The following is a 115,343-nucleotide window of genomic DNA, read 5'->3' as shown; positions in this document are numbered from 1 at the left end:
GAGTCCAGCTCTTATCTATCTGTGCTTAGGTGCAGGTCTTTTTTACTCAATTTTAACTCGCTTTGTACAAGTTCGCCTCTTTAAAGAGATGTTACGCCTACTGTTTAAAGGCAAACCAGACAATGATGGCATCTCCTCCTTTCAGGCGTTAGCGGTATCCCTAGCCGGTCGTGTTGGTATGGGTAATATCGCTGGTGTTGCCGCTGCCATCGGTTTTGGTGGTCCTGGTGCGGTATTTTGGATGTGGGTTGTGGCCTTTTTGGGCGCCTCAACTGCTTACGTTGAATCAACGCTAGGTCAAATTTACAAAGAACGTGACGTCCTCACCGGTGAATACCGTGGTGGCCCAGCGTACTACTTTGAAAAGGCACTGGGACAAAAGTGGTACGGTATTCTTTTTGCCATCTCATCCATTATCGCTTGTGGAGTGTTCTTACCTGGTGTGCAAGCTAACGGTGTGATTAACGCAGTTGCAGAAGTTGCCGGTGAAGGCACTGCCATGACAGTTATGGGGGTCGAGACTGGCAGTGTGCGTCTGATCGCTTTGGGCGTGATTCTAGTTATCTTAGGCTTTATCATCTTTGGTGGTATTAAGCGTATTGCCCGCTTTACAGAATACGCTGTTCCCTTTATGGCGTTAGGCTATATTGTATTAGCGCTACTGATCATGTTTGCCAACTATGAGATGATTCCTGAGGTCTTTGGTATGATTGTTGGTGATGCCTTTACCGCTCAAGCAGGTTTTGGTGCTGCGATTGGTTGGGGTGTAAAACGTGGCGTTTACTCTAACGAAGCAGGTCAGGGTACAGGCCCTCACGCAGCCGCTGCTGCTGCCGTTGACCATCCTTCACAGCAAGGTTTGGTGCAGGCATTCTCGGTATATGTTGATACCTTATTGGTGTGTTCTGCTACTGCGTTTATGATTTTGTCGACCAAGATGTACAACATCCAAGGCACTTTGCCAGATGGTGAATTCATTGTCCGTAACGTAGCTGCTGATGTTGAAATTAACTCGCCATCGTTTACGCAAATGGCAATGCAATCTGTATACGGTACCTTTGGTGACTCGTTCATCGCGGTTGCAGTATTCTTCTTCGCCTTTACCACCATCTTGGCCTACTACTATATTGCTGAAGTTAATATCTCATATTTGACACGCTTTATGGGACGTGGTGCAAGTAAAACTGGTCTGTTTATTGTCAAAGTAGTGATCATGATCATGGTTGCATACGGTGGCATTAATACCGCAGGTTTCATCTGGGGCTTAGGCGATGTTGGTGTTGGCTTAATGGCATGGTTAAACATCGTTGGTATTATTATTGTCTTCTTCGTAGCCCGTCCTGCACTTGAGATTCTAAAAGACTACGAAGCTCAGTTAAAAGCAGGTGGCGGTACAAGCTATAAGAGATTTGTTTTCGACCCTGCCAAGTTTGGTATCAAAGGTGCCACTTACTGGGAAGAGCGTCATCAAGAAAACTTGAAAAAAGACCAACAAAATCCTCAAGACAGCTAACTTATATAATATATAACAACTGGCTTTTAGTAGCTTTTACTTAAACACAAAAAAAGTCCGTCAGTTAAACTGACGGACTTTTTGATATTTGGCTACAATCTATATAGTGCATACCCCTGCCTGCCTATATAACACCTGCCTGCCTATATAATAGTGGCCTCTAGTTAGCAGGAAACATCACAATATCAATCTCATGCACCATACCATTGCCTGTGGCGATATTGGGCTGAATAATATGTGCTGTACGTCCTTTACCATCAATTAAAGTCGCATCTGGCGTCACTTGGAAAGTTCGCTTACTTAATGCTTGCAACCGACCGCTAGGCAGCTGTGATACTGTCATGGGTTGATCAGACTTAACCACATGATACGCCAATAATGCCCTTAATAGCCCCTTATTCGCAAGCAAACTTTGCTTAGTCAAAGTTGTTTCACGAAACAGCTTGGCAAAAGCAGCATTGTTAGGTGCAAAAATAGTATAGCGATCTCCAGCAAACCTTAACATGGTACCAATGCCTGCCGCATCAACTGCCTCAACCAATATTGATAAATCTGGATTTTGTTTGGCCATATCCAATGCTTTTAACCCCTGGTACTGAGTGTTGACTGGTGCTAACATCAAAGCAGTGGTGGCTTGTGATCTAGCTGAGTGTTGCTCAGGCAGACGGTTATACACCATAGCGCCTGTGCTTGTCGATTGAGTTTCAACACTTTGATTTTTAACCTGATTTTTAAGGCTTGGAACGGATCCCTGATGGCTACTCGTTTGGGATGATACCGTAGTTTGGCATCCTACATTTATCAGTAAAACACCAGTTAACAATCCCCAAAATGTTAATGCAGCAAAACCTTGAGAAAAAGCACTATCACCTTTTTTCATAAAAACTTCCTTATTCTATAACCACATAAGATAGCTATAATAGCTTCTGATTATAATAACTTAACGACAACTTATGCTACACTAGCAAACATTCAATCGCTATCACACTTTTATCACACTTTATTCACCTATTAGTCAAAGTTATAGCTAACAGTCATCCCTAAGCGCACTGTTGCCCCTGATTTTATTGACTATAACTGTAAAAAAATAAGACAGCACTATGGCCACCTGCTCTCATCCTGAACACAATACCCCCAAAACCAACTCAGAAACACCTTTAAAAAAAGAACATAACCCCGATAACTTCAATCTAGTACCACCAGCTGATTTCCCTTATAAGCAACAACAGCTTACTGCTCGTGAGCGCATTACTGAGCTGTTAGATAACCGAATCTTGTTCCTTGATGGCGCAATGGGTACTCAAATTCAGACCTTTAAGCTGCAAGAATCCGATTATCGTGGTGAACGCTTTGCTGACTTTCATCAAGATGTGCAAGGCAACAATGACTTATTGGTACTCACCCAGCCTGATATCATTAAAACCATCCATAACGACCACTTAACAGCTGGTGCTGATATCATTGAGACCAACACCTTTAATGCGACTCAAATATCCATGTCAGATTATGACATGCAGCATCTAGTGCCAGAGATTAACCGTGAAGCGGCTCGTCTTGCTCGTGAAGCAGCAGATGAGTTTACTGCCAAAACTCCTGATAAGCCACGCTTTGTCGCTGGTGTCATTGGACCAACCTCTCGTACCTGCTCACTGTCACCTGATGTGAATGATCCTGCCTATCGAAATGTCACCTTTGATGAATTGGTAGACAACTATACCGAAGCATTATTTGCGCTAATCGAAGGGGGCGTAGACCTTATATTGGTCGAGACTATTTTTGATACGCTAAATGCTAAGGCTGCTATTTTTGCCATCACTGGTGTCTTTGATACCATCGGCTTTGAATTACCAATCATGATATCAGGCACCATTACCGATGCTTCAGGGCGTACCTTATCTGGTCAAACTGCCGAAGCGTTTTATAACTCAATTCGCCATGCCAAGCCGTTATCCGTTGGTTTCAACTGTGCTTTGGGCGCGGATGCGTTAAAACCACACATTCAGACCTTATCAGATATCGCCGATACCTATATTTCAGCCCATCCAAACGCAGGCTTGCCCAATGAGTTTGGTGAATATGATGAAACCCCTGAAGAAACTGCCGCCCTACTTGATGGCTTTGGTAAGTCAGGGATTCTTAATATTGTTGGTGGCTGCTGCGGTACACGCCCTGAGCACATTAAAGCCATTGCTGATGTAATGCAGAAATACCCTCCTCGCAAAATTCCAACTATTGCGCCAGCCTGCCGACTGTCAGGACTTGAACCGTTTAATATCACCAAAGACAGCCTTTTTGTCAACGTCGGTGAGCGTACCAATGTTACTGGCTCTAAGAAATTCTTACGCTTAATTAAAACTGGTGAGTTTACCGAAGCCCTAGATGTGGCACGCAACCAAGTCGATGGCGGTGCTCAAATCGTTGATATCAACATGGATGAAGGCATGCTCGATTCCGAAGGGGCAATGATTCACTTCTTAAACCTTGTTGCAGGTGAGCCAGATATTAGCCGTGTGCCGTTAATGATTGACTCTTCAAAATGGAGCATCATTGAAGAAGGACTAAAACGAACCCAAGGCAAAGCCGTGGTCAACTCCATCTCGCTAAAAGAAGGCTATGATGTGTTTGTTGAGCATGCCAAACTGTGTATGCGCTACGGTGCGGCAGTCATTGTCATGGCGTTTGATGAAGACGGTCAGGCAGATACCTATGAGCGCAAGATCGAGATATGTAAACGTAGCTATGACATTTTAGTCGATGAAGTCGGCTTCCCTGCCGAAGACATTATCTTTGACCCCAATATCTTTGCGGTGGCAACTGGTATCCCTGAGCACAACAACTATGGCGCTGACTTTATTAATGCCACCAAATGGATTGCTGAAAACTTACCGCACGCCATGGTATCAGGCGGGGTATCCAACGTCTCCTTTAGTTTCCGAGGCAATCCCATCCGTGAAGCCATTAATGCCGTCTTCTTATATCACGCCATCAAAGCAGGTCTGACCATGGGTATCGTCAACCCTGCGATGCTTGAGGTTTATGACGAGATTCCGAAAGACGCACGTGAAGCGATTGAAGATGTGATGCTTAATCGCAATCAGGGTGAAAGTGGTCAAGATGCGACCGAGCGCCTGATGACTGTGGCTGAAGGCTATGTGGCTGGCGGTAAGAAAAACGATGGTAGCGTTGACCTCTCATGGCGTGAACAATCGGTAGAAAAACGCATCGAACATGCACTCGTCAAAGGCATTACCACTTATATCGATGAAGACACCGAAGAGGCCCGTCAAAAATACCCAAAACCACTGCACGTGATTGAAGGCCCCTTAATGGATGGTATGAACGTGGTCGGCGACTTATTTGGTGCAGGTAAAATGTTCTTACCGCAAGTGGTCAAATCCGCCCGAGTCATGAAACGTGCCGTAGCAGTGTTAAACCCTTACATCGAAGTCGAAAAAGTCGAAGGTGAGGTCAAAGGTAAAGTAGTCATGGCGACGGTAAAAGGCGACGTACACGACATTGGTAAAAACATCGTCGGCGTAGTGCTCGGTTGTAACGGCTATGACGTGGTTGACTTAGGCGTTATGGTGCCTTGTGACAAAATCCTAGATACTGCCATTGCCGAAAAAGCCGATATCATTGGTCTATCAGGTCTTATTACCCCAAGCCTTGATGAAATGGTTTATGTTGCCAAGCAGATGCAAGAACGTGGCATGAATCTACCCTTAATGATTGGCGGTGCGACAACTTCCAAAGCGCATACAGCGGTTAAGATTGAACCCCATTATCAAAACGATGCGGTCATCTACGTTGCTGACGCCTCACGCTCTGTGGGTGTAGTAACCAAGTTATTATCCAAAGAACACCGAGTTGATCTGATCCGTGAAACGCGTGAAGAATACGAAAAAGTACGTGAACGCTTAGCAAATCGCAAACCAAAAGCGGCGAAACTGAGCTATGCAGAGTCAATCGAACAAGGCTTCAAATTTGATTGGGACAACTATACGCCACCGACACCAAACGAGCTTGGTCAAGTCATCCTAGACAACTACCCTATTGACAACCTAATCCCTTACATTGACTGGACACCATTTTTTATCTCTTGGGGGTTGGTCGGTAAGTATCCTAAAATCTTTGACGATGAAGTGGTCGGTAAAGAAGCCAAAGACCTGTTTGCCAATGCCAAAGAGCTGCTTCAAAAGTTAATTGATGAGCAATTGGTCACGCCTAAAGGGGTGTTTAAAATCATGCCTGCCAAGCGTACCGATCACGATACCATCACTGTCTATGACAAAGCCCCTAATGACGGCGGACAGCCCACGCATGTGTTTGAGCACCTACGTCAGCAATCGGACAAAGCCAGTGGTAAGCCAAATTACAGCTTGGCTGACTTTATCTCACCTTCTGATACACATACCGACTATCTTGGTGGCTTCACCGTCTCTATCGTGGGCGCACAAGAGCTGTCAGACAGCTACAAAGAAGCTGGCGATGACTATAACGCCATTATGGTGCAAGCCCTGTGCGACCGCCTAGCAGAAGCCTTTGCCGAGCACTTACACGAGCTTATCCGTACCAAATACTGGGGTTATCAGCCACAAGAGCAATTGACCAACGAAGAGCTGATTAAAGAAAAATATGTCGGTATTCGCCCAGCACCCGGCTACCCTGCCTGCCCTGAGCATACCGAAAAAGGTAAATTGTTTGATTGGTTAGACACTACCAATGCGATTGGCACTTATCTCACCGAGAGCTATGCAATGTGGCCAGCCTCTTCGGTGAGCGGCTTCTATTACTCGCATCCAGAAAGTGTGTATTTTAATGTCGGTAAGATTGGACGTGATCAGTTAGAGGACTATGCCAAACGGAAGGATTGGGATATTAATACTGCTGAGAAGTGGTTGAATCCGAATTTGGCTTAGGTGTTTGTTGTTCAAATTTAGCAATTACTAAATAAAGCTAGTTTACACCCCTGTCATTAACTATAATAGACCGCAACAGCACCGCCACCTCTACCTAATCTCTCTGGTAACATTGAATTAGGAAATGTGGCGGTTTTCTATTGTCTTTTAAAAACTCCAGTAGTCCCAGCTTTCAAAGCCCATATCTTTCATAGAAATAGCATTATTTTTGGGTGTTGGGAAACTCTGTAAATGCAATTCATACCAAATCTGAAAATTAAGATATCGAGGAAAAAGAGTGCAAACGCTACAAGTAGTAGGTTTAGCGAGTTTGACAAAGATAGGTTATTTTTCAGAAAAGGTATCAGCTCGCTTATACCATGAAGCCCTTGGCCTTGGGTTGATAATACTTACTAGATACTTCATCAGACACATATAGAAAAAAATCTTACGTCTATCTAATGAATGCCCCCTGAGTCAGGATAGTTGTCACCCCCTAAGAATAAACTAAATGGGGGCAACAAGGAACAAAGATGCCAAGATACAGCAAAGAGAGCAAGCAAGCGATACTAACTAAACCAACTCCACCACGACTACAACTGACCACCCACTCCTTTAAACTTATCCACAAATTTGGCAATCTTTTCAAACACGCTTTGCTTCTTAGTTAGATACTGCGGATTTAGCGGGCTCATTTTGGGTAAAATCTCGTTAAGATCTGTACCATTTTCACTGGCATATTGGCGTTTTAAAGAAGTAAGAATATAGCGTTTGGCTGCCTCTGCATTTAAGTTTTCTTCTGCAATCAACGCTTGTGCTTCACGTTTTTGCTGTTGTTGTGCAAAGGTGAAAAATGCTTCAATGATGCTTGCTTTATCTTGAATCTCATCCAAATTTGTATGATTGATAAAATCGACTATCAAGCTTTCTTTGGCTCGATTGCCGATACTGGCTCGGATAGTACGGCGTATCTCTTCTACCAAAGCAGATTTGTTTTTCATTTTCTTATTGTGTTCAAAAATCAGCTCAAGAATATAGTCCAGATTAATCTCTTGCGATTTTAATAAATCCACTTCAAATACAACATCATTCCAATCAATAGTGCTATTTTGACTTGCTTCGGCAGACTTCTCACGATGCAACCAATCACGAATATCGTTATAAGTAGAGCGATAATCTTGAATCATTCGCTGACTTGGTATATCGATAGCTTGCATTACCTCAATGTCATCATCAGTGAGATAATATTTTTCTTTAAATTCAGCGACAGCTTCAGGGTCTGCCATATCCACCTGTTGTAACGCCTGCAAGCCAGCAAATTCATCATAGTTTTGTAGTATATTTTCAACACGTAAATATTCGCCAAATAATTTTACAAATTCTTTTTTGTCTTTTTCGGTCACTATCTCATCTGGGTTAGCAAAGTGAGTTTGTAGCTCATTAACCACATCAACATAACCACGTCTTGCTTCACCTGTGACGATGTCACTAAAGCCTTCCATATATTCTTTGTAGCTTTTTTCCAGCACGACATTTTTGGTATTTTGATTACCAAATAGTCTAATAGCATCTATGGTGGCTTTTTCTAAGTTACGAAAAGTGACGATATTACCAAAAGTTTTGGTAGCGTTATAAATACGGTTGGTGCGTGAGAATGCTTGCAGCAAGCCGTGATAACGTAGGTTTTTATCCACAAATAAGGTATTTAAAGTTGGGGCATCAAAGCCTGTTAAAAACATACCGACCACAATCAATAAATCTATGTCTTGATTTTTAACTCGTTTTGCCAAATCACGATAATAGTTTTGAAATGCCTTACTCTCCACAGTATAGTTGGTGTTAAAGTAAGCATTATAGTCATTAATTGCTAAGCTCAAAAATTCTTTGGCACTACTATCCATAGCCGTTGGTTCAAAGGTTTCATCAGCAATATCACCCACTGCATCTTGCATTTCATTGGCACTATAAGAAAATATGGTGGCGATTTTTAACGGCTTGCTACTGTGTTTTTGTAAGTTTTTCAGTGTCTCATAATACAGCTTAGCAGCATCGACACTACTGACGGCAAACATCGCATTAAAGCCTTTCGCCCCTACTTGCAACCGATGCGTTTTTTGATGAAAGTTATTTAAAATATATTGCGATATTTCTTTGATACGCTCAGGGTGTAGCAATGCTTGTTTGGTTTCTAATGCAGTAAGCTCCTTTTCATCGGTTTTGTTTTCGATGACTTTAAACTGTGGGCGTACATCGTTGTAGTCCACCTTAAACTTGAGTACTTTTTCATCACGGATCGCATCGGTGATAACATATGAATGTAGCTCACGACCAAACACACTCGCAGTAGTATCTGCCCCTAACGCATTTTCAGCAAAAATTGGTGTACCTGTAAATCCAAACTGATAGTATTTTTTAAACTTTCTTTGTAGGTTTTTTTGTGCTTCACCAAATTGCGAACGATGGCATTCATCAAAAATAAAAACCACTTGCTGGTTATAAGCAGGCAGGTCATTTTCACTTTTCATAAGGTTATTAAGCTTTTGAATGGTGGTGACAATGATTTTATTATCATCTTTTGTAAGATTTCGCTTTAACCCTGCTGTGCTGTCTGAACCATTGACACTATCAGGTGAAAACCTTTGATACTCCTTCATGGTTTGGTAGTCCAAATCTTTACGATCCACCACAAAAAAAACTTTATCAATAAACTCAAGCTCGGTTGCCATACGAGCCGCTTTAAAGCTGGTCAAAGTTTTACCAGAGCCTGTGGTATGCCATACAAAGCCACCACTTTCTAACTTGCCCCAGTTTTTGGTCTGGTAAGCACTGTTTATTTTCCACAAAATACGTTCGGTAGCGGCTATTTGATAGGGTCGCATGATGAGCAGGGTATCGTTGACATCAAATACCGAATATTTGAGTAACACGCTGAGCAAGGTGGTTTTTTCAAAAAAAGTAGCGGTAAAGTCTTTTAAGTCTTTAATCAATGAGTTATCCGACTTTGCCCAGTTCATGGTAAAGTCAAAGCTGTTTTTGTCACGCTTGGTGGTGTTGGCAAAGTAGCGGGTATCTGTGCCATTAGAGATCACAAATATTTGCAAAAATTTATATAAAGAATTATCGCTATTAAAGCTCTCTTTGCTATATCGATGCACTTGGTTAAAGGCTTCTCGAATGGCAACACCACGTTTTTTTAACTCCACTTGCACCAGTGGTAAGCCATTCACCAAAATAGTGACATCATAGCGATTTTTTTGTGTTCCTTTTTGTGTAAACTGCTTGATGACTTGTACTTTGTTGCGTGCAGTCACTTTTTTATCTAGTAAGTGAATGTTTTGGATATGCCCATCATCAAAGACAAAGTCATATACATAGTCGTCATGGATTTTACGAGTTTTGTCGATGAGGCTATCATTAGGTTTGTCGAGATACTCTGCGACAAAGCGTTGCCATTCTGCATCGCTAAAGCTCATATTGTTTAGGGTTTGCAGTTGCTGACGCACATTTGCCAGCATTTTGTCGTTGCTATTTAGCCCCTTCACATATTCATAGCCTTGCTTTTCTAGGTCGGCAATAAAGTCATTTTCTAAGTCGTATTCACTTTGATAGGACTCGCTGACTTGATGCTGCTTAGTATATTTATCTAATATGATAAAGTTATTAGATTCTGCAATGGTTTTGGTGTAGTCAATCATTGTTTAGGCTCTTTGTTGTGCAGTAGTTTTTTTATTTCGCGGTCAAAATCAGACTCTATTTTTTGTTGTTTATTAAATTGCTCATATTCCATATAGGCTTTTTTCTTAGCGGTATTGCGTTTTACTTTGCCATAGCCTTCCAAGATTTTATATTCATTAAAGTCTAAAAACTTGTCCACACTCTCAGCAAATGCTTGCATGGTAAATGTATTTCTACGCTCAATAACGCCTTCAATATAATCAAAAAAAGAAGAGATTAGCCGTTCTAATTGCTTAATCTCTTTTTCAGTTAAGTAGTTTTTGGCAATTACGGTGTCAGATTTTAGCACCCTTCCACTTGGTGCATTTTTATAAGTACTCATACCCATTAAGGGCTTGCTAGCGTCTGCTTTTAAGGAAATAATTTCCGCAGAGGTATGCCCTGTAATGGCAAAGTGAAATTTGTCTTGTACATTGGCATAAAAAAGGCGAGTAGTTTCGGATTTTGGGTCATAATCAATGCTACATTCGGCAAAAATATCGGTAATTTGTTGATATATCCGTCTTTCACTGGCTCGAATAGATCGAACCCGTTCTAATAATTCTTTAAAATAATCTTTACCAAAATAACGCCCATTTTTTAAACGCTCATCATCCATAGCAAAGCCTTTGATGATGTATTCTTTGATTAATTGCGTTGCCCAAATACGAAACTGGGTGGCTTGTGCTGAATTAACCCGATAACCAACTGAGATAATGGCATCCAAATTGTAATACTTGACTTGTTTTGTCTGCGTTTTTCCTGCTATTGCACCGTGAGGAGTGGTATGTGCAATTTCTGCACATACCACTGCTTCTTGCAATTCATTAGTGTTAAATATATTCTTTAAATGCCTAGAGATAGTGGTACGATCAACCGCAAAAAGCTCAGCCATTCGCTCTTGGGTTAGCCAAATTGTTTCGTTACCAAGTAAAACCTCAACTTTGATTTTGCCATTGGGTGCAGTATAGAGTAAAAACTCACTGGTTTGGTCTTGAATGCTAAGCTGATTTAGCTTGGATTTTGGCATAAACTTTGTCCTTAAAGTGTTTTATTTAAGTTTATTATTTTTATTGGCAAAATTTTGCGGTAGGGTGCTTTCTAAGCACCTTTAAACATTGCGTTTATAGGGTGCGCAAGCCGATACCCTACTTCTCAAAGCTCAACAACAAATCGCGATAATATTCGTATTGCTTTTGGCGTAACTCAATCTCACGGGGTAACCCTTCAGTAATAGAGTTTGTTAAGGTATCGAATTTATCTAAGATAGCGACAATACGGGCTTGCTCTTCTAGTGGGGGGATTGGGATATTGATTTTCGCCATATCACTAGCTGAAACATCAATAACTTTAGTGCCTTTTGCGTACTTTCTTTTCTCTTTTGTAAAAAAGCTGGTTTGAGTGAAGTATGCAAAATATTTACTTAAAATGATTTCTTTTTTCGGTTTAAAAATGGTTGCATGCCCACCTGTAACAGCCTGTTCCTTTCCTAAATAAACCAACGCTTTTCCAACATCCTCAAAGTTCTCACTGGTATTAGTTACAACGACATCACCTGTATCTACTTTTTTCAACTTTTTAGCAGTTTCTTCTGATACAAAAGATATAGTTTCAATGGTGAAAGTACCATAATAAGTATAAATTTGCCCATAATGAATAGCAGGAATACCAGAATCTGTAAAATCTGATTTTGGTAAACCACTACCACGAACCAACTCACCCACCTCACCCAACGTCTTCCACTCAACCTCTTTATCAGAAAAATTTAATAATTTATCACGATAATACTTGTATTGTTTGCTACGTATGATATTCTCAGTGGTGAGCTCAGTGGTGAGCTCAGTGGTGAGAGAGGTCAGTGTGTCTAAAATTCGTACAATTTCTTCTTGAATAGGTAGTGGTGGGATTGGGATTCTTTTATTACTATAATTACTAATCCATTGACGTTTATGATCACCCTCAATAAGCCCACTAGGTAATGTATTTAACCAATGATAAATATATCTAAGCGAATAGTTTGAGTTATCAGATGACGTTATTATCTTCATTGCAGATGACTTAACCTTAAAGTCAAAATCCACCCATTTATTAGCGGTAGTAAAATCATCAAAAATTATCACAGGACTTACTTTCGCCTTATAAATACCATCGATTTCATCTGTAAATCCTAATATAAAAGTTTTTCCGGCAGTTAAAACGGGAGTAGCAAAAGAGTCATCGTAATCGGTTGACTGCACGCGATATTTAGTAGGCTGCTCATATTTCGTCACCTCCCCCAACGGTTTCCACTCAACCTCAACCCCTTGCAACAGCTTTTGCATAAACGCTAACTGACTCATGCCTCAATCTCCGCCACTATTGCATCAATTTCATGACGTAACCTATCAATATTCGCCACCGTTTTCTTTATCTCGGCATTAAGCTCATCAATATCTATCACCTCTCGGGTATCCTCTGCCTCAACATAAGCACTTACCGATAAATTATAGTCGTTATCAGCAATCTCACTATTTTCAACATTAATAGCTTGATAATCCACAGCCTTTTTATCCGCAAATAGCGTCATAATCTGCTCAATATGGGCATCGGTCAGCTCATTGTTATTGGTAGCCTTTTTGAAGAACTTACTGGCATCAATAAACTGGGTGGTAGTGTCCGTTTTATGCTTCGATAACACCAATATATTTACCGCAATAGATGTACCAAAAAACAAGTTTGGTGCCAGCGATATCACCGTTTCTACATAGTTATTATCGACCAAATACTGGCGGATTTTTTTCTCCGCACCACCACGGTAGAATATCCCTGGAAAACAAACAATCGCCGCTCGCCCCTTACTAGAAAGATAACTCAATGCATGTAGCACAAAAGCAAAATCCGCTTTGGATTTCGGAGCAAGCACGCCAGCAGGGGCATAGCGGTCATCATTAATCAGCGTCGGGTCATCACTACCTATCCATTTTACCGAATACGGTGGATTAGACACGATAGCATCAAACGGCTTATCATCACCAAACTTAGGATTAATCAACGTATCACCCAAAGCAATATTAAACTTATCGTAATTCACATTGTGCAAAAACATATTCATACGCGATAAGTTATAGGTAGTGTGGTTAATCTCTTGCCCAAAAAACCCATCTTCAATGATATGCTCGTCAAACTGCTTTTTGGCTTGCAACAGCAGTGAGCCTGAACCTGATGCTGGATCATAAATCTTGTTAACATTTGATTGACCATGCAAGGCAAGCTTAGCTATCAAACGCGACACACTTTGTGGCGTAAAAAACTCACCACCAGACTTACCTGCATTAGCAGCATAATTTGAGATTAAAAACTCATAAGCATCGCCAAACAAGTCAATTTGACTATCCCCAAAATGCCCAAAATCTAGATCTGCTACCCCTTTTAGCACAGCCGCTAAGCGTTTGTTTTTATCCGCTACTGTATTACCCAAACGATTAGAGGTGGTATCAAAATCAGCAAATAAGCCTTTGATATCATCTTCTGACGGATAGCCGTTGGCAGAGCTTTCAATATCATTAAAAATAGCTTTTAAATCAGTATTTAATGCGTCATTAGTATTGGCAGTCGCCACCATATTCTCAAATAGCTGGCTTGGATAGATAAAATAGCCTTTGGTCTTAATGGCATCGTCTTTGATACCTGCTGCATCAATTTGCTCATCTGTCATACTAGCGTAGTTAACGCTATCATCACCTGCCTCTATGTATTGGCTAAAGTTTTCGCTTATAAAGCGGTAAAATAGTGTTCCCAACACATACTGTTTAAAATCCCAGCCATCAACTGAGCCACGGACGTCATTAGCGATTTGCCAAATACGGCGTTGTAATTCAGCTCTTTGCTGAGAACTTGTCATGATTTTTTCCTATATTTAATTAATATTAAAAGTGTTACAAGCAAGCGTATATACGACTAGATTGGGCGTAGTGAGCTTAATACCCAAGTACTATTGTAGTGATTTGAAGTTATCTGTTAATTGAAAAAATGTTTTAGTATTAATGACATGTCACAGGTTAAAACTTATCATTATAGCCAATGTAGAATAAAAGTATAGGACAAATTTAACTATAAAGTATGTTTAAAAATCTTGTTGCAGCAACCCTCACCTCTTATTATTACTAAGTTCAACTACAATATTAAGTCGAAGTCAATACGATCTAACAGTTCAGCCAATTGCTGATGATTTATCCACAAACTATAAAGATATATACTCAATTCAAAATAAAAAATAATTTTAAGTATTTTGTCATTAAATAGCTGTATACTAAAAATTACACTTGTTAACTTTTAGATAAACTAAAACATAAGCTCCATATACAATTTATAAAATACTTCTTCTCCTCCTTAAAAAAGGTTGTTATGACAAAAGCTGCTTTCCCTAATAATAATACCGGTAATCGAAGTGAGTCTTACTTAAGTAAGATAAATTTTAATTATCAAATTATTTTTGTTTGCTTGAGCTATGCGCTAGCAGCTTTTGACTTTTTAATCTACTTACATATTGCAGACGTCATAAGTTCCGTATTTTTTCCAAGTAGTGATAATGCGCTGGTCACCCAATTAAAAATAATTGGCTTGATGAGCGTTGGTTTTTTATCTAGGCCTCTAGGTGCAATTCTTATAGGTCGTTACGGAGATATAAAAGGCCGTAAGCCAGCATTTTTGATTAGTATCGGCTTACTGTCTGCAACTACCCTACTGACTGCTTTCTTACCCACTTATGCACAAGTAGGCATAATTGCCCCAATACTGTTTGTGTTTATTCGTATGCTACAAGGTATCGCTTTTGGGGCTCATGCTCCTCTGAGTTGGGTATTTGTAGCAGAACATACCAAACAAACTAAGCTTGCCACTTACTGTAGTTTGGCAGTGGCAGGGGGAATATTTGGCTCAGTAATTTCAGTGATTTTTGCTAAAGTATTGGTTGGTACTTTCGAGTTACAAGCTTTACTCGATTATGGTTGGCGTATTCCAGCTGTAATGGGGGGAGTGATGAGTGGTTTAATTCTGTTAATGTGGCATCATGTCAGAGAAACCCCTGTATATGTCAATCATCAAAAAAAGCTACAGGATAACCCTGACCTTTTAACGGTTAATTCTTTTAGCAATATAGCCTCTGCAACGTTTTTATCCTGTGCAATCTCATTTGTCAGAGCAAGCTTAATCATGGTGGTAATGATATTACTACCAAAGTTAATTGCTTTGAAGTTCTATACGCAACCGAATTTCGCAACATTTGCAAGCCTGTTTGCATTAGTAACACAGATTGTTGGTTGTATATTTTATGGCATCTTAGCCGATAAAATAGGCACAGCAAAAACCTTTATGTTAGCGTCACTGGCCTTAACACTTCAGGTATGGATATTTTATGCCTATCTTATCAACGGTGAAGGGGTGTTTACGCTAGCCATGTATGGTTTAGTAGGGTTCTGCACAGGGATGATAGGCTTGTGTACCGCTATCTTTGTCCAGCTATTCCCAACTAATATCCGTCTGTTATCAGTTTCGGTAACTTATAATTGTATTTCAGCTTTGCTAGGCGCTGCTCTACCTTTTCTTCTATTTAAATTAACCGATTATGTTAGTTTTGCTCCTGCTATATACCTTTCTATTATAGGTATTACTGCACTTATCATTGGTTGGCATTTGGTTCATCGCGAAACTTTCGGTGAGTTATATAAGTCAAATACTAAAGAAAAAAGATATACCTTATAGGGGGGCTTGAATGACTTAAATTTATACATATCATTACTGGCATATTTGAAAGATGGCAAATCCCACAGATAATAAAACTCCTAAATCCGACACATAACTGTTGGTTTGGTTAATTGAAATATAATTAACTTTTATGATTCTCATTAAGTGTATATGATACTTTTATACTTCTAATTAGAATCTATTAACCAAAGGACAGGAGTTAGTACATGCAAGCAATAGTCAAAGCCTCACAATGGATAGGAAAAACGTTTGCCATATGGGCATTGGTAAGCGCTATATTAGGGTTTATTTTTCCTGAATTTTTTGCTTCATTATCTAAGTTTATTGTGCCTATACTTGGCATAATTATGTTTGGAATGGGAATTACGCTGAAAACATCTGACTTTGCTGAAATAGTAAAGCGTCCTAAATTGGTAGTGGTTGGACTATTAGCCCAGTTTACCCTAATGCCGTTAATTGCCTATTTACTGACGGTAATATTCCATCTTGATCCCCTAGTTGCCGTTGGTTTGATATTAGTAGGTTGTTGTCCTGGTGGCACTTCTAGCAATGTTATTACTTTTTTAGCCAAAGGAGATGTGGCATTAAGTGTCTCCATTACAGCAATTTCAACTTTACTTGCCCCCATACTCACTCCTATTCTACTTAAAGTATTTGCCGGACAATTAATCGAAATAGACCTTGCCAGCATGATGATATCCATCACCAAAATGGTCATTATTCCCATCATACTAGGTCTATTATTCAATAAGCTATTGGGTAAAAAAGTTCAAATTGCCAACGATATCTTACCCATAGTCTCAGTGGTTGGTATTGCCATAATCATAGCTGCAGTGGTTGCTGCCTCTAGAGAAACTATTCTAACCAGTGGCGTGTTGGTGTTTATCGTAGTGGCCCTACACAACTGTATCGGTTATACCTTGGGTTATTTGATTGCTCGTATTAGCGGCTTTAGTGAAGCTCAGCGCCGTGCGATTATGGTTGAGGTGGGTATGCAAAACTCTGGATTGGGTGCGGCTCTGGCTGCTACTTACTTTAATCCTGCCGCCAGTTTACCGAGTGCGGTATTTAGTGTTTGGCATAACTTCAGCGGAGCACTGGTTGCGAACTTCTTTGTAGGCAGAGATAAAGCAAAGTAAATTGAACTGCTAGGAAGAAATATTTATAAGAGTTATACTCAGTAATTGATTATGGTTTAGTTAAACTAAAAAAGCTAAGCCAGTGTCTGGCTTAGCTTTTTGTTTTTATAACCTATCAATATTCAATATTTATCGGTTTAGATTAAAAACGCTTCTTAAAATCAGGTGGCAGCTGTTTTTCCAAATCTTTCATTTGGCGCTCCATATCTTCTTTGCTAGGCATATTGTTTGGATCTAAACCAAATGGAGGCATAGCACCAGCACCTTTTTTGCCAGCAGGTTTAGCACCACCACCAAACAGTGGACCACCGCCACCTGCGCCGCCCCCCATACCAGTTAGGCTTTGGACTGCTTTCATCATTTTGCCCAAACCTTCTGGCTTAGACAACATTTTCATCATTTTTGCCATTTGCTTATGCTGTTTAAGCAGACGGTTAATGTCTTGAACCTGTTTACCAGAGCCAGCGGCAATACGGCGCTTACGGCTTGGGTTAATCTTATCTGGGTTTTTGCGCTCATAAGGGGTCATCGAGTTGATCAGCGCTTCCATCTCTTTTACTTTTTCTTCTGGCTTAGCTTCTTCTAGTGCCTCTTTGACACCTGCACCACTCATGCCTGGCATCTTATCTAAGAAGCCAGCCATGCCGCCCATATTTTTCATTTGTTGGAACTGGGTTAGCAAATCCTCAAGGTCAAAATCACCGCCTTTTTGGATTTTTTTCGCCATTTTTTCGGCTTTATCGCGGTCAATCTTTTGCTCGACTTCTTCAACCAAACTTAAGACGTCACCCATGCCCAAGATACGTTGCGCAATACGCTCAGGATGGAACGGCTCAAGTGCATCAAGCTTCTCACCACGGCCTAAGAATTTAATCGGCTTCTCTGTAATGGCACGTACCGATAGCGCAGCACCACCACGCGCATCACCGTCAGTCTTGGTCAAGATGACACCGGTTAAAGGCAAGGCGTCATTAAAGGCTTTGGCAGTGTTGGCCGCATCTTGACCGGTCATCGAGTCAACAACGAACAGAGTTTCTGACGGATTGGCAGCAGCGGTTAGCGCCTTAATCTCATCCATCATCTCTTCATCGATATGTAGGCGACCAGCGGTATCGATGATCAAGATATCTTGATATTGAATTTTAGCTTCTTCAATGGCTCGTTTGGCAATATCGATTGGATTTTCGTCTGTGCTTGAGTTGACAAACTTAGCGTTGACCTGACCTGCTACCTGCTCTAGCTGCTTGATTGCAGCAGGGCGATAGACGTCAGCTGAGACCAACATGACCTTCTTTTTGTGACGCTCTTGCAAGTACTTAGCAAGCTTACCAGCAGTGGTCGTCTTACCTGCACCTTGCAAACCAGCGAGTAAATAGACAATCGGCGGCTTACCTGTCATTTCAAGCTGCTGATTGGCACTGCCCATCATTTCTGTTAGTTCGTCATAGACGATTTTGACGAAGGCTTGACCTGGTGCCAATTCTTTTAGTACTTCTTGACCCAGCGCCTTTTCTTTAACACGCTTCACAAAGTCACGAGTGATCGGTAACGCCACATCGGCTTCAAGCAGTGCCATACGCACTTCACGCAACGTATCTTTAATATTATCTTCGGTTAATTGACCTGTGCCTGAAATCTTACGCAGGCTGCCAGAAAGTCGTTCGGTTAAAGTATCAAACATAAAGGCTTCTCAATCTTTCGTTAGTTAGTTAATTAAATGAGTTGGTTAATTAAATCGGTTGTCCGTAGACAATGTCAAGTCCGCTATTATCGCTCTACACAAAATGATAAAGCTTAAATATCACATAAGCATCAATAACAATCGCAAATAAGAGTCATTCTATGTTAAATTAGCATCTTAGGCTTTTATTGTCTGTGATTTTACCATCGCTAGTGCTGTCGCTGTTCTATCTATTACACTGTTTTATCTATCAGTAGGCAGTATTGCTAAACGTTGATAAAAAACGATTTTTGACAGATTAGAGACTGACTGTCCATAAGTATCTTTTAACTCTAGCAGCACACAAGCCTATCACAGGTCAAGATTAGCTTTACAGAATAGCATATCAGACATTATACGGCCTAATCTGTTAACTCGATTTATTTGGGGATCAAATCACCGTGTTGCTCGCATACCTCATCGCACTGATCGCTTACGCCCTGGTTAGCTTTCATCTTATCTGGGCACTACTTAGGATGAAGCCCATTGCCAAGGGCTTCACTATTGGCATGCTATTGGTCGCTTTAGTCGCCCATGCTATCTGTTTATATCCAAATATCTATACCTTGTATGGCCTTAATTTTAACCTATTTAACACAGCCAGCCTGATTTGTTTTTATTTTACCCTATTTTATGTCATGTTTAGCTTTTACCGCCCTGTATTAAGCCTCGGTATTTTTGCGACACCTTTAGCCATGATTGGATTAAGCCTTGGTTACTTTGGCATCGCTCCTTATGCGCCATTGCCAGATATCAGCGCTGGTCTTGAGCTGCATATTATATTATCCATTGCCGCTTACTGTATGCTGTTGATGGCAGCGTTGCAAGCGCTTATTGTCCGGTTTCAGATTCGAGAGCTCAAACGTAAATCCAATCACCGAGTCTGGGTTGATAAACTACCATCTCTGCAAAGTATGGAATCGCTGTTATTTGATATGATTTTGGTTGGATTTACTATCCTAACGATTGCACTGGCAGTTGGATTTGTTTATGTCAATGATCTATTGGGGCAGCACATCGTTCATAAGACAGTATTTAGCGTTATTTCTTGGCTGTTATTTGGTGCGCTATTGGTCGGTCACTGGAAATATGGCTGGCGTGGTCGCCGAGCAGCGAACATGACTATTTTGGCATTTATCTTATTGGCAATCGGCTTTATCGGTAGTAAGTTCGTACTTGAGATGCTCATAGCAGGCTAGTTAATGCTTAACAAAACCCTCTGGCTAACAAGCTAACAACAAAAATCCATCCCCAACCCTTCCTTTGGAAAAGGAAGGGAGCTATCTTGCGAAGTATATGCAAAGGTCGCAAGTCCCCCTTATCAGAATTTAGGGGTATTTTATGCTCACAAGACCAGACTTAGCTTAAAAAAGGATTTTTATGCCAAAGTACAATAATAATTTAAAACTGCCAGCACGGACATTACGTAGTAATCAAACTGATGCTGAGCGCCTATTGTGGTCAAAACTACGTAAAAAACAAATAGCAAAGGCACAGTTTTATCGCCAACGTCCAATACTTAATTTTATTGTTGACTTTTACTGCCCATCCGCCAAACTGATCATAGAATGTGATGGCCATCAACACTACACAAAACAAGGGTTAGAAGCAGATATTAACCGAGATAATTGTTTACAAGATATCGGCTTGTTAACGCTACGATATAAAAATAAGCGAATATTGACACAGACCATTGATGTCATTAGTCATATTGAGAGTGTTATACGCAGTCGCTTGTAAAAAAACCACCTCCAACCATGCAATAATCTTCAAAGATTACAAGTTCCCCTTTTCAAAGGGGGATTTTTGATTTAGCCAAGCAAGATAGTAGAAGAAGTTAGAACTGCCTTCATTGGCTAGCTGGTGCTGTAGCTGTAGCCTATAATTAACATCTCAATTAAAAAACAACCCATTTTTAGCGGTCGCTGTGGGCTAAGTTGTGAGCTTTGTTATTATTTATCGGTTTTTACTTAACGTTTGCGCTAAGTTGTGCGATAATAGCGGGATAATTGATTTGAAAAAATACCATTTCTGTGGTATAAATACGCCCTTAAAAATTTTATCATGGTTCCCCTTTATTTGTTGTGGCGATTAAAGGGCTGGCCAATAATTTTCTGTTAACATTTTATTCAAGTTTCAGTCCTATGTGTCCATAACCGCATTGTGATTCGTTATCTTGAGTAGTTAAGGCAATCTATTATTCTGGCATGATTTACATGCCACAACTGATGCCTTACAACTTTATTAGGAGTCCGTCATGTCTCGAGTATGTCAAGTGACAGGAAAGCGCCCTCAGGTGGGTAACAATGTTTCGCATGCGCTGAACAGAACCCGTCGTCGCTTTTTACCAAATCTACATAACCATCGTTTTTGGGTAGAGTCAGAAAACCGTTTTGTCCGTCTTCGCGTTTCTACTAAAGGTTTGCGTATTATTGATAAGCATGGCATTGATAAAGTGCTTGCTGATTTACGTGCCAAAGGTGAAAAAGTATAGTCATCTAATCGGCTAACAAGATGGCTGTCATTCATTAATTATTACAGCCTCTTACTTTTATAATTTAATAGGAAAGCATCATGAGAGACAAGATCAAGTTGGTATCTACTGCAGGTACTGGTTACTTCTACACCACTACCAAAAACAAACGTACTATGCCTGGCAAAATGGAGATCAAAAAGTTTGATCCTAAAGTACGCAAGCATGTAATCTTCAAAGAAGCTAAAATCAAGTAATTTATTACTGAGTAAGCGTATCGCTTATTCACTTTAAAAGCTTATTAATTTTAGAAGCTTTTTGGTTTTAGAACAAAGAAAGAGGCCGGTTATCAGTGATAACCAGCCTCTTTCTTTTTGTTTGCTGATTTTTTATTAGATTAGCTGTTAGATTTAATACCAAATCTAAAAATTAAGCTATCGAGGAAAACGAGTACAAACGCTACATACAGTAGGTTCAACGAGTTTGACAAAGATAGGTTGTTTTTTAGAAAAGGTATAACTTAATTAGCAGTCACTATTGACTATTACCAAAGTAACTAATAAAGTTTAGAAGCTAATAAAATTTAGTAGCTAATAAAGTTTAGCTCAAAAAATTCTAGCTAAAGTGCTCTGGCTCTTCATCAAAGACATTGGCATGCCAGAGACTGACTTGACGCTGCATTACTTCTTGGATAGCAGCATGAATCATCTTATGTCCAATGAATTGGGCATCACTACCTAGTATGTCTTTTACTTTACTTGAAAAATCAATAGTAACTAGCGGCTCATCTGTATCCGCTGCATCACGTAGTACAATTTGACCTTGATCATTTTCAACCAGCTCAAGCACAGTCTCTTGTACAAATCCCGAGCTTTGACGCGTACGGCGCTCACTGGTTTCTGTGTCCATTTCAGTGTCAAACTTATCTTTTTTAGAATCAAACACCATACTTATTTTACCTCGAATTGGCTTGTGTATCTATTACAATGGACGCTTTGATGCTTAATTTCAAGCCTGAATTGTTGCAATGAGTTGCAACAACTTACTACAACAAAATATTAGGACTTACGCAAAAATACGGTTTCAAGGCTTTAAAAGCGACTGGTTATTATTTATGGAGCGTCTGACTCTACCTTCAGAGGATTCATAAATGATTTGCAGTTGCCATTATATCCACTCGTGCGTAAGTCCTAAATATATTGCTAAAAAAACCGAATATAAGCAAGCGCTAAAAAAACAATTTAGCGATTGATTTAGCGCCAATAACGCAATTTGGCAAGGGTAAAAAGCAATGCCACAAACATACCTAAATAATAAGCGTTCTTTAGCTCAAAGCTTGGATCTCGATATTTAAACGGTACCGCCACCACAGCAGTGGCGCAAGGAAAAATAATCAGCATCAACAGCCATTGCTCAAAGACAGCCAGCCAGCCTTGCCAACCTGGGGCGTGACGTAAGCCAGACAACCCCATCAGTAAACAAGCAATGACTAACGCTTTAATTAAGCCTTTAGGGATATTTTGTGGATACGGATAATAAAATGAATGGCGATCAAATAGGGACAAATTGGTTCCTTTTTTAGTTGTAGCAACAGGCTGCTGTTAACGTAACGAAACTAGCTGTATGCACCCATAAACCACAGCATGGTGACACAAGAAATTAGCCAGCCTAGGGTTAACGCATTACGGCGTTGGATGTGCATGCCTTTGACTTTATTCATAATAACTGAACCCAGCCAAAAGCCGACAGGGATAACGACCACAAACAAAGGCACTAACACTGACGCATGACGGATAACATCCGCCAACGGATCACCAGCCAGTAAGCGAAACACATAACCTGCCAAGCTTAACACCAATGCAAACAGAGCCAAGCCAATGGTGACGCCTTTGGGAATTAAGCTTGGCGAGTTTTTTGGGCTTGCCTGTTGCTCTAAATTATTATTACTCATAACATCACTTATTATCGACTAAACTTGGGTTGCACCCACAAGGCTTAACTCATGGCGCATCGCATCAATGGCCTGCTTGTAATCTGGCTGATTAAAAATAGCGGAACCAGCGACAAACATATCCGCGCCCGCTTCGGCAATGGCTTTGATATTATTGGCTTTGACACCGCCATCGACTTCCAAACGGATGTCTCGACCGCTGGCATCAATGCGCTGACGCACTTGCCTGACTTTCTCAAGTGTACCGTCAATAAAGGACTGACCGCCAAAGCCTGGGTTCACACTCATCAGTAAGATTTGATCAACCTTATCCATTACATAATCAAGATGGTGCAAAGGCGTGGCTGGATTTAATACCAAGCCACACTCAGCGCCACCATCTTTGATCATCTGCAAGGAACGATCCACATGCAAGCTGGCCTCTGGATGAAAGGTAATAATACTCGCACCAGCTTCTAAAAACTGCTCAATCATGCTATCGACTGGCGTTACCATCAAATGCACGTCAATAGGTGCCTCAATGCCATAATCGCGCAATGCCTTACATATCATGCTACCAAAAGTTAAATTGGGCACATAATGATTATCCATCACGTCAAAATGGATAACATCTGCTCCAGCAGCCAATACCGCATCCACCTCTTCACCTAGACGAGCAAAGTCGGCAGATAAAATAGAGGGAGCGATTAAGTAATTGGACTTGGTGGCTGCTTGCTGTGTACGGCTCATAGTCAAACTCTTTTTTTGATTTAAGTTTTGATTTAAAGGGATAAAGAACTAAGACTATTATAACAATTATCACAGCGGCTAAACGCTTTATCTTAACCTAAAGACATTGCCGCATTGTAATGGTGCTCGATATGATCTTCGATAACGGTTTGGACATAGTAATAGCCATGATCATAGCCAGCATGGTAACGCAAGGTTAACGGCTGCTCGACTTTCTGGCACACCTGTTGTAGCGTTTCTGGACGCAAATAACCTTGCAGATAAAAGTCATCAGCACCGCCTTGATCTACCAATATTGAAGGATACAGCTTGCCAGCATCCTCAACTGCTGTCACCGCGTCATACTGTGACCAAGCGCTATCACCTTGGTTAGAGTCAGCACCAAAGTACTCGGCAAAGGCAGCCTGCCCCCACTCTGATTCGCTTGCGACACACACAGGCGCAATCGCTGACACACTAACAAACTTGCCTGGATATTTAAAGCCAAACATCAGCGCCCCATGACCGCCCATAGAATGCCCAGTAATACCCACACTGCTAATTGCGAACTGCTCACGCAATAAATTATACAACTCATCTATGATATAGCTGTGCATATTAAAATGCTCTGACCAAGGTACTTGTGTTGCATCGACATAATAGCTAGCCCCTTGACCGACAAAGTAACGTTCATCATCAGCGATATCATCTCCTTTTGGAGAAGTGTCTGGCGCAATAAAAACCATCCCAAGCTCGCTGCATTTTTGCTGAGCATGAGCTTTGTGGGTAACGTTATCTGGGCTACAAGTTAAGCCAGATAAATACATAATCGCTGGACAACTGTTGCCAGCAAGCGCCTCATCGGGTAAATAAATACTAAAGCTCATCTCAGAATTGGTAGTGCTCGACTGATGAGTGTAATAGTGCTGCTCACCATTAAAGCAGCGATTTTTACTGGTCAGTGTTAATTTACTCATAACGCCTCCAAACTTATTAGGGTTGATGAAGTTCTAATTTGCACTTTCATTTACGATTCTAATTCTTTCATTTACGATTCTAATTATTGTTGCTTTAATTAACTCTCGTTGCCTTGATTTTAACATAGCCTTTAACTTTTAAATGTAAACCATCGTACACATTGGTATTAATAGTTTATGAACTGTAAACTTAGCCTTGAACATTACAACTATAAAGCTAAGTCAAAAAAAACTAAGCAACAATGCCTAACTCCTCCTTCATAGCCTCAACAATTTTAAACTTCTGTATTTTTCCAGTGACTGTCATCGGATAGTGCTCAACAAAACGAATATAGGTTGGAATTTTAAAGTGCGCTATCTGGTTATAGCAAAAGTCACGTACCTCTTGCTCGGTAAGTTGCTCTCCTTTATTCGGTATAATCCAAGCCGCCAATACCTCACCATAGTGCGCATCTGGTACCCCCACAATTTGCACATCGGCAATTTTAGGATGGGTGTATAAAAAGTTTTCGACCTCAATGGGATAAATATTTTCTCCACCTCGGATAATCATATCCTTACTACGACCAACAATAGTAATATAGCCCTCCTCATCCATTGTGCCTAAGTCTCCAGTATGCATCCAGCCATCCACCACAGCTTCTGCGGTCTTAACTGGATCGTTCCAATAACCTGCCATTACTGCATAACCCTTGGTTAATACCTCTCCAACCTCACCAATAGGTAAAGTGTCACCAGTACGAGGATCAACCACCTTAACCTCAAGATGTGGTTGCACTAAGCCCACCGTTGAGATGCGCTTTTCAAATGACGTTGTGGGCAAGGTTTGGGTCGATTTAGGACTGGTTTCTGTCATCCCATAAGCAATGGTTAATTGCTGCATATGCATATCATTGATAATGCGCTGCATTAACTCTCTTGGACAACTAGAGCCCCCAGAGACGCCTGTACGCAAGCTACTAACATCATATTGTGCAAAGTCAGGATGGTTTAAAATCGCCAAGAACATACTTGGTACTGCATGCAAAGCCGTACACTTTTCGGCATCTATGGCTTGCAACACCGCTAGCGGCTCAAAGCTAGTACTTGGATAAACCACAGCCGCAGCATGCATTAAAAAGGTCAAATTACCCAACACCATCGCAAAACAATGATACAGTGGCAACGGTAAGCATAGTTTATCTACTGGAGTTAAGCACAGAGTTTCACCCAAGTGATAAGCGTTATTTAATAAATTTTTGTGGGTTAATGTCGCACCTTTTGGCGTCCCTGTGGTACCACTAGTAAATTGAATATTAATCGGATCATCAGCAGTTAGTTGCCTCGCACGCTCTACCAGTTTTGGATCATTCGCGTCACCCTCGGCCATCCACTCTGAGAAGGGCTGCATAAAGCCAAAGTGTTCTGTACTATTGGGTGCATCTATCCAAATCACCCGCTTTAAATTGGGCAGTCCAATTAATTCTAAGCACTGATATTGTTGATGACAAATCTCTGGTGCCATCTGCTGAATCATTTGTACATAATCGCTGGTTTTAAAGTGACGCATAAATACCAGTACTTTGCAATCAACTTTATTTAACGCATATTGCAACTCTGAGATACGATAAGCTGGGTTAATATTAACCAAGATAATGCCCGCTTTTGCAGTTGCTAATTGCATTAATAGCCACTCAGCACTGTTGTGTGACCAAATGCCAACACGATCTCCCTTTTCAAGTCCCATATTAATCATACTACTTGCCAGCTGATTGGCTTGTTGCTGCAACTGTTGGTAGCTTAGGCGGATATTTTGATGACATGAGACCAAGGCCTCTTTATCAGAATAACGGTTGGCAATGCGATCAAAATAATCACCAATAGTCTCTTCGATTAGTGGTGATTCTTTAGGGCCGATATCATGACTTAGTAACAAAGGTGTATGGCGAGATGCAGCATTTGGATAGCGCTGCTGTAATAAATCTTGTAACTCTTGTGACATGGTCATCTCTTCCTTGAGTCTATGTATAATCTATCTATTAACCTTCCTGTTAATAGCACTTAATCTAAATTGAATACATCTGCAACTATTAATGAAACATTGTATCTCATTATAACCACAAGTTATTATAAGCATAAAGTAGGCTAAAAGAGAAGGCTATTACAACTACATACAAGGAGTTACACTCAACAAGAAAAAGTCAAGCAGTATGGATAAAAAAACCAGACCAACATATTGCCGATCTGGTTTGAGTAAGATATTACTCATATCAAAAGATAAATGACTTGATAAAAGCTGTCTTAAATTCTAACCAATCTTCTTCTCCATCGACACTCCACCTGTAATATCAGGACCCTCATGACCTAGCCAGGCATAAAGAGCACCACCAAGTGCCGCACCAAAAATAGGTGCTATCCAAAATAGCCACAGCTGCGACAGTGACTCGCCACCAACAAATAAAGCCACTGCTGTTGAACGAGCTGGATTAACAGAGGTATTAGTAATAGGAATACTGATTAAATGAATCAAAGTTAAGCCCAGACCAATGGCAATAGGTGCGAAGCCAATCGGAGCACGGTGATGGGTTGAGCCCATAATAATCAGCAAAAATACAGCGGTTAATACTACCTCAGCAATAAAAGCGGCAACCAAATTATAGCCGCCTGGCGAAAACTCTCCAAAGCCATTAGTAGCAAACGCCCCTGCGCTGGTAGCATCAATTGCAAATCCAGCTTGACCACTGGCAATCAAATAGATAATAAAAGCACCAAATGCACCACCAACTACTTGAGCAATAATATAGCCTGGTAATTCAGCAGCCGGGAAACGCTTACCGACCATAAGCCCAATACTAACAGCTGGGTTAAAGTGGCCACCTGAAATATGACCAAAGGCATAAGCCCCTGTCAATACCGTTAAACCGAAGGCCAGCGCAACCCCAACAAAGCCAATGCCTAAAGGGTTGCCATCGCCACCAAAGTTTGCAGCAAATACTGCACTACCACAACCGCCTAGTACTAACCACATAGTGCCTAAGAACTCAGCAGCGAGTTTTTTTGATTTTGTCATAATGTTTTTTCCTGATGAATTTTGACACGTTATTAATATCCATTCAAACTATCTTTATCTTCCCTTATCGGCTTGCATCAAATACTTACACCAGTTAATTTATACTAGGTAGCCATTTTAAACATGTGCTTTTGAAAGTTAAAACAATACCTCAAACGAGTCTATTACAAGTATTACGGACTGTATATAATTATTTACGGAACTAATAAATGCATTCTATACAGTCCCAGATAAAGCCCTTAGTATACCTTATTTTAAAGGTAATAAAATCCACTGTAATCTAGTACTTTTAACCCTGCAAATCATTACCTTTTGTTAAGTACCACATTATAATAAAAAAAGCGCATGATAAAAAAGAGGATATTCTATGTCACAACAAAATAACCAACATACAAACAAGCTATCCCCTCCAGCCTCAGTTCCAGTTACCACAGAAGCTCAGCAGGTTCTCGACTTTTGGTTTGATACGGCCAATCAACCTTATTGGTTTGCTAAAGAAGATTCCTTTGATGCTAAAATTAAAACTCAATTTGGTGAGACATTACAGGCTGCCACAGCGGGTGAGTGTGCGCATTGGCGCAACACAGTAGAAGGCGCATTGGCTGAGATTATCGTACTAGATCAGTTCTCACGTAATCTATATCGTAACTCTGCCCAAGCTTTTGCTCAAGATGGGATGGCTCTGGTATTAGCGCAGCAGATTATTCAACATCCTGACTACTCAAAGCTTAGTCAAAAGCAACAGATGTTTGCCATCATGCCTTTTATGCACTCTGAATCTGCCAAAATTCATGAGCAAGCCTTGATATTATTTGAACAGTTAGGCGATGCGACAGCACTAGACTTTGAGATTAGACACAAACAAATTATTGATAAATTTGGCCGCTATCCACACCGTAATGCCGTATTAGGACGCAAGTCAAGCACAGAAGAAGTTAAGTTTTTACAGCAACCCAATTCCTCATTCTAACATCACTCTAGTGTTTGATTGACAGTCTAGCGTCTTGCTCACAAATATTTTGCTGACAACAATTATTCATCAATTTCAAATACTTGACGTAAATACGCCAAATAAGTGTCATTTTGGATCATTGTTTTTCCGGGGCTATCAGATAACTTCGCTACTGGCTGTCCATTACACTCCACCAGCTTCAACACAATATTAAGCTGAGTTAGCCCCATATCATTGCTTAGATTGGTGCCTACCCCGAAGCTAGTTTGAATGCGATCTTTAAAATATTGATGTAGTTGCCATGCTTTATCTAGACTTAATCCATCACTAAAGGTCAAAATCTTAGTTTTTGGATCTATTTTTAATTTTTTATAATGTGCAATGGCCTTATCGCCCCATACATAAGGGTCACCACTGTCATGGCGTAAACCATCAAATAGTTTTGCAAAGTACAAATCAAAATCTCGTAAAAAAGCATCCATACCAACCACATCAGTTAAGGCGATACCCAAATCACCTCGATACTCATGTACCCAAGCTTCAAGGGCTGCTTTTTGAGAATCGCGCAGACGCACATCAAGCGCCTGAAATGCTTGCATAAACTCATGCGCCATCGTTCCAATCGGTGTTATTTTTAATTTTTTTGCCAAATACACATTGGAAGTACCACGCAGAATACTTGGTGCAGCTCGATGCAATGTCTCAACAACATGAGAATGCCAATTCTTACTAAAGCGTCGGCGAGTACCAAAATCAGCCACAATAAAAGGAGGCTGCCCTCTTTGCTGTTTTAACGTATATTCTTGCAACAATGCCACTTTATCTTGTAGCCTTGCTTCCCCTTCTTTTAATACTGCAGGAGTGGTTAACCGCCTATAATATAGCTCATTAACAATGGCTAATACAAAAATCTCAAAAAACATCGCCTGAATCATTGGGCCTTCAATATCTATACTCAGCCGATTTTTATGATCTATACTTACCTTAATATGGCGACGTTTTAACTTAAACAGCTCCAAATAATCAACAAAATCAGAGCGAATAAAGCGAAGACTACTTAAATAATCTAGCTCATCTTGGGTAAAGCTAAGCTGGCATAGATAATCTAATTGCGCCTCCAAGTCCTGCTTAATATCTGCCAACGGATATGCAGTATCTTTATAGTTGCGACAGCGAAAACGATAAACACCATGGGTGCTTGGAAATTGATGCAACATGGCTTGTAGCATAGTAAATTTGTACAAGTCATTATCTAATAGTGAGGTTATTATTGGCTGAGAAGATTGGGGCATAGCATTGCTCAACAGTTATTTATCTAAAAGTTTTTTAATATGGCTTGGAACTAGTATAGAATTGACAAGTAGAGTTAGGCGCTGTATAGAATTCATTTACGGAACTGACAGAGACTATATTTTAGGCAATGCACATTTTAGGCAATGCACATTAATAGGTTTCACACCTAGCGACTCTAAGTCAAAACCGCAAAACAAAAGCTACAAAGCCTAAAGCTAAAATGTGAAAATAAATGCGCTGTCAAGTCTAACTGTATCCTTAATCTTCTACAAACTCAACAAAAGCATCCACAAATTTTTGTAAATACTGTTGGGTGCGTTCACTGCTGACCTTGTTATCCTCACCTAAGGCATCGGTAGCATGACTCAAATATACTTCGGGGGCTAATAAAACTTGAGCTGCAAAAGGTAGCATGATTTTTCGTAAGTCAAAACCACAACTCCTACCACCATAGGTTCCAGGTGAAGCGGTCACAAAGGCCACCTTGATATTGTTGAGCACAGAGCCATCCTTTGGACGTGACAAAATATCCATCGCGTTTTTTAGTCCTCCTGGAATACTGCGATTATACTCAGGTGAAACAATCAACAAGGCATCCGCCTCTCCAACTTGGTTGCGAATACGAGTATAACTTTCTGGCGCTGTGTCCGTATCTATATCTTCATTGTACAAAGGCAGATCATCGATTTGACACTCAGTCACAGTCACATGCTCAGGCATTTGCGATACCATATATTCAGCAAAAGCTCGGTTGATAGACTCTTTGCGTAAACTACCTATAATTAAAGCGATATTTAAAGGTTTGTTGTCGCTCATAATAACTCCTTAATTGGTTTTTTAATTGTTAGCTCAGGGGCTGTTTTAAGTCATAAGCTATAAAACAGAATCTTATATCAATTTATATTACCAAAAGCTCGCATCAAACAATGATACAAAGCGTTATCAAGTTGTTGTTAGATTTTTAGGAAGGAAGGTAATACAAAAAGAGGTACGGTAAAAACTCACCAACCTTAGCTTAGGATCTGTAAGTACAATACCTACTTTTAGCATACTTAACTTTTCGTATGCTTGCTTTTATCATAAGCTTGCTTTTATCAAAGGTTACTGGCACTATTTTTGCTGTATTTTTTAATTTTAATGTGTGGATGGCGCTCTCAATGTCAAATGTTAATAAAAATAGCAATCAAATTAATGATATTAACGGTATTAACAATAGTACAGTGAATAACTTGAGCCTAGATAATGAGTTGGCAGAGTTGCTGCGAGACTATCTAAAGCAACAGATCACGCCAAAAGTCAAACTTGACCCCTATCAAGTCGCCTATCGCTGGATTGGTGGTCATCAAGGTCGATTAGAGCCGATAGCAGTGAGTTCTTTGCTGAGCTTAGATGACCTTATTGGCATTGACACCCAAAAGTCTAAAATTGTGCAAAATACTCGTCAATTTTTGGTAGGATATCCAGCTAACCATGTACTGATGACAGGCACTCGAGGTGCGGGAAAATCATCTTTAATTCGAGCGTTATTGAATGAGTTTCAAGCTGACGGTTTGCGTATGATCGAGGTGGCACGTGATGACTTACAAATGCTAGATAAGATTCGTCATGCGATTAGTGAGTTACCTACGAATGCAGGAGTTCGTTATATCGTTTATTGCGATGACTTGGCATTTAATGGGCAAGATGAGAATTATCGCACCCTAAAAAGTGTACTCGATGGCGCATTAGACTCTGAGCAAGATAAGCTGTTGGTGTATGCGACCAGTAATCGACGTCATTTGCTGCCACAGTTAATGAAAGATAATGTCAATATCTATGACGGCCAGACCGATGAGGTCAATCCGTATGAAACCATTGATGAAACGGTTTCTTTATCAGATCGCTTTGGGCTGTGGTTGTCTTTCTATCCGATGAATCAAGAGACTTATCTCAATATTGTGGCGCATTATTTACAAGCGCAAGATGTGACCTATGATGACACCGTACGTGGGCAGGCACTGATGTGGGCTTCCACTCGAGGTGGTCGCTCGGGGCGTGTGGCGTATCAGTTTGCAAGACACTGGGTCGGTCAACAGTTGCTAAATCAAGATAATTTAAATTAAACTCTAAACGGCTGGATGGTCACTGGCTTGTACTCCATCTGCACTGACCTCAAACTGCGCAAAATCACGTGCCAGCCATATATTGCCCTGATAAAACTGCTCAACTTCTTGACGAATATCAGCCATATTGGAAACCTTGCTATCTGGGTCATCATAAGGCTGATAACGGGCGCTAAAATGCGTTACGATTAAGTATGGCAAATTAACCGCTTGCGCAAACTGTGCCACACTTTTTGCGGTTGTGTGCATCGGGTCAAAGCCATCAGCACGCAAGGCAATTTTATCCGCCACCGCTTGAGTATAAGTGGCCTCATGAACCAGCAAGCTTGCACCCTGCACCGCTTGTTGTAATAACTCAGGACGGTTATTGTCACCAGCCACCACTAATTTAAGCTGCTGCTGTTTGCGCAGGGTAAAATCAACCGAAGCTAATCTTTGCCCTTCTTCGGTCACCACATCCCTCCCTGCTTGCAGTTGCCCCCAAATTGGACTCGGCTCGATACCAGAGGCCAGCAATTTATCTTTATCTAGCGCAATGGTTTTGACATATTGAGTTAGACTAAAGCCGTAAGAATCAACACGATGCGACAGCTTGGTCACCTCAATTTGAAGCTGATGAGTGGCTGATAAATCTAGTAATACAGGCTGATTAGACTCACCTGTTTCAGCAACCAGAGTCTCAGTGGCAATATAATTGATTGTATATGACAAATACAGCTCGGTGGTTTGCTGTATCACACTCATAAACTGCTCAATAGCTTTCGGAGCAATAATAGTCAACGGCTCAGTACGTCCGACCATTGCCAGACTGGCCAGAAGCCCTGGCAGACCATAACAATGATCACCGTGCACATGGGTAATACAAATCGCTGCCAACTGCTGACCGCTCAGCTTGGTATGTAACAGCTGATGCTGAGTTGCTTCGCCACAATCGATTAACAGCCAAGGCTTTTTGCTGCCGCTTTGCTGGCTACGCTTGGAAGCAAAGGGATTGATGCATTCAACCGCCAACGCCGTCACATTACGGTGCTTGGTGGGAATACCGGCTGAGGTGCCTAAAAAGGTCAGTTGCAACATAGGTTTGTCACCTGTTGAGTATGAATATAAGCCTCAAAAAAACTTATAAAAAAACCCTAGGTCATCTAGCCTAGGGTTTTGGCTTTTATTTATCAATAAAAACTAGCTTGAATGAATCAAACACTTATCCAATCAGCCAAGCAGATTAAGCATCATACGGGTCACGCAATACGATGGTTTCATCACGATCTGGACCGGTAGAAATAATGTCTACTGGGCAGTCGATTAACTGCTCAATGCGCTTGATATACGCTTTGGCTTCTTCTGGTAAATCGTCATATTTAGTGATACCAACGGTTGAGCCTTTCCAGCCTGGTAATGTTTCGTACTTAGGCGTGACGGTTTCGTAAAACTCGCCATCATGGGCAGCTGCTACCTCTGACTCAGGGATGTCATAGCCGACACCAATACGAATTTCGTCTAGACCATCAAGAACATCCAGCTTGGTCAGACAAATACCAGATAGGGAGTTTAATACCACAGCGCGGCGTAACGCTTCAGCGTCAAACCACCCACAGCGACGAGCACGGCCTGTGGTCGCACCAAACTCATGACCGACTTTGGCCAAGTGTGCACCGACATCATCAAATAGCTCGGTTGGGAATGGGCCGCTACCGACACGTGTGGTGTAAGCTTTGGTAATACCAAGCACATAGTCTAGGTATAAAGGGCCAATACCTGTACCCGTAGACACCCCACCAGCGGTCACGCTAGAGCTGGTCACAAACGGATACGTACCATGATCGATATCCAGTAATGTACCTTGAGCACCCTCAAACATCAAGTTTTTGCCAGCCAAGCGCAACTGATTTAGCTCTTCAGTCACATCAGACACCAAGTCTTTTAGCTCATCACGCCACTGTTGGCATAACGCAAACGTCTCATCAAAGTCGATGCCGTCTACTTTGTAGTACTGAGTTAACTGGAAGTTATGATAGTCGATTAAGTTACGTAACTTCTCCTCTAAGTCATCACGGAATAAGTCGGCAAGCTTAATCGCACGGCGTGCCACTTTATCTTCATAAGCTGGGCCAATACCACGACCTGTTGTGCCAATTTTTCCTGTGCCACGTTTTGCTTCACGTGCTTGGTCTAGTGCGATATGGTAAGGTAAGATCAATGGACAATTTGGTGAGATTCTTAGGCGCTCACGCACTGGCACCCTGTTATCTTCAAGCTCTTTCATTTCTACCAATAAGGCTTCAGGTGACAGCACCACGCCATTACCAATAAAGCAAGTCACATCATCACGCAAAATACCTGATGGAATTAAATGTAGAACCGTTTTTTTGCCATCAACCACGAGCGTATGACCCGCATTATGACCGCCTTGAAAGCGAGCAACAGCAGATGCTTTTTCGGTGAGCAAGTCAACAATCTTGCCTTTACCTTCATCGCCCCATTGGCTACCTAGTACTACGACATTCTTTCCCATAACAAATCCTTAACCACTTGTATTGAACTGTAAAAGTTAAATTGCGTCATTGGTGGCGCATTTTTTAGGCTGTTTTTAGGCTTGTTGCTGCTTAAACCTGGTTAGACCTTGCTAAACCTAGTTAGATCTAGCTAAACATTGTCATTGACTTTAATTAAGCTTAGCGCTCACTTAAAGTTTAGTGCTCACTTCTCGCTTAAGTTAAGCCTAGTATGACGGCTTATACAGCGTTTAAAACCCACTCACCATCTTCTAAAACCAAATAATGGGTCACATTGTGAGGTACATCCAGCTCGCTTAACGGACGCACCACTTTGTGACCTAAGTCACGCAACTCTGCCACTTTGTTGTCCAAATCTTTTGCCAGCTTCGCATTGTTATCTGCACGTACCCCTTGCATATCTGCAAAACGCACCAACACCAGCTTCGATTCATTCAAACTAATAAAGCGCTGTAAGCGTGTCACTTCCAAACTAAAACCTGTCGCACTTCGTGATGGTAACTCTTCGGCTATGGCTGCTGCCTGTTGAGCCGTATTAAAACCTTCACCATTAAAGCGACCGCCTCTGACCACCGCCTGTGACTCGTTATCAAAATAGGCATTAAATACGATACCTGTATGATAATGATAGCCAAGCTCGGTAATATCAACACTGACATTGCTTTGATAGGTCTGCTTTATATGAGCGACCATGGTTTGTACCTCTTGCACAGCCTTAATGATCGAGGCATCTTGAGTCGCACTCGATGATAAAGCTTGCTTTAATGCGTTCATATCATGCCCATGTACGGCAAGCTGGTAGAAGTCATTACCCATAGGTAAGTCAGCACAAATACTGTGTAGCTCTGGCAATGCCTTATTAGCGTAAAGATTCATCAGTACCTCTGCATCACTGTCTGACAATCCAGCCAGCTCTTTTAGACGTGCAAAAATTGCCACATGTCCAATGTCAATGTGCAAATGCTGTTTTAGATTAAGGCTTTCAAATAAGGTATATAGCACATCGATCAGCTCAATATCGGCATCAAGACTGTCGCTACCGAAGATTTCGGCACCCAATTGTAGTGGTGTACGTGAGCCAAATAAACCATTTGGCAAGGTACGAATAACATGACCAGCATAACAATAGCGAGCAATCTTATTAGCCCTCCCCATTTTATTTAAATGCGCATCAATACGTAGGATTTGTGGCGTAATATCAGCACGTACTCCCATTAATCGCCCTGACAGCTGGTCAATAATTTTAAAGGTTTGACGTTTTAGATCTTCTGAGGCATTGCCTAATAGTGATTCAGTAAACTCTATCATCGGCGGACAAATTAGCTCATAACCTCGGCTAATTAATAAGCGGGTCAACTTATAACGCAACCACTCTTGCTTTTGAGCCTCTTCTGATAATAAATCACTGACCCCGTCAGGCAGCAGCCAGATGTTATCTGTATCAGAGACCTGCGCTAACTTATTTGACGATTGAATTCGATTTTTGCGGGCTAAAATAGAACTTTCAGACACAAGTAATCCTTGTTTGGTAGTGACATCTCATTATACAGATTTCTAAGTCATGACCAAATCGTTAGTTAAAGTGTAAGTAATTAGTACGGTATGTTAAAAATTATAAGCTTACAATATCGTGAAAGCTTACAAAATAATTAAATGAACAGCACAACCTTTTTAGTCTAGCATAGCTATCCACGTTCGCCTAGAGAAACACTTGAATTTTATCAAAAATGATCACGCCTACAACCCCATCATCGAAAAAATTATAAGAATAGGACTTACGCAAGAATAGGACTTACGCAAGAATACGACTTCAAGGCTTTAAAAGCGATTGATTATTATTTATGGAGCGTCTGACTCTACCTTCATAGGACTCATAAATGATTAGCAGTTGCCATAATATCTACTCGTACGTAAGTCCTAAAGAAAAGACAGAGCAAACAACAGCGCAATGCATCGTAAGCGAATTGAGCCTTGATCGATAAGATATGTTACCATTTCATTTTAGGTTCAGGGTTATGTTATATAGCTCAACGGACTAATATAGTCACAGCCATATTCTTGTATTTCCTGAAAAACTCAACTGTTACCAAGAGATCTGATTTATGTCATCACGCCACCCAAACCCTAGTTTAAATCAACGTAATGTACTTGGCACAGAGCTGGCCAGTTGCTGTTTTGATCCGATCACTGGCTATTATCGCAATGGATTTTGTCATACTGGACCACAAGATGTTGGCCTGCATACCGTCTGTGCAAAAATGACCAGTGAGTTTTTAAACTTTTCGGTAAAAACTGGAAATGACCTCGTCACCTCTGTACCACAATTTGGCTTCCCTGGCTTAAAACCAGGTGATTACTGGTGTGTTTGTGCGCTACGCTGGTTAGATGCGTTAGATCACGGTGTTGCCCCTAAGATTAAACTCACCGCTTGTCATGAAAGTCTGCTTGAGCTAGTCGATATCGATACCTTACAACGATATGCGCTTTAAGCACCTAAAGCCCTAAGATTTATTTATATTCCATCAATTGTGAAAACATCATGACCACAGCAAATAATAACAAAGACCAACGCCTCTCAACGCCAATGCTAGCAACACCAACATCAGCAGAAAATACAAAAAGCCAAAAAACCAAAAGAAGGCTGATAATTCCAAGCAAATTAAAACGTAAAGCAAATAAACAACCAAAAATGACTGGCGATATTTATGATGATTATACTCGATTGCTAGATCCTAAAGCTGCCAAAGAGATCATCTCCTCCACCATGGCCGTCTATGACCCAGATGCCGAGCGTATTGAAGACTTTGAACACTCTGGAATTAACGAGGTGGTTAATTGCTGTGTTTATTCACGCAAAACTGGAGAGTTTGTAGAGAAAATTGGCCTAGATGCTGTTAGTCGCACTCTAACTAATAAAAGCCACTTTATCTGGTTAGGTCTATATGACCCCAGCATGGAAACCGTACAAACCGTACAAAAAGCTTTCGATATCCACGAACTGGCATTAGAAGATGCCTTTAATGAAAATCAACGTGCCAAAATCGAAAACTATGGCAACAACGCCATTTTCGTGGTCGTACGTACCGCCTTTTTGTCCAACAACAAAATTCACTATGGCACCACTTCGATGTTTATGGGAAATAACTACATCATCACCATCCGTACGGGTGCTTCAAACTCCTACGCTCCTGTCCGTGCTTATTGCCACCGCCGCCCTGAAAAAATGGCAATGGGCCCTGTATTTGTATTGCATGCCGTACTCGATTATGTGGTTGACAGCTACTTACCGATCACCGACAGCTTAGGTGAGTATCTGCGTGAGCAAGAGCGTAATATCTTCTCCTACACCTTCAGTCAAGACACATTAAAGAGCTTATATAAGCTCAAATCACAACTGGTACATATGCGTGCCGTGATGTTGCCTGTGCAAGATGTTTGTAACTTTTTTATCAATCATAAAAAAGACGACCTAGTTTCTACCTTTCCAAATGCAGCCAAGCCGTACTTCCGCGATGTCAACGATCATCTGCTACGAGCACTAGATGCGGTAAACGGGCTCAATGAGATGCTCAGTGTCGCCATGGATACCTATTTGGCAGTGGTCAATATGGGGCAAAACGAGGTAGTTCGCAAGCTGGCTGCTTGGGCAGGTATCTTGGCAGTACCAACAGCAGTAGCTGGCATATATGGCATGAACTTTGACTTTATGCCAGAGTTGCACTATGAATATGCTTATTTTGTAATTTTAGGGGCTATTTTTACAACCTGTGCAATTTTATACCGTCAATTTAAAAAGTCAGGCTGGCTATAATGATAACTCCTGATTTTCGGTGTTTGTCAACATAGTTATCACCATTTTCAAAACGAAGACACGCCCTAGACTTCTTTATTTTATTCTTTTTTTACTTCCACATCTGGTTTCATCACTTTCTCTGGCTTAGATAGTGGTTTTTTTTGATGTTTATGCAATACATTACTATCTTCAGGGCTGCCATACAAATTAGCAGTCCAAGTCAGCACAAATACAGCCAAACTTAGTATAAATATAGAAACAGTAATGGTAACTAGCAACCATAAATGAAAGGTCTCAGACACTGCTTGTACATCAACCACCAAGTGGCGTGATAAAGCGGTAATAGCAATATAAATCAAGAACTGTACTGGCAAACGATGCGTTTTAAAATAAATCCCAATCATCGCCAACAGCTCTAAATAAATAAACAGCATTAAAATATCTTTTAATGCTGCCTTACCATTTTGAATAATACCGACAAACTCTGTCCCTGCGGCCCATACCACCACAAAACCGATGACCAATAATGCAATATAATGGCTAACATCGACCAATAACTCACCCAATGCCTGAATGTTGCTATCCCAATCACTTTTTGGCTGCATACCTACCTCCATTTCTCACTTTTAAAACCTAAAATCGCTCAAAGCGTTAACTTTATATAAGCAGTTAACTATATGAGTTGTCTTTATTTTTTGGCGACCGTTAAGTCAGAAGTAAAAAAAAGAGCGTGTAGCTACACGCCCAAGATAGCCTCCACGCTCAACATAATAAGTAAAATAGGATAGGCAAACCAGCTAACTTAATTCAGCAGCCTGCTCGGCAGCTTCAACGGTTTGGCGAATCAAGGTGTTAATCGTCATCGGACCCACACCACCAGGTACAGGCGTATAAGCTGAGGCGATCGACTCAATACCGGTCAGCTCAACATCACCGACACCGCCACCATCTCTTGGATGAAAACCAGCATCCACCACCACAGCACCAGACTTAATCCAGTCTTTTTTGATCAACTCAGGCACACCGACCGCACCCACAATAATATCTGCACGGCCCACATGCTCAGCTAAGTTTTGAGTACGTGAGTGGCAAGTCGTCACTGTGCAGTTGGCATTTAACAACATTTGCGCCATCGGCTTGCCCAAAATGGCACTACGACCGACCACCACCGCATGCTTACCTTCAAGCGCAATGCCGTAATGCTCAAGCAGGTGCATGATGCCTTGTGGTGTGCACGAGCCATACGCTGGCTCACCCATACTCATACGTCCAAAGCCTAATGAAGTCACGCCATCCACGTCTTTGTTTAAATCAATGGCATCAAAGCACGCACGCTCATCAATTTGTGCAGGCACAGGATGCTGTAACAAGATGCCATGCACATCTGGGTTGTTATTCAACTCATCAATCTTGGCCAACAGCTCATCCGTCGTGGTGCTCGCTGGCATCTCAACCTTAATTGACTCCATACCCACACGCTTACAGGCATTGCCCTTCATGCGTACATAAGTGGCTGAGGCAGGATCATCACCGACCAAAATCGTTGCCAAAATCGGGGTACGCCCTGTCTTTTCAATCAAGGTCGCCACGCGCTGGCTTAAGTCTTGTTCGATTTGTTTGGCAAGCGCCTTACCATCAAGCAGTACTGCTGAAGCATCTGACATATTGGACTCCATCATGTTTAAAATCTAAATATTTAAATTCTAAAAAGGTGTTAAAGGGAATAATCAATAATAGGATTATAATATCCAGTATCGGTGGCTATATTGTACCCCATGACGCACCAATAATCCGAGTCGCTTACTGTCAAAATGCGACTTTTTGCTCAATTTTTAGCGGTTTGGCAGATAAATTTGAAATATATTGCCAATATGGCTTGTATTTTAATTTTTATTTGTTATTATAGTTGACCTCAAATGGCTGGGTGGCAGAGTGGTTATGCAGCGGATTGCAAATCCGTGGACGCCGGTTCGATTCCGACCTCAGCCTCCAAATTTACGCTTAGGCGTTTTATAAATTAAAGAAAAAAAGTGTTGACGAATATTATTTTTATGCTAATATACGCGCACTTAACGAGTTCACTACCAAGAACTTACTTATAAAAGATTAAAAATTAAAAAGTTTTGCCCGGGTGGTGAAATTGGTAGACACAAGGGATTTAAAATCCCTCGATCGCAAGATCGTGCCGGTTCAAGTCCGGCTCCGGGTACCATTATATAGAACGATGAAAACAGAAAAAAGGCTTCCAAGCAATTGGAAGCCTTTTTCTTTGCCTGCTATTTTACGATATTATTTTTTAATACCCCTATAATACCAAATCTAGAAATAAACCTATCGAGGAAGGCGAGTGCAAACGCTACACGAGTGCAAACGCTACAATAGTAGGTTCAATGAGTCTGACGAAGATAGGTTATTTTATAGAATAGGTATAAGATGCAAGGATCATTAAAAAACTACATCAATACGTGGATGTTTACTTATCCTTATGCCCAAATGTATCGCTATATTTAATCCAAAATTCGGCATTCTCAACACCCGCTTTTCTAGGATCAAACACCGGATTTAGGCCTTGCTTCATTTGCTCGTCGTAGTCCTTAAGTACTTTAAATGCCACTTTACTTAATAGCACAATCGCAACGAAGTTTAAGTAACACATACTACCAAACCCAATATCCCCCAACGCCCACATCATGCCAATAGACTGAATACTGCCTGAGAAGCACACAATTAAGAAAACAATTTTCAGAAGGGGTTTTAGAATAGGATAACGAAGCTTATTGTCCAAGTATACCAGTGTCGTTTCTGCAATATAGTAGTAAGCAATCAAACAAGTGAAGGCGAATAAGAAAATTGCTAACGCCACAAAACCACTACCATACGAACCAAAAACAGTAGAGACAGCCGCCTGAGTATATGCAGTACCTGCCGCAATTCCAGGCATGTTCTCAACCAAAGTCACACCTTCTGGCGTGATTACATTATACATGCCAGTCGACAGTATCATCAGAGCAGTAGCTGTACAAACCAATACAGTGTCTACATAAATTGAAAAACCTTGAACAAGACCCTGTTTTGCTGGATGAGAAACCTCTGCTGCCGCTGAACTGAATGTCGCTTCACCAGCACCCGCAACGTTTGAAAACACAGCGCGTCTAACACCCCAAGAAACAGCCGTACCAACAATACCACCAAATACCGCATCCATTCCAAATGCACTTTTGATGATTAGCATTAACATAGAGGGGATATTGGCTAGGTTAAACAGTAGGACAATAGCCATCAAGCCAATATAGCCAATAGCCATCAGAGGGACTACCTTGCCGGCAAAGCTTGCTATTCTTTTTACACCACCGAAAATGATAATACTTAGTAGCACAACAATAAGTAGACCAGTTATGCTTGGTGGAATATTGAATGCTGTTTGGAAAGAGTCAGCAATGGTATTTGCTTGAACACCCGGAACCAAAACACCATAGGACAAACAAGTCACAACGGCCACTAAAATCGCAAAAGGCTTGAGCTTCAGACCTCTTTCAATATAAAACGGTGAGCCACCTCGATACTGGTCATCTACACTGTGCTTATAAACCTGTGCAAGAGTAGACTCAACAAAAGCACTGGCACCGCCAAGCAGTCCCATGATAATCATCCACAATACAGCGCCTGGGCCACCTGCAGCGATTGCGGTTGCCACACCTGCAATATTACCGACACCAATACGTCCTGATAAGGACATACAGAATGCTTGGAATGAACTAATCCCTTCTTTAGAGTTATCTTTATCGAATAAAAGATTAATCATTTCCTTAAAATATCGGAACTGAACCCCTCGAGTCATAATTGTAAAATAGACACCCACTCCTAGAGCGAGGTAAACTAAGGCGTCACTCCATATATACCCAACAATAGCATTAATAATATTTTCCATAACTAAACTTCCTTGTTAGTTGATCTATAACGCTGTGATTAATAAGATAATAGTAGAACTACAAGTATTGATCTCTCATAGTCTTTAATCTAGTTAACCAACCAAATTGTCTTGGTTTGCGTGTATTGTGATAACGCTTCTAGTCCATTATCACGTCCACCAAAACCTGACTGCTTATACCCACCAAAAGGCGTAGTAATATCCCCTTCTGAGAAGCCATTAATTGACACTGTTCCCGCTTTAATAGCAGATGCCACGCGATACGCTCTATGAATGTTCTGCGTATAGAATGAAGCGGCTAGTCCGTACTTTGTTTGGTTGGCCAACTCGATGGCCTGCTCTTCTGTTTCAAAAGTAGTAACAGCTAATATTGGTCCAAAAACTTCCTCTTGGAACAAAGTCATATCAGCGCTAACATCATCAAAGATCGTTGGTTCTACATACCAGCCACTACCGATATCTTGTTTAATCTGCCCGCCTGCGATCAAGGTAGCACCTTGCTCTTTAGCAGTATTCAGGTGACTCACTACTTTATTGAAATGTGTTTCCTCAATCATCGGCCCAATCGAAACATCGACATCATAAGGCGATCCCACCTTCCAGTTTTTCAACTCCTGCTTCAACATAGACAGCAGGTTGTCTTTTTGACTGGAGTGAACCAATAATCGTGATCCACAGCTACAGTTTTCACTCATATTCCAAAAAGCGGCTGACAAGATGTGCTCAACTGTATTTGCGTTAATGAGTGCATCCTCAAATACGATTTGAGGACTCTTACCACCACACTCTAAAACAATCTCTTTTAAATTGCTTTGTGCTGAATACTGTAAAAACATACGGCCCACTTCTGTTGAACCAGTGAACGAAACCATATCCACATCGTTGTGTAGGCCTAATGCTCTACCAACATCTTCTCCTAGCCCACAAACCAATTGCAATGCTTCTCTAGGCACTCCCGCCTCATAAGCCAGTTCTGTTAGTCTGAAGGCTGAAAGTGATGTAAGCTCTGCTGGCTTAACAATCACTGAGTTTCCACTAATTAACGCTGGCGCTACTTTCCACGCATACATTTGTGCAGGAAAATTCCATGGCAGCACAACACCAACTACGCCTATCGGCTCTTCAACAATCAAACCTAAGGCATCAGAACCTGTGGGAGATATTTTCCCGAACACCTTATCTGCAGCCTCGGCATACCATTCAAACGTTTCGATAGTCGCCGGCATATCTGTATTTAAGCATTCCGTGATGGGCTTACCCGCATCAACACAATCTAAAGCAGCAAGCTCTTCTAGATGCTCAGTCATCAAATCACACCAACGCTTCATAACAGCTTTGCGCTCAGATGGTGATAAGGCCTTCCATGCACCATTTTCAAAGGCGTTTCTAGCCACTTCAACAGCAGTGTCGATATCTTTTTCATTGCCTTTGGCAATCTGTCCAATAACACTGTTTTCTATAGGGCTATAATTATCCATTACCTCTGTAGAGATGTTTTCAGATGCAACTAAATGTCCAGCCCATAAGCTCTGCTTTTTTGCTTGTTCAAAAACCTGCTCTTTTGTTTTTGTCATTTCTATATCCTTATATAAAATGAAAGTACGTGTTTTATTACCAGCTTTATGACAGAAGGCTTAGGAACTCATCAGTTTCTTCTTTTGACATTGCAACCAATGGAAGGCGAACATCGCCAACATTCACAGTACCCTTCAAACAGCCTGCTTTAGCCTTTTGGTTATAATTCCCTGATTCCATAGAATGAATCGCTGGATATATATCACTCATGATTTGCTTCGCTAGATCCCAATTGCCATCTTGAGCCGCATTAAACAGTTTCACCTGCTCTTCAGGGAAAACGTTCGCTGCGCCAGCAATCCAACTTTTCGATCCCCAAAAGAAGAAGTCTACTGGCTGATCATCACACCCACAAACCACTTCAAAGTTCTCGAAGTTCGCTTGCATCATGCGAAGCGCATGGCTAAAGTCGCCGCTACTCTCTTTGATGCCGACAATATTTGGATGTTTTGCCAAATGAGCAACGGTGTCAAATTCAAGGCTTACACCCACTCTGTCAGGAAAGTTATACATAATAATTGGCAAGCTACTTGCATCTGCCACTTTTTCGAAGTGCGCAATAACGCCATCTTGACTCGGCAAGCTATAAGGGTTCGCAGATAGCATTAAGCCGTCATAACCAAGCTGTTTGGCCTGATCGGCAAGCTCAATAGAATGATCTGTTGAAAGACTATTAATGCCTGCCATTAGCGTGACCTTTCCTTTTACAGCCTCTGCAATAGTCGTTAGAACCAATTCGCGCTCTTCAGGTGAAAATGTGTAATATTCACCCGTTGTGCCACATGCCACAATACCTGCCACTCCTTTCTCAATGAAAGCATTCACGATGGTGGTTAAAACAGCCGTATCAACATTGCCGTTGTTATCAAAAGGAGTCACGATCGGCACTAAAATTCCATTTATATTCATTTTTAAATTCCTTATTTACATTGAAGATAATGAGTAAGATGCTCTTACCATTTGTTTTTACCCTCAAGAATTTCAAAAATCTTCTTGAGAGCAGTTTTATTGAAAACGTTCAATCTTATATGGACTTCTACTCACTGGAGGCTCTTCATTAAAATAAAGAGCAGTGATAATTTCAGCACTTGTCACAGCCTGGGTAAGTCCAAGATGCTGATGACCAAAATTCAGAAAAACACGGTCATATCTATCAATTACGGGAAGAGAGTCCGATGTTGATGGTCTAAAACCCATCCACTTAGTACTATTTTCAGAGTTGAGAGAGTGATTCAACATTCCTTGAGCATTCTTTAATAACATGCCTGCTCTATTCATGTTTGGCGGTGCTTCAAGACCTGCATACTCCACCGTCCCTGCAAGTCGAAGACCACCTTCCATTGGTGTCATGATAAAACGACGGTCTATACTAGACACTGGTACCTTAAATACGTCTTTCTCTTGAGGCAGCATGAGATGATACCCACGCTCTGTATCTAGCGGTACAGAGATACCTGTTAATTGTTTTACCAAAGCTTTAGAGTAAGCTCCGGTTGATACCAAAACCTTGTCAGCCAACATACTCCCTTGTGTTGTTGTTAGCTGAACCCCTTCCAAACCACTAACTGCATTGATTACTCGACACTGTTCGAGCACATCACCACCTAGCTGCCTAAACTCATTAACAAGCTGCTCAGTAACCCCATCTAAATTTGTGATATGACCGGTGTCTGGAAAAAACAAAGCACCAAGCTGATTGTTATTAAGCGCTGGCTCACAGGCTAAAAGCTCTTCTTGTTCAACAAGAGTGTTTTGTACCCCCATCTCATTCAAACGATTCCCATGCGAGATTAGCTCTTGGTAGCTTTGTTTTTTCTCGGCAACCAATAATGACCCCTCCACCTTGACCCATTGATTCAAGTCCCACTTTTTCGCAAAGTCTTGCCAAGCGCTCAAACTGTGCGCGTTCATTTCCAATAAGGCTTTGTGAGTCTTTTCAAAAGGGCCGGGGCACATATTCAGCAACAGCCGAAAAGCCCAAGGCAACAAACGAGGGATATATTTCCAATCTATTCGTAATGGACCTTCTGGGTTAAGCAACATCGCAGGTATTTGATTTAAAACACTGGCATCAGCAATTGGAAAAACTTGCTCTGTTGCAATGTGTCCTGCATTCCCATAAGAAGCGCCCTTTCCCACTTCCTCGGCTTCGATGAGTAAAACTTTCACACCGCGTTCTTGTAGTGCAATCGCCGAACAGAGCCCGATTATTCCACCGCCTATGATATGTATGTCATACGTCTTATTAACCATCTCTTTTTCAACTTTAAAATTAACAAAATAGAGGAGTTTTCTGCATAAATTACTATCAACCTTTAGGCTGCTCATTAGCAGATGTTATGGTAGATCCCTACAGAGTTATTCCCCATTTAAAAGGATCATTTTGTTGAATGATTAAGACGGTTTCTGCACAAACATAGGCCCGACCTCTTATGGTCGGTATGATTGCATTATCAATATTGGGTGGAAGTGTTTGCTCTTTCTTCACTGATAAGCTTGCATTTTGGTAGCTGGCCTGGAAGAGACTACCGATGACACTTTGCTGAACCCATAGCTCCCCTTCTTGCAATGAGCCATCCGCTGCCAAACACGCCAGCTTGGCACTTGTACCGGTTCCACAAGGCGATCTGTCATAAGCAGCTCCTGGACATAGCACAAAACTTTTGCTGTTCACATTATCATCTTCACTTTTTGCAAAAAGCTCAATGTGATCAATCTCAGCACCACCTTCACCAGTGATACCTGAGTCAGACAATGCCTTCTTTATTTTCAAACTAAATTGAGTGAGTTCACCAACGTTTTCTGACGCAATTTTTTGGTTGTGTTCATTAACTAAAAAAAACCAATTACCTCCCCATGCAACATCACCTTTCAATGAACCAAAACCAGGAACAGTCACTTCAACCTGCTTGGCATATCGATAAGAGGGCACGTTTTCCACACTGCAACTACCATCCTCATGCAACACTGTTTTTACTAAACCCACAGGTGTTTCAAGATAGTGCTCACCAGGTTGAATTTTTCCCTGATATGCAAGAGAGATAATCACACCGATACTTCCATGACCACACATTCCCAAATAACCTGAGTTATTAAAGAAAATAACGCCAGTTGCTGCTTTCGGATTGGAAGCCTCACAAAGAAGAGCACCAACCAAAACATCATTGCCTCTCGGCTCCAAAATAATGCTTTTTCTGATATGGTCTAAATTCTGCTTAAAATAGCTTAGCTTATCTTTTATAGACTCCCCTTTAAGCTTTGGAAAACCTTCATACACCATGCGGGTGGGCTCACCCCCAGTATGTGAATCTATTGTTTTTATATTGTAGGGTGGTAACGACATATCAATCCTCTCTTTCATCCATGAACAATATATTTATTAATCAAAGCAACTAATAACAGACTAACCCTTTAAAACTACAATATCTTGATATTTTTCATTTGAAATATGCTGAATTCTGCACAACTTAATAATTGTACAGTCAAATGAGATACACCCAATAAAAAAACCGCTCCAAGAATAAATCTTAGAACGGCTAAAAAATTAACTATTTTTTAAAACTACATCAGATGAACAGTTGGTTCAAAATATTATTTTTATCACTGGCATTTTATCACAACTATAAATACGAAGTTCTAAAAGAAGTTGGCGATAACCCAGTCAGTTGTTTAAATTGACGACTGAAAGCACTATGATCAGCATAACCGCAACTTAATGAAATATTTGTAATTGATAGATCTGGTTGACTTAAAAGGTTAATAGCATGCTCTAAGCGTATTTTTTGAATAAACTGTATTGGGGTCATTTTTAAAACTGTCTGAAATACTCTTTCTAATTGAGATTGACTTAAACCAGCTATTTCCGCTAAATAAGAAACCTTTATCCTTTGATCAATATTATGTTTAATATAGCTTTCAACAATAGCTAGTTGGTTATGCTTCCTTAATACTCTTTCATTGTCATTATCAACATCTATAGAGACCCCAACCATAGCTATAATTTTTTGACCTAACCCATAAATTGGAATCTTATGAGTAATACACCATCCCATCTTTCCAGACGCATATCTATGAAGTTCAAGCTTATCTTTTATAACAACACCCTTTTTTAACACCTTAAAATCCTGAGTTAGGTATTCAGCCCCTCTTTTCTGTAAAAAAACCTGCTCAGTTGTTAAACCCAATAGTTGTTGATGACTATCTAAACCACAGCGCTTAACCAGTGTTTTATTAACAACTCTATATCTAGCTTGTGCATCCTTGACAAAAAAAACTACATTGGAAAGCATGTCTAATAATGGAAGAATTAAGAAAATATTATTAACAAAATCCTCTTCATTTTTAGGGAAGTATTTTTTAATACTCAGCTTGAGGGTTTCAGACCATGTCTTAGTATCCATTTAGATATTACTCCTTTTTTTCTCTATACACGACAAAAACGCTCAAAGCCTCAAAGGTCGTGGTCTAGGAGACAAATAACTTACCAAAATCTCAAACACACGTCGATTACCAGCAAAGAAATACGCACGCAAACCATCAATCAGGATATCCAAACCAATAGCAAACAAACTTTGCTGGGGTCGACCTTGTTTCTTAAGCTTTCGTCTTTTAGGGTATTGCTGTACAGCCTTAATCCCACATCCGTAGGCTCTATTGCTAATACTATATTTTAATACACAAAACCATCGGTAGGGTGTCGTTCCACGCACCAATAAATGCGACCTCAAAGGTAATACAGAGTGTGTATTTTAATTTGAGTTTAGCTATAAATTGTTGGTCGCCACAATGACATAATCATTGTCCGTATCACGCCTTGCAAATAGACGAACTTTAGCGCCATGCAAACGACTCTGGCTAACATAAACGTTTCATGATGAGATAGATGAGGTAATGATGTTTTTACTTGCACCAATTTACCCTGATGATTAGGTACCAAGGTGTTGTGTGTGATGCGAATGCAAAACTTTATTTGCTCTTTATTTAGCCATTTTAACCAGGCTTTATAAATCCTCTTGCTATTTGTTTAAGGCTACTGCTTTGTACTTGTATGATCGCTAGAATAATTAAGGCTAAACAGGTTGGTCTTGCCTTGTTCATGGTTAGGTTTTGCGATAATATACTTATGAGCTGATTAAGGTTTGGCATAGTGTGGTTCGTGAAAAAAATTACTATTATGCCTTGTCCTTAGTCAGCTTTTTTGTCGTGTACAGAGAACCTTATACTAAAAACTTTTGGGTTAATAAAACCCAGTAAGCAGCGCCGATAGGAATGTTAGTGTCATCAAAATCATAGTTTGGGTTATGGATTGAGCAAGCACCAGGTCCCCCTGTGGTTTCATCCCCATTGCCAATAAATAAATAACACCCTGGTACTTCTTGTAAGAAGAAGGCAAAATCTTCACTGGTCGTTAAAGGTTTTATATCAGTGAGTGTGTTATCTTCTCCAATCAACTCTTGGGCTACTTTATAAGCAAATTGAGTCTGTTCAGCGTCATTCATTAGCACAGGATAATGAGTGATAAAGTTAAAACTAGCAGTGACACCATAAGCAGCTGCTTGATGGTTCACCATCTCCTGTATACGCTCTAACAATGTTGAGTGTGAGTCAGGGTCTAAGCTTCGAACATTTAATTTTAATACGGCAGTATCGGGGATGACATTATCTGTATGACCTGATTTAAACTCCCCAACCGTAATCACGCCCGTTTTTAAAGGGTCAATATTACGAGAAACAATAGTCTGCAATCCCATAATAATTGCCGCACCTGCCACGACAGGATCATTTGCCAAATGAGGCATTGCACCATGGCCACCTTTGCCATGAAGCGTAACATCGATACGGTCTCCAGATGCCATCAATGCTTGTTCATTAAAACAAAGCTGTCCTGGCTTATAGCCTGGCATATTATGTATGCCAAATATGGCATCGCAGGGAAATTTTTCAAACAAGCCCTCATCTATCATACGTTTGGCCCCTGCAAGCCCTTCTTCAGCAGGTTGAAATATTAGATTAAGCGTGCCATTAAAGTCAGCGTGTAGCGCTAAATACTCGGCCGCTGCCAATAGCATAGCGGTATGTCCATCATGACCGCAAGCGTGCATTTTTCCCTCATACTTGCTGGCGTAGGGTAAATCCGTAAGCTCAGTTAAGGGTAGAGCATCCATATCGGCTCGCAACCCTAAAGTTCGGCTACCATCGCCTTTTTTTAATTGACCGACCACGCCTGTACCGCCCAAACCTCGAGTAACCGTGTAACCCCAAGCTTCAAGATTTTTTGCCACCAAATCACTGGTACGAAATTCTTCATAGCCCAATTCAGGGTGTTGGTGAATGTCCTGACGGATTTTGGCAAACTTATCAGCAGTTTGCTCTAATTCAACGAGCAAAGGATGTTGGTTCATAATATTCTCCACATAATAAATAGTGCAAATTTCATTGGTTTAGTAATTGGTTTAGCTACTGGTTTAGTAATTGGTTTAGCTATGGCATAGTTATTGTCTAAGTGACATTATTGGCTTAGTTATTGGCTTAGTTATTTCAATGGCTTATTGCCAGTTTCTTCCATAAACCAAACCGCAATGATTGATAATGAAACGATAAACATCATATACCACGCTGGCGCAACAGGGCTACCTGTCCACTCAATAAGCCAAGCAATAGCGGGCTGAGTTGTGCTACCAAATAAAATAGCCACTCCTGCATAGGCGACAGAAAGCCCTGTGGCACGAATTTTTCTATCAAATAATTCAGGAACCGCTACCAAACAAGCGCCACCACTTAATGCCGTAAATCCAGTCAGAACAAAGGTTGTTATCATCAATGATGACAATCCAATATTATTTACCAAGTAATTAAAAAGGGGTAAGGATATAAGGACTAAGACAATCCGTGGCCAAAACATGAGGTTTTTTCTGCCGAATTTATCGCTAAGCCAACCGCCTAATACTGCAAACATCAATATGGCGATACCAGAAACCAGTGTGGCTGACATAGAAATGGCAGGACTCAGCTTCAAAGTGGTTGTCGCATACGTATTCATATAGATAGAGATATAAAGGGGCACGGTGATACCAGCAATTGCCCAAAATGCTATAAAAACCTTACGCCAAAATTCACCCGTTTTAACAACCGAAGGGACGTAAGCTTTTTTGGTCTTTGAGGGATGAGCTTTATCAGATGAATGAAGGGAGTTAGTAGGCGAAGACAAGGTATTTACATCATTTTCATGCAAAGTCTCAGCCATGTTGTTACGCAAATATAAGGCTATCGGAATCAGTAAAAGCGTCAAGAAAAAGGGTACCCGCCAACCCCAAGCGAACATATCTTCAGTATTTAAAGATAATATCATTATTATCCCGAAAGCACCTGCCATAATGGCTGCAAAACCTTGACACGCTAGTTGCCAGCTTCCAAATAACCCACGTTTATGCGAGGGTGCGCTTTCGATTAAAAAGGCCGAAGAGGGGCCAACTTCACCCCCTAACCCAAATCCTTGTAATAAACGACAGGTTAAAACGATAATCGGAGCAGCAATACCAATACTGGCATAAGAAGGTGTCAAAGCCAACCCTATGGTACCCACAGTGATAAAAAGAATGGTAAGTAACAGGGCAATTTTACGCCCTTTACGGTCAGCCACGATACCTAAGATAATGCTGCCGAGTGGACGCGTTATAAATCCAATACCAAATACTGCTAATGACAACAACAAGCTGATGAAGGGATCGTCAGAAGGGAAAAAAGCTTTACCAATATAAACTGCAAAAAAAGCATAGAGTACAAAATCATAAAACTCTAAAGCACTGCCGATGATGGCCGCAGTAACAATTTTTTTGGAATTGGGGCTATTAGGCAAAGGGTTAGATACAGTGGTTGACATAATTATTCCTTTAAAATGAAAACTTCCTGTAACAGTGAGTGAAACCAACAATACCAACCACTTTTTATCAAGTAAAGCTTGGGTAAGTTCTGGCTCAGGTGCAAGGACAAACCGTTGCACCCGCTTTGACTTATTTTTAATTAGCAAAGTATGTACCATTACTAGTTTAGTTTTCACCCACAACTTAATGTCATGCATTCACCCTGTATGAACACCACTTGGGTTTAAACAAGGTTTTGCATTAGGTCACCGCAGCACGAACCTGAAACTTCTCATTTTTCCATTCTTCGTTTTGCATAACCTGCTTAAGCTCTTGCACCGCTGTCCAAATATCTTCATAGCTTAGGTATAAAGGCGTAATACCGAATCTTAGGACTTCAGGCTCACGATAATCCCCAATCACACCACGGGCAATCAGTGCTTGAATAATTGCATAGCCCTCTTTATGTTCAAAACTTACATGACTACCACGGAAATGGTGGTCTTTAGGGGTAATCAGTTCTAAGCCAAATTCCCCACATTCTTGTGCGACTAAATCCATAAATAAATCGGTTAATTTAAGCGACTTTTTACGTACCTCTTCCATTGTAGTAGCCAAGAAGATGTCTAAGCCACATTCAATCAAGCTCATAGACACAATGCTTTGAGTGCCACATAAAAAGCGCCGTATTCCTTCTGCGGGCTCATAACTGTCTGCCATCGCAAAGGGTTGCTTATGACTCCACCAACCAGAAAGAGGTTGACTAAACTTATTTAGATGCTTTTGATTTACCCAAGCAAAGGCAGGAGAACCTGGACCTCCATTTAGATATTTATAAGTACAGCCAATAGCAAAGTCACTATTTGTCTTATTCAGGTCCATCGGCACCGCCCCAATCGAATGGCATAAATCCCAAATTATCAGCGACCCATGCTTATGGATAAGCTGATTGCATTGTTCCATGTCGTATAGATAACCGTTGCGGTAATTCACGTGTGACAACACGGTCACTGCTACCTTATTGTCAGTCAACACTTTTTCCAAGTCATTAGGATCTTCAAGCAGTACTAACTCGTAACCTTGATCAATATAGTCAATAAACCCTTGTACGATATAAATATCGGTTGGAAATACATCTCTTTCGACAATGATAGCCTTATGATCAGGAGCTACTTCGGCTTGTTGCTTAATAGCCGCTGCCAATACTTTAAATAAATTGATACTGGTAGAATCTGAAACCACCGTCTCGTTAGGGTTGGCACCCATCAATCGAGCAATCTTATCACCTAGTCGGGTCGCTAGTCCCCACCAGTCCGCTTTATTCCAGCTATTGACAAGATCTATCCCCCATTCTTTTGAGATGACTTGCTCAGCTTTTGCAAGGGCCGTTTTAGGTTTTGCTCCTAATGAATTACCATCAAGATAGATGACACCAGAAGGCAATACAAATTCATCTTTAAATTTTGCAAGAGGGTCTTCGTTATCCCATTCACGGCATTGTTCCTGAGTAATCATGATTATTCACTCCTTTTGATAATAAAGATTTATAAATTAATACTAGCATTAAATAATTCGTCAATCTTCCTATTATCATGTTTAATATTGCTCATAATTAGGATATTATTCTAATTATATTTATTAAATTAGGATGATATTCAGCAATGACAATTGATGTGATTGACCACAAGATATTAAAGCATTTAAAGCAAAATGCCCGATTAAGTAATCAAGAGTTGGCTGAGCTAGTGAATTTATCCGCTTCAGCTTGCCATCGGCGGGTTAAGATTTTGGAAAAGAGTGGGGTAATTGAAGGGTATCAAGCTAAGATTAACTACGAAAAATTAGGAATGAATTTTTTTGCGATTGTAGAAATTAAACTGTCCCAGCTTACAGAAACTGATCATCTACATATGCTTGAGCAAATTAATATGTTTGAAGAAGTGATTAATGCTTATATTGTCACCGGCGAATCTAACTATATTTTGTATATCATGACAGAAGATTTAAATTCGTTTTCAAATTTTGTCATCAATAAACTAAATAAAGTTAAAGGAATCATGAGTATCAACTCAAAAATTATTTTGGATAAGGTGATTCAAAAATAACGATAAATAAAGATAGAAAAGGATGTAATGTAGAAGTTGGTATTCACCGAAGTCTTTGATATCCTCAAAGCTACTCGGGGGTATTTACGGTTATGGGTATTTTATAAAAAACTCTACGTTTGAGCTGTGCTATTCAAAGGGATAGTTATAATGCCGCCTATGTCCCACTATATCTTATGTAGGCATCTTAGTTAGTTAATGTATGCTCGAACTCTGATTCTATTGTTTTATTATTACTCTGGATGCTTAGGCTATTTTCTTTTATCGTTATTTTAGTCTATGTTTTGTAGACAATACAAAGTAACTATTTTTTAAGAAAAAACTTATATCTTATTAAACTTTTTTCATAAGTAAGGTTATGGCGATCCCCCACATAACTACACCAATGATAAACTCTAAAATATCCCAGGCTTTTGGGTTTTCAAATACAGGTCTTAGTAAACGAGAGCCGTAACCTAATGCAAAAAAGAATAACCAAGAAGCTAAAATAGCGCCTAAAGTAAATTCAAATTCATTGCCTGTAAATTGGGTTGAAATAGAACCCATTAAAACTAGGGTATCTAAATATACATGTGGGTTCAACCAAGTAAAAGCAAGACACACCCCTATTACTTTAATAAAGGAGCTTTCTTCGACATCACTTGGAGTTAAGATGCTTTTATCTTGAAACGCTGTTCTAAAGCTGATAAACCCATACCAGAGTAGGAATATTGCTCCAAAGTATTTAGCTAATACCGTGACATATGGATATTGAGATATGACCGTAGAGAATCCTGTTACACCTAGATATATTAATGCTGAGTCTGAAAGGGCACAAATTAAACAGACCCAAAAAACGTACTGATTTTTTAAACCTTGTTTAAGCACGAAGGCATTTTGTGCACCGATTGCAAGGATTAGAGAGAATCCAATAGTAAGCCCATAAAAAAAAGGCGATAACATCAATAATTAGCCTATTAATAAAAAAATAATTTTAATTTATACTTAGCTTATGGATTAATCTAAGTTCGTATTTAGCTAATCATTAATTGAATGTACTACTGCCACAGCGCATCGGCATAGATCAAGTTGGGCTCTATCACCGGATAGCCACTAAAGTTGAGCGACACCCCAGCAGAAGAGGCAGTTAACTGACACATGGCACCTAACGGAAAGCTTTGTTTGCGTCCGACATGCCCAAAGGGCAAGCCGGTATATACTGGTAAGTTGGTCAATTGCGATAAATGCTCCATTACCTGTGCCAACCCATAATTGCCATCATAGCCATCTTTACCGACTCTGCTAAAGGCACCGAGCACAATGGCTTGCTGATTTTTAAACGCTCCTGCTAAATATAAGCTATAAAGCATACGCTCTATCCGAAATGGTTGCTCACCCACCTCTTCTAAGAATACAATTCCACCATCAGGTCTTGGCAGATAAGCACTGCCTGCCAAAGCAGAAACAACACTTAAATTACCGCCCCATAGTACTCCTGAGATCGTTCTGCCAGTTGCGATAGAGGACGACTGCTGCCCTAGCTGGATGCTTAAATTAGGGTTGGTAAGCGCCTCAACAAAGCCTTGGCAGCTGACTTTATCTGGCTGACTTTTACCAAACTCACTATATAACATCGGTGCTGCCACACTACTCATCCTACCTTGCGCCAATAATGCACACTGTATGGCTGTTACATCACTAAAGCCAGCCAAGATAGTGCCATGCTGCTGCATTATATGACCCAAACTTCGCCAATCTACTGACTCAAGCAGTCGCATCGCTCCATAACCACCACGTATCGCTAATAGTAGTTTTGGTGCGGCAAATATACCTTTAGCAATATCTTGTAAGTCATCACTACGCTGGGTATCTGTACCACCAAAACGCATATATTTACGCTGGACTACCTCTTTGTTTTTTATATCAAAACCAGCACAAGCCAGGCGTTTAAATGCCATTCTACTGCGACCTTGATCTGTAACTAAGTTGGAGCTAGAAAACAAACGTGTCGGGATAATGGCAGGTGCACAAGCACCAGTTGAGGATGTAGGTGCAGCAAAAGCTGAATGCAATGGCGTAGTTGCTAGTCCCATTCCACCCATACCCAATAGAGATAAGGCTAATAGCCTACGGCGCTTGATATCTATTTGTTGGGCTTGTTGCGTACTTGCTTGACTTATGCCTTCTGACTGAGTTGTAGGGGGATTCAAAGGCTGTATAGTGTTGTCGCTCATAATGATCTTCTATTTCTGTGTCCTGATTTAAAGCTAAAAATAACAACTTTTGCGAAAACTATTTGTATTATCGTGCAATAATAATATGACCCATTACCAAACAACGCATCCATGTTTAGTTATAACTTGTATCATTTCTTGAACTCAAAACATACCTTATTCTACGTTATAATGAAATTATAAGTTATGCATGCGTATATCGTGTCGTATCCTTGATAATGTCTTCGTCTTCGACAACTTATCATATCCTTGACGCAAAGCAGGCTAACTTTAGGCTCTGTTAACTACTGAACAGATCCTAATATACCTTCATATAAGATAGCTTTATTCTTATTAGGATTTACGCACGAGTAGATGTTATGGCAACTGGTAATCATTTATGAGTCCTCTGAAGGTAGAGCCAGACGCTCCATAAATAATAACCAGCCGCTTTTAAAGCCTTGAAATCGTATTTTTGCGTAAGTCCTACTTATTATATATTCTAGGATTTATTATGAGTTATACTTTTAATCGTACTTTCCCACACACCCGTTTACGCCGCTTACGTGTACACGATCATGTCCGCGCCATGGTGCGTGAAGTTGAGCTGTTGCCCAAGCATCTTATTGCCCCAGTTTTCGTCTTAGAGGGCGAAAATCAGCGTGAGACAGTACCTAGCATGCCAGGCGTTGAACGTTTATCAATTGACTTACTGGTTGATTATGCCAAACAATTGTTAGCCGAAGGTGTCACTACGGTTGATATTTTCCCTGTTATTAATGCCAGTTTAAAAACAGAAGATGGTAGAGAAGCTTATAATCCAGATGGTTTAGCTTGCCGAGCGGTACGTGCACTAAAAAAAGAAGTGCCAGAGATGGTCGTGATGACAGACGTAGCACTTGATCCCTATACTTCACACGGACAAGACGGTCTGCTAGATGAAACTGGCTATGTGGTTAATGATGATACAGTTGATGTGTTGGTGAAGCAAGCCTTAGCTCATGCACGTGCTGGCGCAGACATCATCTCTCCCAGTGACATGATGGATGGTCGTATTTTGGCCATTCGTGAAGCTTTTGAAGAAGAAGGCTTTGTGAACACTGGTCTTATGGCTTACTCTGCCAAATATGCCTCTGCCTATTATGGCCCCTTCCGTGATGCAGTTGGTAGTGCTGGTAACTTAAAAGGCGGACATAAGAAGCAATATCAGATGGACTTTGGTAACCGTGCGGAAGCCTTGCATGAAGTGGCAATGGATATCAATGAAGGTGCAGATATGGTGATGATTAAGCCAGGTCAGCCTTATTTGGACTTAATCCGTGAAGTAAAAGACACCTTTGGTGTGCCCACCTTTGCTTATCAAGTCTCTGGTGAGTATGCGATGCACATGGCCGCTATTGAAAATGGCTGGTTATCAGATGCGGTCATCTTAGAGTCGTTAATAGGCTTCCGCCGCGCTGGTGCCGATGGTATCTTGACTTACTTTGCGCTCGAGGCTGCAAAACAGTTAAATGCATTAAATGCCAAATAAGTCGCTCTTTCTTTAAATGAATAAACGTTTAAATTGAATTTAAAATAAAGAAAACGAGCACATAAAAAAATCCCCGTAACCTAAATTACGGGGATTTTTATTAAGATTAACTGCTTTATAAAGTGATCAATAATTAGCTTAATAAAAGTCAGTTAACCTTGGTCAATGTCTTCGTAAATTAAGTTTCAATTAGAAACGTTTTACGTAAGATACACCATATACCCATGGCTTAAGATCGGCTTTACCAACTTTTTGACCGTTTAGTCTTACGTCTGGCTTAAGGTCGATATAACGAGCATCTAAACGAATCGCTTCAGTTGGGGTAACGTTGAAATCAAAACCAACGTGGCCAGCAGCTGCCCATTTGTTTTTGATGTCTAGTTTAGTACCAGGTATACCTGAACGCTCTTTGAAGAAAGAAGTATAGTTAGCACCAACACCAATAAATGGTGTTACATATGGGTTAATGCCATCAAAGTGGTACTGTAATGATAAAGTTGGTGGTAATAACTGAGTTTTAGCATTTGTCAAACGAGTACCGTCTGCATTTTTTAACTCGATGTCATGGCGGAATGGAAGTGATGCTAGTAGCTCAACACCAACATTGTTCATGACAAAATATTCAGCAGTCAAAGTAGGTTTGATATCTGAATCTACATCTACTCTAGCACCATTACTTAATACACCATTGTTGCTTTTTGGGTCAACATAAGCTGCACCAGCACCAATAGTCCACGTACCAGCGGTTTCTGCCATTGCAGATGTCATGCTTAGACCAGCTAGAGCAGCTAATAGTAATGCTTGACGTTTAATCATAGTATCCTCAACTTAATTTAAGTACATAGGTAAAAGCGTGTAATTTAATTTCAATAAATAACTTTAACAAAATAAATTATTACGCTTATTTATTGACATCAAAACAGTTAGAATCTGACTTGGTTCCTAACCGCCTAAGTCTATTATATTACATACCCCTAAAAAGGGTAAGGTTTTTTAACTAAAAACATACGACTTAATAGTCGGCTAAGAAGAGCTTATAGAGTTATTCCATAAGCTTATGTAGCTAAACCAAAAATTAAATCCGCAGTTGAGTCTAGTTAATGTTAACCTCACACCCATTTATTCGAATATTCTTCGAAGTTATTCACTGTCATATTTAGGTATGATAACAAAGCTTGTAATCTGTGCATTATAACAGACTGGCTTTATAACAAACAAACCCTATCACTGATCATATCTAGTGGTTATGGTTGTAAAATAGTAAGTCATTATCGTTTTTTTGCGATATATTGATGGCACTTTTGCCGAAGTCATATAAATTTCTTTTGTTAACCTAAGCTAGACAAGACTTTGAGTCATACTTTGTTACAACTTACAACAGATAGTTATTGTAACAAAAAGCGTGTAAAAAAGAGACGATTGATAACAAATTTTCTGCCATTTAGTAGCCTATTGCTATCATTCTTCTTCTTTATGACATCCTTTACTCTTATCTGGCGGTATTAATTGTCATTTTAGCAGTTGTGATTTTGGTATCACCTCCTATAATACCCTTTCTATAACTATAATCTGCGAACTATTAAACGGTTACAGTGTTAACCTCGCTAAGCCTACATGCGTAGTACTTACACTCGGTTGCCTTGTAATCATTCTAGACTTCTTTGACTATACAATATCCATCTCAGAAAAATATAAGGTGTGCCATGAGTAAGCTAAACCCAAAACAACAAGAGGCCATGACCTATGTCTCAGGCCCCCTCCTCGTTTTAGCGGGTGCAGGCTCAGGTAAAACTTCTGTGATTACCCAAAAAATTGCGTATCTGATTGAGCAGTGCAATATTCCTGCCGAGCGCATTACCGCAGTGACCTTTACCAATAAGGCCGCCCGTGAGATGAAAGCACGGGTAACCACCTTACTGCCAAAAGAAAAAACCCGTGGCTTGACCGTCTCGACCTTCCACCAATTTGGTTTACAGTTTTTGCGTTATGAGCTATTGCACACGCCTTTAAAGGGTAACTTCTCTATCATGGATGCTGAAGACAGTAAGCGCCTATTGATGGAGCTGATGATGCGTGACAACTTGTCTGGCGCAGAAAGTCGTGAGCTGGTGGGTAAGGCCATTAAGTTTATTTCTGATTGGAAAAACGACTTAATCGAGCCAGAAAAGGCGATGGAAACTTTAGACGATCCAGAGGATATGATTTTTGCCACCCTTTATGCTTTATATGAGCGCAACTTACGTGCTTATAATGCGGTGGACTTTGATGACTTAATCGTGCTGCCAGCCAAAATCTTGCGTGAAAATGTACAACTGCGTGACAAGTGGCAAAACCGTATTCGTTACTTATTGGTCGATGAGTATCAAGACACCAACACCGCTCAGTATGAGCTGATTAAGCTGATTGTCGGCCCAACAGGTAGATTTACGGTGGTGGGTGACGATGACCAGTCTATCTACGCTTGGCGCGGTGCCAGACCTGAAAATATGGCACTACTTAAAGAAGACTTCCCGAAACTAAAAGTGATTAAGCTTGAGCAAAACTATCGCTCAACCAACCGTATTTTGAGTGCAGCCAACACGGTCATCATGAACAATGAGCATTTGTTCGAAAAAGCCTTATGGTCGGATAAAGGTCAAGGCGAGAAAATCCGCATTATTAACTGCCGCAACGATGATGACGAGTCTGAACGTGTTGCCAAAGAGATTGTCACTCACAAACTGCGTCATGGCAATGAGTGGGAGCAATATGCGGTACTGTATCGCAGTAACTTCCAAGCACGTATGCTAGAGGCGCAGCTGCGTCAGCTACAAGTGCCTTACAAGCTCTCTGGCGGTCAGTCTTTCTTCGCGCGCAGTGAGATTAAAGATGTGATGGGTTATTTGCGCTTAATCTTAAACCCTGAAGATGACAGTGCCTTTTTGCGTATCGTCAACACTCCAAAACGTGGTCTGGGTCCAGCAACCTTAGAAAAGCTTGGACTGTTTGCGCAAGAACACAGCGTGTCATTGCTCGCTGCCTGTACGCATGGCGGTCTGCCGCATGTGCTGCCAACCAAGGCATATAGCACGCTTAAAGACTTTGGCGACTTTATCGAACATTACACCCGTGAGCTGGATCAGCATCCAGACCCAGTGCCGTTAGTGCGTCAGATGATCGATGAGACCGGCTATATTGACTTTGTGCGCAGTGATTCCAAAACGCCGCAACAAGAAAAGAACCGTCTCGATAACATCGAAATGTTATACACCAGTATTCAAGCCTTGATTAACCGTGCCGATGATGACGATGACAAGACCATTGATGCCGTCATTCGCAAGTTGGTATTACTCGATATGCTGGAGCAGCAGCAAGAAGAGGAAAATACCAACAAGGTTAACTTAATGACCTTGCATGCGGCCAAAGGTTTGGAGTTTGACTTTGTCTACATTATGGGGCTTGAAGAGGAGCTGTTGCCACATCGCAACTCTATTATTGGTGAGACCATCGAAGAAGAGCGGCGCTTGATGTATGTGGGCATTACTCGTGCTCGCCGTGAGCTAACCTTAACCTTAGCAGCGCAACGTCGTGGCGGTGGTCAAATGCGTACGACTACTCAAAGCCGCTTTTTAGAAGAGCTGCCCGAGGAGCATCTCGACTGGCCAGCCAATGCCAAAAAGAAAAAAGCACAGCGTGATCCGCAAGAGGTGGCCAACGAATATATGGCCAACATTAAAGCGTTACTTAAAAAGAAATAGCCATAACCCCACTCTCAACTAATTACAATCCCATGTAGGCTGGTGCTTTTAGCCCAGCAAAACCTAATTTTTAGCTAAATATGCTGGGCTAAAGCCACAGCCTACGCAAAGAGTTGAGATTGGGGTAGCCATACTTAATACGGGAGTCAATGACAAGATTATAAGCATAACTAAGAGCCAACTTCGCTTGCTTTATCTAATTATTTTGCTTGCCAACGCCTGTGGAGGGTGCTCGGTCTTCGCACGCGACTATTTAGCTAAGACTCATCGCTTGCGCTGTGGCTAATTCATCTCTTTTGTTAATTCTTATAGTTTTCATACTCTTTAAGACCCTTTAATGATGCACAATTCTCAAGCAGTCCGTGATTTCTACGATGAGGCTAACAATATTTTCGTATATGGGTGTCAATCACAAAACGAACTATGGTTAGCGTCTAGAAATGGAAAATATGGTTATGTTAATCAACTTTATGACCTCGTTATTGACTTTAAATATGAGGATGCCGCCCCATTTTCTGAAGGATTAGCTGCGGTTTCGGTTAATAATCAATATGGATATATTGATAAGCATGGCAATGAGGTTATTGCTTTTAAGTTTGACTATGCCGAGTCGTTTAAAGACGGCCAAGCTTTAGTCTTTGACAATTTTCGTTATTACTTTATCAACGTCAGCGGTGCTGTCGTTTCGACATATAAGCTACAAAGTTATGTTGAGTTTACAGACGGCTTAGCCATTTTTGAGAAAAATGAGAAGTACGGTCTGATAAACCAATCCGGAGATATCATTATTGCTGCTAAATATGATGGTATCACCAGCTTCGCAGAAGGGCTGATTGGTGTCCAAACCATTAAGTACGACAAAGACGATGTTGATATTCTATGTGGCTATATCGGTCTTGATGGTGAAACTGTCATACCCCTTGAATATGAAAACGGCTATGCGTTCTCACAGGGACTCGCTCCTGTTAAAAAGCAGGGTAAGTTTGGATTTATAAATCGCAAAAACGAGGTCGTCATCCCTTTCAAATTCGATCACGCTAATGCCTTTTCTGACGGCAATCTGGCTCGTGTTGAAGTCGGTAATCAATGGGGCTTTATAGATTTAAATGGCGAATTAGCCTTCCCTCTTTATGATAATGTAAGCCTGTTTCGTCATGGTCTAAGCTCTGTGAGAAAACAGGGTAAATCCGGTGTCATCAATACCGCAGGTGACACTGTCATAGCTTTTGAATTTGATATAGCTTATTTTGACTTTATTGATGGATTAGCTAGAGTCAATAAAGAGGGCAAATGGGGAGTCTTCGATACGCAAGGGAACACCATCATTCCCATAGAGCATGATGAGATAGGCTATTTTAGTGAGGGGTTAATTGCCGCCAATAAAAACGGAAACTGGGGCTATTTAGACCATCAGGGTAACGTGGTTATTGCCTTTGACTACCAAAGTGCTGGGGCTTTTGTTGCTGGTTTGGCACCAGTTCAGATCAACGACAAATATGGATTTATTAATCGCAAAGGCGAGCAGTTTATTGGATTTGTATATGACATGGCCTACTGCTTTGAAAATGGGCTGGCAGCCGTTGAGCAAGAGGGTATTTTAGGTTTTATAAACACATCTGGAAAGCTGGTCATCCCTTATCGGTTTTATATGGTGGGTCGCCAATCCTATGGATTAATTCAGGTTAAAACCTTGGACGGTGACTGGATAAAGCTCAATTTTCAAGGTCATACAATGACCACCATAAAGACGCAAGCTTTTTGTTCAATCCACTCATTACTGGGTTTAAAAATTTATTAATACTGGCTGTTGATAGTCAATAAAACTTAACGCATTATCGCTTAATCATTCTCACTTAATATTGTAAAATAACCCCAAAATGGCAGGAGTCACTCCTGTCATTTTTGTTTCTACTATAAATCTACCATCACAATCAACTCAATTAGGGGCGCGTATGTCGAGTAATACTGAACACACATCCAAGCAAGAAGTTCCCCCTGAAGGTTACGACCGCGCCGAAGATAAGCTGATTTATTTGCAGACCTTGGTCGCTGATAATGACTTGACGCTTATGGCTGATTTTTTGGAGGAGCAGTCTGAATATGAGATTGCTAACCTACTAGAATCTTTCCCAAGCGATGACCGTAGGCTGATCTGGAAACAAGTACCGCTAGAGATTAAAGGGGAAGTGCTGGCCGAGGTTGAAGACAACATTCGACCCTCCTTGATGAAAAACATGCAAGCGGTTGAGATTGAGACCCTTGCTGAAGACCTGGACGCACAAGATATTGCCGAAATCCTAGATACGGTTGATGAAAAGGTACGCTCTGAAGTCATGTCCAATCTTGATGACGAGATTCGTCAACAAGTTAGCCACCTCAATACTTATGCCGAGTATGAGGTCGGTGACTATATGGATCCAGATACGATTCAGATTCAAGGCAATATTACTCTAGAACAAGTACAGCAATGGCTGCGCAGTGACCAAGACCTGCTCGATGATCAGGCGCAAGAGCTGATTGTGGTCGACAGCAGTCATCAACTCTTGGGTTTATTGAGCTTGGTGGATTTGATCAAATACCCACAGCAATCTTTGGTGTCAGAGTGGATAGATCCAGCCATTACCATCAATGATAAAATGGACATTCAAGATGCAGCTGCTGTGTTTCGTGCCTCAGATATCCGCTACGCCCCTGTTATTAATGACTTTGGTGAGCTGGTCGGTCAACTCAACGCTGAAGATATCATGGAAATCATCCAAGATGACGTTGACAGCACCATGAAGCACTTAGCCGGTGTGAGTGATGATGAAGAGCTGTTTGCGCCCATCTTACGCAGTGCCAAAAGTCGCAGCGTCTGGCTGGGCATCAACTTATTAACCGCACTACTGGCGGCCTCGGTAATCGGCCAATTTGAAGAGGTATTGGCGCATGTGGTTGCGCTTGCGGTATTGATGCCTGTGGTGGCGAGTATGGGCGGTATCTCAGGTAGCCAGACGCTAACCGTGGTGGTTCGTGGTCTGGCCATGGGGCAAATCGGGGGCTCAAACCGCTTATGGCTAATGAATAAAGAGCTGTGGGTCGGTGCACTCAATGGTATTATTTGGGCGCTGATTATGGCAGGTATCGCTCAGATTTGGTTCCATGACCCCAAAATCAGCTTGGTGATCGCCTGCGCCATTGCCATTAATATGACAGCGGCCAATGTGGCAGGTATCGGCATCCCACTATTCTTAAAAAGACTGGATATTGACCCTGCCCTATCTGCCTCAGTCATCTTAACCACAGTGACGGATATTGTCGGCTTTATGTCATTCTTAGGTCTGGCAAGTTTGCTAATTTTATAGGCATCGCTTTTTAATAAATACAAATGTAGGCATTAATTTTATAGCCTTGCACTGCCTCTAAAACTTGCACTGCCTCTAACAACAGCGCAGTGTGGCTACTGGATAAAATAAAAGGACATCCCATGAATTCTGTACAGGTAAAAATCTTAAATCCAAAAATTGGTAACGATCCAAACTTCCCACTGCCGACTCGTGCCACCGATGGCTCAGCCGGTATCGACTTGCGTGCTTGCATTGATGAGCCGATCACCATTAAAGCGGGTGAGACGCAATTGATTGGTACCGGCTTGGCGATTTATATTGCGAATCCGAATTATGCCGGTATTATTTTGCCCCGCTCAGGCTTGGGTCATAAGCATGGCATTGTGCTGGGTAATTTGGTTGGTTTGATTGATGCCGATTATCAAGGCGAGCTGATGGTGAGTGTCTGGAACCGTAGCGACAGTGACTTTGTGTTGAATCCAGCAGAGCGTATGGCGCAATATATGGTGGTGCCTGTGGTGCGTCCTGAGTTTGCCATCGTGGAAGAGTTTGATGAAGAAAGTGCACGTGGTGTTGGCGGCTTTGGTCATTCCGGACGTCAGTAGTTGTAGCCCTACCTTAGAAAACCCATCCGCCAAGATTAGTAGCAAACCTTTAAGAAAATCCATCCCCAGCCCTTCCTTTGAAAAAGGAAGGGAGCCAAACCTTGCACAAGTCGTAATTTGGTGCGTGATGTAGGCTGGGTGGAGGTAACGACACCCAGCGATGTTCAATATCCAAATTTGTGGTTTATAAAATGTTGGGTCTCGTACCTCGACGCCAACCTACAAATCGTGCAAGTAAAAAGAAAATCCCTCCGCCAAGATTCTGATTCGTAGGGTGGCGTTAGTGAGCGTAATGGCTCGCAGAGCATTTTAAGCGAACGTAACCCACCGCACGCCAGCCTTGATATGCGTGAAGAAAACAAATAAGCAAATCCATTCCCTGAGAAGCGTTAATAAAAACTCTGGGAGAGCTTTTTAGCATCGCAAGAGACAAGCTGTGCTTGGCTGAAATCCATCCCCAGCCCTTCCTTTGCAAAAGGAAGGGAGCCAAACCTTGCACAAGTCATAATTTGGTGCGTGATGTAGGCTGGGTGGAGGTAACGACACCCAGCGATGTTCAATATCTAAATTTGTGGTTTATAAAATGTTGGGTCTCGTACCTCGACGCCAACCTACAAATCGTGCAAGTAAAAAGAAAATCCCTCCGCCAAGATTCAAATTCAAGGGTGGCGTTAGTGAGCGTAAAGGCTCGCAGAGCATTTTAAGCGAGCGTAACCCACCACACGCCAGCCTTGATATGCGTGAAGAAAACAAATAAGCAAATCCATTCCCTGAGAAGCGTTAATAAAAACTCTGGGAGAGCTTTTTAGCATCGCAAGAGACAAGCTGTGCTTGGCTAAAGGAAAAGGAAGGGTGCCAAACTTTGTGTGCGTCAGAGTTTAGGGCGTGATGTAGGCTGGGTGGAGGTAACGACACCCACGCTACAAGTCCTGTCACTTTTCAATGTTGTTTGATTGGTGAGTTACGTTTTTTCGGCACCTCTACTGAGATGCGTGAAGAAAATCCATCCCCAGCCCTTCCTTTGAGAAAGGAAGGGTACCAAACCTTGCACAAGTCGTAATTTGGTGCGTGATGTAGATACCATCTTGCCAAATATTTACCAGCCTACACATCATATCACCTAATGCCCATACGAGCTTATACGCTCTATGACACAACACAAATCTTGGGTTAAATGTTGCATGATTGTGACAGTTTGGTGCGTGATGGGCGTCGTGGGATGCGGTTTAGCCTTGATTGAAGCGGTTATCCTTGGTAAAGCACAGGGTTGCAGGCGCTTGGCAGGTAACGGTCTCGTGGCGCAGGAACGGTGCCTGTCAATAGCGCCTGCCCCTGTGCTGGCCAAGATATGAGCGAAAAGCAAGAGTGGCTCCTTGTGTTGTTTTTTATTTGTTTTTGTTGGTTGTGGTGGTGGGTTTGGGCGGTGGGGACGCTGGGCTGTGACTGTAACAGAGTGTGTATTGTCAAGCGCTTTGGCTCGGTGCTATATTGGAGGTAGCAGTTGCGTTGTGCCTGCCGTATTGACAGTGGATTTTGATACCCTTAATAGACGGCAAGTGGCATTGTGTTGATGACTGTGTTGGTTTATGGAGTTGCCCCTTGCCTTTACATCCCTTTGTTGCTCAAAGACCTTTGTTTAAAGCTTATGATATTCGTGGGAAACATGCGTTGTTTACCCCGTCTTTTGTGTTGGCTTTAAGTCATGTTTTTGCCCGTTATTTACGTGATACGGTCGGAGCAACTCAGATTGTGATGGGTTATGATATGCGCCAGGACAGTCAGGCGATTGCCGATCGGTTTGCGCAAAGCTGCCGACAAGCTGGGGTTGAGGTAATTTGGCTGGGGTTGGTGACGACGCCAATTATGGTGTTTTGGGCGAATAAATATCAGGGACATGGACTGATTACGACCGCCAGTCATTCGACGCGCTTTATTAATGGTATTAAATGGGTGGTGGATGGACAGTCGCCCAGTAGTGAAGATATTTTGGCGCTCTATCAACAGCTGACCACTCAGCAGCTGCCACCTGAATTTGAGCCAACAGCGCCTTTGTCCAATCTGCTTGAGTTAAGCCAGCAACAGGTGGCTGCCCCGTATCTACAAAGTGCCAAACAAGCTATCGATACCATTCGTCCGCTGTATGATGCTCAGCTTGTGGATATGGCGTACAGCACTCAGGTACCAATGGTGAAGCCATTGAAGGTGGTGATAGATTGCTTAAATGGAACGACAGGCCCATTTGCGTCGTTATTGTTTGCGCAGTTCTCTGTGCTGTGTCATCAGGTTATTTTGTTAAATGAAGATCCCAATGGGCAGTTTCCAAAAGGAGATCCAGACCCAACTCAGCCGCATCGTTTGCGTGAATTACAATCAGCAGTGGTTGAGCATCAGGCCGATATTGGTCTTGGCTTTGATGGTGATGGTGATCGCTTGATGGTGGTGGATAATCAAGGGCGACCGTTGGCACCAGATCATTTGCTGTATTTGTTGGCGCAAGTGGCGGTGGAAGATTACTATTTATCTGATAAAGATAAAGACAGCTTAGCGCATAAAGATACAGAGCGCTTAGATAATAAAGACAGCTTAGATAATACAAACAGTCTGGATAATACGAACAGCTTATGCCAAAAACCCATCGTTATCTTTGATGTCAAATGCGCACATCAAGTGCCTCAGCTACTCGAACAGATCGGTGCTGTTGGACAGATGAGTAAAACTGGCAGTAGCATCTTGCGTCATGCCCTGTATGCCAAAAGCTGTCAGCTAAAAGGCAACTCTGATTCTGCCGACGCTCAAGTGCAAGCCCCCTTATTTGCTGGTGAATTATCCGGTCACTTCCTGTTCAATGATGGCTATTTTTTGTTGCATGATGATGCCATGTACGCCGGATTACGTCTATTAAACTGGTTGGTATATCATGCGCAGCGCTATCAGCTGGTAACTCAACACACGGTGCAGCTGGCAGATATTATTGATAATCTGCCGCCTTTGGTCAGTACCGCTGATGAATATTTGTCATTGTCAAATTTACCCCTATCAGACTTATCACCTTCAGAGCTACCACTGGCAGAAACGTCTTCTGAATTAGAAACCGCTGAGCAGCCCTCACCATACCCATCACAGCAAGCTGACAAAACCCCCACTCAACTTGTGCGTGCCAAGCTCGATCAATTGTGCCAACACTTAGAGCAGCAGCCAGAAACACTGAATCTAAATCTTGCCGCTGATGATGAAGTACGCTTAAGCTGTATCGATGGCATACGCTTAGACTTCGATCGAGGCTTTGGCATCATCCGCCTGTCTAATACCAGCAACAGCTTAACGGTTCGCTTTGCCGCTGATACCTTGGCAGACTTAAAGCGAATTCAGGGGTACTTTGTGAACTTGTGTCATAACATTCATCAGCAATTGGCACAGCAAGTGGCAGCAATTGAGGTTGCCAGATAGCAGTTGTCGGTTATAATTGTCTTATTTAATACCGTTAGTTTAATAAATACAGCTAGCCTACTCCAATAAACAAACTGTAAGTTGTCAATGACGGTGAGTCTGTCTATTTGCAACTAACCCTATCCTAATTATACGAGCCCATCATGTCCCTAAATCTTGCCCAAGCCAAAACCACTGCTGAAGTATTAACCACTGCCCTGCCTTACATTCAACGCTTTGAAGATAAAATTATTGTCGTCAAATATGGCGGTAATGCCATGACAGATCCTGAGCTTGAAAGCTCATTTGCACGAGATATTGTGCTACTAAAAACAGTTGGCTTACATCCTGTGGTGGTACATGGTGGCGGCCCGCAAGTGGACAATCTACTCAAAGAGTTGGGTCGTCAATCAGATCGTATCGACGGTATGCGAGTGACCAATCAGTCCACGATGGATGTGGTGGAGATGGTGCTGGGTGGTAGCGTCAACAAATCTATCGTCAGCCTAATTAATAAGCATGGCGGTCGTGCTATCGGTCTAACTGGAAAAGATGCCAATCTGATTCGTGCCAAAAAACTAATGATGAATAAGGTCGATGAGGCCGGTCATGATCACGAGATTGATTTGGGCTTTGTCGGTGAGGTAGTCAGCGTCAATAAAGATGTGATTATGATGCTCATTGGCTCCAACTTTATCCCTGTCATTGCGCCAATTGGCGTCGATAAAGATGGCAACAGCTATAATATCAATGCCGACTTGGTCGCAGGTAAAGTGGCGGAGTTTATCCAAGCGGAAAAGCTGCTACTATTAACCAATATTAAAGGCGTGCTCGATAAAGAAGGCAAGGTGGTCACTGGCTTAACGCCAAAAAGCGTGGATGCGATGATTGCCGATGGCACCATCTCAGGCGGTATGATTCCAAAGATCCAGTGTGCCTTAGATGCCGTTCGTGGTGGTGTAAAAAGTGCCGTTATCGTAGATGGGCGTGTGCCAAACGCCACCTTGCTGGAAATCTTCACTAATGAAGGCGTGGGTACATTAATTAGTCGTGATCTTGAAAGTGCACTGAGTTAATTATTTCAAGCATCAGGCACCCCCTTTATTTATAGACTCTTAAAAGCTATAGCTAGAAGTATGATAAAAACTGGGGCTTCTTTCACTTATAGGATTTACCTAAAATTGAATATAACCATCCTCCATTTCTACGTAAATCCTATATGTTATCAAATCTAAAAATTAACCTATCTAAGAAAGCGAATGCAAACGCTATAAATAGCAGGTTCAGTGAGGCTGACAAAGATAGGTTATTTTATAAAAAAGGTATTAGATCAAGTCAGGTACAAGGTTCGTTAATAAGCACAAAACTCTACTGAGCTATAGCTGTCATTGCCATATACTTTCATATAATGGTTGCCTTTACTTTCCGTATAATAGGTAGTTCTGTCTTCATAGCAATCTCTTGCGCCTTCAAGACGGCCACTAGGGCCTTCAACGTAGGCCACATTTAACTGATCATTTCCCGTATTGCGAATGACCAACTCTTGATTGGGCTGTAGCCATAAGCGAAACTTTTTGCCATCTTTCATATTTCCAGAAAAACTACCACAATAACTACCATCGGCGAAAGTGACTTTAGTGGATTGTTCCGCTGCTTGCACGGGTAAAGCGAATAGACAACCGATCGTTAGAGCTGAGATCATCAAAACATTCTTCATAATTATTCTCTTTATAAAAATTAATAATTCTATTTTTGAAAAGTAACCTATCAAGGAACACAAATCCAATATAGACTGAATACTACCCTTTGTAGGCTAAGCAGGCTTAAAAAATTAGGCTATTTTTCAGAATTAATATAAATTTAATAAGGTGTTCCTTATAATAATACACAACTCATTCAATAAATACCGACCTTTATTATGAAGTTTATATGAATTATCATTAATTAAGACTAAAATTACACGCTAAACCGTTATTTAAAATGGTTCATTACCTCACTATTGACATAAAATAACCTATATTATCAATGCTCTCTTTTTTTAACATCCTTTTTTAAACAAAAGCTTCTGTAAACTCTGCATCATCAAAACCACACAATAAAATATCTTTACCCTTATATTTGCCTTCTACAATAGGACGCTTAATCATGCTGGTATTTTCTACCAACAAGTCGATGGCGGTATCGACACTGGCATCGGCTGCCGCTTTTTGTTCATCAGTCAGCTTACGCCATGTGGTACCACGTTTGTTTAATACTTTGGCAATACCCAAGGTGTCCACCCAACGCTGAACGCTGTCTTTATCAACGCCTTGTTGTTTATAATCATGAAACTCATACGCCACGCCCATTTCATCGAGCTTGGTAAAAGCCTTTTTCATGGTGCTACAGGCTTTGATGCCATAAACTGTGATTGTCATCATAACTCCTAGTTTGATTGATTGTTTTTCGCTTTAGAAGATGAGCCAAAATATGAAAAATAAAAACGCTATCACCCTATTTGCAGCAGATAAACGCTAAAGTTAGCCTCTCCCCATCGCAATTTTAGTCAATTTGCGCTATTCTATCGTATCTAATTTTCTCATTATTTATCACCCTTTTTGCTAATTTTTCTATAACCAACTAAATATTTTTAACTTAGAGCCTATTATGAGCACTGCAACAACTGATCAAGTTAATCCAAATCATTATAACCCACACACCATTGAAGCCAAACAACAGGCAAAATGGGATGCTGACAAGCGCTTTGAAGTCAGTAATGATATCAGCGCTGACAGCCGCACTCGTTATATGCTGTCGATGTTCCCTTACCCAAGCGGCAAGCTACACATGGGACACGTACGTAACTACACCATCTCTGATGTGTTAAGCCGTTATTATCGCTTAAAAGGCGACAAAGTATTGCAGCCTATGGGTTGGGATGCCTTTGGTATGCCAGCTGAAAACGCAGCCATTGCCAACCAAGTTGCGCCGGCCAAATGGACGTACTCGAATATCGACAACATGCGTGCACAGCTAAAAACCTTGGGGTTATCTATTGACTGGTCACGTGAATTTGCCACCTGCTCACCTGAGTATTACCGCTGGGAGCAGTGGTTCTTCTTACAACTGTACAAAAAAGGTCTGGTCTATAAAAAGCTGGCCACCGTTAACTGGGATCCAGTGGATAATACCGTACTGGCCAACGAACAAGTCATCGATGGCAAAGGCTGGCGCAGTGGTGCTCCAGTTGAAAAACGTGATATTCCAATGTATTACTTCAAAATCACCGAATATGCCGATGAGCTACTTGATGATCTAGATCAGCTTGAAGGTCAATGGCCAAGTGATGTACTCACCATGCAGCGCAACTGGATTGGTCGCAGTCAGGGTATGGAAGTACACTTCCCTTACAAAAACAGTGATGATATCAGTACCCTAGATGTATTCACTACCCGCCCAGACACCTTAATGGGTGTGACTTATGTGGCTGTGGCCGCGGAACACAGATTGGCAAAATTGGCCGCTGAACAAAATCCAAAAATCGCTGAATTCTGCGAGCTGTGCAAAAAAGGTTCGGTTGCCGAAGCTGACCTAGCCAAAGCCGACAAAATCGGTATGGATACTGGCTTAACCGTCACCCACCCATTAACTGGTGAAGAAATCCCTGTTTGGGTTGCCAACTATGTGCTTATGAGCTATGGCTCAGGTGCGGTTATGGCGGTGCCAGCGCACGATGAGCGTGATTATGAGTTTGCTACCAAATACAACTTACCGATTAAGACGGTCATCCAAACCCCTGATGATCATCAAGGTGCTTATACAGAACGTGGCACCTTGGTCAACTCTGGTGAGTTTGATGGTCTTGACTTTGACGGCTCATTTGAAGCCATGCTAGCCAAGCTTGAGCCACAAAACCTTGCTACAAAAAAAATCCAATATCGCTTACGTGATTGGGGGGTTTCTCGCCAGCGCTACTGGGGCTGCCCCATTCCAATGATCAATTGTGAATACTGTGGTAACGTGCCAGTCGAAGAGTCGGATTTACCCATCATTCTACCAACAGATGTGGTACCAGATGGTCGTGGTAACCCACTTAAAAACATGCCTGAGTTTGTGAATGCCACTTGCCCAAAATGTGGTGGCCCTGCTGAGCGTGAAACCGATACCTTTGATACCTTTATGGAATCAAGCTGGTATTATGCCCGCTTTGCCAGCCCAAATGATGACACGCAAATGGTTGATAAAGCAGCGGCTGATACTTGGCTGCCAGTAGACCAGTATGTGGGCGGTGTTGAGCATGCGGTGATGCACTTGTTATATGCCCGCTTCTATCACAAATTGATGCGTGATGAGGGCTTGGTCTCTGGTGATGAGCCATTCAAAAATCTACTGACTCAAGGTATGGTATTGGCAGGTACTTTGTATCGTGACAATCCTGAAGGTGGCAAAACCTATTACTTCGCTGAAGATGTCGATATTAAACTTGATGAGCGTGGTCAGCCCGTAAGCGCTACATTAAAAGCTGATGGTCAGCCTGTAACCATCGGTAAAATTGAAAAAATGTCGAAATCAAAAAACAATGGCGTTGACCCACAAACCACGATTGATCAATACGGTGCTGATACGGTACGCTTATACACCCTATTCGCAGCCCCTGCTGATCAAACCCTTGAATGGTCAGATGATTCATTAAAAGGCCCTTATAACTTCTTGAAAAAAGTATGGCGTACAGTTCAAAGCCATATCCAAGCGCTAGCCGACTTATCATTGACTGTCGATAGCCTACCGCAGATCAGCGATTTAGATACGGCTCAGCTAAGCAAAGCAGCAAAAGACTTACGACGCAAAACGCATGAGGTTATTGCCAAAATTGACAATGACTTAGGCGAGCGCTTATCGCTTAATACGCCAGTATCAAGCTTAATGGAGCTAGAAAATGAACTGGGTAACTTTGCGTCAAGCACGAAGACCTATACTGCTGAAACATTGGCAGTACAACACGAAGCCATCACCAGTCTGCTCACATTATTGTCCGCTTATGCGCCACACATTGCTGAGCATTTATTAGAAAGCCTAGGCATTGATACCCTTAACTTAAGCTATCCACAGCTTGATGAATCAGCCTTGATTCATGACACCATCACTATGGTGGTTCAGGTCAATGGTAAAGTGCGTGGCAAAATGGAAGTGGCACCAGACAGCGATCACGACAGCTTAAAAGCACAAGCCAAGCAAATAGAAAGTGTGGCGAAATACCTCACTGGTGAGATTAAAAAAGAAATCGTTGTTCCCAATAAGCTGGTTAATATAGTTGTGGTAGGTTCATGATGATAAATCTACAAGCGCAAACCAGTGCAACGACTATGCAAGTAGCCAAGCACTCGGTTACCAAAAGGTTTGCTGCTGCAATAATGACAGCAGTAGTGCTTAGCTCACCACTGTTGCTGAGCAGTTGTGGCTTCCATTTACGTGGCTATGAGACCCCTATGACTTATGCTGTTAGTAGCGCAGTATTAAGTATTGATGAAGACCCAGTCAGTTTTCGTTTAAAACAACCATTAAAACAGAAGCTAAATAGTGTCGGGGTACAAGTTGTCGATGATGTTAGCCGTCAAGTTACGTCTGACAATGCCTTATACTCAGCTACTATCCGAGTAGATAACATCCAGTTTAGACGCTATGAGTTGGTAGGTATTTTAACTGAAATTCGCTTAGTGCTGTCAGCAGATGTCACCTATGAGACCATTGACACCACCAATGTGCTCTCTAACGAGCCGATTATTGTTAAAAACTCTATTCAAGTTGAACGCACCTATCAGTTTGATGAAGCCTCTGTGAGTATCGAGGATAAGCAAGGAAAACAAATTCAAGACTGGCTGTATGACAACTTAGCACAGCGTATCGCTGACCAATATGTGGCTTTGAGCTTACCAAAAGTTGCACCTAAGGCAAAGGCTAATAATAACTCAAAATCAATACCAACTGTTCTAGCATCTGCTAATGCTAATGCCACTAAGTCAAGCATAGAGCCCTAGTATGCAAGACAGCTTCTTAAACCTCTATCCTAAGCTTGAGCAACACCCATCTGGTCAAAACCTAGGTCTAACTGGCTTATGGCTGGCTCATGGAGATGAGCCGCTATTACAGCAATGGCTAGTCGATGCCATGCGCCGCTCTTGGAATATGCAAAACTTAGCCATCAAACGCATTGAGCTAGTATCTGCCAAGACTTGGCTAGATGTGCTGACCGAGCTCAATAGCCTGTCTTTATTTGATGATGCCACTGCGGTGATTATCAGTGGCAATCACAAGCCAGACAAAGAGGTACAGCAGCAGCTAGAAGCCTTTGCTATCGAAGCCAATGCTGGTAGTAATCAAAACTGTGTACTCTGGCTCTCCTCCAAGATAGACAAACGTGCCCAAACCAGCAAATGGTTCACCCCTTTTGCGAAGTTTGGGCAGGTTGTCGACTGTAATCTTTATAATGAAAACCAGCGCCAACAACTGCTGGCCATCCATGCCCAGCGCTTTGGTTTAACCTTGCAGCCTGAGGCATGGCAATTTTTGATGGTGCAAACCGAGCATCACCTTCTTAGTGCCTATCAAGCGCTTTGGCGCCTGTCTTATTTGTTTGCGCCACAGATTGCTCAGTTAAATCAGCAAGATGCCACATCCACCCCCTCAGATCAAGCAGCCAACACCATCAGTATCGATGTAGAAGCGCTACAAGCAGCCTTAGTCAGTGATGCTCAGTACAGTGTATTTGACTTGTCTGATGCCATGCTTGCTGGCAATGCCATACAAGTGGTCAGAATTATTGAGCAGCTGCGTGCTACTGAAGAGCCAACGCCACTGGTATTATGGGCTATTGGTAAAGACATGCGTCTGATTATGCAACTCATTGATGGGCAAAATCCACAAAGTCTAGGTATTTGGAGCAGCAAGCAGGCATTATATCAAGCGGCCTGTCACCGGCAAACACCGCAAAGTATTGCCGATTGGCCAGATATATTGTATCAATGTGATAAAGCGGTAAAAGGCGTGCTACGTCAACCTGCCTGGGAGCTTATCTTACAAGCCGCCCTACGTGTCACGGGTGTTCAGTTATTTACTTAGACAAAAACAGGGACTGCCAGTGACATTTATTGATAATATCACTGTGACTCGTAACCTTTCTTAAACTTAAATTCCTAGTCTTTTTCATCCAGTACGGTATCATTAACATATTTAAAATCTAGTTCTGGATTATCTCATGGCATTATTTCCTAATTTAAATAATCGAAAATCTGTCATTAAGTGGCTGATTATCAGCCTTGTTGTCATTATATTAGCCATTTTGGTTTATAACCAGTTTAAACCCAAAGAAGAAGAACCAAACTATATTACTGCGCCTGTTATCCAAGGTGATATAGAGAACAATGTAATGGCTTCGGGTAAAGTAAAAGCCCTAAATACAGTTGATGTCGGTGCACAGGTATCAGGTGAAGTTATCAAGCTTTATGTAGATGTTGGTGATGAAGTCAAAAAAGGTGATTTAATCGCCCAAATTGATCAAGTGACACAGCAAAACAACCTGTCTAATCAACAGGCCACTTTAGAGCAGATGCGTGCAAACTTAGATAGCTCAAAAGCTGAATACTTGAGCAAACAAGCAGGCCTTGATAGTGCCAAAGCTGACTTAGCCAGTCGAGAAGCAGATCTTAAACAAGCAAAATCAGATTATGCAAGACTTAGTCCTTTGCTTGCCATAAACGCCATTAGCGCACAAGAATTAGACAATGCCAAAACTACTGTTGAAAAAGCAGAAGCCAGTGTCAATGCCGCAAGGGCTGCCATAAAAACGGCTGAGGCCGCTCTGGTTACTGCTCAAGCGAATATCACCAGTAATGAAGCGGATTTACGTAAAGCACAAACCAACGTTGATACAGCCAGCACTGACCTAGGATACACTACTATTCGAGCGCCTATGGATGGCACTATTGTCGCTGTTGTGACTGAGCAAGGAACAACCGTTAACGCCAATCAATCTGCCCCTACTATTGTGACCTTAGCAGATCTATCCACTGTGCGTATCAATGCACAAATCTCCGAAGCAGATGTCATTAATGTACAAGCAGGGATGCCAGTTTATTTTAATACCATTGGCAATCCAGACCAAAAGTATGATGCGGTATTAACTGCTATTGAGCCTGCGCCTGAACAAATCAGTAGCACCAGTTCAACTGACTCCGCCATCTATTACGTCGGCTATATTGAAGTACCTAACCCTGAGCGTCGCTTTCGTATTGATATGACAGCACAAGTTTATATCGTTATAGATAAAGCTAATAATGCATTGTTAGTGCCTTCATCCGCCATCAAACATGGAACCACAAAAAGTAACAACGTCCCTTCGCAGGATGGTGCTGACAGCGCCACTACCGAGGGAGCTTATGTCCGTGTTTTACATAGTGATGGTAGTGTAGAAAATAGACCTGTCACTGTTGGTATAGACAATAGGGTTAATGCACAAATTTTAAGCGGTTTAAAAAAAGGTGATACGGTTATTATTAATGAAAGTGGTAATAGCAAAGTAGCAAGCAGAGCAAGCAGTCCACCGCCAAGACTCTAGGGCATATCGCTATATGCCTTTAAATGTCCCTATCTCTCTCACTGGTACTTTGATAATTTAAGCGCTGAAAATAGCTAAGGCGTGTCGTCATTTTAAAAATACTGATAAAAAAAGATAGCTTGCAGTCAGACTAGGGGGTGTATGACAAGATTTAGCTATTTTAGCCCATCTCAATATCATTGTACGAATTGAAGACACGCCCTAGCCGTCAATCTTCAAAGTACCAATTAAGAACCTGCTCTAATATATCCCAAGTGACTGACATCTTAAATTGTAGAAAAACTATGACTCACTCTAAGCATCCAAAGCCCGATAATAGCTCGCAAACGATATCGACACAGGTAGCACAAGACTCAAATGTGAGTTACACGCTAGCAAAAAATACAGCCACGCCCACGCCAATTATGCAGTTGTCCAATATTATCCGTGAATTTCCTGCTGGTGAGCAAACCATTCGGGTGTTGCATGATATCAACCTCACCATCTATCAGGGTGAGATGGTCGCTATTATTGGTCAATCAGGCTCTGGTAAATCAACACTTATGAATATCATGGGCTGTCTGGATAAAGCCACTGCTGGCGAGTATCTAATTTTTGGCAACTCCGTCAAACAAATGGATGCAGATGACCTTGCTAAGTTACGCCGTGAACACTTCGGCTTTATTTTTCAGCGCTACCATCTGCTTGGCGATATTAATGCTCGCGATAACGTAGCAGTACCTGCCGTTTATGCAGGCATGAAGAGTCAGTCTCGTACCAAACGAGCTGAAGCCCTTCTAACTGAGTTGGGGCTGGGTGATAAGGTGTTTAATCGACCCAATCAACTCTCTGGTGGTCAACAACAGCGAGTTTCTGTCGCCAGAGCTCTGATGAATGGCGGTGATGTTATCTTAGCTGATGAGCCCACAGGTGCTTTAGATAGTAAGTCAGGACGAGATGTTTTAAAAATCTTAAAACGTCTTAATCAACAGGGGCATACTGTGATTATGGTAACTCATGACCCCGGTATTGCTGATCAAGCTGAACGCGTCATTGAAATCAAAGACGGTATTATTATTGCAGACTATCGTAATGAGCATTTTCAGCGCTCAGCGAGCACTCATCCAAGTGAAACCCATCCAAGCAACGAGTATATTAACGAAGACAAGCGTGCCAATGATATCAGCAATGAGTATAAAGATAATCAAGATCTGCAACGCATCAACAAGCAACAGTTAATCAGTCAAAAAAGAAGCCGAATTGGTTCATTTTTTGACCGCTTATCAGAAGCCTTTCGGATGTCTGTATTGGCAATGCGCGCACACAAAATGCGTACTTTGCTCACCATGTTAGGCATTATTATTGGTATCGCCTCAGTCGTTTCGGTTGTAGGTCTTGGCCAAGGTTCGCAGCAACAAATTCTTTCTAACATCAGCTCACTGGGAACCAACACCATTACCGTTATTGATGGCTATGCGTGGGGGGATCCTAGACGCCGATATCACGATGACAATCTCACCCCTGATGATGCTGAAGCTATCGGTCAACAGCCTTATGTATTAAGTGTTAGCCCCCAGCTTGATACCAATATTAGTGTTCGCTACCGCAATGTTCAAGAGTCCGCCAACATTAGTGGTGTTGGCCAAGATTACTTAGAAGTTACTGGCGAGTCCTTAATTGCAGGTCAAGCATTTAACCAGCACAGTATCGAGCGACGTGTGCAAGATATCATCATCGATGACAATGCCAAATCTACTTTTTTTGCAGATATAGACAATCCTATTGGTGAAGTCGTACTAATAGGTAACGTCCCTGGGCGTGTGATTGGCGTATTAGAGCCCAATGAAAACGCCCTCGCGCGTCCGTCTGATACGCCTACCATTTATATGCCTTATACCACTATGATGTCACGTATCGTAGGAGGCAACCATATTGACAGCTTTGTGGCATTAATTGACAACCAGATCTCAAGTGCAGCAGCAGAGGACGCTATTACTGACCTGATAGAAAGTCGCCACGGTACGGATGACTTTAGGACTCGCAACTCTGATTCTATTCGCCAAACCATCGAAGCGACAACCAATACCATGACGATTCTTATCTCCTCAATTGCTATTATTTCTTTGGTGGTTGGTGGTATTGGCGTTATGAATATTATGCTGGTATCTGTCACTGAGCGCACCAATGAAATTGGGGTGCGTATGGCAGTAGGTGCTAGGCAAAGTGACATTATGCAGCAGTTTTTAATTGAAGCCATTCTGGTCTGTGTCTTAGGAGGGGCATTAGGCGTTTTATTAGCTTATGCTATCGGTGAGGCAATCAATAGTATCGGTTCAGAAAGCTTCCGTGTTATTTACTCCCCCACTTCTATTATTGCCGCATTTGCGTGTTCAACGCTCATTGGGGTATTATTTGGCTTCTTACCAGCCCGTAACGCAGCCAAGCTAGACCCCGTAGAAGCACTCTCTCGGGATTAACGTGGGTAAGGGACGTTTAAGGTCTGCTGGATATTCAAATCTGGAACTGGCGGTGGTCATTTTTTAGACAATATGCAGGGCGGTTTTTGACGCTTAGTCATTCTAAGTTAGAACTGTTATTTTAAAACGTCACAATATGTTGGCAAAAAAAGACCTTAGAGTAGATACCATTATCAAAATCAAGCCAAAAATCTAAAAAAATGCAAAAAAATTAACATTTAGGGTTGCATTATCATTTTCGAAGCGTATAATGTGCTCTCACGTTAAGGGGATACAACAACCTTTTGATGAGTTTAAAACCAAATATTGGTTTTTAGATCTTTTAGAAAACTTCCTTTAACGGAGTTTCTCTTACGAAGCTAAAATTGCAGTGCAGTTTCTAAATGCTTCTTAGGGCCGATAGCTCAGTTGGTAGAGCAGTAGACTTTTAATCTATTGGTCCCGCGTTCGAGTCGCGGTCGGCCCACCAAATTTTTAAACCCCAGACACTCCTGGGGTTTTCTATTTAAAATCTCTATTTTAAAAATAGATGGCGCAGTCCACTATGAATATTTTTAATAAAATATGGCGATTAAATCTAATTTAATCTTGCAATCTATTTTTTGATGAGTATAATATGCATCTCTATTACAGATAGCATAACTTCTGTAAGTTTAGGGCCGATAGCTCAGTTGGTAGAGCAGTAGACTTTTAATCTATTGGTCCCGCGTTCGAGTCGCGGTCGGCCCACCAAATTTTTAAACCCCTTAGGTGATTCAATTCATCTAGGGGTTTTTCTTTTTTAGCTTTTCTTTTTTCTAGTTATACCAAATCTGAAAATTAAGATATCGAGAAAAACGAGTGCAAATACTACAATTAGTAGGTTTAGCTAGTAGGTTTAGCGAGTTTGACAAAGAAAGGTTATTTTTCAGAAAAAGTGTTACCTGCTCATTAGAGGGAGTATATAGAGTTCATTTATTAAGACTAATGATAGCATCACCCCTTATTTCTTTAGCTTCAACGCAGTCAACAGCTTCATTTTACGCGGTGTATCAGGAGCTACCTGCATTAATGTAGCAAATGCCTCATCATCAATTACTACCCTCCCCCCATGTGCTAGCAAAACATAATCAGCCTGTAATGCCCTAACCTTAGCCAAAGAGGCTTTATAAGCTTGTGGAAAATTAATCACCAAAGGCGATACCAGTTTATGCTTAATCTTTAAAATTAAATCACCTGAATACAGCTGCTTGCTTGGTTGATGCCAAAAAGATAAATCACAGTTGGTATGCCCTGGAGTACTAACAACTTGCCAGTCTTCAAAGCCAGGCACATACTCACCATCCGTCAGATGTTTATCTGCTTTTAATATTGGCTGATACCATAAGTTTGTCATCGACTTACCTTGACGACTGGCCACGTAATAAGTCAGCGCCAAATCGACGATATGTTGCATTCTTCCTTTTATTCCATGATACCAGTGCTCAGCAGCAGCTGACGCCATAATTTGACACCCTGTCTTTTGTTGCAGTAGCCTAGCGCCACCAGCATGATCTGGATGCATATGGCTAATTAATACTGCTTTTAGCTGAGTAACTGGACGCTGTAAGATATCTGTGATATAGGTCAAGATGGGTATAACATCACTACGACAACCAGCATCTAATAACAGTAGCTTATCAGGATAGACTGCCAAATAGGTATTTTGAATATAGCCATTAATGGCAACAATCTCTACCAAACTCATGAGATTCCTATAATTAGCAATGAATTGGCACATAGTAAACTACAAGCTTGTTTTTTTTAAGCCTGCATCTTGACCGATAAGTTTATTCTAGGGACTATATGCAAATTAAACAGCATCTAACCTCCACCATATTGACGCAATACCGCCTGAATATCATGACGAATAATATCCACACTAGGCATACGCTCAGCATGAAACCTTAAAATAGGTATGCCAGCGCTGGCCAGTGCTTTATCTTTTTTTTCATCTGCCCTTACCCGAGAAGGACTATCATGTGTCCAATCATCTAGCTCAATGGCCAGTAAGGTGGTTTGCCCATCACGAGCAACCAGCACATAGTCCACACTTTGACGACAAATTCGATTAAGCCAAAATGCTCGATCACTGCCAGCATCATCACTAGGCTGAATGATGCGTGACAGCTGTACCTGACTAAAAATATGATACTCAGGTACTGCCTGCTGCAACTTAGCAAAAAACAACACTTCTGTATCTGTCATAATCGGCATAGGTTCAAACGGCCAGATAGGTAGCTCATCGCCTTTTACCGAGCTCACTGATTTCTGTTTATTTTTTTCTAGGCGGCGCTGACCTAAGATACTTACCACAACAACGAGTGCCATGGCTACCATAACACCTAATATCATTACATCCACTGAATACTTACCACCTGAATCAAAGTACGATAAACACTTGTTTTAATTAATAAAATATTGATTTAAATGCCAATCATAACACTTGCTGGCCTTCTACCCTGTGCTTTTTTGTTTTGTACCAAAAAAGCACGATCATCACTGATCGTGCTTTTTTTATGAGTGGTTTTTTAAAAGCTATTAGCGCCAGTATAACACCCAAGCGTTGTTTACATCAGTTCGTGAGTCTGCATTTATTTTATCTTTTAAGGCCAGCGCTGCCTCTTTCCCTTTTTCGGGACCGACAATAACACGTACACCTCGACTGGTTGTACTGGTTTTGGCTGGGTATCCCGCTGCACGTAACTGCTTCACAATCTCATCAGCTTTTGCCTGGTTGTCTGCTAGTGCTACTTGCACCCCAAAGGTGCCTTTGGCCTCTCCATTTGCCGCTTTTCGGCGGGCTTCTGCTAAACGCTGTTGTGCATCACGTTTATTTTGTTCTGCAGCCTGTCTTTGCTCTGCTTCACGCTGCAAGCGAGCAACTTGAGCTCGTGATGGTATGGTTAGCTCCTGTCCCACTCGTAACGTACTATTGGTGCTCATATTATTAGCTTCAGCCAAAGCAGATACAGGGACATTGTACTGACGTGCTAGCTTAATTAGCCCATCACCAGATTTTACTATATACCCTTGTTGCTTGGCTGGACCTGTCGCAGGTTGCGTTTTGGATTGCTGTTGTGTTTTATTGACCTGAGCATTACTGGAGCTGGTATTTGTCGTACCGGCTCGATACTCACGCACCAAACCTGCTACTTGGCCACTACTTGGAATAGTCAAGTTTTGTCCAACTCTCAGGGTGCTAGTGGCTGTCATCTTATTGGCTTGCGCAATGGCTTCAACTGGTACACCATACTGACGTGATAGCCGTATTAAGCTATCACCACGTTTGACCGTATATTTTTGAGCACTATTAGAGGCTTTAGGTGCTGTATTAGACTTTACGGATGCGTCACTGTTAGCAACTACAGAAGGCGCGTTTTGCGTGACTTTTTCAGTGCTCGCGGTGGTATTATTCGTGGTGTGTGCAGTGGTTGTATTTTCAGGCTCAGCAGGACGGGCGGTTATTACTGGTTTGGTCACTGTTACCGCAGGCTTTACTTGTGCTTGTTGCTTGGGGTTTTCTTCAACAATGGGTTCAGCAGCATTGTTAGCGTATTGCTCATTTTCTAAGCGCGCTTTTTCCATCGCCAACGCTTCTGCTTTTTCTTGCTCACTCAGTACTTGACGGGTACGCCGCTCAAGCTCTGCCATTTCCTTTTCACGCTCAACACGTTTTTTTGCCAAAATACGTTCTTCGGTTTCGACATCAGCAGTTAGAGGGTTTTCAGTCTGCGTATTGGCTTCATTAACTTGTGCGACCTGTGGCGTGTCGTCTATGCTACTGCTCTTTGGCATATCTATTTGCTTAATCATAGCGAACAGCAGTACACTACCACCAAGAAATACACCGGTACCCAATAGTAATTGTCGTGACGAATTCATACTCACACCTTGTTGTTTATGCTTAACCTTTGTTATATCTATTTCTCCACTCTCAACTTATTAGTATTTGCTGTATGCTGGTGCTTTTAGCCCGGCAAAAGAATAAGTTTTTATGACAAATCCTGAGCCAAAGCCTACGTTGAGAGTGGGGTATCTGTTATTTCGCTTATTACAGTATTTACGCTGAACTTTATCGTTTTGAGCTTAACTTTATCATTTTTCTGAACTTTATCATTTTGAGCTTAACTTTATTGTATTGTACAGCATCTTTGTAGCTTAGCATCTCTTTGTATCTTAACTTAAACTTACTGCTTATTATTAAACTTACTGCTTATCATTAAACTTACTGTACTCATACCTAGCTTATCGCATTTAAGTCTACTGCTTGCTTTAATCAATGGTTGTATAGACAATCAATTAATGTTGTATAGACAAAGGCTGCTAAAATAGATAACGTCATAATCTTAATTGATTATAAAGTATTGATCGTATAATGTCTGTTATCTATATTAGCATGCTTTATCATTAGTTTTTGTTTAAAGCATTTTTTTAAAAAAACTTATTTTTGTCTTTTTTGTATAGTGCTTTTGTATAGGCTCTACTAAGTTTGCAGCAACAACCATTTCTTGGTTTGTTATAATGATTGGCCATTAATACTTTTACATTAACCGAAGAAACATCACCAATTTCACTAACTCTAACTAAAAAAAGAGAGCTTTGGTGTTATAGTTAACTTCTAGCTTAAGTTAACTTCTAGCTTCGATTCTATAAAAATATCGAGCTATCTTGTTCAAACACTTTTTTGTTTATCAATAATACAGGTCATTAAAACCACTATGAAAACGGACTTAGCAAAAAATCCAGCAGATACCTTAGGCAGCCAACTTGGAGAAGACACCCTAACCATAGGCAGTCGCAGCTTTTCATCACGATTACTGGTCGGCACTGGGAAATACAAAGACTTACAGCAAACTGGCGAGGCCATTACTGCCTCAGGCGCTGAGATTGTCACTGTTGCCATCCGTCGCTCAAATATCGGCCAACACAAAGATCAACCTAATTTATTAGAGGTAATCCCACCGTCAAAATATACCATCTTACCCAATACTGCTGGTTGTTTTGATGCAGATAGCGCCATACGTACGTGTCAGTTGGCACGTGAATTACTGGATGGCCATAATTTGGTGAAGCTTGAAGTATTAGGTGATCAAGACACTTTATACCCTAATGTGACAGAAACCTTGATTGCCGCCAAAAAACTTATTGATGATGGCTTTGAAGTGATGGTTTATACTTCAGATGATCCAATCGTTGCCAATGAGCTTGCGAGTATGGGCTGTGTCGCCATTATGCCTTTGGGCAGCTTAATTGGCTCAGGTTTGGGCTTACTCAATCCACATTTGTTAAGTATTATTGTCGAAAACACCAAATCCTTTAACATTCCTGTCTTGGTTGATGCTGGTGTTGGTGCAGCATCAGATGCGGCAATTGCCATGGAGCTTGGCTGTGATGGGGTGTTAATGAACTCAGCAATTGCTAACGCCAAGCATCCAGTCTTGATGGCCGAAGCCATGCGACATGCGGTAGTTGCAGGTCGTGCTTCTTATTTGGCAGGACGTATGCCCAAACGCAAAATGGCAGTACCAAGCTCACCACAAACTGGCTACTTTTTCCAATAAACTCAGCTTAGCTTAAAAAAGATATGTTCAACCCGTATGTTTTATTTCAACGACAAACAAAGTCATCTGTTGTAGCAGATGATTTTATTTGACTCAGCAAGGGAATGTTATGCGTCTATTATCTATTGTCGACTTATTATTTTTACTGCTAGAAAAGCGGAAGCAGCCCATGCACGTTGGCGGCTTATTTTTATTTGAGCAGCCAGAAGATGCTGATCCAGATTATGTGCTTTCGTTAGTGCAGCAAATGCAAACATCAACCACACCACCAACCTTCCCATTCAACCAGGTACTCCAAAATCTGGCATGTTGGGAGGTTGATGAGGATTTTGATGTTGAGCATCATTTGCGCCACATTGCCCTGCCAAAGCCTGCTCGGGTGCGTGAATTACTGTCTTATATTTCCAAAGAGCATGGACGCTTATTGGATCGTGCACGTCCATTGTGGGAGTGTCATATTATTGAAGGCATTGAGCCAGAGTCAGAAGGTCGACCCAACCGCTTTGGTCTCTACTTTAAAATTCATCACTCTTTAGTCGATGGCATCGCAGCGATGCGCTTGGTACAAAAGTCGCTGTCACAATCGCCAAATGAAACCATTACCCTACCTCTGTGGGCATTGATGATGCGTCATCGCTATCAGCTAGAAAGCGTTCTGCCGCCTAAACGCACCGTCAGAACCATAGTAAAAGATCAGTTAAAAACCACCAGACCAGTCATCTCTGAGCTGGCGAAGACGCTGACTCAAGGCTCAAACTCACATTATGTAAAAACCACGCAAGCGCCTGCGAGTATTTTGAACCAAAGTATCTCAAGCTCACGTCGCTTTATCGCTGAGTCTTATGATATCGCCCGTTTTAGACGCATCTCAAAGTGTTTAAATGTCAGTATTAATGATGTGGTTCTAGCGGTCTGCTCAGGGGCATTGCGAGAGTATTTATCCTGTTTACAAGCCTTGCCAAAACAGCCACTTATCGCTTGGGTGCCCTACTCCATGCGCAAAGATGGCAGTGCTGCTGGCAACCAATTTGCGTTTATTCTGTGCAACTTAGGTACTCACTGCCCAGATCCCTTGACCCGCTTAAAGCTGGTGCATAAGAGCATGAACGATGGCAAAAAGCGCTTCGGGCGTATGAGTCAATCAGAAGTGATTAATTACAGCTTGGTGGCTTATAGCTGGGAACTTGTGAACATTTTGACCGACCTCTACCCTAAAAAGCAGGCATTTAACCTCATTATCTCTAATGTACCAGGCTCTACAAAAAAGCTATACTGGAATGGCTCTGAGCTAAGAGCTTTGTATCCAGCTTCGATTTTGTTTAATGGTCAGGCAATGAATATTACTCTTGCCAGCTACTTAGATCGAATTGAATTTGGTATTGTAGCTTGTAGTAAGACGTTGCCAAAAGTACAAAATATGCTTAAGCTATTAGAGGTTGAAATCACAGGCTATGAACAAGTTTGTGATGAAATAGAGTCTGGCATACGTGAATAGTTACGATAGTCGCCTTTCTTTTAGATCCCATTGACCAGTCATCTTCGTAGAAAAAATGAGATAAACCTGTCTTAATCATCGCAGAGCATGGTAAATCTAGCCTGTTTTTACATGAAAATGAAATTTTCTTTAAAGCTAGATTTCTATTGAACACATGTGGTGAATGTTCCACAGACCCTAGTACAAGGACTAAAATGCGCCTTACCTCATTAGTCGAGCAACTGCTCTTATTATTAGAAAAACGTAAACAGCCCATGCACGTAGGTGGGCTGTTTTTATTTGATATTCCTACTAGTTACCCGACCAGTGACCCATGCCCAAGCAATGAACTATCGAACAAAGCAGATGCTACATATTATGCAAGCACAAGCGGTAGCCACTTTGTCAAAGCACTGGCTCAGCAAATCCGCCATGCAAATATCCAGCCGACCTTTCCTTTTAATCAGGTGCTGCATAATTTAACTGTGTGGAAGCCTAGTCATAAGTTTGATAGCTATTATCATTTTCATCATACCATCTTGCCTAAACCACATAGTGTGACTAGATTTTTAAAATATATCTCAGATGTACATAGCAATATCTTAGACAAGGCTCATCCACTTTGGGAGTGTCATTTAATTGAAGGTATTGAGCCTGAAGTGGAGGGTCAGCCACAGCGCTTTGCATTATATTTTAAGATTCATCACGCCTTAGTCGATGGTATCGCAGCGATGCGCTTGGTAGAAAGATCATTATCACCCTTAGCAACTGAAACCATGAGCTTACCACCTTGGGCATTATTATCGCGCCATCCTACAAACCTAGAACGCATTGCACCACCCAAACGCAAAGTAACTCAGCTACTAAAAGAGCAGGTTGCCAGTATTAAGCCAGTGTTACAAGAGCTAAAACATGACCACCAACAGCGTGATACCCCTGGGTACGTATCTACCCTACAAGCCCCCAGCAGCCCACTGAATCAGAAAATCACCCAATCTCGGCAGCTATTAACCGCAGATATCAAACTATCTCGCTTGCAGCGCTTAGCAGATGAGCTCAGTAGCACAGATCTAAAGCTAAGCTTAAATGATGTGATACTAGCAGTATGCTCTGGTGCGCTGCGTCAATATTTATTAGAACTAGATGAGTTGCCCGATAAGCCATTAACTGCCTTTGTACCTGTGTCACTGCGCAAAGATGACAGTGCTTCGGGCAATCAAGCCTCCCTAGTACTGTGCAATCTAGGCACTCACTTTGTCGATGCCAGACAGAGGCTACAAGCGATCCATGACAGCATGACAGTTGGTAAAGATAAGTTTGGGCGTATGCAACAGACACAGGTAATTAATTACAGTGCCGTTGCTTATGCATGGGAGGGCTTGAACTTATTAACCAACCTTTATCCCAAAAAGCAAGCATATAACATTTTGATCTCTAATATTCCTGGACCAAAACAGCCACTATACTGGAACGGTGCTAAGCTATCTGCGCTATATCCAGCATCTATTTTACTTGATGGTCAGGCGTTAAATATCACGTTAGCCAGCTATTTAGATCAGCTCCACATTGGCATTCTTGGCTGTGATGATATCCTGCCCCATCTTGAGCGCTTGCCTGAGTTACTTGAGCAAGCACTCAAGCAGTTAGAAGCTTTAGTTGACTCTGATTAAGGATAGATATTGAGGAATAGATAGTAAGGGCTAGATAGTGAGTATTGACTAATGGGTATTGTGACTATGGTAAAGCTTTAAGCTTAGACAAGGTTTAACGCTTCGAACTAAGTTTTGACCACAAATATTGCAACCATCCTAAGCCAAAACGCACCACCACATAGTTAATAAATAAGCCGATTGCACCACTGATGACCAGCATCGCAATCACCCCGTCTGCAACCAACTGCGCCATCGTTATCTGAGTGAGCGGCCACTCATACAAAGACCACAACATCAACATGGAAGTCATCAGTAGGACTAATAACGCAATCAATAGCCCCAACCGATGACGCTCTAAAGGCTCTAAGTAACGCCCATGCTGTCTGCTAAAGACACCTATCACCATTGTATGCAACACCACCACAATAAATAGTGACAACGCCAAACCAGTTATTGGCACGCCAAGCTTAGTCAATAACGATGCGATAAACACATAGCCCAAGGCATAAGGCACCGCATAGTATAACAGCGCCTTGTACGACTGAGTCTGTACGGTTTGATGCATAGCTAATGGGTCTGGAGCAGCGGCTGCCTGTTGTGGCGAAAGTGGCTCATCATGCATAAGGCTTATTTCTCATATTTATATTTTGCCACTCAGCGGTTAACTGGCAACTTTATCGACCGTAAAGCCAAGCTCAGTGACCACCGCCTCTTTATCATACGGTGCCAATACTGCTTTACTGTGCGGCTTATCTTGCAGATAACTACGTGCCACACGCTGTAAGTCTTCTAATGTAACAGCCAAGATATTACCACGCATCTTTTGTTGCCATGCCTCGCCTCGCTGATGCAGCTCTGCAAAGCATGATTTGACCGCCTCACCAGCAGGTGATCCTGGCTTATCCATACCAGACACGATACCTAAGATAGCTTCTTCTAACTGCTCTGGCTGCTGTGGCTCATTAAGTAGCCACTCAATACTGGCACTAAAGTGATCAAAAGTCTCAGCACAATGCGGATCTCGGTAGCTAAAGAACTTGAAGGCACAGGCATTGGCATCGTAGCCTGCACCGCCACCATAAGCGCCACCACGTTCACGAATGGCACTGTGTAAGTAGCCATTGCGCAAATAAGGCGCCAATACCATAAGAGGCGCTGCGTCTGGATGGTCAGCAGTAACAGTAGGATAGACAGCAGCATTATGATAGACATTGGTTGCAACTAGCCACGCTAAGTCTGCACTCTGCTTATCACTAACTTGATGTAAATCCTTATCTTTTGCGTTGAGTACAGCAGATGTCAAAGGTATCTGCATATACTCAACAGGGATATTGGCAGCTATATCTTGAGTCTTCCCATGCTCTACACTCGTCTCTAGTCCTTCCTCATTACCAGAGTCAGTACGTGCCAAACGCTGCCAACTTTGTTCAATCAAACCTTTAAGACGCTCAGTTTGATCTGGCTCACAGACAATTAATGCTTGCTTTGGCAAACCTGCCAAGCGTTGGTGCAGCGCCATTAACGCACTGGCTAACTGATCCCACTTAGTCTCATCTTCTTCGGCATTATCTAAAAACTCTTTTAAGACATTTAACGCAGGTAAGCCACTTCTGGCATACTCAAGCTCAGCTTGACGGCTCATAGCACGGCTTGCTGTCTGCATTGCATAGGCATGACCTGCATTTGCTAAGCGTGACTGCCACCCAGCTCGTTTTTGTTGCAATAATTCTTTAATACGATCCTGCTCTGTAAATACGCTATGCTGTAACACATCTTTTACTAAGCCAATTGCCTCAGGTTTACGATTTAAGGCACGTGTGGCTACCACAAAGTAGCTGGTCAGAGTATTTGCATCATTTATTGACGTACGCTGACTGATACGTGCGGTTACTCCTGATGAATGAGCGGCTTGTACTGCTTGAAACTCACGTGCACTTAATGTATCCGTACCTAGATCCGAGAGTAGCCCTAGATAAATTGGTAACAAGGGATGATTGATTAGCTCATCTTCACCTACTAATGGCATAATAAGCTGATAGTAATACAAGCCATTGGTGCCAGCTTCATATTGATATAACACACTACTTTGGCCCTCAAGCTCGATATCTAGCTGTTTGCCATGAGTAAAGCTTACCGACTCTGGCACATCCTCTAAGCCTACTTTTGGCAATAAGCTTAAATCATCCTCTGCCGCTTGACGTGCGGTCAAGTCGGCGGCTTGCTGTTTTAACTGAGCTTTATCAGCCTCGGTTAATTTTGCCTCAATGGCATCCAGACGTGCTTGCTCTGCCGCTGCCAATCGTGCGCTTTTACCTTCATCTGGCACTAATGTGACACGCACACGGTGAGCGTTGTCCAATAAGTATTGTTTAATCAATGCTGGCAACCAAGCAGGATCTTTTACCTGTTCACGTAGCCACTGTAAATGCTCATCCACTTGCCAAATATCAATGGGGTTACCATCATGAATGGCGGTACTAAAGCCTTCTAACATTAGGTTTAAACCATAAGGAATGCTATCGCCACCGATATGACGCTGATCTATTTCTATCTGATGCAAAATAGTTTCAATGGCTTCAGCATCGATCTCACTACTTGCTATCTGCTGTAATAGATCTAAAATACCCTGCTCAATCGCGTCTGCATGCTCAGCTTCAGAGCCACGAACACCAGCATAAAACACCATTTCAAAATGGCTATCATCTAAGCCTAATAGTGGACTTGGACCTGTTGCTAATGGATGGCTATCTAGATACGCTCTTAGGGGTGAGCCTGCGTGTTCAATCAACACCCCCTCCACTAAACGCAAAGCCAAACGCAATCTTGGGTTGGTAATCTCAGGCAGCAACCACGCTAGCACATGATGCGTTTGTGCCTTGTCAACCTTATCTACCGTATAGCTTTCAGTCACTTGAATTGGCGCAGTTAAACGTTGCTCTGGACGTGATTCATGCTTTTTGCCAATCTCAAATTGGGTCAAGGCGTCTTGATGTAGTTTCGCCTGAGTTTCAGCGACAGGGATATTACCAAAACTCATAATCACACTGTTCGATGGGTGATAATGACTTTGGTGAAAATCAACCAATTCTTGGTGAGTTAAATCTGGGATATCGGCAGGATCACCACCTGAATTGTAATGATAGGTAGTGGTCGGGAATAAGTGTGAAGCCACGCTGTGATACAGCTGATCTATCTCGCCACTCATCGCCCCTTTCATTTCGTTAAATACAATCCCCTTAAACTGAGGTTTATCTTGCTCATCAAGCTCAACACGTATGCCTTCTTGCGCAAAGTCTAGCGGATGCAAATTTGGGAAAAAAGCCGCATCCAGATAGATAGACAACAGGTTAAAGTAGTCATTCTTATTTTGAGTGGCAAAGGGATAGGCTGTCCAGTCTGCTGCCGTCATCGCATTCATAAAGGTATTTAGCGACCGCTTTATCATTGAAAAAAATGGGTCACGTACTGGATATTTTGCCGACCCACACAAGGCTGTATGCTCTAAAATATGAGCTTCACCTTTAGAATCCATAGGTTGGGTACGAAAGCCAACTAAAAAAGCATTTTCATTACTAGGATGTGCCAAATGATAGTGCATTGCGCCTGTTTGGTTATGCTGGCAAATTAGCACATCCAATGATAACGCTTCAACTTGACGGTGTTCAAGAAGTTTAAAACTCGGATGCAGGGTTAAATCAGGGGTAGCTTTGATTGATAGGGTAGAATCAGTAGTCGTCATATTCTCGCTCATGCTCATAGGTTGGATTCGCTATTAATAAGTATTAGGGGCTATATAGAAGTTATCTTATGAGGGCTTGGTAGGGTCAGGTTTTGTAGATACACTGCCCTACTGGCGATGATACTGGCTATCATACAATTGCAGTCATACAATTACGGTCATACGATGGCTGTATTTTTATTCATAACTTTTTTATTTGATATTTCATCATAATTAGGACTGCCCTTTTTTTAGAAATATACCTTAAGCCTTATCTATGGTGGCATTTATTATTTTTTAAAGCAGGGGTTTCGTTTTCTGCCAAATATTTTAGTTAGGACTTACGCACGAGTAGATATTATGGCAACTGGTCATCATTTGTGAATCCTCTGAAAGTAGAGCCAGACGCTCCATAAATAATAACCAGTCGTTTTTATAGCCTTGAAATCGTATTTTTGTGTAAGTCCTATTTGGGTTAAAAGCTATTAAGCAGAAATATCTGTTGTTACGTCATCACAATATCTGGCTTTGTTAATGCTCGGAGGATATTGTACCGCACAAATGGACTTAGGTAGAGTTAAACAAATAAGCTATCATTTTCATCGCAACCCTGCAAAAGTATGTCAATATACAGTATGATAGCCACTTTGAATACAAATCAATAACTTATCCTAAACCTCATTAATCTCAACAACTTTTAACCAATTGGAATCGCTATGTACGATGTTATGGCCATAGGCAATGCCTTAGTCGATCACGAATATCAACTAAATGATGAGCAATTAATCAAAACCAGCTTAGCCAAGGGTACAATGACTCTGGCTAGCTTTGACGAGCAAACTCAACTATTAAATGAGTTTAAAGCACAGCAGATACAGCCATCCAAACAGTCAGGTGGTGGCTCTGCGGCTAACGCCATGTATGCGTTTTCTTGTCTTGGTGGCAAGTCTTTTTATGGATGTCGTGTGGGAGACGATGAAGCTGGTAAATTTTATTTAAACGATTTAAATCAAGCTGGTGTTGCTACCTCTGACCAATTATCAATCACACATGATGGTGTTACTGGCTCATGCGTAGTCGCTATCACTCCTGATGGTGAGCGCACCATGCAAACATACTTAGGCACATCAAGTGATATTCAACAAGCAAATATTGACTTAGACGCCCTAAGTCAAAGTGACTGGCTATACTTTGAAGGCTATCTGGCAATGTCTGAAGCCCTACGCCCAGATCTACAAAAAATTCGTAAGCAAGCTATTGATAATAACACAAAAATAGCTGTGAGCTTTGCTGATCCTGCGGTCGTAAACTTTGGTAAGGAGGGTCTTGTTGAGATGCTCGGAGAGGGTGTTGATACTATCTTTTGTAATGTGGATGAAGCCAAGCTATTTACTGATGCCAAAGATATAAAACAAGCCGCCCAAGTGTTAACTAACTATTGTCAATTGGCGGTCGTTACCAGTGGCCCTGACGATACCGTCATTTGTCAGCGTGACAAAGATGGCGCACGCCATCTCACCATTGTCAGCCCACCAACCGTAGATAACGCTATTGACACCAATGGAGCTGGTGATAACTATTCAGGTGCTTTTTTGTACGCACTTACCCAAGGTTACTCGTTACAGCAGTGCGCTCAGTTGGCAGGACACGTGGCTAGTCGCATCGTACAGCAGTTTGGACCTAGATTGACATCCGAGCAGTACCAACAGATTGCACAGCAGATTTTAGGTTAAGTTTAAATCCGTCTTCTTAAGATTATTAACCACTTATCTAACCTAACTATTTAAAAACAAAAACCCTAAACCATTTATTTATTGGCTTAGGGTTTTTTATGATTCGCAGATAATGACTTTTAGCCAATCAAAGCTAAACTGATACCTTTTCTGAAAAATAATCTATCTTTGTCAAACTCGCTAAACCTACTACTTGTAGCGTTTACACTCTTTTTCCTCGATATCTTAATTTTCAGATTTGGTATGACATTGAACTAGGCTTTGTCTAATGCTTGTGCCAAATCTGCCTTAATGTCCTCAATATGCTCAATACCAATAGACAGGCGAATCATATCTTCACTGACCCCCGCTTTAGCCAACTCACCTGCATTTAACTGACGGTGGGTGGTAGTGGCTGGGTGACTGGCCAATGATTTGGCATCACCGATATTCACCAAACGCGTAATTAAGTTCAATGCATCAATAAATCGTGCGCCTGCTTCACGTCCACCTTTTACCCCAAAGGTTAAAATAGCAGATGGCGTGCCTTTCATGTACTTTTTAGCCAGCTCATGATCTGGATGGTCCGACAGACCAGCATACTTAACCCACGCTACTTTGTCATGGTCTTTTAGATATTCTGCCACTGCTTGAGCGTTTTGTACATGACGCTCCATACGCAAGCTTAATGTCTGAATACCTTGCAAAATACTAAACGCATTAAGTGGGCTTAACGCTGCACCAGTATTGCGTAAAGGTGCTACACGAGCACGAGCGATAAAGGCTGCTGCACCGACATCTTTAACAAAGTTCACGCCATGATAACTAATATCAGGCTGGTTCAATAAAGGAAAGCGCTCAGGATAATCACCCCAGTTAAAGCTGCCACTATCCACAATAGCACCACCGATAGAGGTGCCTGTACCACTCATATACTTGGTCAAGGAGTGAATAACAATATCAGCACCAAACTCAAATGGACGACATAAGACAGGCGTTGCTACCGTATTATCAATCACCACAGGCACACCATATTGATGGGCTGCATCCGCTATCGCTCGTATGTCGATAATATTACCTAATGGGTTGCCGATACTTTCAGCAAAAACCATTTTAGTTTTTTCATCGACCAGATCATGTATGGCCTCAGGGTTTGTATGATCAAAAAAACGCACCTCAATACCTTGGCGAGGTAATGCGTGAGCAAATAAGTTATACGTGCCTCCATATAACGTTGAAACAGCAATAATATTATCCCCTGCTTCACAAATGGTCTGCACAGCATACGTAATCGCCGCCATACCTGATGCAACAGCCAAAGCGCCAATACCACCTTCTAAAGCCGCTACACGCTCCTCTAATACGGCATTGGTTGGGTTCATAATACGGGTATAGATATTACCCGCTACTTTTAAATCAAACAAATCCGCACCATGTTGGGTGTCGTCAAAAGCATAGGAGCTGGTGTGATAAATGGGAACAGCTACTGCCTTAGTAGTTGGCTCTACACTATATCCAGCATGAATAGACAAGGTTTCTAGGTGGTGGTTGTTTGTGCTGTCATTACTCATGGTTCTTCCTTAATTTAAAGATTTAATTAACTGCTAAATTTGATTTAATAATAGCATATGGCTTAATGTTGTTAAAATATATATTCCTAATTACAGATATTCCCAATTCATATATCTTGACACACAAACCAGACTGACCTCTGCTATCAAATCCGTACACCTAAACTTGGGAGGTTTTAATCAGGTGGCTTGATGATAGGTAGCCATCCTGCACTCACTACCCAAAATGGATGTTCTTCTGTGGTTTGGAAAGTTTCGGTATTTTTTAGTTTATAAATTCGCTAATCAAAATAAGAAAAGCTGGGCTTAAAACCCAACCTTTCTTATTATGAAAGCGTTTAGTCAATATTAGAAAGTGTATAGCCATCATTTGATATATAATCTGGAAGGTTATTAAAACAAAGAAGTTGATCTCCCCAATTTAAAATAACAAACATTTCATCATCAAATACAAAAGCGTAACCAGCTGTTATAGACTTATACATGACGTAAAAAATATTTGTAACTTTAAGACTTTTGAAATCTTTCAAATTTAAAAAATTTGTAAGATCTCTTATTCTAATAATACCGTATTCTTCCATATCTACATTTTTCAATGGCTTGTCTTGACTTAAAACAATTCCTTCTCCGGTGCTATCCACTTCGAATGTAATATTCAGATCATTGAAAAAAATATTAAATCTTAAAATATCAATATCTTTAAAATTTTCTCCTATAAACTCAATACTTTCAAAAAATACCTCACCACAGATTTTTGTAATTTCTTTACCAATAAGTTTTGATATTAAAGACATACTATTTAGCCTTAGCTATTGCTGTTTTGACGGAAGTATTTGAAGTAACTCCGTCCTTTAATATAGTAACAAATTCACCATTAGGTTTAGTAACCACGACATCATTACCCTTTATAAAAAATAGCACATCCCCTCTACCTCCATTTACTCCTTGACCAGAGAATGTTCCAGTAATAACTTTATCAGGATTATTACCAATATCGTTAATTTTTTTAGTGATCATATCTCTATCAGCTTTCTTAGTAACATCACCCCCAAAATCTTGAACATGCTTTCCTAATTTTCTACCGAGCTGAGTGCTGTTTACTGTAAATTTAGGAATCTCTGTATTTTTAAGGTATGTATAACAACTATTATGCACCCAAACCCCAAACTCACCGATATGATAAGTATGGAATTCATCTACCTCAAAGTTATATACTGTATCGGTTTTATCAAGCTTGGTTTGGCTAACAACGGTCAATATATCATTGTTTCTATCAATAAACTTCATTCCAGCTATTAAGGCAGAGGCTGGTATCCAACCACTACCATCTACCCAAAATGGATGCTCTTCTGTGGTTTATAAATTGGATAGCATAGATAACAAAGGCTAGGATTAAAACCTAGCCTTTGATTTATTGGCGTTTAATTGTGGTACGGTAGCGTGCTTAGATACCTATAACATAAGTTCCTTCGTAATTATTATCGTAAACTTTCATTAAAAAGCCTATAAGCTTATTTAAGTATTCTATCACTTCTGTTTTATTGTTATTTAAATACCCTAGTAATTCATTAGAATAATAGGATAAATCTTCTTTATCAATATCGTATTTTTCAAATTTCTGCTCTTTATCAATCAACTTAGAAATTATATTTCTAGTGCTCTCCAAGTTATGAGTATGGTTTCCCCAATGATAATAAATAAACTCATCACTACCTTCAGGAAATTCTGTTCGAAACACTGACTCAAATAATGAAAAAGCTTCTTCAGAAACCCTCATAGAGTTTTCATATATATATTCTGATTTTTTATCTATAAAACCAATTTGAAAACACAATCCTGGTTGTAAATCTTGAACATAAGTCATTTTTAAATTAATCATAAAAACCCTTATATTTAATGATTATTTTTTAAATTGAATATAATATTTGCGTGACAAATACTCTAAAAATACAATTTTTAAATAAGTAATCACTGAGCTTATCATAAAAAATCAAGGTAGAAAACTTTACTTTTAAATATCATTTATATCTAATATAGCTCTTAAGTCTTTATTAGTAACTTCCCAACTTGATACACCTTCAACCTTCTCTGATAAATACAAATAAAACCTACTAATATTATTCTCATCGAAATAATATATTGGAAAATAATGACCATAAGATTCATATATTTCATCAAAATACTGGTTAGATGACAATACTTCAAGACGCTCTGAGATAAACATAAAACTTTCTGTTATATAGAAACCACTATTTTCATCATAGATATTAGGATAGGCTTCTTCTTTGGGGATTATAGTATAGATATCTATTGATTTGACATGGTTTTTTGAGCTTTCATATCTTTTAATCAACCCAACCGTTTGCCTTGAATTAAGAGCAATTTTAGCTGCATGTTTCCACTGAGATATATACTTCTTTAAAGACCAATCATTTGTCATTAAATCAAATGTTTCGTATTCTCCACCTAAATTTATTCTAATTTTAGCAGTATTTTTAACATCATCTTGGCATAGAATGCTTAATAAAGAGCTCATATCAATCCTTAAAAATATTCAAATGCTTGTCTGCGGTACCAATACGGTTACCTTTTCGATCAAATACCTTCCGTACTTCCAACCTATTAAAAAAACTAGCTAAACAACTCTTTATATTCAAACTCATTTATCACTACATCTTCTAATACATATAATCCATTTGATGCAACTAAATTATATATTCTTCTGATTAATTCATCTTCATTACCATCCACTATTATACTATCTGTTCTATCATACCCACCCTTTACAATGATTGGGCTAGTTATAAAGCTTATATGATGTAGGTTAAAGTTATCTTCTCTTAAACCTGATATTAGATATTCTTTAAATTCAATTGAATCAGTTGATAACTTAATCCTATTATTCCCATTGAAACAAAATGCTTCACTTCCTAAGGATTTATAAAAATTTATGAATTTATTTTCTTCAATAAAATACTGTTTTAAAGCATTATTTCTAACAGCAACTTTATAGCAAATAGTCAGGCTATCGCTAGCCTCTTTTTCAGTTAGCCAATGGTTAAATACAGATATCACAAGAACTCTGAAACTATTCATATTTAAATACTCCTATCTTCTTAAATATCGTCCATCTTCTGATAAGGTGCCAATTCTATTACCTTTCTTATCCAATAGTTTCCAAAAGCTACCACCATGAGCTGAAGAAGTCCCTGCCCGTCTATCTTTAACTATCATATAATTTCCGTACTTATAAACTTTTTGACCATTAAATCTTGACTCTTTAAAGCTACTTATATCTATTCTATCACCTACTTTTAGGTTGCTAGAGGGTTTTACAAAACAACTATTATGCACCCAAACGCCATAAGTCGTTCCACTACTTGTAACGAAATAAGTATGGTCATTATTAACCGTGAGATTATAGGCGGATAAAGGTTCATCGGTAACTTTAATGTTTTGAACAATCTGCCACTGTCCATTTTCACATAACAGCTTATATCCTGCTTTTAAATTACTAGCATCTACCCAATGCGCATTTTCAATCTCACCCTTGTAATGATGACCTTCTGATGAAGGGGGAACAGGGGTGTTATGATCTATTTTTACAAAAAATGGATGTATGGTGTTAGAAACAATAGTTTGCTTATTACCATCCGCATCAACAATATCAATATAGACGGTTTGTTTATAAGCATTGTTATACTGATTGAGTACTGTTTGGAAACTGACAGCACCTGTCTGCTCATTTCGTGACAACACCTGATCACCTATGCTAATACTGTCAATAGTTTTGTAACCAGAAACTGTTTTTATCAACATATCGCCACGGAAAGAGCAGGTTTGAGCCACTTTCCTTAAAGCATAACCACTCCCTGATTTAACCGCTTTGAGCCCAAACTTAGCCACATTACTTAATATGGCTTGAGCCATATATTCTGTGCCTTTTTCTCGTGCCAGTTGCTCCCATGTTTTTGTACCATTTTGAAGTGCTTGAATGTCTTGATAAACTTGATATGCAGTCCATGCTTTATCAGCGACCCAAATAATAGCAGGAATGGCAGCCCATATAGCATTATTCTCAACGGCTGTCTGTGCACTATTTGCCGCAGTATCAACGTCTACATGAGATAATAAGGCTATGCTACCAGCACTAAGCTTAGCAATCCAACAATACGTACTTTCATTAACCAAAGCCTACCGCTAGAGTCTTTAAATAAACGCTGAAAAACAGTTAAGCCAACAATGACCTGTATAAAAGACAAAGGTGATGTTTGTGTTTTTTTGCCATCTATCAATATATATACATATTCTCCAAAAGAACCTAAAATAACAACTAAATCAACTTCATTTGAAAGACAACAAGGCAGTCTTTTACCCTTAAACAAATCTCTAAATTTTACTGGAAATCGATAGTAATAATTTTCCAAAGGTATATCAACAGTTAGAGGTAAATAGGAAGTCTTAGTGCTATTCGGCGTATCTTTAATTAATGTGCCAGTTGATTTTGGCAGATTACCGATACCTGCTACTTTAATACCGCTTTTGGCAATGAGTTTCTGCTTTTAGGTGTTATTATTTTTTTGGGTGATTACCGTAGGTTTAACTTGCTTTACTTTATACAAAAATTATTACGGCTTATATATATCACTGATAACTATGCAATCAATAGGTTTAATATAGTAAAGCTCAGAATCACTAATATCCATTACTATAATCTTAGATTTTGGTGTACATTGATACGCCACATCTACCTCATTAGACCAAAGAAAAACCTGTCCCTTTTTCTCTTCACCAATACCTTCTAATTGCGTACTTATCATTTTAACCTGCTTGCCATTTTGATAAAATACAAACTTTCGCTTTTGATTTGATAAGTCATAACCATTATAGATATTTATTTGGTCAACTTCTCCAAATAATGTATATAGATTTGGTCTCATAAAATCCTCTAAGGTATAGACACTACCAACTTTATTATCTTGAATAATTTTCTTTGTTAATCTTTTTTCAAAGTCGTTGATATTCTTGATATAAAAAAATAATAGGATTATCAATATTAAAATAATAAGAGCCGTAATTTTTTTAACAATAGTATTCATCTGAAAACCTCCGTATTATGGTGCTAATGGGTTATCAGGTTTTCTCAGAGACTCTCTTCTCTTTCTAATCGATTCACCAGCTCCAGTATGATCCAAATCTTGGAGAATAGTAATCGAATGATTGTAAGCATTATTAGGTAGTTTTACTTTACGTATTACATACGAACCATCAAATATCTTCACAGCCTGATACAAACCATTATTACGATAATATTCCAAGACTAATCTTGCATATTGTTTATTATTTTTATTTGGGTTATTTATTGCAATATACCTACCTATACGGTTATTAAACTGATCAATAACCTCATCAGCATCGGACAAGTTTCTGTAAATAAAACCATCAAGATTCTTGCCTCCATAACTAGGTATATTTATATCCTTCTCCATAACCTTAAACTCATGAGAGTTTCCTACCTCTATTGCTATAGAAGAACCAAACCTTTGAGTAATAATTGATTGCCATAGCACATGACGAAATGCATTGGCAATACCTCCCTCCTGTTTTAAATTACTAGCATTTTTTAAGTTTGGATTATTGTTTATTAAATTAATCTGGAAAGTTGATGTTATAGTGGAGATATTCGGTATTAGTTCTGAACCAGGATCATCCGACACAGTTCCAATTTGGGAAGCTATGCTTGGATGTCTTAATGCAAAACTAGCTTCAAGGAATAAAGAATTATTCTCAACAGCCACCCCTGCACTATTTGCCGCAGCATCACAACTTTGGTTTTTAGCACTTGCTGCAATACAGCCCACACCAGCCGCCGCGAGCTTATGGGCTAAGTTTCGGGCAAAGTCATCAGCATCAATAGGCTTGACTCCCTTACTAAACGCCTCTCCTGCAAAGACATCCACTAAAGAAGCTCGTAAGCTGTTGGTGAGTTTACTCTGTTTTGAAAGGTTAAAGTTACATTTACTAAGCATAAAAAAGGTGAGTTATTTTTATAACTTGTCATGGTATAAAAATAAGTTGCCCTTTTTACACTAAATACCTATGTAGTTTAAATGAAGTGATACTTGAAAATCTGTATTTATGCACTATAAATCTACGTAATTATCAAACTCCCAGTGGAAATATTTAGATAGATTTTTAGACTGTTCAGATAAACCTAGTCCATCAGAATTATTGGCAATTAATTGATTAATAAAATCTAATAAAATATATTTATCAAAATATTTCATTGAAAACTCACCCTTTCGTCGAAAGTATACTTCATAATTATTAATAATAGGACTGTCAGTACAACTGTCATAATAGCTATCTAAACTAAAATAATAATTACTACCAACTTCTCCCTCTCCTAAAGTAAGGTATACTGTTAAATCAAAAAAATTATTATTCAAATCAAACTCGTCGAAACTTTTAGAAAATTCAGTAATATCTTCATGACTGTCAAAGGATATATCTTGAATTGATAGCATATTTTAATCCTTTATATTTAAATGACCATTTCTCATAATTGTCTTTTTCCAGCTTATACTCCCCTGTTTAGATACATTTTTTAACATTTCGAACTCTTCAAAGTTAGCCTGTATGCCTGTGGTGGCAAAACTTGAGTTTGGTTTAGGGCTTGGACGTCTATATTGTCTCATGCCATCTTTACTGATCCATACATTAGGATTTTGTTGTGATACTCTATATCCTTGACCTACCCACGCTCTCCCCATGGAATCTGCTTCTGCTCTTGTAGCATTACCTATACTGAAATTCCCTTTACTTCTAGAAGCTGTTCTCAGCATACCCGACATGTTAGCCAGTTGCTTCAACTCATTTTGACTAAAAGTTCTTGATGCAACTGATCCCGCTCCAGATCCTATAGCATTCATAGAAACCAGTGCTACAAAATAAGGGTCCTTTAATCCCTGTTCCCAAGCTCTTACATAATTCGAAAAATCGCCTCGCATGACAGCCATTTGCATTTGATTTAAGGCTGCGGGATTACTTTCAGTAAGCTTAGCCATGCCCACAATATTTTCTATAAGAATAGGAGATGTGTTCATGAATTGTTGTATTTCATGATTGCGGACTAAGAAATTAACTTCTTTAGTTGCTGTATTATAAGCAGTATATCCAATAATCTTTCCCTGTTTATTGCGATACTCTATTAAACGCCATTTACCATTATACATCTGAGTTGGCCTAGCTGTTGCACCTTGATCTTGAAATTCTTTTGTACAATTTGTCCAGTTTAGGCAGTGATCTTCAAGTACATTTAAAGCATTATTCTCAACAGCCACTCCAGCACTATTTGCCGCAGTATCAACATTCGCACCCACGACAGCTGCCACTGCACCAGCTACTAATTTAGCTCTATTTAAAATATCCTGACGCTCTTTTACTGAAAGATTACTCTCATTACCTTGCTCTACTAAATAATCCCCAACCATCTCACCAACAGCCGCACCAATTGCCCCTGCATCACAGCTTTGGTTTTTAGCACTTGCTGCAATACAGCCCACACCAGCCGCCGCTAGCTTATGGGCTAAGTTACGGGCAAAGTCATCAGCATCAATGGGCTTAGCTTCTGTTAAAGGCTTTCTATAAAGAAGTTGAAAAGGGAAGGAGGTGCATAATTCTATACTATAATTTAGTCTATATTTTACTCCAGTCTAATACCGAATCAGAAAGTAGGCGAAACTCAGGCACATGAAACACACTACCAGCAGTTTTTTGTGCTAACTCAAAGTCAGGGAAAAAATCTTGACCATATATATAATAAGCCTTATCTTTTTGATAAAACGCCATCGGATCTAAATGATTTTTTACCGCTTGGCGTATTTGTTGAAACTCTTCAAATTTTTCATAACTGTCTGTAATATTTTCAGTTAATTGCAAATATACCGTATCATCACTAAGTTGCTCTACTTTATATACAGGTGCAGACAATATCTTATCCATACCGAATAAACGCACATAAGCATCACCAAATACGGTTCCCCAATAAATATCATCTAACCAGTGTCTAAGATTGTTGGTAAGTAAATAAATAGATACCGCATATGAGTTTTGATAATGCTTTAACTCTTCTAACACGGCATCTCGATAGGCATCATGTATAACATCAATATAGGCAATATCAGCTTTAAACTGAACTGAGCTTGTTTTGACATAGCTAATCAATTCATCCATATTAGTTTGAGATAATATACTTGTTATACTCTCATCAGAATGAGTGGGTAACAACTGACCTGTTCTATTATCAATAGCTCTAGTGAAACTACCCGTTGATTGTGTTTTTTTATGACGCCTCCAATAAAAACTTGGCCAAAGTGTCGGGTCGAATAGCAGTCGCATTTCTTCTTCCCAGTCGGTATCCTCACCAAAAGGGCGATTGATAGGTTCGATCATATTCCACCGAGTCGGTGTCATACTGGGTAGCATTTTAAAATGTAGATTAAGCCGAGAAGCTAAATCTCGATAATCATGCATTGGTAAACGGCTCAATATTTGAACATCTACTTTATAAGCTGCTCTTTTCATTGTTTACACTCACTTTGAATTATGTAGACTAAAAGCATTAATATAACTTATCCTTATTTTGATCATATCTTTTTATACTACCTTTAGAAGCATATATTGCCTTTCGTAAAGGTTCAGATACAACAGTATCTTTACCTATTATTAAGTGAATAGGTTGTTTAGTTGCGATATAACCTCTAAATTGATTTGACATACTTAAGTATTTAACATTTTTTACCTCAACTAAATTAATCTTCTTGTTGCCAATCTTAGCATCAGGTATAAAGCGTATCAGCCCTTTTTCAGTGACAATTTCTGTAACTTCCGAATTCTTATTTACCGTTATGCCCAAATCTTTACCCAATCGACTTAAAGCACCTTTTTCAAAATCACTGCCTTTAAGGCGATTAATTCTAATTTGGTGAGTCCATTTTGAAACCTGATCGGAAACTTTATAGCCATCTTGCTTTAACTGAGATACTTCTTTGCTATTAATGCCAATTTTTTTCTGAATATCAGCTATTCTTTTGGCTGAATGACCACTCGTTTTAAAGTCAGTTCCTGTCAGTAAATCTATACTAGCTAAAACTCTTGAGGAAATATTAGAGTTTTTGGAAAATATGGTATATAAATCATCTGCTATATTGATCAACTCCTCTTTACCTGTATTTTTTAAAGAGGTTTTGAGCTCTTTTTTAAACTCAGCAAGATTTTTTACTTTTTTTACATCAATGTGCTTGAAAGCTTTGTATAGAACTTTGCCTGTAGTAGTGAAGAATTTTAAAGCATTGTTCTCAACTGCTGTTTGAGCTGTTTGAGCTGCAGTATTGACATCTGTACCAGCTAAAAGAGCGATAGTACCTGCTGTTAATTTACTCGCATTAATTATGTTACGCTCTTCTTCACTATCATAAGCAACACCATCCATAGGTGGCGGAAACATCTCTGCTACCATCTCACCGACAGCGGCACCAATTGCGCCTGCATCACAGCTTTGGTTTTTAGCACTTGCTGCAATACAGCCCACACCAGCCGCCGAGAGCTTATGGGCTAAGTTACGGGCAAAGTCATCAGCATCAATACCTTTCACCCCTTTACTAAACGCCTCTCCTGCAAAGACATCCACTAAAGAGGTGCGTAAGCTGTTGGTGAGTTTAATTTGTTTTGAAAGGCTAAAGTTGCATTTACTAAGCATAAAAAAGGTGAGTTGTTTTTATAACTTATCATGGTATAAAAATAACTCACCCTTATTCTTATTCTTATTCTTATTCAAACTATTGATTTGGTTAGTGGTTCATGGTAGCGTTTCATTTGAATCAGCTTTGAATGCTAATTTTTAATTATGGCTTTTAAAGAATCTAAGCTCTTTCTAATTAACTGATCTTGTGGATCTATAGCAAGGGCATCTTCATAACACTTTTTAGCGGATTCTAACTCTCCTATATCAATTAACAAAGCACCTAAATCAATATAAGCATCGACAAAATCAGGTTCTATTTCGATTGATTCTTGGTAGTATTGAAAAGCTTGAACGAGATCATTTTTATTTAAAAAGTCAGAAGCCCATAGATAATAATATCTCGATATCTTATAATTACTATCTTTTTCATATGCCTGATTGTAAAAATCGAATGCAGCACTATAGTTCTTTTTATAGAACTCTGCATTTCCTTCACATTCCAAAAATGCAACATCTGGTAGATTTGAGTTTTTTAGCAACTCATACCCCATATCAAAATTATTATTTTTGAATAAATTAGTTATTTTTTTAACTGTATTTTTAATCTCAATATTTCTATTTTTCATAAATCTTCACTCCATTTTTCTTAATTATTTTATTGAAATTTTCAAGAATATCAGAAGGAACTCCAATATTAGTCAAGCCAGGTGCAGTGATGCCTTCAGTATTTAGTTTAATAGCCTTAACACCTTTAGAGCCTTTTTGGTCAACCGCTTTTGACATCAAAGAGTTATAACCACTCGGTTCGAGTTCAAATCTGACGATTACTTCTGGTTCAGTGACTCCTCGATTACTAAAGGCTCTTACTTTTTCTAAATCTTCTGAAAGATATTTACTACTATTAGAGCCTATTTTAGGTGGCTGTAATTTATTGGTTCTTAATGTTAGATTAGCCTCCGTAATAGACATTTTTCTATACACATATACTTTACTAGCTGCAGACTTAGCTACTATAGTACCTGACGCATTCGTTGCAAGAAACAAATAATAACTAGGTGAAGTTAACGCATCTTTCCATGATTGGCTGAAAGCCTTAAAATCTCTATTCATGATAGCCATTTCGGCATCATGCTGATATTGAGGTTTATTTTTAGCTAATTTAGCTAAATCAACAGCTAATCGAATATTGTCAGGGTGTGCATTCATAAAGTCTTAGATTTCATTTCTACGAATAATAAAATCAGTATTTTTTGTGATTTTATTATAAGCTGTATATCCAACAGTCCAACCATCTTTATCGAGGATTTCAATTAGTTGCCAATCACCATTATGCATAGATGTTTGTCTAGAAATTATACCTCCTTGTTCCCTAAATTCTTTCATACAATTTGTTACAGTGATCTGGAAGCCAATTTATAGCATTATTCTCAACAGCCACCCCTGCACTATTTGCCGCAGTATCCACATCTGCACCAACGGCTAAGGCTACTGTACCCGCTACTAATTTAGCTCTATTTAAAATATACCGTTTATCTGCTGCTGAAAGATTACTCTCATTACCTTGCTCTACCAAGTAATCCCCAACCATCTCACCGACAGCGGCACCGATTGCGCCTGCATCACAGCTTTGGTTTTTAGCACTGGCAGCGATACAGCCCACACCAGCCGCCGCGAGCTTATGGGCTAAGTTTCGGGCAAAGTATCTGTATTTAAACCTTTGGCATCAATACCTTTTACCCCTTTACTAAACGCCTCTCCTGCAAAGACATCCACTAAGGAGATGCGTAAGCTGTTGGTAAGTGCCTAATGTTTGAAAGTCTACATTTGCATTTACTAGGTGTAAAAAAGGGTAAGTTATTTTCACACCTTGTCAAAGTATAAAAATAACTTACCTTTTTTAATTCAGTTCACTGTTTTTAGTTAAAACAAAGGATTAGACGCTCAGAAAGCTTTTCATATAAACCTAGCTATATAAATATCAGCCATACTCAGCTTGGCAAGTCAATAGAGTAGTAGCTGTGGTTTCATCTAAATTTTCATGAACAACACGCCAATTATCTATATATTTTTGAAAAATATTAGCTAAAGAGATGTCATAAACTATGCTTAACATATAATATCCATCTATAATCATAGAAATAAATTGACTCTTAGAGTCTATCACCATAAAACCACCTGTCATCATTTGCATCATTGATCCTGAAGCTTTTGTTAAGAACTCAACTTCAAAAGGCGTTTTCGCTATCATTAATGGATTGAATTTACTAAAATTATCTACATCGTCATTATTCAAAGGTATCCAAAGTAAATAACTTTCTTGACTTCTGAATTGGTTAATCAAATCAGAAAAAAGCTGAAATTGTGAAAATACATTATGATAATCAGAAAAATCTATTAACAGTAATGCATTACCTATGAGCTCTTTTTGAAAGCAGGGTAGTTTCAAGTTCTGTCTATTTGTAATAGTAGCTATTTTTTTTAAATCCTGATCATTTAATAAGTTATAGTACTCTTTTAATGGATCATCTACATCACACCAAGGCTTCATGTTATGGTTTTTCATACCTAATCTCCATCACCTTACTTCCATTAGATTTTTGAACTTCAATAGTTTTTGGACCAGTACTACTATCTCTTAAAATTATTTTTGTACCATCTTGAAGTTTAGTGATTTTTAGGTTTACATCATCTCTAATCACTTCCTTAGGATTGGCAGTTAACCATTTATAGTCCGCCAGTCTGCTTCTTGATCGTTCTTGGGTAAAATTCTTTACCCCACTACCTACTGTTGAGTCAGATGCAGTTGACAGTACTTTATCTAATCTATTTAAAGTCAACTGACTTGCTCCTTGAAATCTTGGGGAACAAGCATTATGCACCCAAACCCCAAACTCACCGATGTGATAAGTATGGAATTCATCAACTTCAAAGTTATATACAGTGTCGGTTTTATCTAGCTTGGTTTGGCTAACAACTTTGAGCGTTTGCTCATTATCACGGTTAACAAGCGTCATCCCTGCTTGAAGCATTTTAGCAGATAGCCATCCTGCACTCACTACCAAAAATGGATGTTCTTCTGTGGTTTGGAAAGTTTCGGTATTTTTTTATAAATTGGATAGTATAGATAACAAAGGCTGGATTTAAAACCCAGCCTTTTGTTTTGGTGTTTGGTTTAAGATTTAAGTCTTGATATGTGGGTTTCACTATGTTGCACCTACGCTACGTTTGCTATGGCTCAACGAACACATCTCTATCTCCATCATAAGCTCGATTTATTGTGCCCATAATTTCATCTAAATCCATTCTTACTGTTTCATCCGATAGTGGAGGAATACCATTATTATTAATAATTTTTTCAATAAACTTACTTGGTAAACCTACATCATATTCCTTTACATAATAAGCTAAATCTTCTCTAAATATCCATTCTCCGTCACTCCATTCACATGACCCACCCACTATCGCTCTATCTCTATTTAAACAATCCCCTACCGTGTCAACCCAATCCATTATGCCTGTTGATTGTGTTAGATAATTTAAAACCATAGGTTTTATATCTGGATCTAATTTATTTTTAAAATCATAAATTGAATCTGGGAAATTACTAAACTCTGGGTCAAGTTCTTTAAAAAATCCAACTAAATACATCTTATTCTCCTTATTTTTCAGGTGTAAAGTATCTATAGCTAAACCTAAATTAAAATACACACTCTGTCACCTTTGAGCTATTATTTATTGGTGCGTGGAACGACACCCTACCGATGGTTTTGTATATTAAAATACAGTATTAGCAATAGCGATGAGCGTAACCTATTGATGAGTGCCTCTTCAAAGCTACTGAGGTCTTATGTTTTATAAATATGCATAAAAAAGCTGAGTCTAAACTCAGCTTTTCATTTTTATACCAAATCTAAAAATTAAGCTATCGAGGAAAACGAGTGCAAACGCTACATATAGTAGGTTCAACAAGTTTGACCAAGATAAGTTATTTTTAGAAAAGGTATTATATTAAAAAGATAACCTTTATGTACTTAATGAAGTACATAAATAAGATATATTCAGAAGCTATCTTTTGTGTTTTATAGGAAAATAATCCCCGCCCTTATCAGGATAGTTAATCTCTATAAAAGTCTTAAATGCATTATCTATATCCTCCATTAAGGCTTTGCTTTCTTTAGGTTTATAAGTATTGGTTATTAAGTCTCTTTGTAGCAAAAACTCATTACCATAACTCCACATATGTCTTGTTAGGTCAGGATCATAGTCAATATCAATATATAGTCCGACAAAGTCAGCGACTATGTCATCTTTAAAAAAGTTGCTACAAAGCTTAAAGTCCAGTTGTGTTGATAGAAAGTCAAAACAATCTATTTCCTGATTTCTCACTCGTTTTAACTCATTAATGAATGATTTGTCATGCTCTAGCTCTTCTGAAAGTAACTTTCTTGAATAAGCCCATTCTATGAGATAAAAGAAGAAGATGGCATAGTACTTTAAATCAATTCCATTGATTTCAGAATGCATCTCATAAGAATCAAGTTCAGCAAGTATGCTCATAAGTTTATCCTAAGGTAAATTATTAATTATCATATCTGTAGTTTGGTCTTGCTTCGTTATAGGAATAACCCTTCCAACTCTAGTGCCCGTTTTGTCCGTTCTATTTTTAAACTTCCAAACCGACCAATGCATTTCCTGAGTGTTTGGTTTAATTTCCTGACCTGTACTTTGAATGGTCGCACCATTAACGTTCAAGTTATACCTTTTCTGAAAAATAACCTATCTTTGTCAAACTCGCTAAACCTACTATATGTAGCGTTTGCAATCGTTTTCCTCGCTATGTTAATTTTTAGATTTGGTATTAGGTTTATCTATAGCAATCACCTCTACTTTGTTATCTTTAGGCTTAACCTCTAGATTTTCTACAATTCCTAATGAAGTTATGATGCGTGATGCTTTATGCATATCTTCATAATCGCTATAAACTAAATGTTCACATAATTCGTCTTCCAAAGCTTTCAATTCATTTTGATAGGCTTCTTCACCTACTAAACGGCGAATATCCTCTAGCTCTAATGCTTTAGCTATAATCATTTTAAACTCATCAAGAGTATTGTTATCCTCTACTCTTGACAGAGCACTAGGGCTAAACAGTAAGAAATGAGCTTGGTCAAAATCAATTTTATTTTTCATTAATAAACGAATAAGACCAACCGCTATAATATTAAAAATTAATTTACCTGAATTAAGTTTTTCTGATTCTGTAGTCATTTTCTATTAATCCAACTATTATCAATTGCTCCAACCATCTTTAACTTTGACATCAGAAACCTTCCCAGAAGAATGTTGAAAATAATGAATTGATACTTTTTTACCTTTAGCATATCCATCTTTATATACCTTTTTCCACTCACCTGGCAACTGCTGGTTGTTTTTCCTCGCTTAGCAATTTCTTTGAATCAATATATGATTATACTTTAAGATAGTAGCTTATCGATAATCATTGAGTTTATTGAAATTAAATCATCTTTAAGTACTTTTACTACTTTCACTGACCAATTAATATCATCGAAAAAACTAACTCTTTTTAAAGATCTATCCTTGTGGAAAAATCTTCCATATTTATTATCTTGATCGTCATATTTTTTTTGCTGAATGAAGACTATTTTAGTTTCATTGCCATAATTTACTATAAAAACATAAAAACCTTTATTGGTATATTCTAAAGTGTCTATTTCCCAAAGCTTGTTTCTGTTCTCTTCAACAGCTATATCATAATCTAATAAGTCTTCAAACTTTTTAAGTTCATTATCTGAATACTCTTTAGGATAAAGACCCAAACTAATAACCTGCTCTATTCTATATATATTTACAAAAGATTCCTTTATCAAAGCTATCATTAGCTCTCTATCCTCTAAATAAAACAATTCTTTTGATTGTTGCTGAAAAATATCTCTCTCGTTAAAAGCATCTAAAATTATCTGTTTTTCATTATAGGCTAAATGTGTTGGGAACAATTTCATGTCAATACAAAAATTTACGCTGTACAAATCAGTTGTCAGTTTTTCAATAATGATTGAAAAATCATCATAAGTACCGTCATCTAGATAAATCCCAGGATTACCAAATATCATTTTTTCCTCACAGTTGTATAACTAGTTCCTAATTTAGAAAAAACTTCATTAGGGATATTTTCAACATTTAATCTTTGAGCACTTGGTTGATCTGATCCCGTTCTTCCTGCCCAATGCCATGTGCCATCATTTGCATTAGTATATTGGTGTATATTCCCACTTGAGTCTAGGGAGTACCTTTTCCTCCCAGACTGTACCGAATTGCCAAATAATTCAAAAGAATTTCTAGGCTCTATTCCAGCATTAGCCCTATTACCTGACTGTCCAAGTGTATGTTTTGGATTAGATTTATAAGTAAGACCGTTTTTCGATTTTAATGGATTAGGAACAGGTAAAGGAGGGTTTCCTGATAATAGCCTATTAATTTCTAAAGCAGCTTCACCTTTATTTGCTCTATTTAAACTGGTTCCGACCACTAGATCTATAATAGCTTTAGCATCATTTATATTAACTTCACCATCACTTAAAGTGATTAAGTTATCGACAATATCTAAACTTTCTTCTTTAAGTACATCTTTTAAGTCTTTTATACTTACCTTTCTTTACGGCTACTTTAAAAACTTTACCAGAGACTTTTATTACGGTTGTTGCCACTTTTAAAGAATTATTCTCAACAGCCACTCCTGCACTATTTGCCGCAGTATCCACATCTGCACCAACGGCTAAAGCTACCGTACCTGCTACCAGTTTAGCTCTATTGAGGATGTTCTGTTTTTGTGCGGCAGACAATTCTCCTTCAAAGCCTTGCTCTACCAAATAATCCCCAACCATCTCACCGACAGCGGCACCGATTGCGCCTGCATCACAGCTTTGGTTTTTAGCACCTGCTGCAATACAGCCCACACCAGCCGCCGCTAGCTTATGGGCTAAGTTACGGGCAAAATCATCAGCATCAATATCTTTTACACCTTCACTAAACGCTTCTCCTGCAAAGACATCCACTAAAGAAGCTCGTAAGCTGTTGGTGAGTTTAATTTGTTTTGAAAGGCTAAAGTTGCATTTACTAAGCATAAAAAAGGTGAGTTATTTTTATAACTTGTCATGGTATAAAAACAACTCAACCTTTTAATCTAGCTTTCAATTTTAATTGATAAGTATAAGCAATACTTAAAAACATCTTATTTAAACATATTTTAAGCCGACTTATTTCTATTTTTTATGTACTCATTATAAATAGCAACCTGCTCTTCATGCCTGTCAAAATAAAAATCGAAAAAAGCTCTTTGAGCGAAGCATTTGGGTGTTATGTTATACTCCTCTTCAAAATCACGCCATATAAAGCCGTCTTCATCTTCATGAAACTCTTCACTGTCTTCATAGCAAAATTGATATATGTAACCTTCAGGAATAGTGGGGTCTACAATGTCAAACATGCGTTTATCATATAAAGCAGGTTCTTTTCTATCACCTTCAAGACGATATGAACTTTGTTGTATTTCTATAACTTCATATATTGTATCATGGCTAAGATCGACATTTCCCATAAGTCTTCTGTAGAATTCATCACATTCGTCAATATTTCTTAACCTCACCTTCATAAAATTCCCCTGAAAAATAATAGTTTAAAAAGGATCATGCTCACCAGCTCTTTTCCACCCAACACTAGGAGCATTTTTTAGTTGATACCAGTGGTATTCTCTACCATTATTATCCCAACCTTTCATCTTTTTCCAGTTTTTAGCTTCACCCCCAAACTTTTCAACCAATATATGAACTTTGTCAATTCTTCCACCTTCAGCTATTGATTGTGGTCTATTTGTAGAAATATACTTTACCACTGCATTACTTGGTTTATTTCTATTTGCATAAGCTATATTAAGCCGTTGAAAATCACTTCTGATTAATCTAGCGGTATCTCCTGAACTTTTTTTAAAATCAGTACCAACAATTAAATCAAGTGCAGCTAATAACCTACTTGTTGGCGTACTTGAGCTATTAAAAACATAAAAAAGCTGAGTTACCCCATGATAACTCAGCTTTTATACCCCACTATCAACATCAATAGCTGGCAACATTAATAACGGGTTTCTTGACAGTATATTTCGTCTGTCTGTTGCAAAATACCGAAGAGGGTGGGAAGTCCCCCTTTCTCAGTAACTCTGAAAAGCGTTAATAAAAACTCTGGGGGAACTTTTTAGCTTCGCAAGAGCCAAGCTGTGCTTGGATAAAGAGAAAGGAAGGGAGCCAAACTTTACATAAAATAAAGCCTACATTTTAAGTTGAGATGAGCGCCTTCTATATAAAAAATGACTTTTATAATACGCTATTTATAATAAGCATTTTCAGTCAAACTATGGTCTGTTTCATCAACCACTTGCATCAACTCTGGGATTTGCTGTTTTAACTGTACCTCAACACCCTGACGCAAAGTTAAATCAACGGCTGAACAACCTTGACAACCACCACCGAACTTTAACACAGCGGTTAAACCAGCCTCATCATCTTCAATTAACTCAAGCAGTTGTACGTTACCGCCATGCGCCGCTAGGCTTGGGTTGATTTCAGATTGTAGAACATAATTAATACGTTCTTCAACACTGGCATCTGCACCTACTTTTGGCACTTTTGAATTTGGCGCGCGGAAAGTCAGCTGTCCACCAAAACGATCTTTATTATAATCAATAACCGCATCTTCTAAATAAGGAACCGATGTCGCTTCAATAAAGGCAGTGAACTGCTCAAATGGCATTTGTAAATCAGCAGGATCTTCTTCTCCAGGCTGGTTATATGCCATACAGCACTCGGCTCGAGGAGTACCTGGATGCTCAACAAAAATGCGCACACCTATACCTGGCGTGTCTTGTTTGGCCAAAAGCTCAGCTAAATACTGCTGTGCAGGCTCGGTAATTGTAATATTACTTTTTATATCCGTCTGTTCTGTATCAATAGCAGAAACTGGTGTTGTATCTGTCATAATGGTTCTCTTTTTATTAACAATGTATGTAACAGCTAAAAGGTATGTAACAGCTAAAAGCTAGCTAAGTTTAAAGGTTAGCTAAGTTGGTTTGACGTGGTTAAAGAAGATGACTAAAAAACTCATCTTAACGCATAAATCTGCTAAAAAATTCGCTTTAAATCATGACTTATATCACTTAAAAAACGTCAATAATTCTATTATGACGTTGATTATACATAAATCAAGGTAAACAGGTAGGAATTGATTTGTTTCTATTTTATGCAGCTTATCTATTCTAGTTAGCCTGTTAAGCAAATACCCCATAAAGTCCCATAACAAATAACGCCTAAACTACTAAGACACACCGCCTACACAAGATAACGATCAAAGCAAAGCTAAATTATACAATTTGGCATATAATACACCAATCTCAATTATTAATGTTACCAGCCATTCATGTTGAGAGTGAGGCATATAATAGCGCTTATTAAAAACAGGAAAAACATCTGTCTAAATAAGCACAAGCAAACCCATATAATAAGCGAAAACAAACTAGTTAAGTAGGCGGTATATGAGCGTCATCAGTGCGGTAGTTTCTATTTTTTTACTAATAGCGATAAGCTCTGTTATATCAAGTGCTGAACTTTCTCTTGCATCTGCTCGCAAGATCAAGTTGCAAATCCTTGCTAAAGAGGGAGAAGTTCGTGCTTTAGATGTACTTATACCAATTCCATAAATAAACCTATAAACCAATCCAATCACGAGAAGTTATAGACTGAATGAGCTCGGGCTTGGAACAAAGTCTATTCCAAGCCTTGCAAGCAGCATTAACAATAGCCTCATAACCATCAAAACACCTATTGGATAACCAATGTTGTTTCAAATACGACCACACCTGTTCAGATGGATTTAACTCAGGTGAATAAGGGGGTAATTTAAGCATCGTCACATTATGTAGGTTTAAACTTGGTTGATGCCATAGAGCACCATCCATA

General features: G+C 40.3%; 98 protein-coding genes, 4 tRNA genes and 1 pseudogene (1 of these 103 running past the window's edge). 35 read left to right on the top strand and 68 right to left on the bottom strand.

Annotated elements, in window-relative coordinates; all coding sequences use genetic code 11:
* Positions 1-1,513: the 3' portion of an alanine/glycine:cation symporter family protein gene (locus H140_RS0101440; RefSeq protein ID WP_019671875.1), read on the top strand. The gene continues 38 nt to the left of window position 1, outside the view; the window shows 1,513 of its 1,551 coding nt (coding positions 39-1,551); the start codon falls outside the window, past its left edge; its stop codon occupies positions 1,511-1,513.
* Positions 1,514-1,673: 160 nt separating this feature from the next.
* Here H140_RS0101440 and H140_RS0101435 read toward each other — a convergent pair whose 3' ends face one another.
* Positions 1,674-2,393, bottom strand: coding sequence for a fasciclin domain-containing protein (locus H140_RS0101435; protein ID WP_019671874.1), 720 nt, complete (start codon positions 2,391-2,393; stop codon positions 1,674-1,676).
* Between the two features lie 220 nt (positions 2,394-2,613).
* Between H140_RS0101435 and metH the strand changes: the two genes are divergently transcribed.
* The gene (gene metH / locus H140_RS0101430; protein WP_019671873.1) at positions 2,614-6,432 is read left to right on the top strand and encodes a methionine synthase; all 3,819 of its coding nucleotides are present in this window, start codon (positions 2,614-2,616) and stop codon (positions 6,430-6,432) included.
* A gap of 572 nt (positions 6,433-7,004) precedes the next feature.
* Here the strand turns inward: metH and H140_RS0101425 are convergent.
* The 4 genes from H140_RS0101425 to H140_RS0101410 form a co-directional block, all read right to left on the bottom strand.
* Positions 7,005-10,106, bottom strand: a complete 3,102-nt coding sequence (locus tag H140_RS0101425) for a type I restriction endonuclease subunit R (RefSeq protein WP_019671872.1) — start codon at positions 10,104-10,106, stop codon at positions 7,005-7,007.
* The gene (locus H140_RS0101420; protein WP_019671871.1) at positions 10,103-11,155 is read right to left on the bottom strand and encodes a virulence RhuM family protein; all 1,053 of its coding nucleotides are present in this window, start codon (positions 11,153-11,155) and stop codon (positions 10,103-10,105) included. The genes H140_RS0101425 and H140_RS0101420 overlap by 4 nt, the downstream gene beginning before the upstream one ends.
* A 118-nt stretch (positions 11,156-11,273) precedes the next feature.
* Positions 11,274-12,464: a restriction endonuclease subunit S gene (locus tag H140_RS0101415; protein ID WP_019671870.1), complete on the bottom strand. Its 1,191-nt coding sequence runs from the start codon at positions 12,462-12,464 to the stop codon at positions 11,274-11,276.
* The gene (locus H140_RS0101410) at positions 12,461-14,005 is read right to left on the bottom strand and encodes a type I restriction-modification system subunit M (protein WP_019671869.1); all 1,545 of its coding nucleotides are present in this window, start codon (positions 14,003-14,005) and stop codon (positions 12,461-12,463) included. The genes H140_RS0101415 and H140_RS0101410 overlap by 4 nt, the downstream gene beginning before the upstream one ends.
* Positions 14,006-14,508: 503 nt before the next feature.
* On the opposite strand from H140_RS0101410, the gene H140_RS0101405 reads away from it, so the two are divergent.
* Both H140_RS0101405 and H140_RS0101400 read left to right on the top strand, forming a co-directional pair.
* Entirely contained in the window at positions 14,509-15,864 is a 1,356-nt protein-coding gene (locus tag H140_RS0101405) for an MFS transporter (protein WP_019671868.1), read from the top strand.
* A gap of 209 nt (positions 15,865-16,073) precedes the next feature.
* A complete protein-coding gene (locus H140_RS0101400; protein WP_019671867.1) occupies positions 16,074-17,006 on the top strand; it encodes a bile acid:sodium symporter family protein in 933 nt (310 codons plus the stop codon).
* A 142-nt stretch (positions 17,007-17,148) separates the two neighbouring features.
* Here the strand turns inward: H140_RS0101400 and ffh are convergent, their stop codons facing one another.
* Entirely contained in the window at positions 17,149-18,687 is a 1,539-nt protein-coding gene (gene ffh, locus H140_RS0101395) for a signal recognition particle protein (RefSeq protein WP_019671866.1), read from the bottom strand.
* Positions 18,688-19,127: 440 nt separating this feature from the next.
* Between ffh and H140_RS0101390 the strand changes: the two genes are divergently transcribed.
* The 4 genes from H140_RS0101390 (at position 19,128) to rpmG (ending at position 21,456) form a co-directional block, all read left to right on the top strand.
* Complete coding sequence (locus H140_RS0101390) at positions 19,128-19,925, top strand: cytochrome C assembly family protein (protein WP_026348729.1); 798 nt, start codon at positions 19,128-19,130, stop codon at positions 19,923-19,925.
* 181 nt (positions 19,926-20,106) lie between these two features.
* Positions 20,107-20,466: an endonuclease domain-containing protein gene (locus tag H140_RS0101385; RefSeq protein ID WP_019671864.1), complete on the top strand. Its 360-nt coding sequence runs from the start codon at positions 20,107-20,109 to the stop codon at positions 20,464-20,466.
* Between the two features lie 517 nt (positions 20,467-20,983).
* Entirely contained in the window at positions 20,984-21,220 is a 237-nt protein-coding gene (rpmB, locus tag H140_RS0101380; protein WP_019671863.1) for a 50S ribosomal protein L28, read from the top strand.
* An 80-nt stretch (positions 21,221-21,300) separates the two neighbouring features.
* Complete coding sequence (gene rpmG / locus H140_RS0101375) at positions 21,301-21,456, top strand: 50S ribosomal protein L33 (protein WP_019671862.1); 156 nt, start codon at positions 21,301-21,303, stop codon at positions 21,454-21,456.
* Between the two features lie 358 nt (positions 21,457-21,814).
* Here rpmG and H140_RS0101370 read toward each other — a convergent pair whose 3' ends face one another.
* From H140_RS0101370 to aqpZ, 7 genes are all read right to left on the bottom strand, one after another.
* A complete protein-coding gene (locus H140_RS0101370) occupies positions 21,815-22,147 on the bottom strand; it encodes a hypothetical protein (protein WP_019671861.1) in 333 nt (110 codons plus the stop codon).
* Positions 22,148-22,452: 305 nt separating this feature from the next.
* Positions 22,453-22,764, bottom strand: a complete 312-nt coding sequence (locus tag H140_RS0101365; protein ID WP_019671860.1) for a hypothetical protein — start codon at positions 22,762-22,764, stop codon at positions 22,453-22,455.
* Positions 22,765-22,814: 50 nt separating this feature from the next.
* Entirely contained in the window at positions 22,815-23,150 is a 336-nt protein-coding gene (locus H140_RS0101360) for a hypothetical protein (protein ID WP_019671859.1), read from the bottom strand.
* A gap of 18 nt (positions 23,151-23,168) precedes the next feature.
* Entirely contained in the window at positions 23,169-23,879 is a 711-nt protein-coding gene (gene rpe / locus H140_RS0101355; RefSeq protein WP_019671858.1) for a ribulose-phosphate 3-epimerase, read from the bottom strand.
* Between the two features lie 92 nt (positions 23,880-23,971).
* Positions 23,972-24,835 (bottom strand): S-formylglutathione hydrolase, encoded by an 864-nt coding sequence (fghA, locus tag H140_RS0101350; protein WP_019671857.1) that lies wholly within the window; start codon positions 24,833-24,835, stop codon positions 23,972-23,974.
* Positions 24,836-25,067: 232 nt separating this feature from the next.
* On the bottom strand, positions 25,068-26,822 hold the full coding sequence (locus tag H140_RS0101345; RefSeq protein ID WP_019671856.1) for an AMP-binding protein: 1,755 nt from the start codon (positions 26,820-26,822) through the stop codon (positions 25,068-25,070).
* Positions 26,823-27,122: 300 nt separating this feature from the next.
* Positions 27,123-27,884 (bottom strand): aquaporin Z, encoded by a 762-nt coding sequence (gene aqpZ / locus H140_RS0101340; RefSeq protein ID WP_019671855.1) that lies wholly within the window; start codon positions 27,882-27,884, stop codon positions 27,123-27,125.
* A 367-nt stretch (positions 27,885-28,251) separates the two neighbouring features.
* Here aqpZ and H140_RS0101335 point away from each other — a divergent pair, with 367 nt between their 5' ends.
* The gene (locus H140_RS0101335) at positions 28,252-28,854 is read left to right on the top strand and encodes a DUF924 family protein (protein ID WP_019671854.1); all 603 of its coding nucleotides are present in this window, start codon (positions 28,252-28,254) and stop codon (positions 28,852-28,854) included.
* Positions 28,855-28,916: 62 nt separating this feature from the next.
* On the opposite strand, the gene pncB is transcribed toward H140_RS0101335, so the two are convergent.
* Positions 28,917-30,128, bottom strand: a complete 1,212-nt coding sequence (gene pncB, locus H140_RS0101330; RefSeq protein WP_019671853.1) for a nicotinate phosphoribosyltransferase — start codon at positions 30,126-30,128, stop codon at positions 28,917-28,919.
* 259 nt (positions 30,129-30,387) lie between these two features.
* Positions 30,388-30,945, bottom strand: coding sequence for an NADPH-dependent FMN reductase (locus H140_RS0101325; RefSeq protein WP_019671852.1), 558 nt, complete (start codon positions 30,943-30,945; stop codon positions 30,388-30,390).
* A 413-nt stretch (positions 30,946-31,358) separates the two neighbouring features.
* Between H140_RS0101325 and H140_RS0101320 the strand changes: the two genes are divergently transcribed.
* On the top strand, positions 31,359-32,231 hold the full coding sequence (locus H140_RS0101320; protein ID WP_026348726.1) for an ATP-binding protein: 873 nt from the start codon (positions 31,359-31,361) through the stop codon (positions 32,229-32,231).
* A gap of 3 nt (positions 32,232-32,234) precedes the next feature.
* On the opposite strand, the gene H140_RS0101315 is transcribed toward H140_RS0101320, so the two are convergent.
* From H140_RS0101315 to H140_RS0101305, 3 genes are all read right to left on the bottom strand, one after another.
* A complete protein-coding gene (locus tag H140_RS0101315) occupies positions 32,235-33,308 on the bottom strand; it encodes a ribonuclease Z (RefSeq protein ID WP_019671850.1) in 1,074 nt (357 codons plus the stop codon).
* A 145-nt stretch (positions 33,309-33,453) separates the two neighbouring features.
* Positions 33,454-34,743 (bottom strand): adenylosuccinate synthase, encoded by a 1,290-nt coding sequence (locus H140_RS0101310; protein ID WP_019671849.1) that lies wholly within the window; start codon positions 34,741-34,743, stop codon positions 33,454-33,456.
* Between the two features lie 220 nt (positions 34,744-34,963).
* Positions 34,964-36,256 (bottom strand): ATP phosphoribosyltransferase regulatory subunit, encoded by a 1,293-nt coding sequence (locus H140_RS0101305; protein WP_019671848.1) that lies wholly within the window; start codon positions 36,254-36,256, stop codon positions 34,964-34,966.
* A gap of 590 nt (positions 36,257-36,846) precedes the next feature.
* Here H140_RS0101305 and H140_RS0101300 point away from each other — a divergent pair.
* Both H140_RS0101300 and corA read left to right on the top strand, forming a co-directional pair.
* Entirely contained in the window at positions 36,847-37,233 is a 387-nt protein-coding gene (locus H140_RS0101300; RefSeq protein WP_019671847.1) for a DUF2237 family protein, read from the top strand.
* Between the two features lie 275 nt (positions 37,234-37,508).
* Positions 37,509-38,555 (top strand): magnesium/cobalt transporter CorA, encoded by a 1,047-nt coding sequence (gene corA / locus H140_RS0101295; RefSeq protein WP_051086835.1) that lies wholly within the window; start codon positions 37,509-37,511, stop codon positions 38,553-38,555.
* Positions 38,556-38,635: 80 nt separating this feature from the next.
* Here the strand turns inward: corA and H140_RS0101290 are convergent, their stop codons facing one another.
* Together H140_RS0101290 and folD are read right to left on the bottom strand one after the other, a co-directional pair.
* A complete protein-coding gene (locus tag H140_RS0101290) occupies positions 38,636-39,142 on the bottom strand; it encodes a phosphate-starvation-inducible protein PsiE (RefSeq protein ID WP_019671845.1) in 507 nt (168 codons plus the stop codon).
* Positions 39,143-39,334: 192 nt separating this feature from the next.
* A complete protein-coding gene (gene folD / locus H140_RS0101285) occupies positions 39,335-40,201 on the bottom strand; it encodes a bifunctional methylenetetrahydrofolate dehydrogenase/methenyltetrahydrofolate cyclohydrolase FolD (protein WP_019671844.1) in 867 nt (288 codons plus the stop codon).
* Between the two features lie 254 nt (positions 40,202-40,455).
* On the opposite strand from folD, the gene H140_RS0101280 reads away from it, so the two are divergent.
* Positions 40,456-40,529, top strand: a tRNA-Cys gene (locus H140_RS0101280).
* A 133-nt stretch (positions 40,530-40,662) separates the two neighbouring features.
* Positions 40,663-40,749, top strand: a tRNA-Leu gene (locus tag H140_RS0101275).
* 261 nt (positions 40,750-41,010) lie between these two features.
* Here H140_RS0101275 and H140_RS0101270 read toward each other — a convergent pair.
* The 9 genes from H140_RS0101270 to kynU form a co-directional block, all read right to left on the bottom strand.
* Positions 41,011-42,465, bottom strand: coding sequence for an alanine/glycine:cation symporter family protein (locus H140_RS0101270; protein WP_026348725.1), 1,455 nt, complete (start codon positions 42,463-42,465; stop codon positions 41,011-41,013).
* 89 nt (positions 42,466-42,554) lie between these two features.
* Positions 42,555-44,039, bottom strand: coding sequence for an aldehyde dehydrogenase (locus tag H140_RS0101265; protein ID WP_019671842.1), 1,485 nt, complete (start codon positions 44,037-44,039; stop codon positions 42,555-42,557).
* Positions 44,040-44,085: 46 nt separating this feature from the next.
* On the bottom strand, positions 44,086-44,949 hold the full coding sequence (dapA, locus tag H140_RS0101260) for a 4-hydroxy-tetrahydrodipicolinate synthase (RefSeq protein WP_019671841.1): 864 nt from the start codon (positions 44,947-44,949) through the stop codon (positions 44,086-44,088).
* Positions 44,950-45,045: 96 nt separating this feature from the next.
* Positions 45,046-46,368, bottom strand: coding sequence for an NAD(P)/FAD-dependent oxidoreductase (locus tag H140_RS0101255; protein ID WP_019671840.1), 1,323 nt, complete (start codon positions 46,366-46,368; stop codon positions 45,046-45,048).
* A 22-nt stretch (positions 46,369-46,390) separates the two neighbouring features.
* A complete protein-coding gene (locus tag H140_RS0101250; RefSeq protein ID WP_019671839.1) occupies positions 46,391-47,383 on the bottom strand; it encodes a proline racemase family protein in 993 nt (330 codons plus the stop codon).
* Between the two features lie 277 nt (positions 47,384-47,660).
* Positions 47,661-48,440 (bottom strand): AraC family transcriptional regulator, encoded by a 780-nt coding sequence (locus H140_RS0101245; protein ID WP_019671838.1) that lies wholly within the window; start codon positions 48,438-48,440, stop codon positions 47,661-47,663.
* Between the two features lie 816 nt (positions 48,441-49,256).
* Positions 49,257-50,441 carry a M20 aminoacylase family protein gene (locus H140_RS0101240; protein WP_019671837.1) on the bottom strand — a complete coding sequence of 395 codons (1,185 nt, stop codon included), beginning with the start codon at positions 50,439-50,441 and terminating at the stop codon, positions 49,257-49,259.
* Positions 50,442-50,572: 131 nt separating this feature from the next.
* Positions 50,573-51,919 carry an MFS transporter gene (locus H140_RS0101235; RefSeq protein ID WP_026348722.1) on the bottom strand — a complete coding sequence of 449 codons (1,347 nt, stop codon included), beginning with the start codon at positions 51,917-51,919 and terminating at the stop codon, positions 50,573-50,575.
* Positions 51,920-52,160: 241 nt separating this feature from the next.
* Positions 52,161-53,414 carry a kynureninase gene (kynU, locus tag H140_RS0101230; RefSeq protein ID WP_019671835.1) on the bottom strand — a complete coding sequence of 418 codons (1,254 nt, stop codon included), beginning with the start codon at positions 53,412-53,414 and terminating at the stop codon, positions 52,161-52,163.
* A 146-nt stretch (positions 53,415-53,560) separates the two neighbouring features.
* Here kynU and gigD point away from each other — a divergent pair, with 146 nt between their 5' ends.
* Positions 53,561-54,004 (top strand): Lrp/AsnC family transcriptional regulator GigD, encoded by a 444-nt coding sequence (gene gigD / locus H140_RS0101225; protein WP_019671834.1) that lies wholly within the window; start codon positions 53,561-53,563, stop codon positions 54,002-54,004.
* A gap of 333 nt (positions 54,005-54,337) precedes the next feature.
* On the opposite strand, the gene H140_RS0101220 is transcribed toward gigD, so the two are convergent.
* Positions 54,338-54,946 carry a LysE/ArgO family amino acid transporter gene (locus H140_RS0101220; protein WP_019671833.1) on the bottom strand — a complete coding sequence of 203 codons (609 nt, stop codon included), beginning with the start codon at positions 54,944-54,946 and terminating at the stop codon, positions 54,338-54,340.
* Between the two features lie 95 nt (positions 54,947-55,041).
* Positions 55,042-56,217 carry an LD-carboxypeptidase gene (locus H140_RS0101215; RefSeq protein ID WP_019671832.1) on the bottom strand — a complete coding sequence of 392 codons (1,176 nt, stop codon included), beginning with the start codon at positions 56,215-56,217 and terminating at the stop codon, positions 55,042-55,044.
* Positions 56,218-56,710: 493 nt separating this feature from the next.
* Between H140_RS0101215 and hemB the strand changes: the two genes are divergently transcribed.
* Positions 56,711-57,727, top strand: coding sequence for a porphobilinogen synthase (gene hemB, locus H140_RS0101210; protein WP_019671831.1), 1,017 nt, complete (start codon positions 56,711-56,713; stop codon positions 57,725-57,727).
* Positions 57,728-57,916: 189 nt separating this feature from the next.
* Here the strand turns inward: hemB and H140_RS0101205 are convergent, their stop codons facing one another.
* Positions 57,917-58,543: an OmpW/AlkL family protein gene (locus H140_RS0101205; RefSeq protein WP_019671830.1), complete on the bottom strand. Its 627-nt coding sequence runs from the start codon at positions 58,541-58,543 to the stop codon at positions 57,917-57,919.
* An 887-nt stretch (positions 58,544-59,430) separates the two neighbouring features.
* On the opposite strand from H140_RS0101205, the gene H140_RS0101200 reads away from it, so the two are divergent.
* The 7 genes from H140_RS0101200 (at position 59,431) to argB (ending at position 69,897) form a co-directional block, all read left to right on the top strand.
* Positions 59,431-61,464 carry a UvrD-helicase domain-containing protein gene (locus H140_RS0101200; RefSeq protein WP_019671829.1) on the top strand — a complete coding sequence of 678 codons (2,034 nt, stop codon included), beginning with the start codon at positions 59,431-59,433 and terminating at the stop codon, positions 61,462-61,464.
* A gap of 337 nt (positions 61,465-61,801) precedes the next feature.
* A complete protein-coding gene (locus H140_RS13680) occupies positions 61,802-63,262 on the top strand; it encodes a WG repeat-containing protein (RefSeq protein ID WP_019671828.1) in 1,461 nt (486 codons plus the stop codon).
* A 154-nt stretch (positions 63,263-63,416) separates the two neighbouring features.
* On the top strand, positions 63,417-64,808 hold the full coding sequence (locus H140_RS0101190) for a magnesium transporter (protein WP_019671827.1): 1,392 nt from the start codon (positions 63,417-63,419) through the stop codon (positions 64,806-64,808).
* Positions 64,809-64,930: 122 nt separating this feature from the next.
* Positions 64,931-65,395 carry a dUTP diphosphatase gene (dut, locus tag H140_RS0101180; protein ID WP_019671825.1) on the top strand — a complete coding sequence of 155 codons (465 nt, stop codon included), beginning with the start codon at positions 64,931-64,933 and terminating at the stop codon, positions 65,393-65,395.
* Positions 65,396-65,978: 583 nt separating this feature from the next.
* Positions 65,979-66,152 carry a hypothetical protein gene (locus tag H140_RS15750; RefSeq protein ID WP_019671824.1) on the top strand — a complete coding sequence of 58 codons (174 nt, stop codon included), beginning with the start codon at positions 65,979-65,981 and terminating at the stop codon, positions 66,150-66,152.
* A gap of 842 nt (positions 66,153-66,994) precedes the next feature.
* On the top strand, positions 66,995-68,842 hold the full coding sequence (locus tag H140_RS0101165; RefSeq protein ID WP_019671822.1) for a phosphohexomutase domain-containing protein: 1,848 nt from the start codon (positions 66,995-66,997) through the stop codon (positions 68,840-68,842).
* A gap of 143 nt (positions 68,843-68,985) precedes the next feature.
* Positions 68,986-69,897: an acetylglutamate kinase gene (gene argB / locus H140_RS0101160; RefSeq protein ID WP_019671821.1), complete on the top strand. Its 912-nt coding sequence runs from the start codon at positions 68,986-68,988 to the stop codon at positions 69,895-69,897.
* 275 nt (positions 69,898-70,172) lie between these two features.
* Here the strand turns inward: argB and H140_RS0101155 are convergent, their stop codons facing one another.
* Positions 70,173-70,538 carry a hypothetical protein gene (locus tag H140_RS0101155; protein WP_019671820.1) on the bottom strand — a complete coding sequence of 122 codons (366 nt, stop codon included), beginning with the start codon at positions 70,536-70,538 and terminating at the stop codon, positions 70,173-70,175.
* A gap of 334 nt (positions 70,539-70,872) precedes the next feature.
* On the bottom strand, positions 70,873-71,238 hold the full coding sequence (locus H140_RS0101150) for a Spx/MgsR family RNA polymerase-binding regulatory protein (RefSeq protein WP_019671819.1): 366 nt from the start codon (positions 71,236-71,238) through the stop codon (positions 70,873-70,875).
* A gap of 229 nt (positions 71,239-71,467) precedes the next feature.
* Between H140_RS0101150 and leuS the strand changes: the two genes are divergently transcribed.
* From leuS to H140_RS0101115, 7 genes are all read left to right on the top strand, one after another.
* The gene (leuS, locus tag H140_RS0101145) at positions 71,468-74,128 is read left to right on the top strand and encodes a leucine--tRNA ligase (protein ID WP_019671818.1); all 2,661 of its coding nucleotides are present in this window, start codon (positions 71,468-71,470) and stop codon (positions 74,126-74,128) included.
* Positions 74,125-74,835, top strand: a complete 711-nt coding sequence (locus H140_RS0101140; RefSeq protein ID WP_201546696.1) for an LPS-assembly lipoprotein LptE — start codon at positions 74,125-74,127, stop codon at positions 74,833-74,835. The genes leuS and H140_RS0101140 overlap by 4 nt, the downstream gene beginning before the upstream one ends.
* Before the next feature lies 1 nt (position 74,836).
* Positions 74,837-75,916 carry a DNA polymerase III subunit delta gene (gene holA, locus H140_RS0101135; RefSeq protein WP_019671816.1) on the top strand — a complete coding sequence of 360 codons (1,080 nt, stop codon included), beginning with the start codon at positions 74,837-74,839 and terminating at the stop codon, positions 75,914-75,916.
* A gap of 136 nt (positions 75,917-76,052) precedes the next feature.
* Positions 76,053-77,411: an efflux RND transporter periplasmic adaptor subunit gene (locus H140_RS0101130; protein WP_019671815.1), complete on the top strand. Its 1,359-nt coding sequence runs from the start codon at positions 76,053-76,055 to the stop codon at positions 77,409-77,411.
* A gap of 404 nt (positions 77,412-77,815) precedes the next feature.
* A complete protein-coding gene (locus tag H140_RS0101125; protein ID WP_033426751.1) occupies positions 77,816-79,867 on the top strand; it encodes a MacB family efflux pump subunit in 2,052 nt (683 codons plus the stop codon).
* A gap of 393 nt (positions 79,868-80,260) precedes the next feature.
* A tRNA-Lys gene (locus tag H140_RS0101120) sits at positions 80,261-80,336 on the top strand.
* A 187-nt stretch (positions 80,337-80,523) separates the two neighbouring features.
* Positions 80,524-80,599, top strand: a tRNA-Lys gene (locus H140_RS0101115).
* Between the two features lie 250 nt (positions 80,600-80,849).
* Here H140_RS0101115 and H140_RS0101110 read toward each other — a convergent pair.
* From H140_RS0101110 to H140_RS0101100, 3 genes are all read right to left on the bottom strand, one after another.
* Complete coding sequence (locus tag H140_RS0101110; protein ID WP_019671813.1) at positions 80,850-81,593, bottom strand: MBL fold metallo-hydrolase; 744 nt, start codon at positions 81,591-81,593, stop codon at positions 80,850-80,852.
* Positions 81,594-81,709: 116 nt separating this feature from the next.
* Complete coding sequence (locus H140_RS0101105) at positions 81,710-82,216, bottom strand: DUF2726 domain-containing protein (RefSeq protein WP_227672868.1); 507 nt, start codon at positions 82,214-82,216, stop codon at positions 81,710-81,712.
* A gap of 210 nt (positions 82,217-82,426) precedes the next feature.
* On the bottom strand, positions 82,427-83,770 hold the full coding sequence (locus H140_RS0101100; protein ID WP_019671811.1) for a LysM peptidoglycan-binding domain-containing protein: 1,344 nt from the start codon (positions 83,768-83,770) through the stop codon (positions 82,427-82,429).
* A gap of 836 nt (positions 83,771-84,606) precedes the next feature.
* Between H140_RS0101100 and H140_RS0101095 the strand changes: the two genes are divergently transcribed.
* The 3 genes from H140_RS0101095 (at position 84,607) to H140_RS0101085 (ending at position 88,593) form a co-directional block, all read left to right on the top strand.
* Positions 84,607-85,449, top strand: coding sequence for a thiazole synthase (locus H140_RS0101095; protein WP_019671810.1), 843 nt, complete (start codon positions 84,607-84,609; stop codon positions 85,447-85,449).
* Between the two features lie 109 nt (positions 85,450-85,558).
* A complete protein-coding gene (locus H140_RS0101090) occupies positions 85,559-86,944 on the top strand; it encodes a WS/DGAT/MGAT family O-acyltransferase (protein WP_019671809.1) in 1,386 nt (461 codons plus the stop codon).
* Between the two features lie 194 nt (positions 86,945-87,138).
* On the top strand, positions 87,139-88,593 hold the full coding sequence (locus H140_RS0101085) for a wax ester/triacylglycerol synthase family O-acyltransferase (protein WP_019671808.1): 1,455 nt from the start codon (positions 87,139-87,141) through the stop codon (positions 88,591-88,593).
* Positions 88,594-88,687: 94 nt separating this feature from the next.
* Here H140_RS0101085 and H140_RS0101080 read toward each other — a convergent pair whose 3' ends face one another.
* Complete coding sequence (locus H140_RS0101080) at positions 88,688-89,197, bottom strand: hypothetical protein (protein ID WP_019671807.1); 510 nt, start codon at positions 89,195-89,197, stop codon at positions 88,688-88,690.
* A gap of 39 nt (positions 89,198-89,236) precedes the next feature.
* Entirely contained in the window at positions 89,237-92,314 is a 3,078-nt protein-coding gene (locus H140_RS0101075) for an insulinase family protein (RefSeq protein ID WP_019671806.1), read from the bottom strand.
* Between the two features lie 695 nt (positions 92,315-93,009).
* Between H140_RS0101075 and H140_RS0101070 the strand changes: the two genes are divergently transcribed.
* Positions 93,010-94,026, top strand: a complete 1,017-nt coding sequence (locus H140_RS0101070) for an adenosine kinase (RefSeq protein ID WP_019671805.1) — start codon at positions 93,010-93,012, stop codon at positions 94,024-94,026.
* Between the two features lie 254 nt (positions 94,027-94,280).
* Here H140_RS0101070 and H140_RS0101065 read toward each other — a convergent pair whose 3' ends face one another.
* The 28 genes and pseudogenes from H140_RS0101065 to nfuA form a co-directional block, all read right to left on the bottom strand.
* Entirely contained in the window at positions 94,281-95,576 is a 1,296-nt protein-coding gene (locus H140_RS0101065) for an O-acetylhomoserine aminocarboxypropyltransferase/cysteine synthase family protein (protein WP_019671804.1), read from the bottom strand.
* Positions 95,577-95,914: 338 nt separating this feature from the next.
* Complete coding sequence (locus tag H140_RS0101060) at positions 95,915-96,370, bottom strand: hypothetical protein (protein WP_019671803.1); 456 nt, start codon at positions 96,368-96,370, stop codon at positions 95,915-95,917.
* Between the two features lies 1 nt (position 96,371).
* The gene (locus tag H140_RS0101055) at positions 96,372-96,872 is read right to left on the bottom strand and encodes a polymorphic toxin-type HINT domain-containing protein (RefSeq protein ID WP_409371729.1); all 501 of its coding nucleotides are present in this window, start codon (positions 96,870-96,872) and stop codon (positions 96,372-96,374) included.
* Between the two features lie 148 nt (positions 96,873-97,020).
* On the bottom strand, positions 97,021-97,455 hold the full coding sequence (locus tag H140_RS0101050; protein ID WP_019671801.1) for a hypothetical protein: 435 nt from the start codon (positions 97,453-97,455) through the stop codon (positions 97,021-97,023).
* Between the two features lie 132 nt (positions 97,456-97,587).
* Positions 97,588-98,112 carry a hypothetical protein gene (locus tag H140_RS0101045; protein ID WP_019671800.1) on the bottom strand — a complete coding sequence of 175 codons (525 nt, stop codon included), beginning with the start codon at positions 98,110-98,112 and terminating at the stop codon, positions 97,588-97,590.
* Positions 98,113-98,207: 95 nt separating this feature from the next.
* On the bottom strand, positions 98,208-98,672 hold the full coding sequence (locus H140_RS0101040; protein WP_019671799.1) for a hypothetical protein: 465 nt from the start codon (positions 98,670-98,672) through the stop codon (positions 98,208-98,210).
* 12 nt (positions 98,673-98,684) lie between these two features.
* The gene (locus H140_RS15035; RefSeq protein ID WP_019671798.1) at positions 98,685-99,767 is read right to left on the bottom strand and encodes a polymorphic toxin-type HINT domain-containing protein; all 1,083 of its coding nucleotides are present in this window, start codon (positions 99,765-99,767) and stop codon (positions 98,685-98,687) included.
* A complete protein-coding gene (locus H140_RS15745; protein ID WP_156819041.1) occupies positions 99,713-100,003 on the bottom strand; it encodes a hypothetical protein in 291 nt (96 codons plus the stop codon). The genes H140_RS15035 and H140_RS15745 overlap by 55 nt, the downstream gene beginning before the upstream one ends.
* A gap of 201 nt (positions 100,004-100,204) precedes the next feature.
* Positions 100,205-100,675 (bottom strand): hypothetical protein, encoded by a 471-nt coding sequence (locus tag H140_RS0101030; RefSeq protein ID WP_019671797.1) that lies wholly within the window; start codon positions 100,673-100,675, stop codon positions 100,205-100,207.
* 15 nt (positions 100,676-100,690) lie between these two features.
* Complete coding sequence (locus H140_RS0101025; RefSeq protein WP_019671796.1) at positions 100,691-101,536, bottom strand: DUF6973 domain-containing protein; 846 nt, start codon at positions 101,534-101,536, stop codon at positions 100,691-100,693.
* Between the two features lie 183 nt (positions 101,537-101,719).
* Positions 101,720-102,103: a hypothetical protein gene (locus H140_RS0101020; protein ID WP_019671795.1), complete on the bottom strand. Its 384-nt coding sequence runs from the start codon at positions 102,101-102,103 to the stop codon at positions 101,720-101,722.
* A gap of 3 nt (positions 102,104-102,106) precedes the next feature.
* Positions 102,107-103,141: a VENN motif pre-toxin domain-containing protein gene (locus tag H140_RS15030; protein ID WP_019671794.1), complete on the bottom strand. Its 1,035-nt coding sequence runs from the start codon at positions 103,139-103,141 to the stop codon at positions 102,107-102,109.
* A gap of 133 nt (positions 103,142-103,274) precedes the next feature.
* Complete coding sequence (locus H140_RS15025; RefSeq protein ID WP_019671793.1) at positions 103,275-104,162, bottom strand: hypothetical protein; 888 nt, start codon at positions 104,160-104,162, stop codon at positions 103,275-103,277.
* A 37-nt stretch (positions 104,163-104,199) separates the two neighbouring features.
* The gene (locus H140_RS0101005) at positions 104,200-105,231 is read right to left on the bottom strand and encodes a putative toxin (RefSeq protein WP_208596149.1); all 1,032 of its coding nucleotides are present in this window, start codon (positions 105,229-105,231) and stop codon (positions 104,200-104,202) included.
* 239 nt (positions 105,232-105,470) lie between these two features.
* Positions 105,471-105,947, bottom strand: a complete 477-nt coding sequence (locus H140_RS0101000) for a tetratricopeptide repeat protein (protein WP_019671791.1) — start codon at positions 105,945-105,947, stop codon at positions 105,471-105,473.
* Positions 105,937-106,527 (bottom strand): hypothetical protein, encoded by a 591-nt coding sequence (locus H140_RS0100995; protein WP_019671790.1) that lies wholly within the window; start codon positions 106,525-106,527, stop codon positions 105,937-105,939. The genes H140_RS0101000 and H140_RS0100995 overlap by 11 nt, the downstream gene beginning before the upstream one ends.
* Positions 106,528-106,690: 163 nt before the next feature.
* Complete coding sequence (locus H140_RS0100985; RefSeq protein ID WP_019671788.1) at positions 106,691-106,981, bottom strand: VENN motif pre-toxin domain-containing protein; 291 nt, start codon at positions 106,979-106,981, stop codon at positions 106,691-106,693.
* A 318-nt stretch (positions 106,982-107,299) separates the two neighbouring features.
* On the bottom strand, positions 107,300-107,884 hold the full coding sequence (locus H140_RS0100975) for a hypothetical protein (protein ID WP_019671786.1): 585 nt from the start codon (positions 107,882-107,884) through the stop codon (positions 107,300-107,302).
* Positions 107,871-108,410 (bottom strand): annotated as a pseudogene (locus H140_RS16175) (polymorphic toxin-type HINT domain-containing protein); the annotation flags it as partial. The pseudogene H140_RS16175 and the gene H140_RS0100975, both read right to left, overlap by 14 nt.
* Positions 108,411-108,549: 139 nt before the next feature.
* Positions 108,550-109,029 (bottom strand): DUF677 domain-containing protein, encoded by a 480-nt coding sequence (locus H140_RS15015; protein ID WP_227672869.1) that lies wholly within the window; start codon positions 109,027-109,029, stop codon positions 108,550-108,552.
* A gap of 357 nt (positions 109,030-109,386) precedes the next feature.
* Entirely contained in the window at positions 109,387-109,878 is a 492-nt protein-coding gene (locus H140_RS0100960) for a DUF7832 domain-containing protein (protein ID WP_019671783.1), read from the bottom strand.
* 282 nt (positions 109,879-110,160) lie between these two features.
* Positions 110,161-110,589, bottom strand: a complete 429-nt coding sequence (locus H140_RS0100950) for a DUF3969 family protein (protein ID WP_019671781.1) — start codon at positions 110,587-110,589, stop codon at positions 110,161-110,163.
* A gap of 206 nt (positions 110,590-110,795) precedes the next feature.
* A complete protein-coding gene (locus H140_RS0100940; RefSeq protein WP_019671779.1) occupies positions 110,796-111,452 on the bottom strand; it encodes a hypothetical protein in 657 nt (218 codons plus the stop codon).
* A complete protein-coding gene (locus tag H140_RS13650; RefSeq protein WP_019671778.1) occupies positions 111,449-111,868 on the bottom strand; it encodes a hypothetical protein in 420 nt (139 codons plus the stop codon). The genes H140_RS0100940 and H140_RS13650 overlap by 4 nt, the downstream gene beginning before the upstream one ends.
* An 88-nt stretch (positions 111,869-111,956) precedes the next feature.
* On the bottom strand, positions 111,957-112,394 hold the full coding sequence (locus H140_RS16170) for a VENN motif pre-toxin domain-containing protein (RefSeq protein WP_051086833.1): 438 nt from the start codon (positions 112,392-112,394) through the stop codon (positions 111,957-111,959).
* 191 nt (positions 112,395-112,585) lie between these two features.
* Positions 112,586-112,936: a hypothetical protein gene (locus H140_RS0100925; protein ID WP_227672870.1), complete on the bottom strand. Its 351-nt coding sequence runs from the start codon at positions 112,934-112,936 to the stop codon at positions 112,586-112,588.
* 78 nt (positions 112,937-113,014) lie between these two features.
* On the bottom strand, positions 113,015-113,230 hold the full coding sequence (locus H140_RS0100920) for a hypothetical protein (RefSeq protein WP_019671776.1): 216 nt from the start codon (positions 113,228-113,230) through the stop codon (positions 113,015-113,017).
* 485 nt (positions 113,231-113,715) lie between these two features.
* Complete coding sequence (gene nfuA, locus H140_RS0100915; protein WP_019671775.1) at positions 113,716-114,366, bottom strand: Fe-S biogenesis protein NfuA; 651 nt, start codon at positions 114,364-114,366, stop codon at positions 113,716-113,718.
* A 553-nt stretch (positions 114,367-114,919) separates the two neighbouring features.
* Here nfuA and H140_RS15735 point away from each other — a divergent pair.
* Positions 114,920-115,084: a hypothetical protein gene (locus H140_RS15735; RefSeq protein WP_019671774.1), complete on the top strand. Its 165-nt coding sequence runs from the start codon at positions 114,920-114,922 to the stop codon at positions 115,082-115,084.
* A gap of 6 nt (positions 115,085-115,090) precedes the next feature.
* On the opposite strand, the gene H140_RS0100905 is transcribed toward H140_RS15735, so the two are convergent.
* The coding region (locus H140_RS0100905) for a transposase (RefSeq protein WP_019671773.1) at positions 115,091-115,343 on the bottom strand (253 nt) is incomplete at its 5' end.

The organism is Psychrobacter lutiphocae DSM 21542 (genome assembly GCF_000382145.1).
Lineage (GTDB): Bacteria > Pseudomonadota > Gammaproteobacteria > Pseudomonadales > Moraxellaceae > Psychrobacter > Psychrobacter lutiphocae.
The sequence above is the reverse complement of the archived record's forward strand: the minus strand, read 5'-3'. Positions and strand labels throughout refer to the sequence as shown.

What these genes read in the sequence shown, in the direction of transcription:
- H140_RS0101400 (WP_019671867.1), top strand. Translation starts at nt 16,074, where the DNA reads ATGCAAGCAATAGTCAAAGCCTCACAATGGATAGGAAAAACGTTTGCC.
- H140_RS15735 (WP_019671774.1), top strand. Translation starts at nt 114,920, where the DNA reads ATGAGCGTCATCAGTGCGGTAGTTTCTATTTTTTTACTAATAGCGATA.
- holA (WP_019671816.1), top strand. Translation starts at nt 74,837, where the DNA reads ATGCAAGACAGCTTCTTAAACCTCTATCCTAAGCTTGAGCAACACCCA.
- H140_RS0101435 (WP_019671874.1), bottom strand. Translation starts at nt 2,393, where the DNA reads ATGAAAAAAGGTGATAGTGCTTTTTCTCAAGGTTTTGCTGCATTAACA.
- dut (WP_019671825.1), top strand. Translation starts at nt 64,931, where the DNA reads ATGAATTCTGTACAGGTAAAAATCTTAAATCCAAAAATTGGTAACGAT.
- gigD (WP_019671834.1), top strand. Translation starts at nt 53,561, where the DNA reads ATGACAATTGATGTGATTGACCACAAGATATTAAAGCATTTAAAGCAA.
- H140_RS0101000 (WP_019671791.1), bottom strand. Translation starts at nt 105,947, where the DNA reads ATGAAAAATAGAAATATTGAGATTAAAAATACAGTTAAAAAAATAACT.
- H140_RS0101325 (WP_019671852.1), bottom strand. Translation starts at nt 30,945, where the DNA reads ATGAGCGACAACAAACCTTTAAATATCGCTTTAATTATAGGTAGTTTA.
- H140_RS0101050 (WP_019671801.1), bottom strand. Translation starts at nt 97,455, where the DNA reads ATGATTAATTTAAAAATGACTTATGTTCAAGATTTACAACCAGGATTG.
- H140_RS0101040 (WP_019671799.1), bottom strand. Translation starts at nt 98,672, where the DNA reads ATGAATAGTTTCAGAGTTCTTGTGATATCTGTATTTAACCATTGGCTA.
- H140_RS0101245 (WP_019671838.1), bottom strand. Translation starts at nt 48,440, where the DNA reads ATGGATACTAAGACATGGTCTGAAACCCTCAAGCTGAGTATTAAAAAA.
- H140_RS0101425 (WP_019671872.1), bottom strand. Translation starts at nt 10,106, where the DNA reads ATGATTGACTACACCAAAACCATTGCAGAATCTAATAACTTTATCATA.
- H140_RS15025 (WP_019671793.1), bottom strand. Translation starts at nt 104,162, where the DNA reads ATGAAAAGAGCAGCTTATAAAGTAGATGTTCAAATATTGAGCCGTTTA.
- H140_RS0101315 (WP_019671850.1), bottom strand. Translation starts at nt 33,308, where the DNA reads ATGTTGCAACTGACCTTTTTAGGCACCTCAGCCGGTATTCCCACCAAG.
- H140_RS0101290 (WP_019671845.1), bottom strand. Translation starts at nt 39,142, where the DNA reads ATGCAGCCAAAAAGTGATTGGGATAGCAACATTCAGGCATTGGGTGAG.
- H140_RS0101075 (WP_019671806.1), bottom strand. Translation starts at nt 92,314, where the DNA reads ATGACGACTACTGATTCTACCCTATCAATCAAAGCTACCCCTGATTTA.
- H140_RS0101270 (WP_026348725.1), bottom strand. Translation starts at nt 42,465, where the DNA reads ATGGAAAATATTATTAATGCTATTGTTGGGTATATATGGAGTGACGCC.
- metH (WP_019671873.1), top strand. Translation starts at nt 2,614, where the DNA reads ATGGCCACCTGCTCTCATCCTGAACACAATACCCCCAAAACCAACTCA.
- nfuA (WP_019671775.1), bottom strand. Translation starts at nt 114,366, where the DNA reads ATGACAGATACAACACCAGTTTCTGCTATTGATACAGAACAGACGGAT.
- H140_RS15750 (WP_019671824.1), top strand. Translation starts at nt 65,979, where the DNA reads ATGTTGGGTCTCGTACCTCGACGCCAACCTACAAATCGTGCAAGTAAA.
- rpe (WP_019671858.1), bottom strand. Translation starts at nt 23,879, where the DNA reads ATGAGCCGTACACAGCAAGCAGCCACCAAGTCCAATTACTTAATCGCT.
- corA (WP_051086835.1), top strand. Translation starts at nt 37,509, where the DNA reads ATGGCCGTCTATGACCCAGATGCCGAGCGTATTGAAGACTTTGAACAC.
- H140_RS0101150 (WP_019671819.1), bottom strand. Translation starts at nt 71,238, where the DNA reads ATGACAATCACAGTTTATGGCATCAAAGCCTGTAGCACCATGAAAAAG.
- H140_RS0101060 (WP_019671803.1), bottom strand. Translation starts at nt 96,370, where the DNA reads ATGTCTTTAATATCAAAACTTATTGGTAAAGAAATTACAAAAATCTGT.
- leuS (WP_019671818.1), top strand. Translation starts at nt 71,468, where the DNA reads ATGAGCACTGCAACAACTGATCAAGTTAATCCAAATCATTATAACCCA.
- H140_RS0101235 (WP_026348722.1), bottom strand. Translation starts at nt 51,919, where the DNA reads ATGTCAACCACTGTATCTAACCCTTTGCCTAATAGCCCCAATTCCAAA.
- hemB (WP_019671831.1), top strand. Translation starts at nt 56,711, where the DNA reads ATGAGTTATACTTTTAATCGTACTTTCCCACACACCCGTTTACGCCGC.
- H140_RS0101100 (WP_019671811.1), bottom strand. Translation starts at nt 83,770, where the DNA reads ATGAATTCGTCACGACAATTACTATTGGGTACCGGTGTATTTCTTGGT.
- H140_RS0101345 (WP_019671856.1), bottom strand. Translation starts at nt 26,822, where the DNA reads ATGACCATGTCACAAGAGTTACAAGATTTATTACAGCAGCGCTATCCA.
- H140_RS0101255 (WP_019671840.1), bottom strand. Translation starts at nt 46,368, where the DNA reads ATGAGCAGCCTAAAGGTTGATAGTAATTTATGCAGAAAACTCCTCTAT.
- argB (WP_019671821.1), top strand. Translation starts at nt 68,986, where the DNA reads ATGTCCCTAAATCTTGCCCAAGCCAAAACCACTGCTGAAGTATTAACC.
- H140_RS0101200 (WP_019671829.1), top strand. Translation starts at nt 59,431, where the DNA reads ATGAGTAAGCTAAACCCAAAACAACAAGAGGCCATGACCTATGTCTCA.
- aqpZ (WP_019671855.1), bottom strand. Translation starts at nt 27,884, where the DNA reads ATGACAAAATCAAAAAAACTCGCTGCTGAGTTCTTAGGCACTATGTGG.
- H140_RS0101420 (WP_019671871.1), bottom strand. Translation starts at nt 11,155, where the DNA reads ATGCCAAAATCCAAGCTAAATCAGCTTAGCATTCAAGACCAAACCAGT.
- H140_RS0101020 (WP_019671795.1), bottom strand. Translation starts at nt 102,103, where the DNA reads ATGCTATCAATTCAAGATATATCCTTTGACAGTCATGAAGATATTACT.
- H140_RS0100960 (WP_019671783.1), bottom strand. Translation starts at nt 109,878, where the DNA reads ATGAGCATACTTGCTGAACTTGATTCTTATGAGATGCATTCTGAAATC.
- H140_RS0101080 (WP_019671807.1), bottom strand. Translation starts at nt 89,197, where the DNA reads ATGCATGATGAGCCACTTTCGCCACAACAGGCAGCCGCTGCTCCAGAC.
- H140_RS0101045 (WP_019671800.1), bottom strand. Translation starts at nt 98,112, where the DNA reads ATGAGCTCTTTATTAAGCATTCTATGCCAAGATGATGTTAAAAATACT.
- H140_RS0101220 (WP_019671833.1), bottom strand. Translation starts at nt 54,946, where the DNA reads ATGTTATCGCCTTTTTTTTATGGGCTTACTATTGGATTCTCTCTAATC.
- H140_RS0101130 (WP_019671815.1), top strand. Translation starts at nt 76,053, where the DNA reads ATGGCATTATTTCCTAATTTAAATAATCGAAAATCTGTCATTAAGTGG.
- H140_RS13680 (WP_019671828.1), top strand. Translation starts at nt 61,802, where the DNA reads ATGATGCACAATTCTCAAGCAGTCCGTGATTTCTACGATGAGGCTAAC.
- H140_RS0101370 (WP_019671861.1), bottom strand. Translation starts at nt 22,147, where the DNA reads ATGGTGTTTGATTCTAAAAAAGATAAGTTTGACACTGAAATGGACACA.
- H140_RS0100940 (WP_019671779.1), bottom strand. Translation starts at nt 111,452, where the DNA reads ATGATATTTGGTAATCCTGGGATTTATCTAGATGACGGTACTTATGAT.
- H140_RS0100925 (WP_227672870.1), bottom strand. Translation starts at nt 112,936, where the DNA reads ATGGGAAATGTCGATCTTAGCCATGATACAATATATGAAGTTATAGAA.
- H140_RS0101335 (WP_019671854.1), top strand. Translation starts at nt 28,252, where the DNA reads ATGTCACAACAAAATAACCAACATACAAACAAGCTATCCCCTCCAGCC.
- H140_RS0101410 (WP_019671869.1), bottom strand. Translation starts at nt 14,005, where the DNA reads ATGACAAGTTCTCAGCAAAGAGCTGAATTACAACGCCGTATTTGGCAA.
- dapA (WP_019671841.1), bottom strand. Translation starts at nt 44,949, where the DNA reads ATGAATATAAATGGAATTTTAGTGCCGATCGTGACTCCTTTTGATAAC.
- H140_RS0101300 (WP_019671847.1), top strand. Translation starts at nt 36,847, where the DNA reads ATGTCATCACGCCACCCAAACCCTAGTTTAAATCAACGTAATGTACTT.
- folD (WP_019671844.1), bottom strand. Translation starts at nt 40,201, where the DNA reads ATGTCAGATGCTTCAGCAGTACTGCTTGATGGTAAGGCGCTTGCCAAA.
- H140_RS0101250 (WP_019671839.1), bottom strand. Translation starts at nt 47,383, where the DNA reads ATGTCGTTACCACCCTACAATATAAAAACAATAGATTCACATACTGGG.
- H140_RS0101405 (WP_019671868.1), top strand. Translation starts at nt 14,509, where the DNA reads ATGACAAAAGCTGCTTTCCCTAATAATAATACCGGTAATCGAAGTGAG.
- pncB (WP_019671853.1), bottom strand. Translation starts at nt 30,128, where the DNA reads ATGCCCCAATCTTCTCAGCCAATAATAACCTCACTATTAGATAATGAC.
- H140_RS0101085 (WP_019671808.1), top strand. Translation starts at nt 87,139, where the DNA reads ATGCGCCTTACCTCATTAGTCGAGCAACTGCTCTTATTATTAGAAAAA.
- H140_RS0101105 (WP_227672868.1), bottom strand. Translation starts at nt 82,216, where the DNA reads ATGGCACTCGTTGTTGTGGTAAGTATCTTAGGTCAGCGCCGCCTAGAA.
- H140_RS0101140 (WP_201546696.1), top strand. Translation starts at nt 74,125, where the DNA reads ATGATGATAAATCTACAAGCGCAAACCAGTGCAACGACTATGCAAGTA.
- H140_RS0101125 (WP_033426751.1), top strand. Translation starts at nt 77,816, where the DNA reads ATGCAGTTGTCCAATATTATCCGTGAATTTCCTGCTGGTGAGCAAACC.
- H140_RS0100975 (WP_019671786.1), bottom strand. Translation starts at nt 107,884, where the DNA reads ATGAAAAACCATAACATGAAGCCTTGGTGTGATGTAGATGATCCATTA.
- H140_RS0100950 (WP_019671781.1), bottom strand. Translation starts at nt 110,589, where the DNA reads ATGACTACAGAATCAGAAAAACTTAATTCAGGTAAATTAATTTTTAAT.
- H140_RS0100995 (WP_019671790.1), bottom strand. Translation starts at nt 106,527, where the DNA reads ATGAATGCACACCCTGACAATATTCGATTAGCTGTTGATTTAGCTAAA.
- H140_RS0101065 (WP_019671804.1), bottom strand. Translation starts at nt 95,576, where the DNA reads ATGAGTAATGACAGCACAAACAACCACCACCTAGAAACCTTGTCTATT.
- H140_RS0101385 (WP_019671864.1), top strand. Translation starts at nt 20,107, where the DNA reads ATGCCAAAGTACAATAATAATTTAAAACTGCCAGCACGGACATTACGT.
- H140_RS0101070 (WP_019671805.1), top strand. Translation starts at nt 93,010, where the DNA reads ATGTACGATGTTATGGCCATAGGCAATGCCTTAGTCGATCACGAATAT.
- H140_RS0101095 (WP_019671810.1), top strand. Translation starts at nt 84,607, where the DNA reads ATGAAAACGGACTTAGCAAAAAATCCAGCAGATACCTTAGGCAGCCAA.
- H140_RS0101240 (WP_019671837.1), bottom strand. Translation starts at nt 50,441, where the DNA reads ATGAACCAACATCCTTTGCTCGTTGAATTAGAGCAAACTGCTGATAAG.
- H140_RS0101090 (WP_019671809.1), top strand. Translation starts at nt 85,559, where the DNA reads ATGCGTCTATTATCTATTGTCGACTTATTATTTTTACTGCTAGAAAAG.
- fghA (WP_019671857.1), bottom strand. Translation starts at nt 24,835, where the DNA reads ATGAGTAAATTAACACTGACCAGTAAAAATCGCTGCTTTAATGGTGAG.
- H140_RS0101155 (WP_019671820.1), bottom strand. Translation starts at nt 70,538, where the DNA reads ATGAAGAATGTTTTGATGATCTCAGCTCTAACGATCGGTTGTCTATTC.
- kynU (WP_019671835.1), bottom strand. Translation starts at nt 53,414, where the DNA reads ATGATTACTCAGGAACAATGCCGTGAATGGGATAACGAAGACCCTCTT.
- ffh (WP_019671866.1), bottom strand. Translation starts at nt 18,687, where the DNA reads ATGTTTGATACTTTAACCGAACGACTTTCTGGCAGCCTGCGTAAGATT.
- H140_RS0101110 (WP_019671813.1), bottom strand. Translation starts at nt 81,593, where the DNA reads ATGAGTTTGGTAGAGATTGTTGCCATTAATGGCTATATTCAAAATACC.
- H140_RS0101310 (WP_019671849.1), bottom strand. Translation starts at nt 34,743, where the DNA reads ATGGGAAAGAATGTCGTAGTACTAGGTAGCCAATGGGGCGATGAAGGT.
- H140_RS0101205 (WP_019671830.1), bottom strand. Translation starts at nt 58,543, where the DNA reads ATGATTAAACGTCAAGCATTACTATTAGCTGCTCTAGCTGGTCTAAGC.
- H140_RS0101360 (WP_019671859.1), bottom strand. Translation starts at nt 23,150, where the DNA reads ATGAGTAATAATAATTTAGAGCAACAGGCAAGCCCAAAAAACTCGCCA.
- H140_RS0101190 (WP_019671827.1), top strand. Translation starts at nt 63,417, where the DNA reads ATGTCGAGTAATACTGAACACACATCCAAGCAAGAAGTTCCCCCTGAA.
- H140_RS0101030 (WP_019671797.1), bottom strand. Translation starts at nt 100,675, where the DNA reads ATGAATACTATTGTTAAAAAAATTACGGCTCTTATTATTTTAATATTG.
- rpmB (WP_019671863.1), top strand. Translation starts at nt 20,984, where the DNA reads ATGTCTCGAGTATGTCAAGTGACAGGAAAGCGCCCTCAGGTGGGTAAC.
- H140_RS0101415 (WP_019671870.1), bottom strand. Translation starts at nt 12,464, where the DNA reads ATGAGTCAGTTAGCGTTTATGCAAAAGCTGTTGCAAGGGGTTGAGGTT.
- H140_RS0101215 (WP_019671832.1), bottom strand. Translation starts at nt 56,217, where the DNA reads ATGAGCGACAACACTATACAGCCTTTGAATCCCCCTACAACTCAGTCA.
- rpmG (WP_019671862.1), top strand. Translation starts at nt 21,301, where the DNA reads ATGAGAGACAAGATCAAGTTGGTATCTACTGCAGGTACTGGTTACTTC.
- H140_RS0101265 (WP_019671842.1), bottom strand. Translation starts at nt 44,039, where the DNA reads ATGACAAAAACAAAAGAGCAGGTTTTTGAACAAGCAAAAAAGCAGAGC.